Here is a 113,559-nt window from a genome sequence, read left to right as displayed (position 1 = left end):
CGAGGTCCTCGAAGTCCACGTCCTCGTCGCCGTCGTCCCCTTCATCAGCGGCGCCCCGGTTGAGGTACAGGATAACGGAGCCGCCCGCGGCAGCGAGCAGCGAAATCACCAGCAGGATGATGCCGCCCACGCGGGCCCCGGAGTAAAGGTCCCGGATCTGCCGGGCTTCGTCGGTGGCGTCCTGGATGTCCTTGCCGCCCACGGAATAGACGGTGGCGTTAAAGGTGTCCAGGAAGAAGATGATCACCAGCAGGGCGATGCAGACGACGGCGATTGCGGCTCCGGCGATCAGGGCGGGGCGGGCAATCTTCACCAGGTCCGTGCGGTTGTTTCTGGGTGGTCCGGACGGCTGGGTGCCTGCACTGTCTTCCATAGCTTCAACCCTAGCCGGAACCGCGGCTTGGCCACCTCCACTAGGCTTGAACCCATGTCTCAAGCACCGCAGGACCAGATTGCCCCACTCCTGACCAGCGAGGGTTGGGAGCTGTTGGCGTCCCTGGGTCCGTACCGCGAGGACGAGGCGTTCGAGCTTAATTCGACCCTCCGCAAGGCCGGGCACTCCCCCGAACTCGTCTCGGCCGTGCTCACCCAGTCCAGGCTGCGCACCAGGGCAGAGGCCAAGTTCGGCGAGTTCGCCCGCAGCATGCTCTTCACGCAGGCCGGCCTTGAACAGGCAACCCGCCTCAACGTGGCCGCCCGGCACGCGGAACGATTCGCGCAGGCGGGAATCCGCCACGTGGCGGACCTCGGCTGCGGCCTGGGAGCGGACGCCCTGGCCCTGGCGTCGATGGACCTCACGGTCACGGCAGTGGAGATGGACGAGACCACGGCCGCCTGCGCCACGGTCAACCTCATCCCGTTTCCCAACGCCACGGTGGTGCATTCCGACGCCACCGCTGTTTCTTTGGACGGGATCGACGGCGTCTGGCTGGATCCCGCCCGCCGGACCACGTCCACGTCGGGGACCAAGCGGATCTGGGATCCTGAGGCGTTCTCGCCGCCGCTGTCCTTCGCGGAATCGCTCGCCGCCACCGGACGTGCGGTGGGCGTCAAAATGGGTCCCGGCATGCCGCACGACTCGGTCCCCGCCGGCTGCGAGGCACAGTGGGTGTCCGTGGGCGGCGACGTCACCGAGGTGAGCCTCTGGTTCAATTCCGTGAGCCGGCCCGGTGTCCGGCGCGCCGCCCTGCTGCTCGGGCCGCAGGGCGCGGCCGAGATCACCAGCGCCGAGGATTTCGACGGCGGCCCCACCGCCCCGGTCGGTCCGGCAGAGGGCTACCTGTACGAACCCGATGGTGCGGTGATCCGCGCCGGCCTGGTGGCCGACGTCGCGCTTGAACTCGGCGGGCACCTGCTGGACGAGCACATCGCCTACATCTGCGCCCCCGGCCTGCGGGACACACCCTTCGCCCGCGCCTACAGGATTCTGGAGGTGATGCCCTACAACGTCAAGGCGCTCAAGGGCTGGGTCAGGGACAACGGCATCACGGTGCTGGACATTAAAAAGCGCGGCATGTCCGTCACGCCCGAAGAAGTACGGAAGCAGCTGCTCGCCGGCAACAAGGGCGGTCACAAGGGCGGCGGCAGGGGCGCGGCCAAAACAGCCACCCTGGTCCTGACCCGGATCGGCGAGGACCGGGTGGCCATCTCGGTGGAGCCCGTCTGAGGCTGTCCTACTGGGCGCGCATGAAGTCCTCGGCGGCCCGGACCTGCTCGTCGGTGGGACGCACTCCGGTGTAAAGCACAAACTGCTCAAGCGCCTGGATGGTGGCCACCTCTGCGCCGGTGATGACCCGTTTTCCGGCGGCCCGCGCGGCCTTGATCAGCGGCGTCTCGGCCGGCAGCGCCACGACGTCGAACACCACCTTGGCAGCGGCAATGGTCTCCTCCGGGAAGGACAGCGAGCCAGAGTCGGGGCCACCCTCCATACCGATGGGAGTGACGTTAATGATCACGTCCGCCGTGCCGCCGTCGAGCGCTGCCCGCCACTGGAAGCCATACTGTTCAGCGAGCGCGCGCCCGGTGGTTTCATTGCGGGCGATGACGGTGACGTCGGTGAATCCGGCGTCGCGCAGTGCTGCGACGGTGGCCTTGGCCATCCCGCCGGCGCCCTGGACCAGCACGGAATAGTCCGTGGGCACGGCGTTGGTTTTCAACAGCTGTTCAATGGCGGTGTAGTCGGTGTTGTAGGCCTTGAGGTGGCCGTTCGTGTTCACGATGGTGTTGACCGAGTCGATGGCTTTGGCGGAAGGATCCAGCTCGTCCACGAGGGCCATCACGTCCTCCTTGTAGGGCATGGACACGGCGCAGCCCCGGATCCCCAGGCCGCGGACGCCGGCGATCGCCTGGGCCAGGTCCGTGGGGGCGAAAGCCTTGTAGATCCAGTTCAGGTTCAGCTGTTCGTAAAGGTGGTTGTGGAACCGGGTCCCGTTGTTGCTGGGACGGGCCGAGAGCGAGATGCAGAGGGTCATGTCTTTATTCAGAATGGGCACGTCACCATTAAACGCGTTCCCCAAGTAATAAACGCGTTCCCCAAGTAAGTAGCGCCAATTGTCGTTTTGAGCACCCAAAACGTCAGTTGGCGCTACTTAGTTGGGGTTAGGGGCAGCCCGTGCCTGCCGGGAAGCTTCCGACGGCGGCAGGCAGCTTCCCGGGGGCGGCCGCGTTGCCCGCAAGTACGGCAGCCAGCGCGTCGAAGGCGCCCTGGCTCCGGCCGTAAAGGGCCACCTTCACCGGCGCGGCGGAGCCCGCCAGCGGCCACGGCGCATCGAGAGTCACGGCAATATCGCCCCCTGCGGGCCGTCCCCCGTTGCCGATGAGCGTGACCAGGGGGCCCCGGCCGATGCTGAGCCCGGCCTTCGCGGCGGCAGCGGCGAACCGTGCCCGGTCCTGGTCCGAACCCCCGGCAATCCGGACGCCTGCGGGCGCGACGGGCCCCCCGCACGGCCCGGACACCATGGTGATGGCGCCCGCGGACACCCGGGCTGACATGTCGCCGCTGCTGCCGGGACCGGCTCCCGGCAGCGCCCCCGGAGAGGAAGCGGTCCGGCCGCGCCAGGTCATCATCGTGGCCACCCGCGTTGCCGCCTCGTCCAGCCTGGCCGCCGGCACCCGTCCGGCGGCCACGGCAGCCACAATGGCGGCGTGCGCCTGCCCCACGTCGGCGGGCATCAGCAGCAGGTCCGCTCCGGCGGCCAAGGCAATCGGAGCAGCGGAACCGCCGGGATATTGCTTCTGGATGGCGCCCATGTTCAGGGCGTCCGTCACCGCGACACCCTTGAAGCCCATGCCGCGCAGGGTCGCGTACGTCGGTGCTGATAACGACGCCGGGACGCCGGGTTCCAGCGCAGGCACGGCGATGTGCCCCGTCATGACGATCGGCACACCGGCGGCGACGGCGGCGCGGAACGGCTTCCAGTCGCGGGCCTCGAGGTCGGCGATGGAGGCCGGCTGCACTGGGAGGGCCTGGTGCGAGTCCACGGTGACCGAGCCGTGGCCCGGGAAGTGTTTGATGACGGGCAGGACGTTGGCTGCCTGCATGCCCTGGGAGAACGCCACGGCCAGCTGCCCGGCCTGCTCCGGGTTGCCGGACATGGACCGTGCTCCGATGGTGGGATCCGCCGGCCCGATGGTGACGTCCGAACTGGGGGCGAAGTCCAGGTTGAACCCCAGCGGCGCGAGCTCGGAAGCCATCGCCGCGCCGGCGTCCCTGGCAAGGGGCATGCTGCCCGCGGCGCCGTAACTCATGGGCGTGGGCCATTCGGTCAGCGGGGCGCCCAGCCGGGTCACGATCCCGCCCTCCTGGTCCACGCCGATGAGCCCGGGCCATGGCCTGCCGTCGGCGCGGGCAGCCTGTGAGAGGCGTTGGTTCACCGTGGTCATGCCTGCCGGGTTTGCCAGGCCGTTGGCGTCGAGGGGAACGTTGTCGCCCATGATGATGGAACCGGCGAGGTGGAGGCGTTCAATGGTGGCGGCCTGGGCTGCAGGATCAGGCCCCGTGTAAAGGGGCATCAGCACCTGCCCGGCCTTCTGTTCCACAGACATAGCCGCCACGGCAGCGGCGGCAACGTCAAAGTCCCGCTGCTCCGGGCCCCACCCCAAGGGTGCCAGCTGAGGGTCAGGTGACGGCGATGCTGAAGGAGGTGCCGTCGTCGGAGGTTCCGAGGCGGAAGGGGACCCTGCAGCGGACTCCGGGCCGGATCCTGAAACTTCCGGTGCCGCGGCCGGGCCGGCGGCACAGGCAGCCAGCGCGGCGGCAGCGGCTGCCGCCATGAAGAAGAGGGTAGTTTTGTGAATACTGTCACGGGTCCGTACGAACAAAGCCATTAGGTCGATGCTACCCCTGCACTAGACTTGAACGCGGCGCGCGGCCACGGACAACCGAACAGTTAGGAACGCATTTGAAGATTGATTTCGCTTCATCGAAGCAATCAACTCTTGGTGTGGAATGGGAGCTGGCCCTGGTCAACGGCCAGACCGGCGAACTGGCATCGGTGGCTAACGAGGTGCTCCGCGGCGTTGCAGCCAAACATCCCGAACTGAACGAAGATGACGAGCATCCCCACATCAAGCAGGAACTGCTGCTGAACACGGTGGAACTGGTCACGGGGATCTGCGAGACCGCCGCCGAAGCCAAGGAGGACCTCAGCAAGTCCCTGGCAGCCGTCCGCGAGATCACCGATCCCATGGGCGTTGAGGTCTTCTGCGCAGGCAGTCACCCGTTCAGCCCGCCGCAGCTGCAGCCGGTAACGGACAAGGCCCGCTACGCCAAGCTGATCGACCGGACGCAGTGGTGGGGCCGGCAGATGGTCATTTACGGCGTGCACGTCCATGTGGGCCTGGACCGGCGCGAAAAAGCCCTGCCCGTGCTGGATGGCCTGGTTAACTACTTCCCGCATTTCCAGGCGCTCTCGGCGTCGAGCCCGTTCTGGGGCGGTGAGGACACCGGCTACGCCTCCCACCGCGCCCTGATGTTCCAGCAGCTTCCGACGGCGGGCCTGCCGTTCCAGTTCCGCTCCTGGGAAGAATACGAGTCCTACGTCCAGGACATGTTCACCACCGGCGTAATCGACGCACTGTCCGAAATCCGCTGGGACATCCGGCCTGTCCCGAACCTGGGCACCATTGAGATGCGCATCTGCGACGGCCTGGCCACGCTGGAGGAAGTGGGCGCCATCGCCGCCCTCACCCAGTGCCTCGTGGACGAGTTCTCCACCACCCTGGACAACGGCGGGACCATCCCCACCATGCCGCCGTGGCACATCCAGGAAAACAAGTGGCGGGCCGCCCGCTACGGCATGGAAGCCATCATCATCCTCGACGCCGCCGGCAATGAGATGCTGGTCACCGACCACCTGATGGAAACCCTGAACCGGCTCGAGCCGGTGGCCGCCAAGCTTGGCTGCCCGGATGAACTGGCCGACGTCGAGAAGATCATCCAGCGGGGCGCCGGCTACCAGCGCCAGCGCCGCGTCGCCGCCGAGCACGGCGGGGACCTGCGGGCCGTGGTGCTGGACCTCGTGAAGCAGATGCGGAACGGCCCCACGGCCTGACCCGCCTCAGCCCTGCCGAAACGGGGCACTTCGACACAGACACGCCGGCCGTCGTCGTGATGTGCGACGCCGGCACGCCCAAAGTGCCCCGCGAAGGTTCCCCTGGCTTCGAACACCAACCTGCCTCAGGCCGGGAGGGACACCGCGGTGACCGGCATGGAGGAGTCCGGGGCGAAGCGGATGCCGCTCGGTCCGATTCCGGCCATCACCAGCTGCGCACCCAGGGCCGCCACCATGGCCCCGTTGTCCGTGCACAGGTCCAGCGGCGGCACGTGAAGCCGGATGCCGGCGGACGCACAGCGCTGGCCCGTGAGCTCGCGCAGCCTTGAGTTGGCCGCCACTCCCCCGCCCAGCAAGACATCCTTGATGCCGTGTTCGCGGCACGCCAGCACGGCCTTGGAGGTAATCACATCCACCACCGCCTCCTGAAAGGCAGCGGCGATGTCCGCCACCGGGACCTCCTCGCCGCGGGCCTCGAACTGCTCCACGCAGCGCGCGACGGCGGTCTTGAGTCCGCTGAAGGACCAGTCGTAGCGGTGCGGGCCGGGTTCCTCGGCGGTGCCCATGTACTTGGGCTGGCTGAGCCCCCGCGGGAACCTGATGGCTTTGGCGTTGCCGGTGCGGGCCAGCTTGTCGATCGCAGGGCCGCCCGGGTAACCCAGGCCCAGGATGCGCGCCACTTTGTCGTAGGCCTCGCCGGCGGCGTCGTCGATGGTTGAGCCGAGGAGCTGGACGTCGTCCGTGATGCTGTTGATCTTCAGGATCTCGGTGTGGCCGCCCGAGACCAGCAGGGCGCCAAGGTTCCCGGGGAGGCGCGGGGCACCTGCGGCGCCGTCCGGCCCGGAAGCCGGGATCCCGCCGTCGCGCACTGCTTGGTTGGCGCTCCCGGTTATCTTGGCATTCCCGGTTGTCTTGGCACCGTCCAGCAGCCCGACGCCCACATGTGCCACCAGGTGATTGATGGCGTAGAGCGGTTTGCCGGTGGCCAGGGCCAGGGCCTTCGCGGCGCAGACGCCCACCATCAGCGCACCGGCGAGCCCGGGGCCGGACGTGACAGCGATGGCGTCCACATCCTCCAGGGTCACACCCGCGTCGGCGAGCGCCTGGCGCAGCGTGGGGACAAAGGCGTCAAGGTGGGCGCGCGAGGCGATCTCCGGGATCACTCCGCCGAAGCGCACATGCTCGTCCATCGAGGAGGACACGGTGTTGGTGAGCAGGGTGGTGCCGCGGACGATGCCCACGCCGGTTTCGTCGCAGGAGGATTCGATGCCCAGCACCAGGGGCTGCGAGCCGTTCATGCCTGTCCTGCTTCCGTTGTAGGGGCTTCCGTTGTAGGGGCTTCCGTCGAGGGGGCCAGCTGCAGCCGCATGATGAGGGCGTCCACGCCGTCGCGGTAGTACTTGCGGCGTATGTGGATCTGTTCGAAGCCGAACCGCACGTACAGCTGCTGCGCCCGCGGATTGTCCTCGCGGACCTCCAGCAGGACATCGGCCGCCCCGCGCCGGCGGGCCTCATCAATCAACCGGGTCAGGAGGGCCGAACCGATCCCGCGCCCTTCGAATTCAGGCACGACGGCGATGGTCTGGACGTCCGCGATGGGCTCGATGCACATCAGGCCGGCGTAGCCCACAATCGCGCCGCCGCTTTCCGCCACCACGTAGCGGCGCGTTTCGGGCTGGGTCAGTTCCGCCAGGAACATCTCCAGCGGCCAGGCATCGGCCGGGAACAGCCGCTGTTCCAGGGCATTAACGGCGGAGACGTCGTCGAGGGTCATGTCGCGGAAGGCCACGGCGCCGGCGCCGGAAGCGCTGGTGGGCGTGCTCACAGCGCCCGCTTCCGCGGCCCGGGGACCTGGGCGTCGGATTCCCGCAGGTACAGCGGGGTGGAGTCCAGCAGGTCAGCGCCGGACGCGAGCCGGGCCAGGGCGAACTGGCCCAGATAGAGGGCGTCGGGCTGTTCCTTGCTAAAGCCGGGGTCAGCGCGGAGGACATCGCTGTAGAGCCCGGCGCCGGCCCCGTACGCAGGCAGGTCCGGCAGGTCCGCGGCGAAGCTGACGAGGGGCCCGTCTTCCAGCCGGGGCAGCTGCCCTTCCGCGAGGGTGTACCGGGCCCAGTAGACCTCTTTGCGCCGGGCGTCCGTGACCACGAGGAACTCGTCCGCGGCATCGGTGGACTCGGCGACCTCCAGGGCGACGGCGTCGAGGCTCATCACCCCGTACAGCGGCCGGTCCCAGACAAACGCAAGGGTGCGCGCGGTGGCAATCCCGGAGCGCAGGCCGGTGAAGGGGCCCGGGCCCACGCCCACCACGATCGCGTCAATGTCCTGGCCGGTGACGCCGGCCGAGGACAGCAGCTCCTCAATGCCGGGCGCCAGGACTTCGGCGTGGCTGCGGGTGTCTTCCGTGGCGAAGCTGGCCACCACGCCTTCGAGGGCGTCGTCCGAGACAAGGGCGGCGCTGGCCACGGCGGAGGTGTCGATGGCAAGAATGAGCATCAGGGTGTCCCTTCAAAGTCGCCGCCGAGCACAGGCCGGGTGCTCCAGCGGGGACCGAAGCCGCGCAGCACTATGGTGCGGGGCTCGTCGTCGTCCTCGGTGTCAAAGTCCAGGATGTCGGTGTGGCCGGGGATGGGTTCCGAGGCGCCCACGGCGTCCAGTCCGATGGCGCGGTGCAGGTCCACTTCCAGCCGGCTCTCGCTCAGGTGCTCCACCCGGCCGCGCCCCCATTCCACCACCGTCACGGACGAGTCCATGGTGTTTTCCAGGTCAATGTCGTCAATTTCCGACGCCGACCCCAGCCGGTAGGCGTCCACGTGCACCAGGTCGGGACCGCCGGGCCGCGGGCCGTCCGGCAGGTTGGGATGGATGCGGACCAGCACGAAGGTGGGCGAAATGATGCCCGCCCGCACACCGAGGCCTTCGCCGAGCCCTTGGGTAAACGTGGTCTTCCCGGCACCCAGCTCGCCGGTCAGCACCAGCAGGTCCCCCGCCTGAAGCACCTTCCCCAAAGCCGCGCCGAGCGCGTGGGTCTGCTCCGCCGTCGTGACCCTGAGGGTCTGCTCCCAGCCGGGAAGCTCTGCTTGCGGGGACACGCTCACGGCGTGGCCTTCGGGGCTGAGTGCGGAGCGGGTGAATCCCCGACGGCGGGGCTTTCGTTGATGAACCGGCGCGGCACCCGGGGGCTGATCCGGGTCACGATCTCGTAGTTGTTGGTTCCGGCGGCGGCCGCCCAGTCGTCGGCCGTGGGTCCGTCGTCGTCCGCGTTGCCGAACAGCACCGCCTCGGCACCGAACAGGTCCGCCCCGGCGGCGCCGATGTTGCCGACGTCGATCACCATCTGGTCCATCGCGATCCGGCCCACCACCGGGTAGGTCCGCCCGGCCACCCGGACGGGGCCGCCGGTGGCCACCCGCGGCACGCCGTCCGCGTAGCCAAGCGGGATCAGGGCCAGGCTGCTGGGCCCGCTGGTGCGGTAGCGCAGGCCGTAGGAGACGCCCTGCCCGTCGGGGACGTCCTTGCACTGGGAAACCAGCGTCCTCAGCGTCATGGCGGGCCGGAGTCCCAGTTCGGCGGAGGTCTGGCCTTCAAAGGGGGACAGCCCGTAAATGCCCAGGCCCACACGGACCAGGTCGAAGTGGGTGTCCGGGCGGGACAGGGTGGCGGGGGTGTTGGCCAGGTGCCGCACTTCGGGGTCCACGCCGGCGTCTTCGGCTATGGCGAGCACCTCGCGGAAAGCGGCCAGCTGCTCGTCGGTTTCGGGCCGCTCGGGCTCATCGGCCACGGAGAGGTGCGAGAAGATGCCCACCACCCGCAGGAGCCCCTGGTCCTGGTACTCCATGGCCTCGCCCACCAGCTGGTCCCAGGACGCGAGGGTGGCGCCGTTCCGGCCCAGGCCCGTGTCCACTTTCAGGTGGATCCGGGCGGGGCGTTCCTGGTCGCGGGCGGCTGCGACGATGCGTTCGAGCTCCCAGCCGGAGCACCCGATATCGACGCCGGCAGCCACGGCCGCGGCGAAGTTGCTTTCGGTGGTGTGCAGCCAGGCCAGAAGCGGGGCGTCGATGCCTGCGGCCCGCAGTGCGAGGGCTTCGGAGATGTGCGCCACGCCCAGCCAGGAGGCGCCGGCTTCGAGGGCGGCCCGGGCCACCGGGACGGCCCCGTGCCCGTAGGCGTCGGCCTTGACCACGGCCATGACCTTGGCGGGTGAAGCCGCGCCGGCCAGCCGGCGGACATTGTGGCGGATGGCGTCCAGGTCGATTACGGCGGACCGCTCGTACAGCGGATCCTTTCCTGAGGACGCGCTGAAGTCACCGGTTGCTGCGGGGTAAGTCACCCTAGTGATTCTAGTGCGAGCGGCCCGGCAGCAAATTCCGGAGCGGTCATCGCCGTCGGCCCTCACGCATCCGAGAGGTGCGCGATGGTGGCACCGGCCCGGCGCTGCGCCGCCACCGGGACGTCGGCGACGATCTCCTCAAGGAAGCCGAAGCGGCGCAGCCACTGGCTGCTCTGGCGTTCCGGCCGGGCGTTGGCGCGTTTCCACCAGTCGGCGATGTCGCCCCAGCCGGGCGCCGCCAGCGAGCCGCCCACCTCCTGGACGGCCAGGGAGGCGCAGAGGTTCGCGAACCGGAGCCGGTTTCCCAGCGGCCAGCCGGCCAGGCTGCCCATGATGAACGCCGCGTCGAAGCAGTCGCCGGCGCCGGTGGGGTCAAAGGCGGTCACGGGCAGCGACGGCACCCACTCCTCCTCCCCCGTTTCGGAGTCCACCGCCATGGCACCCTGCGCGCCGAGCGTCACCACCGCCACGGGCACCCGGTCGGCCAAGGCGTACAGCGCGGACCACGGGTTGTCCTTCCCGGTGAAGGCCATCGCCTCGCGCTGGTTGGGCAGGAACGCGTGGAAGTACTGCAGGTTCTCCAGCCGGACCGGAGCCCATTCCCCGCTGGGGTCCCAGCCCACATCCCCGAACAGCTTGACCCCGGCCTGGTGCGCGGCCTTGGCCCACGGTTCGATTTCGAGGCCGAGTTCGGCGATGCCGGCGATCGCCGGCGGCGGCTGTCCGATCAGTTCGGAGGCCGTGACGGGCGCCGGGTGGCCGTGCGTCACCAGCGAACGGTCATGGTCGACGCTGAGCGAGACGGTGACCGGCGAATGCCACCCGGCCACGCGGCGCGACAGGCTCAGGTCCACGTGCTCCTGCCCGGCCAGGATCTTCCAGTTGTAGTCCCCGTAACCGTCGTCCCCGAAGGCGGCAGCGAGCCCCGTTTTCAGGCCCAGCCTCGCCGCGGCAATGGCCTGGTTCGCCACCCCGCCGGGGCAGCTGCCCATGCCTTCGCTCCAGATTTCGGTGCCGGGCTCGGGCGCGTGCGGCAGGCCGGTGAAGATGATGTCCTGGAAAACTGTGCCGGCCAGGATCAGGTCGAAGCCTCCGTCGGCCTGGTTGCGTACGGACGAAAGAGGATCGAAACGGCGGTCCGGTGTGGCGTCCATGTTCGGCAGACTACGCCCTGCCGCCGCGCCGCGGTAGGGGCACGGCAGCAGTTTGATGAAGCCGCCTAGACTGCTGACTATGCGGCTCATGATTGCCGGTGGCGGCGGATTCCGCGTGCCCCTCGTGTACCGGGCGCTGGCTTCGGGCCCCTTCGCGGGGCTGGTCAGCGAACTGGTGCTGTTCGACGTCGATCCCGCCCGGCTCAGTGCCATCGCCGCGGTCCTGCGGGCCATGCCCTTGCCTGACAAGCCAGCGTCCGACGGCGGTGCTCCTGCGGGTGCGCCGCCTCCTGCCGTCCGCACCACCACGTCCCTGCCGGACGCCCTGCGCGGGACGGACCTCGTGTTTGCGGCCATCCGGCCCGGCGGCACCGCCGGCCGGATTGCGGACGAACGCGTCGCCCGGGACCTCGGCCTGATGGGCCAGGAAACCACGGGCCCAGGCGGCATCTCCTACGCCCTGCGGACCATCCCGGAAATGCTGCACCTGGCCCGGCAGATGCGGGACCTCTGCCCGGACGCCTGGCTCATCAACTTCACCAACCCCGCCGGCATGGTCACCGAAGCCCTCGTGCCGGTCCTGGGCCGCAAGGTCATCGGGATCTGCGATTCCGCGGGCGGCCTGGTGCACCGGGCCGCCCGGGCTGCCGGCGTTTCCTTGCCGGACGGGAGGCTCGACGGCGTGGGCTACTGCGGGCTGAACCACCTCGGCTGGCTGTACCGGCTGGAGTCCGGAGGCCGCGACCTGTTACCCGGGCTGCTGGCCGATCCGGCCGCCCTCGCGTCGTTTGAGGAAGGCCGGCTCTTTCCCCAGCCGTTCCTGGCGGAGCTCGGCGCTCTGCCCAATGAATACCTCTATTACTACTACCAGCGGGACGCTGCTGCGGCGGCCATGCGCACCATGCCCGTCACCCGCGGGGAATCCATCCACCACCAGCAGGCCGAACTGTATCCCCGGCTTGCCGCCTCCGGCGCGGACGCGTACCGGCTGTGGGACGCGGCCCGGCGTTCCCGCGAGGAAGGCTACCTGGCCGAGGCCCGGACCCACGGTGAGCAGCGCGACGAAGCCGACCTCGCCGGCGGCGGCTACGAACGGGTCGCCCTGGCCGTGATGCGCGCGCTGGCTGGCGGCACCGCTGACGGGTCCGGCGGCCCCGGCACCGCCTCCGGCGGGCGCGCCACCCAACTGATCCTCAACACCCCCAACACCCTGCCCACTGCTCCTGCACAGGCGGACACACAGGCGGACACCCAGGCCGCCACCGCCGCAGGCACCCCTCCGCAACCCGCCATCCCGGGACTGCCCGCGGACGCCGTCGTCGAGGTCCCCTGCACGGTAACGCCGGACGGCGCGCTGCCGCTTCCCCAGTCGGCGCCGGGCCATGATCAACTCGCCCTGCTGCAGCGGGTCAAGCGGGTGGAGCAGCTCACGGTGCGGGCCGCGACGCAGGGCGACCGGGCTGCCGCCGTCGACGCTTTCAGCCGGCATCCGCTGGTGGATTCGGCCGTGCTCGGGGCGGCGCTGCTGGAGGGCTACGAGCGCGCCTTCCCCGGGCTGGGTGCACTCTGGCGGCAGGAGTAGTGTTTTACCGAATGGACAAGAGCCGGCCCGGGGATCCGCGCCGGAAGGGGAAGGAGGGGCCATGACACCGATCCGCAGGGTCGCGCTGCTGTCCCTCCACACCTCCCCCATGGAGCAGCCCGGCTCCGGCGATGCCGGCGGCATGAACGTTTACATCCGCGAACTGGCGTCGGCGCTGGCCGAGGCCGGCGTCGAAGTGGAGATCTTTACGCGGTCCACCTCGGCCAAGCAGCCCGCCGTCGAGCACCCCGACCCCGGCGTGTGCGTCCACAACGTGTTCGCGGGGCCGCAGCGGAAGATCCCCAAGGAGGAACTGCCGGCGCTGCTGCACACCATGGTGGCGGAGATCGAACAGATCCGGCAGCGCCAGCCGCACGGCCGTTACGACCTCATCCATTCGCATTACTGGGTGTCCGGGATCGCCGGCCTGGAACTCGCCGATCTCTGGGGCGTGCCGCTGGTCCACACGATGCACACCATGGCCAAGGTCAAAAACCTCCTGCTGCAGTCCGGCGAGCAGCCCGAGCCCCGCCGGCGCGAAGACGGTGAACACCGGATCGTCGACGGCGCAACACGCCTGATCGCCAACACCAGCGCCGAAGCCACGGAACTGGTCTCGCATTACGGCGCCGACCCCGACCGCATCGATGTGGCGCCGCCCGGCGTGGACCTCAGCACGTTCACGCCCGCCTTCCGCGCGCGCTCCCGGGCGGAGCACGGGGTCCCGCCGGAGACCTTCCACCTGGTCTTCGCCGGCCGCATCCAGCGCCTCAAAGGTCCGCAGGTCCTGCTCAAGGCCGCGGCCCTGCTGCGGAAGCGGCGGCCGGGAATCGACCTCCGGGTCACCATCCTCGGCGCGCTGAGCGGCAACAAGGACTTCAACCTCCGGCAGCTGATCACCGAGTCCGGAATGGACGACGTCGTGACGCACCTTCCGCCCGTGAACGCGGCCGAGCTGGCGTCCTGGTTCCGTGCGGCGGACGTTGTGGTGATGCCTTCCTACAGTGAGTCCTTCGGGCTGGTGGCCATCGAAGCGCAGGCGTGCGGGACCCCGGTGGTGGGAACGCGGGTGGGCGGCCTGCAGCGGGCCATCCACCATGGCCGGACCGGGCTCCTGGTGGACGGGCACCATGCCAAGGACTGGGCTGACGCGCTCGAAGCGATGTATGACGATCCGGACACCCGCGCCGACATGGGCCGGGCAGCCTCCATCGGGGCGGAGAACCTGGGCTGGAACCGTACTGCGGCCATCACGCTGGAGACTTACCATGCCGCCGTCGAGGACAAACTGGCGGGCCGTCCGGCACCGGCCGTTTCCGCGAGTGCGGCGGCCCCCGCCGTCGCGGTGCACTAAGGAGAACCCATGACTGGCCTGAAACCCCTGAGCGACCTCGAGATCGCGAGGCAGGCCATCATCCGGCCGATCGAGGAAATTGCGGCGGCGGCGGGCATCAACGGCGAGGCTCTGGAACTCTACGGCCGGTACAAAGCCAAGGTTGACCCGGCCCTGCTTACGGCCCCCCGGCCGGCCGGGCGGGTGGTGCTGGTCTCCGCCATGTCACCCACGCCCGCCGGGGAGGGAAAGTCCACCACCACGGTGGGGCTGGCCGATTCGCTGGCCCGGGCAGGGCACAAGGTGATGATCGCGCTGCGGGAGCCCTCGCTGGGGCCGGTGCTGGGCATGAAGGGCGGGGCCACCGGCGGCGGCTACTCCCAGGTGCTGCCGATGGACGAGATCAACCTGCACTTCACCGGCGACTTCCACGCGGTGACCTCAGCGAACAACGCCTTGATGGCCCTCGTGGACAACCACATCTACCAGGGCAACGAGCTGAACATCGACCCCCGGCGAATGACGTTCAAACGGGTGCTGGACATGAATGACCGCGCCCTCCGCGAAGTGATCATCGGCCTTGGCGGACCTACCCAGGGAGTCCCGCGCCAGGACGGGTTCGACATTACGGTGGCCTCGGAAATCATGGCGGTCTTCTGCCTGGCCGCGAACCTGGCGGACCTCCGCGAGCGGCTGGGCCGGATCACGTTCGGCTACACATACTCCCGGACCCCTGTCACGGTCGCGGACCTCGGTGTCCAGGGTGCGCTCACGTTGCTGTTGAAGGAAGCCATCAAGCCCAACCTCGTCCAGACCATTGCCGGCACGCCCGCGCTGGTTCACGGCGGTCCGTTCGCCAACATTGCGCACGGCTGCAATTCGCTGATCGCCACCCAGACGGCCCGGCGGCTCGCGGACATTGTGGTCACCGAAGCGGGCTTCGGCGCCGACCTGGGTGCGGAGAAGTTCATGGACATCAAGGCGCGGGTGGCTGATCTGGCCCCCGCCGCCGTTGTGCTTGTGGCAACTGTGCGCGCGCTCAAGATGCACGGCGGCGTGCCCAAGGACCGGCTCACGGTGCCCGACCTCGAGGCGCTGCAGGCCGGCGTCGTGAATCTCCGGCGGCACATCCATAACGTGGAGAAGTTCGGTGTCACCCCGGTGGTGGCCATCAACCAGTTCTCCTCCGACACCGCCGAGGAACTCGACTGGCTCCTGGAGTGGTGCGCGGCCGAAGGTGTGCAGGCCGCCGTCGCCGACGTCTGGGGGCGCGGCGGGGGCGGCGACGGCGGTGACGAGCTCGCCGCGAAGGTGGCGGCGGCGGTTTCCGCGCCGAGCAGTTTCCGGCACCTGTATCCGCTGGAGCTGCCTGTAGAAGAGAAGATCCGGACCATCGCGCAGGAGATCTACGGGGCCGACGGCGTGGACTTCTCCGTCCCGGCCCTGAAGCGGCTGGCCGACATCGAAAAGAACGGCTGGACCGGGCTGCCCGTCTGCATGGCCAAGACCCAGTACTCCTTCAGCGACGACGCGTCCCGGCTCGGCGCGCCGAAGGGCTTCACCATCCACGTCCGCGACCTCATCCCCAAGACCGGGGCCGGCTTTATCGTGGCGTTGACCGGAGCGGTGATGACCATGCCGGGCCTGCCCGCCGCCCCCGCCGCCATGCGCATGGACGTGGACGACGCCGGCAACCCGGTAGGCCTCACCTAACCCGACGCTCTCTCACTTAATGTGGGTTTTCCGGCAACCCTCTCTCACTTAATGCGGGTTTTCCGGCAACCCTCTCGCACTCCCCGGGCAGCCGCCGCCGCTGAGGACGGTCACCACGCCGCCGGGTGCCGCCGTCGGCCGTTGAAGGCTGTTAAAGCCAGGACGCTCCCCCACCTTTTGGTGAGAGAGCGTCCGGCAAAACCCCGCATTAACTGAGAGAGCGTCCGGGAAAAACCCACATTAAGTGAGAGAGCGTCCCGAGGCCGAGGGGGGGCGGCGCGAGGGGGCGGGTTAGCGCTCCAGGTCGCCGCGGATGAAGGCCTCGACCTTTTCACGGGCGAGGTCGTCGTTGAACTGCTCCGGCGGAGACTTCATGAAGTAGCTGGAAGCGGAGAGCAGCGGGCCGCCGATGCCGCGGTCCAGGCCGATCTTGGCGGCGCGGATGGCGTCGATGATCACGCCGGCGGAGTTCGGTGAGTCCCAGACCTCCAGCTTGTACTCAAGGGACACGGGCGCGTCGCCGAAGTTGCGGCCCTCGAGGCGGACGAACGCCCACTTGCGGTCGTCGAGCCACTGGACGTAATCGGACGGGCCGATGTGGACGTCGCGCGGGGCGATGTCGGCCTCGACGTTGGAGGTCACGGCCTGGGTCTTGGAGATCTTCTTGGACTCGAGGCGGTCGCGCTCCAGCATGTTCTTGAAGTCCATGTTGCCGCCGACGTTCAGCTGGTACGTGCGGTCCAGGGTCACGCCGCGGTCTTCGAACAGCTTGGCCATGACACGGTGCGTGATGGTGGCACCGATCTGGCTCTTGATGTCGTCGCCCACGATGGGCACGCCGGCGGCGGTGAACTTGTCGGCCCAGGCCTTGGTGCCGGCGATGAAGACGGGCAGGGCGTTGACGAAGGCAACGCCGGCGTCGATGGCGGCCTGGGCGTAGAACTCGGCCGCTTCCTGGGACCCGACGGGCAGGTAGCAGACCATGACGTCGGCCTTGGCGTCCTTGAGGGCCTGAACCACGTCAACGGGTTCCTCGGTGGACTGCTCGATGGTCTCGAGGTAGTACTTGCCGAGGCCGTCCAGGGTGTGGCCGCGCTGGACGGTCACGCCGGTGGGGGGAACTTCGGCGATCTTGATGGTGTTGTTTTCGCTGGCGAGGATGGCATCGGCCAGGTCAACGCCGACCTTCTTGCCGTCCACATCAAACGCGGCAACAAACTGGACGTCGTTGACGTGGTACTTGCCGAACTCAACGTGCATCAGACCCGGGATCGTGGCCTGGGGATCGGCGTCGCGGTAGTACTGCACACCTTGGACGAGCGAGGCGGCGCAGTTACCCACACCAACAATGGCAACACGAATCGGATTTGCAGACACGGAACTCCTTTGAAGACAACCTCAGCCGCCAGTGCGGTCCATGCCGGAATTACGACGGCGGCGCGCTGGCAGTGCACCAAATGGCGCTTTACCATCTTACCCAACCAAGCGGGGGCCGGGATTGTTCCCGGCCCCCGCAACGTGAAAGGTGCAGTTAAGTTACTTCTGCTTCCACAGGTTGATGTCCGACTCCACGGCGAACTCATCGATGGCCCGCAGCTCATCGTCCGCGAACTCAAGGTTGTTGATGGCGGCGAGGCTGTCTTCGAGCTGCCGGACGCTGGACGCGCCCACCAGGGCGGAGGTCACGGCGGAGCCCTTGCCCTGTTCGCGGAGGATCCAGGCGATGGCCATCTGCGCCAGCGTCTGGCCGCGGCCCTCGGCGATGGCGTTGAGCCCGCGGATCCGGCCCAGGTTCTCGTCGGAGATCATGCCCTGGTCCAGGGACTTGTGCTGGGCGGCGCGCGAATCAGCGGGCACGCCGTTCAGGTACCGGTCCGTGAGCATTCCCTGGGCGAGCGGTGAGAACGCGATGGATCCGGCACCCACCTGGTCGAGCACCTCATACAGGTTCGGTGAACCGTTCTCGGTCCAGCGGTTCAGCATGGAGTAGCTCGGCTGGTGGATCAGCAGCGGAGTGCCGAGTTCCTTCAGGATCCGGGCTGCCTCCAGGGTCTGCTCCGGGGTGTAGGAGGAGATGCCCGCGTACAGGGCCTTCCCCGAGCGGACGGCGGAATCCAGCGCACCCATGGTCTCTTCCAGCGGCGTCTGGGGGTCGGGACGGTGGCTGTAGAAAATGTCCACGTAGTCCAGGCCCATGCGCTCCAGCGACTGATCGAGGCTGGCCAGCAGGTACTTGCGCGAGCCCCAGTTGCCGTAGGGTCCGGGCCACATGTCGTAGCCGGCCTTGCTGGAGATGATGAGCTGGTCCCGGTACGGCTTGAAGTCGTCCTTGAAGTGGCGGCCGAAGTTGGTCTCGGCACTGCCGTAGGGCGGCCCGTAGTTGTTGGCGAGGTCGAAGTGGGTGACGCCCAGGTCGAAGGCCCGGCGCAGGATGGCGCGCTGGGTCTCAAACGGCTTGTCGTCGCCGAAGTTGTGCCAGAGTCCCAACGAGATGGCCGGAAGCCTCAGGCCGCTGCGTCCGACGCGGCGGTAGGGCATGGAGTCGTAGCGGTTTTCCGCGGCTGAATAGGTCATGCGTCCAATCCTGTCATTTGGTGGCGGACGCAGTGGAGCGCCCGCCGGGCAACTTATGCCGCGTCGGTCAGAACCGCAGCGCTGTGCGCAGCCAGAACAAAGGTGTCGCCGTCCGCGGCAGACGCATCGTCTGTGGCGAGCAGCACAGCGCCCCGCACCGCGTCGAGCCGGACCGGCTCCGGGGAGAAGTTCAGCAGTACCTCCACGGACCCGCGCCGGAAACGCAGCCAGCCGGCGTCGTCGTTGTAGGTCACGTCAGTGGCCGCGAATCCCAGCCCGGCGAGGTCCGGGTGTTCGCGCCGCAGTGCGGTCAGGGACCGGTAGAGCGCCAGCAGCTTCGCGTGGTCTCCCGTGGAAGCCTCAGCCCAGTTGAGCTTGGAGCGGCGGAACGTCTCGGGATCCTGCGGGTCGGGTACGACGGCGGGATCCCACCCCATGCGTTCGAACTCGCGGATCCTGCCCTCCGCCGTCGCCTTGCCCAAGTCCGGTTCGGGGTGTGAGGTGAAGAACTGCCACGGCGTGGACGCCGCGTATTCCTCCCCCATGAACAGCATGGGCGTGAACGGCGAGGTCAGGGTCAGCACGGCAGCAACAGCCAGCGGGCCGTAGGCCAGCGACTGCGACAGCCGGTCCCCCACCGCCCGGTTGCCGATCTGGTCGTGGTTCTGGTTGCAGACCACCAGGGCCGACGGGTGGACCAGCGACGTGTTGATGGGCCGGCCGTGGTGGCGTCCGCGGAAACTGGAGTAAGTGCCGTCGTGCAGGAAGCCGTCCTTGAGGACCTTGGCCAGCACGCCGAGGGATGCAAAGTCGGCGTAGTACCCGGTGGTCTCGCCGGTGACGCTGACGTGCACGGCGTGGTGGAAGTCGTCGCTCCACTGCCCGGCGAGCCCGTAGCCGTTGGCCTCGCGGGGGTAGATCAGCCGCGGATCGTTCAGGTCCGACTCCGCAATGAGCGTCTTGGGCAGCCCGGTCTCCGCCGAAATGGCCGCCCCCAGCGCACCCAGATCCTCCAGGAGCGGCACGGCCCGCTCGTCACGGAAGGCGTGGACGGCATCCAGCCGCAAGCCGTCCACATGGTAGTCGCGGAGCCAGAGTGCGGCGTTGTCCAGGATGTATTCACGGACGACGTCGGAGCCTGGGCCATCGAGGTTGACCGAGTCGCCCCAGGTGTTGGCGTCGCCCTGCTTCAGATACGGGCCGAACTGCGGCAGGTAGTTTCCGCTGGGGCCCAGGTGGTTGTAGACCACGTCCTGGATGACACCCAGCCCGGCAGCGTGCGCGGCGTCCACAAAGCGCTGGTAGGCCTCCGGCCCGCCGTAGCCTTCGTGCACCGCGTACCACTGCACGCCGTCGTAGCCCCAGTTGTGGGTGCCGTTGAACGCGTTGACCGGGAGCAGTTCCACAAAATCGATGCCGAGGTCCGCGAGGTATTCGAGCTTGCCGGCCGCCGCCTCCAGGGTGCCGTCCGGGGTGAAGGTCCCCACGTGGAGTTCGTAGATGACCGAGCCGCGCAGGTCCTTCCCTTGCCAGCCCGCGTCCTGCCAGGCGTGGGAGGCGGGATCGTAGGTCCGGGACAGGGCATGCACGCCGTCCGGGGCCCGCCGCGACCGCGGATCCGGCAGCGGGCGGGTTTCGCCGTCGAGCAGGTAGCCGTAGTCCACCTCGGCCTCCGCGGGGGCGTCGGGTGCGGACCACCAGCCTTCCGCGCCCGGGGCTGCGGCCACCTGCTTCATGGGGTACTGCTGTCCGTTGGCGAGCAGGACCACCGCGGAGGCGTTGGGCGCCCAGACATCGAACCGCTCGGATCCGGCGTTGACCAGGGTCATGCGTTTTCTCCGTCCACCGGTACCAGCAAAGCCACCGGGTAGGTACCCAGGACGGCGGCCACCGAAACGGTCCCGGCGGGGTACTGTGCGCCGGTGAGTTCGTCCCGCACCGCCGTGGGAAGGCCGACGGCGGTGTCCCGCCACCCGCCCTCGCGCTCCAGGCCCACGGGGAGCCGGGTGGCGAGGGTGATGGCCCCGGAGGCGCCGCGCTGGAACGCCAGCAGATGCTGCGCCGCCGCCCCGGATGCGGTCAGCGGGTGGTAGTCCTGGAAGAGGTCGGGCCGGTCGCGGCGCAGCCTCAGGGCCCGGGAGGTGACCAGCAGCTTGCTTGCTTCGGTCCCCGCGGCGGGGAGGGTGCCGGCGTCGATGGCTGCCAGCTCGGTGACCCGCTGGGCGAAGTCGACCGGCCGCCGGTTGTCCGGGTCGGTCAGCGACCGCTCCCAGAACTCGGACCCCTGGTACACGTCCGGCACGCCGGGCATGGTCAGCTGGATGAGCTTGGCCGCCAGGGAGTTGGACGCGGCGGCGGAGTCGATCCGTGCCACGAAATCCTGCACCACCCGGGTGACCCGGGCGTCGTCGAATGCCACGTCCACGGCCGCGGTGACGCTTGCTTCGAACGTTTCGTCCGGGTCCGTCCACGTGGTGGAGTTGCCGGCTTCACGGGCCGCCTTCTGCGCGTAGCCCTGCAGACGCTCCCGCGACGCCGGCCACGCACCGATGACGGCCTGCCACAGCAGGTTCTCGAACGGGCCGTCCGGCACCGGGGCCAGTTCGCGGAGGGTGTTCAGGGTTGCCGTCCACTCGTCCGGCAGTTCGGCGATCACCGAGATCCGGGCCCGGGCGTCCTCGCTGCGCTTGGTGTCGTGCGTGGACAGGGTGGTCATGGAGAGGGGCAGCTCCTCCTGCCGGCGCCGCATCCGGTGATGGAACTCCTCGGCGGAAACGGAGAACTCGGTGGGCTCGGCGCCCACCTCAGTCAGCGTGCCGAGCCGGGTGTAGCGGTAGAACGCCGTGTCCTCCACCCCCTTGGCCATCACCATGCCCGACGTCTGCTGGAAGCGCACTGCAATGGGGTTGGCGGGATCGAGCAGCAACGGCAACAGGGCGCCCACAGCCGATGCCAGCTCGGGACGGTGCTCTGCCGCCGATCCGCAGGCCTCCTTCAGGGTCTCCGCGCCCGTGGGCAGGTAGGTGCGGTAGACGGGGAAGGAGGCGATAATTTCGGCAATGGCGTCCGCGGCCGGCTCCAGCTCGAGCCCGGCCGAAGCGGGGACCAGGCGGGCCAGCCGCAGCACCTCGGCCCGCAGGATGCCGTCGGCAATCATCCGTTTGGTGCCACGGATCATCTCCGCGTAGTCGGCCGGAGCGCCCGCACCGCGCAGGGCGGTGTCCAGCGCATCGAGCCCTGGCTGGCCCGAGGGGTCCACCAGGACGCGGTCCACGTCCGCCAGGGCGTCGTAGCCGGTGGTGCCCTCGCAGGCGAAGTCACCGGGAAGCTCCTCCCCCGGCTCCAGGATCTTCTCCACCAGCACGTAAGCGCCGCCGCTGATTTCCTTGAGCCAGCGCAGGTACCCGGCAGGATCGGCCAGGCCGTCCGGGTGATCCACCCGCAGCCCGTCCACCAGGCCGTCGTCGAACCAGCGATTCACCTCGGCATGGGCCTCGTCAAAGACCCTGCGGTCCTCAACCCGGATGCCCGCCAGCGTGGTGACCGCGAAGAAGCGCCGGTAGTTCAGCTCGGCGTCGGCGCGGCGCCAGTCCATCAGCTCGTAGTGCTGCCGGCCGTGGACCTCCTGCGGGGAATCGCCGTCGGAATATGTGCCCGGGGCGAGCGGGAAGCGGTGGTCGTAGTACCGGAGCTCCCCGTCCTTGATTTCGAGCTGGTCCAGGTCCCCGTCCGAGCCCAGCATCGGCAGCCGCACCTTGCCGCCAAGCTCCCAGTCGACGTCGAACGCTTCCGCGTATGGTGAGCCGCGGCCCTCCCGCAGCAGCGACCACCACCAGGGGTTCTGTGCAGGTGAGGCCACTCCCACATGGTTGGGGACAATGTCCACCAGCACGCCCATGCCATGGGCGCGGGCAGCCTTGGACAGCGCGAGCAGCCCTTCGGGCCCGCCCCGGTCCGGGTCCACTGAGGACGGATCGGTCACGTCATAGCCGTGATCGGACCCGCGCTCAGCGGTCAGGATCGGAGAGAGGTAGACCCAGTCGACGCCCAGTGACTTCAGGTAGGGCACCGTTTCAGCTGCATCAAAGAGCGTGAAGCTGCTGCGGATCTGGAGCCGGTAGGTGGACGCCGGGGACTTCACTTAGCGGGACCCTTCGGTTCGGTGATCTTTTTCGTTTTTGCGGGCTCCGGCACCGTGGGGGTGCTCAGGGCGGCGGTTTCCGCGGTGGCCGTCTGCGACAGAGCGGCGAGCGACGCGGCCACGGAGTGGTCCGGTTCGGTCTCCTCAATGGTGTGCGCACGGAGCACCACCAGGGACTTCGCCGCCACGGGCAGGGCTTCGCCGGCCTTGACCGGTTCGGTGTCCGCGTTGTGGCCGGCGGTGTCGATGATGATGTCCCAGGCGGGCGCGTATTCATCGTTCGGGAGGGTGAAGTTCACGATGTCGTCGTGGGCGTTGAAGTACAGGACGAAGTTCACGTCCGTGATCCGGCGGCCGCGGTCGTCCTTGCCCTGAATACCGTCGCCGTTGAGGAACACGCCCACCGAACGGCCGAAGCCGCTGTCCCAGGCGTCCGGCTTCATGGTCTCGCCCGAGGGGTCCAGCCATACGATGTCCGGCAGCCGCTCGCCTTCTCCTCGCAGCACGGGACGCCCGTCGAAGAACCGGCTCCGGCGGAACGTGGGGTGCTTGGCGCGCAGCGCGTTGACGGCGGCCGTGAACTCGATGAGGGGCTGATCGATGCTTTCCCAGTTGATCCAGGTCAGTTCTGAGTCCTGGCAGTAGCCGTTGTTGTTGCCCTGCTGGGTGCGGCCGAGTTCGTCGCCGTGCAGCAGCATGGGCACGCCCTGGGAGAGCAGCAGCGAGGCGATGAAGTTCCGCTGCTGGCGGGCGCGCAGCCCCAGGACCGCGGGATCATCGGTGGGGCCTTCGGCGCCGCAGTTCCAGGAGCGGTTGTGGGATTCGCCGTCGTTGTTGTCCTCGCCGTTGGCGTCGTTGTGCTTCTCGTTGTAGGACACCAGGTCCGCGAGGGTGAAGCCGTCGTGGGCGGTGACGAAGTTGATGGACGCCACGGGCCGGCGGCCGGAGTGTTCGTACAAGTCCGCGGAGCCGGTGATGCGGGAGGCGAATTCGCCCAGGGTGGCCGGCTCGCCGCGCCAGAAGTCCCGGACGGTGTCGCGGTATTTGCCGTTCCATTCCGTCCACTGCGGCGGGAAGTTGCCCACCTGGTAGCCGCCGGGGCCAACGTCCCACGGCTCGGCGATCAGTTTGACCTGGGAGACTACCGGGTCCTGCTGGATGAGTTCGAAGAAGGTGGACAGCTTGTCCACGTCATAGAATTCGCGGGCCAGGGTGGAGGCGAGGTCGAACCGGAAGCCGTCCACGTGCATTTCGGTGACCCAGTAACGCAGCGAGTCCATAAGCAGCTGCAGGGAGTGGGGCTGGCGGACGTTGAGCGAGTTGCCCGTGCCCGTGTAGTCCATGTAGTGCTTCTCGTCGCCCTCCATGAGGCGGTAGTAGGACTGGTTGTCGATGCCCTTGAAGGACAGGGTGGGGCCCAGGTGGTTGCCTTCGGCGGTGTGGTTGTACACCACGTCCAGGATCACTTCGATGCCTGCGCGGTGCAGCGACCGGACCATGGCTTTGAAGTCCTGGACCTGCTGGCCGGTGTCGCCGGTGGAGCTGTAGGTGTTCTGCGGGGCGAAGAAGCCGATGGTGTTGTAGCCCCAGTAGTTGTTCAGGCCCTTGTCCTGCAGCGTTCCGTCATTGACGAACTGGTGCACCGGCATCAGTTCGATGGCGGTGATCCCCAGCTTCTGCAGGTGCGAGATGACGGACGGGTGCGCCACGCCGGCGTAGGTGCCGCGCTGTTCCTCGGGGATCTCGGGGTGCAGCTGGGTGAGGCCCTTGACGTGGGCTTCGTAAATGACCGACTTGTGGTACGGGACGCGGGGCAGGTGGTCGCCGTCCCAGTCGAAGAACGGGTTGATGACCACGCCCATCATCATGTGCGGGGCGGAGTCGTCATTGTTGATGGTGTCCGGCTCTTCGCCCAGGTTGTACGTGAACAGGGAAGGATCCCAGTCGATCTGGCCGTGCACGGCCTTGGCGTAAGGGTCCAGGAGCAGCTTGTTCGGGTTGAACCGGTTGCCGGACTGGGGGTCGTACGGGCCGTGGACACGGTAGCCATACTTCTGCCCGGGCTGCACCTGCGGGACGTAGCCGTGCCACACGTAGCCGTCCACTTCATCGAGGCTGAACCGCGTCTCAACACCGTCGTCGTCGAAGAGGCACAGTTCCACCTTCTCCGCGCGTTCGCTGAACAGCGCGAAGTTTGTGCCAGTCCCGTCATAAGTGGCGCCAAGCGGGTAAGCCGATCCGGGCCAGATTTCCATGCGTGCTCCTCATTGTTGTTCGACATCGGGGCGGGCGAAGTCATCGCCGCGCCACCCAGCCGGTGCAGAACCTATAGCTACGGTAGCGGGTGGGTGCGACTATTACGTTTCCAGGCCCCGTGTGTACTAAGCATGCTGACTTTACCTCACACCTCTGCTATGGCCGCAATCCTCGGGCCGGCCAGTGCTCAAGCATGTCCTGGCGGACCATTGCGTATGTGGTGGTGGCCGTGTAGTTGCCGTGCGTCGCCACAACGAACTGGGAATGCCCCGGCTCCGTCTCCACGCCGTAAACGTCCAGGTGGTTGCCGTGTGGGGTGTGGGCGCAGGCAGGGAATCCCAGGAAATCGGACCGGCGCCAAATATTCCTCCATACCGGCGTCTCCGCTTCCTGCCCGGCCCTCAGGAGCTTCACGAGAGTCAGGCCCTCCGGACCGTTGCCCTCCGAACCGTTCCCTGGGGCCTCGTTCAGCCGGGCCGCCTTCCATGGGTCCGCGGAGAAGAGGCCGGGTCCCCGCGTTGGCCAGGTTCCAAGGACTGCCGGGCCAAACAGCTCGGGGAAGAACCGGCCGAAGTAGGGCCGCAGTTGGACGCCGTAGGTGAGGAGCCTGATGCGTTTGAAGTCCAACCCAGGTTTGCTCGCCTTGAGATGGAAGAGCGCGGCAATCGCCACCACAGCGCCCAGGCTGTGGGCGGACAGCAGGACGGTGTGGTGGTGCTCGCCGGTCTCCGGAGCCGGCCCCGGGGAGGGCGCCTCCAGCCAGTCGTTGATGCGCCGGGCAAGCTCAGGGACTACGCGGTTGGAGTAGCTCGGGGCACCGAACGGATGGGCGGCATTGGGAAGGAAGCACATCACGTCCCAGAGGATGGCAAGAGGCCTTTCTTCCTTTGACGTTGCGGCGTTCAGCACCATGAAGGCGAGAATAACGGTTGCCGCCAGGACGATTCCCCAGCCGGCGAAGTCTTCCTGGATGACGTCCATGGGGCCTTTCAGAAGGACGCGATAACGCGTCGCGCCGCTGCCGTTGCGGAGGGCGCTGGCCGCGATCGCCAAGACGGCGGCACCCCAAATCAGCAGGGTGAGGAGACCAAAGGCTGCTTCCCCGCGCTGCGTCAGAGCCGAGAGCCGGCGACGACGGTAGGTCAGGTTCCGGCGTTCGGAACCAGGGCTTTCGGCCCCCGAAAGGGGATCCACGTCGATGTCGCTGAAATACGACGGCGGCTGCACCGGCGGCGGTCCGGTTCCGGCAGGTGCGGGCGGCTGCATGGGCGTGAGGCCGCCTTTGAGGATCAGCCAGGAGCAGGCGGGCACAAAACCGACCAGCGCCAAAACAATGCCGACGAGCAGCAGGCCTCCCGTGAGTGCGTAGACGGAAGGGACGTCCAGCACATCATGAAGGTCAACCTCGGACCCGCCGGCGCCCCGCCAGAGTTCCTCGGGCCGGGCTGGCAGCTCTTTGTCCATGGGCCACTGAAGGAGTTTCCGCAGTCCCAGGACCAGCGCGCTGGAAAGAAAATGGGCCGTGAGGATCGCGGCGAACATAAAGACGGCGGGACCCCCGCCGCGCCAGCCTTCGTCAGTGCCGCCATCCCGCGTCTGGAGGCCCACGTAGAAGGCGATGAAGACAGCCGTGATGGCGGCCGGGATCCACAACACCGAGTCATCCCACAGGCCGCCCGCCCAGAGAATGAGCACTGCAGAGCTCACCGAGGCCCCCGCGATAGCGAGCTGAAAACCGCGTCCGCTGCGCATGAACAGGCCTGCGACAGCCAGGACCACCAACGCAGTGAGCAGGAGCAGGGACGCCACCCATGTTCCGGCGAACGGCAGGCTGGGAACCGCGTCCGGGGTGGGAACGAGTATCAGCTGGCCGATCGTCAGGAGCACCAGGGCCGCCCCGCCGGTCCAGAGGGCGTTGGACCACTTGGTGCCGGCGGCATCTTCTTCCGGTGCGCGAACTTCTGGATAGAAGAACGCCACCGTGACCATCGTTGCCAGCAGCAGCAGCACCGAGAGAGCCAGGAACGGCGCGGCCAGGCCGTCCCGGCCTATCGCCGTACCCAAGTCCCGGAGGCAGTCGCTGCCGAGCATCCGAAGGGGTGTCTGGCAGTCGCGCCGCCACAACGCTCCCATGCTGTCGGACAGGAGCAAGATGCACACCAGCGCGAGGCAGGCGGCAATGTGCGCCCTGCCGGTCACCGTGGAAACGTGGGGGCGGGTCCACAATCCGGGGGAAGCGAGGAAAGGGCCGCCGTCCGAAGCTTGGGCGGCACCTTGTGGCGGCTCTTCATTCCAGCTGACCCGGACCGGCGCGAGGTTCCGCACGGTGGCAAGTTTCGCCGTGACAAACACGGCAAGGATCGCTGCCACCGGCACCAGAGCGGCCAGGGCCAGGCGCTGGCCGCGCGACCAGCCCGTCAAGAAATCCAGGGCTTCCGGCAGTTGCCGGCACATGGCTGTTGGCTGGCCGGGCCCCGTCGAAGGAAAACATTCCACCGCAAGCAGGCCGAAAGCCACCGCGCAGAAGGTGGTGGTGAACACGAGGCTTAGCAGTAACGCGAAGAGCCTGACCGTCCCGGCGCCTGGTCCAGCCGCGAGGGGCCGGGCCCCTGTACCCGGGGCCGGCAGCCGCCGGGCCCAGTAAGCCGCGTTGGCCAGGGCGAACGGGACCACGAGGAACCAGAAGGACTGGCCGAGCACGCGTGCCACGCCCTTCAGAAACGATGAAGACGGGGAAGTCCGTGCCAGATTGCCCCAACTGTAGGCCTCGACCCGGGTGGGCTGCCCGGCCGGCGGGTCCTTTTCGGTCCAGAAGCCGCTGAGGGCGTCCCCGTCGCCCACAGGCTCAATCTGGTCCGCCCTGCAGCCGATGAGGTCGTGCGGGGCCGTGTTTTTGATGCCGTGGATGCGGAGTTCCAGAACCCGTGGACCTCCTGCCTGGGGTGCCCCGCTGACGACCTTCTGCGCTGATGATTCGACCACGGTGTCTCCCCCCAAATTTCGGCGGCCAGCAGCGGCTGGTAGCCAAATGTTACGCCCGGGAAATCAGGGGTCCACAGACCGGTCAGCCCGCGAGCCGCCCCCAGACCGCCGGAACGGCGTCCGCAATGCGGCCCGCGGTGAACGGTCCCCCCTCGGCTGCGGCGGTCCCGGCCCGGCCGTGGAGGCTGGCGCCCAGCGCCGCGATCGCTGCCCAGCGCTCGTCCGGATCGATGCCTGCGTTCCGGAAGCGCCCGACGTCGGACCCCACCTGGGCGAGCAGCGCGCCGATGATTCCGGCCAGGACGTCGCCGCTGCCCGCGGTGGCGAGCCACGGCGTGCCGTCCGCCTGGCTGTAGAAGTCCTGGAAGGGCGAAGCGACCAGGGTGCTGGGGCCCTTGAGCAGCACGGTGGCCTCGGTCAGGACGGCCGCCTGCCGGACGGCGCCCAACGTGTTTGCCTCCACTGCGGAACGGTCGTAGTCCGCCCCGAGCCGGTCCAGGAGCGCTGCGAGTTCGCCGGCATGCGGGGTCAGCACCACCTGCGGCGCCAGGACGTCGGGAAGGGCCGGCAGCGCACCGGCGTCGGCGATCACCGGCAGGCCCGATTCGACCGCGTCGCGGGCGCGCTGGAGCTGCTCCGAGTCGCCGGGCCCCATGCCCGAGCCGACCAGCCAGGCCTGGACGCGGTTGTCCGCCACGGAGCCGGTACTGCAGACCACTTCAGGGCAGGATTGGCGGACCAGGTCTGCCACCGCGGGCGGCCCGAGGTAGCGGACCATGCCCGCCCCGGCGGACAGCGCCCCGCGGCAGGCCAGCACCGCGGCTCCGGGGTAGTCCTCCGAGCCGGCCACCACGCCCAGCACCCCGCGTGAGTACTTGTGCGAACGCCTCCCCGGTCTGGGCAGCAGCCGCCCAAGGTCCGCGGGCTCGAGGCGGCGCAGCGACGGCCAGGGCAGGTGTTCTTCGATGCCGATGGGGACCACCTGGACGCGGCCGGCGTGGTCGGCCCCGGGATCGGCCAGCAGGCCGGCTTTGGCGGCGCCGAACGTTACGGTCAGGTCCGCGGACAGGACCGGGGCATGCGCCTCGCCGGTGTCGGCGTCCACGCCGCTGGGAATGTCGCAGGCGACCACGAGTCCCGGCAGCTCGTTCGAAAGTCCGCTCACCAGGGCGGCAGCCGCTCCCCGCAGGCCGCCTTGGGCACCCGTTCCCAGGATGGCGTCAAGTACGACGTCGGCACCCGCCACGTGCGCTGCGAGCTCGCCGGCATTCGCCTCGGTGAGGACATGCACGCGGCCGCCCGCGCGCTCAAAAGCAGCCAGCGCCTCGGGGTGGGCGGCGTCCCCGGTGAGGACCGCCGTCGTACGCATTCCCCGCGCGGCCAGGAACGACGCGGCGAAGAGGCCGTCGCCGCCGTTGTTGCCCTTGCCGGCAAGGACCGCCACGCTGGCGCCGTAGAGCCGCCGGCCGCGGGCCCGCAGCTCGTGGACCACGGCGTTGGCGAGCCCGTAGGAGGCGCGCTGCATCAGGACGGCACCCATCCCCGCGGCCAGGAGCGGCTGTTCTGCGGCTCTGATCTGGGTTCCGGTGTAGGCGCTGATCATGGTGTCAGGTGCGTGGGCGTCCCGGCGGAGGGGCGCTCAGCCTTCGGCGAGGACCGTGGCGGTGGCAATCCCGCCGTCGTGGCTGATGGACACGTGCCAGCGTTTGACGCCCTTGGCCTCGGCCACCGCCAGGACGGTGTCCTTCACCTGGATGGTGGGGCCATGCTGGTCCAGGCCGATCCAGCAGTCCTGCCAGTTCATGCCGGCCGGCGCGCCGAGCACCTTGGCCACGGCTTCCTTGGCTGCGAACCGGGCCGCGAGGGACCGGGTGTTGAGCTCGCGTTCGGCCGGGACGAACAGCCGGTCCCGGAGACCCGGCGTCCGTTCAAGCTGGCGGCCGAACCGCTCGATGTCTACAACGTCTACCCCAATGCCAACAATCATGGCTCTACTCTACGGTGACGCCCGCGGCCGGGCTGTTCATCAACGCAAATGAGTCACTTTTGAACCGGGCCGGCACATCCGGATTCACATCAACAGGACCACTACCTGTCATGCGCGACGGCGAGTGAGGGCAGTCAGGGTGTCGACGATGAGCGACCGGTGCAGGGCCGCAGACCAGCCGTGGGTCCTTCGGATGTGCACGATCGTGTCGGCGCAGAGCAGAACGTCGGTGACGACGGTGAGGTGTTCAGGATTCAGCCCCTCTGCGAGGTGGCCATCGGCTGCGGCCTGGTCCCAGAACGAGCGGCACAGTTGGGTGGTGGAATGGCGTCCGGCCTGGGCGGCTTCTGCGAGCTCCGGCTCAAGACCCTCGGACTGGGCAGCAACCTCGAACAGTGGGGCCGCCCGCTCCGCGATACCGACCGAGACGTCGGCGAGGGCCTCGATTCGTTCGGCCAGGGTGGCGGCGGTCATCGCGTCCTGGATCCGAGGGCGGTGGGCGACATCAACCGGCTCTGCGTCACCCACAAGCGCCTGGTCGATGACACGCCTGAACAGGGCTGCCTTCGTCCCGAAGCGGACGTAGACAGTGCGAGCAGCGACACCGGCGCGCTCTGCGATCTGGGCCAGAGTTGTTGCTACGTAGCCCTGATCGCAGAAAAGCATGCTCGCCGCCTCGATGAGCTGGGCCTCTGTTCGGGCCACCCGTTTGGCCCTGAGGTCAGGGGCGGTAAGGGATTTTTGCTTGACGTCCTTGCTCATGAGATGCAGTATAGCTGCATAGATACAGTCAGACTGCAATTGGAGATTCCGATGATTCCGACACTGGCCGGGGTTCACCACCTCAAGCTGCCCGTCTCAGACCTGGACCGGTCAATCCGGTGGTACGGCACCCGGCTCGGCTATCAGGTCGTCATCGAGTTCCGCGAACACGGCCGCCTTACCGGCGTTGCCATGACCCATCCCGACGGCGGCCCCGACCTTGCGCTGAACTTCAACCCGGACCGGGCGAAGGCGTCAGCCGGCTTCGACTACTTCTCCATCGGCGTGCCGGACCGGGAAGGGATCCAGGCGTTGGCGGCCCACCTGAGCGGCCTCGGCGAGGCCCATGCCGGGGTGCATTTCGCAACGATCGGATGGATTCTGCCGATGCTGCATGACCCGGACGGTCACGAGGTTCGCTTCTACTCGGTGGAATCCCACACTGAGCTCGACCCGGCTGTCCCGCTCGTCATCGATGACGCCGTGGCGACCGCACGGGCCAAGGAGGAGCGGTGGCGTGCCGATAGGGCCGCGTCCAGCGACGTGACCGGCGTGGCGCCGTGAACGGCGTGGCCCAGCACTAGACGGAAGCCCCGGCCCTTTGAAAGGGCCGGGGCTTCCGGACAGGCAGCAGGTGCTTCTGTGTTACTCGACCGTGACGCTCTTGGCGAGGTTGCGCGGCTGGTCAACGTCGTAGCCCTTGGCCGCGGCGAGTTCGGCGGCGAAGATCTGCAGCGGGACGGTGGTCAGCAGCGGCATCAGCAGCGTCGGGGTTTCCGGGACGTAGAAGACGTGCTCGGCGTAGGCCTTCACGGCTTCGTCGCCTTCCTCGGCGATGACCAGGGTGCGGGCGCCGCGGGCGCGGACTTCCTGGATGTTGGAGACCACCTTGGCGTGCAGCGAGTCGCGGCCGCGCGGGGACGGGACAATCACGAACACGGGCTTGCCTTCCTCGACCAGCGCGATGGGGCCGTGCTTCAGCTCGCCGGCGGCGAAGCCTTCGGCGTGGATGTAGGCGATTTCCTTGAGCTTCAGCGCGCCTTCGAGTGCCACGGGGTAGCCCACGTGCCGGCCCAGGAACAGGACGGACTGCTCGTTGGCCATGCTGCGGGCCAGTTCGCGGAGAGGGCCGGCGCCGTCGAGGATGGTCTGGATCTTGTCCGGGATCTTGCCCAGGTCAGCCAGGACGTCCTTGATCTGCCCTGAGAACATGTTCCCGCGCAGCTGCGCCAGGTACAGGCCCAGCAGGTAGGCGGCGGTGATCTGCGCCAGGAAGGCCTTGGTGGAGGCGACGGCGATCTCCGGGCCGGCGTGCGTGTAGAGCACGGCGTCGGACTCGCGGGGAATCGTGGAGCCGTTGGTGTTGCAGATGGAGATGGCCTTTGCGCCCTGTTCGCGGGCGTACCGGACGGCCATCAGGGTGTCCATGGTTTCGCCGGACTGGCTGATGGAGACCACCAGGGTGTTCTCGTCCAGGATCGGGTCGCGGTAGCGGAACTCGTGCGCGAGTTCCACCTCGGTGGGGATCCGGCACCAGTTCTCGATGGCGTACTTCGCCACGGTCCCGGCGTAGGCTGCGGTGCCGCAGGCCAGCACGATGATCTTGTTGACCTTCTTGAGCTCCTCCGGATCGATGCGGAGCTCATCCAGGGTCAGGTTGCCGTTCAGGTCCGAGCGGCCCAGCAGGGTCTGGCGGACAGCGTCCGGCTGATCGTGGATTTCCTTCTCCATGAAGGAGCTGAAGCCGCCCTTGGTGGCCGCTTCGGGATCCCAGTCAACGTGGTATTCCTTGCCCTGGGCCGGGGCGCCGAAGAAGTCCGTGATCTCCACGGTGTCCGCGGTGATGGTGACAATCTGGTCCTGGCCGAGCTCCACGGCGCGGCGGGTGTAGTCGATGAACCCGGAGACGTCCGAGCCGAGGAAGTTCTCGCCCTCGCCCAGGCCAACCACCAGCGGGGAGTTGCGGCGGGCAGCGACCACCACGTCGGGCTGGTCAGCGTGCACGGCGAGGAGGGTGAACGCACCCTCGAGCTGCTGGCAGGCGAGCTGCATGGCGACGGCCAGGCCGCCGTCGGCATTGCCGTTCAACTGGTTGCGGAAGATGTCGCCCAGGAGCACGGCGGCGACCTCGGTGTCGGTTTCGGACGCGAACTTGTAGCCCTTGTCCACCAGGTCCAGCTTGAGCTCGGCGAAGTTTTCGATGATGCCGTTGTGGATCAGGGCCAGCTTCCCGTCGTCGGCCAGGTGCGGGTGCGCGTTCTGGTCCGTGGGGCCGCCGTGCGTGGCCCAGCGGGTGTGGCCGATGCCGGTCAGGGTCTCGGGCAGCGGGTGCTCCTCCAGCTCGGCCCGGAGGTTGCTCAGCTTGCCCGACTTCTTCCGGGACTCGATGGCCCCGTCCGAGACCACCGCAACGCCTGCGGAGTCATAGCCGCGGTACTCCAGACGGCGCAACCCCTCCAGGACCACATCCAACGCGCTATGACCGGCATTGCCACGGCCATCAGCATGACCCACATATCCAACGATTCCACACATGCGCTAAAGCTTATCGGCAGGCGGGTTGAGTTTTAAACTTCCGGGGCCGCATTTCGCTCTCAGCCCTGCGCGGGGCAGAATCTCTAAAGTGACTTTGCAACGCAACGAAGCGAACGGGGAGGGTGTCTCTCCGTTCGTTGAGCTGGACCGTCAGACCTGGTCCCGGCTCGCCGCCCAGATGGAGCAACCCCTTAACGAAGAGGACATTGTCCGTCTGCGTGGCCTCGGCGATCCCCTGGATATGAAGGAGATCCGCGAGGTCTACCTGCCGCTGTCCCGGCTCCTGCACCTCTATGTCGAGGCCGCGGGCCAGCTGCATTCGGCCACCACCACCTTCCTGGGTGAGAAGACCCAGCGCACCCCCTTTGTGATTGGCGTGGCCGGCTCGGTGGCTGTGGGGAAGTCCACAATTGCGCGTGTGCTCCGGGAGATGCTGCGGCGCTGGCCCGGCACCCCGAACGTGGAGCTGATCACTACCGACGGCTTCCTCTACCCGCTGGCCGAGCTCAAGCGGCGGCAGCTGCTGGAACGCAAAGGCTTCCCCGAGTCCTACGACCGGCGTGCGCTGCTGCGTTTTGTGAGCGAGGTAAAGGGCGGCGCGGAGGAGGTCCGGGCGCCCTGGTACTCCCACGTCACCTACGACATCGTTCCCGAAAAGGAAGTGGTGGTCCGCCGCCCCGACGTGCTCATCGTGGAAGGCCTGAACGTGCTCGCCCCGGCCCGCCCGCGCCAGGACGGCAGGCAGGGGCTGGCCGTGAGCGACTTCTTCGACTTCTCCATTTACGTGGACGCCAAGACCGCCTACATCGAGGAGTGGTACGTGGAGCGGTTCCGCCGGCTCCAGAGCACGGCGTTCGCGCAGCCCGAGTCCTACTTCCACCGGTACGCGTCGCTGTCCCCCAGCGAGGCGGAGAGCACGGCCCGGGACATCTGGAAGCGGATCAACGAGCCCAACCTGGAGGAAAACGTCCTCCCCACCCGCGGCCGGGCCCAGCTGGTGCTGACCAAGGATGCGGACCACTCCATCCGCCGCATGCTCCTGCGGAAGGTTTAACCCAGGTGTGCCACCACTGCGTGGCCGGGGCTCTTGCGCCCGGCGCCAGCCGGCGGTCCTTCGCCCGCTTCCTCGCCGCCGGGGCGGGGCTGACGGTGTTGACCGCGTGCACACCGCAGGCACCCACGGCGGTGGCGCCGCCGTCGTCGTCCGCCCCCTCCGTCACCCCTGCGGCTCCCTCCCCCACTGCGGCGGAAAGTACGACGGCGGCAGCTGAGCCGCCGTCGCAGGCTCCCGTCCCGCCGTCGGCGGCTGCGTCCCTGCCGGGGCAGTTCTCGCTGACGGACCCGGCGAGCCCCTGGGTGGTGGTGAACAAGCACCGCCCGCTGCAGCCGCCGGACTATGCGCCGACGGACCTGGTCCAGCCGAATGTGCCGCTGGCCGTGTCCGGTGAGGCTTCGTTGCTGAACAGCACCACGGCGGCTGCGGCGGAAGCGATGTTCACGGCGGCCGCGCGGGACGGCGTGACCATGGTGCTGGCGAGCGGCTACCGCTCGTACGCCACCCAGGTGATGACCTACAACGGGTATGTGGCGGCGCGCGGCCAGGCGGATGCCGACACCGCCAGCGCCCGTCCCGGCTACTCGGAGCATCAGACCGGGTGGGCGTTCGACATCGGCGACGGGGGCGGGGCGTGCGGCTTCCAGCCCTGCTTCGCGGACCAGCCGGCGGCCGTATGGGCGAAGGCGAACGGCCACCGCTTCGGCTTTGTGGTGCGGTACCCGTGGATGTTCCACCCGATCACGGGCTACTACTACGAGCCGTGGCACCTGCGGTACATCGGGGTGGAGGCCGCCACGGATATGGCCAACCGGGGCATCAACACGGTGGAGGACTACTTCGGGTTGGAAGCGGCGCCGGGGTACGTCTGAGGGGCCTGTTTGGTTCCCGACACGGGCGAAAAGTTTACTTTGCCGTCATGTGTAGCGTCGCTTTAGTGCGCTAGCTTGGTCTTTATGTTGACAGGATTCAAGAATTTCATCATGAAGGGCAACGTCGTAGACCTTGCCGTCGCCGTTGTCATGGGTACAGCTTTCGGGGCGGTCGTCACCGCACTGGTGAACAAGGTACTCATGCCATTCATTGCAGGACTCGTTGGATCTCCGAACTTCGATAGCTTTGCCAAGGTTGACTTCAACGGCAACGCCATGGAATTTGGCGTTCTGCTGACCGCCATCGTCAACTTCCTGCTTATCGCTGCCGCCATCTACTTTGTGGTGGTCATGCCCATGAACCACATGATCGAGCGCCGCAACCGCCGGCTCGGCATCGATCCCGATGTCAAGGAAGAATCTGCCGAAGACCCGCAGATCGCCCTGCTTACCGAAATCCGCGACTCGCTGCGGGAACGGTCCCTCTAGCTAGCCCGTAGCCCAACGAACTGTGGCCCGCCTCCTGACGGAGGCGGGCCACACTGGTTTGAACTTGGTTAGTCGGTGACGAGTTCGAGCGCGAGTTCGGTGCGGACCACCTGGGCGAGTCGCTCGGCGATGGACTCGGCGGTGGCTTCATCGCCGGCCTCCACCATGACACGGACCACGGGCTCCGTGCCTGACGGGCGGAGCAGGACACGTCCGGTGTCGCCCAGTCCGGCTTCAGCCACGGCCACGGCCTGCTGCAGAACTTCCGAGCTGCCCACGCGGCTGCGGTCAACGCCCCTGACATTGATAAGGACCTGCGGGAGCTTGGTCATCACGGCGGCCAGTTCCTTGAGCGGCTTGCCGGTCAGCGCGACCTGCGCGGCCAGCTGCAGGCCGGTCAGGACGCCGTCGCCGGTAGTGGCATAGTCGGAGAAGATGACGTGCCCGGACTGTTCGCCGCCCAGGTTGTAGCCGCCTTCGCGCATGCTTTCGAGGACGTAGCGGTCTCCGACTGCGGTTTCGCGGATGCTGATGCCGGCTTCGCGAAGTGCGATCTTGAGCCCGAGGTTGCTCATGACAGTAGCGACCAGCACCTCATCCACCAGCTTGCCGGACGCTTTGAGGGCAACGGCCAGGATCGCCATGATCTGGTCGCCGTCCACTTCGTTGCCTTCGTGGTCTACGGCGAGGCAGCGGTCGGCATCGCCGTCGTGGGCGATGCCGAGGTCCGCGCCATGCTCTACGACGGCGGCCTTGAGCTGGCCGAGGTGGGTGGAGCCGACGCCGTCGTTGATGTTGTGGCCGTCCGGTTCCGCGCCGATGACCAGAACGTCGGCACCGGCGTCCTTGAAGACCTGGGGTGAGCAGCCGCTGGCAGCGCCATGGGCGCAGTCCAGAACCACTTTGAGGCCGTCGAGGCGGTGCGGCAGGGTGCTCAGGAGGTGGACCACGTAGCGGTCTTCGGCGTCGGAGAAGCGCTGGATGCGTCCCACGTCGGCGCCGACGGGACGGGTGGGCTCCTTGCTCATCTGCTGCTCGATGGCGTCTTCAACGTCGTCAGGGAGCTTCTGGCCGCCGCGTGCGAAGAACTTGATGCCGTTGTCCGGTGCCGGGTTGTGCGACGCGGAGATCATGACGCCGAAGTCCGCGTCAAGATCGGCCACAAGGTAGGCAGCGGCCGGCGTGGGAAGGACTCCTGCGTCGTAGACGTCAATGCCGGAGCTGGAGAGCCCGGCCTCAACGGCGGCGGCGATGAATTCACCGCTGGCGCGCGGGTCGCGAGCCACCACGGCGCGGGGCCGCGTGCCGTTGGTGTTGCGGTCATGCCCCAGCACCACGGCGGCTGCCTGGGCGAGCTGCATGGCAAGCTCCGCCGTCAACAGGCCGTTAGCAAGGCCCCGGACTCCATCTGTTCCAAATAATCTAGACATCGGGGTCAAGTCTAGAGGATAGCCGGGTCACGCATGTGCCGTCCGCTTCAGATCTTGAGATAGCGGAAGTTGATGCTTTTGATTCGGAACAGGCTACATCTCATTAGACTGACCTAGAATAAAACACGGTATCGCAGGTTCTCCATGGCACCATCGGAGCATGTCGAAATTTTCTGACCCAAGAGCCAAAATCGCGGATGCACCATGGGGTTTCATGAATGGTTTCACCTGCAAGTACCCATCGGCGACACGTTTGGCGGTTGTACTTCTATGGCTCTTGGGCATCCTCACCGCATATTTGTCCATACGAGGCGCCGTCGTCGGAACCATACTGGGGCAAGACGCTCATGCGTATTGGCTGGCAGCACAGAGCGAGCTGGTGTATGACAGAGCGCCCGGCCAGAGAGATGCGTATCTATATTCGCCAGCTTTCGTCGCTGCGATAAAGCCCCTCGCCACACTTTCCTGGCCGTTCTTCCTGGTGATATGGATCTGTCTCGAGGCTGCAATACTGATCTGGCTTGTGAAGCCACTGCAATTAAGATGGTCTGCGCCTATTTTCCTGCTCTGTTTGCCAGAGCTAATGGTCGGCAACATATACATCTTGCTGGCTGGCTCCGCTGTAGTCGGTATGTACAGGCCCGCCGCGTGGGGGTTTCCGATCCTGACAAAGCTAACAGCAGGAGTTGGACTTCTCTGGTTTGCCGCACGTGGCGAGTGGAGCCGGTTTATTGAGGGTATCGGTGGGCTCACCCTTGTTGTCATAGTTTTGTACGCTCTTGAACCCACCCAGTGGCAGGCTTGGATGCAGTTCCTCTTCGAGCAGAGGGATGGAACACCGGACAGTCAAACCAGTTTTGTATTGCGTTGTTTACTCGCCGCTTTGCTAGTGGCAATCGGAGCCTGGAAACAACGGCCTTGGCTGATTGCTCCTGCCATGGTTCTGGCTTCACCAGTACTTGTCGGTCTTATACCGCTCACGATGCTGGCTGCGATCCCGAGGCTCAACCGGCTGGCAAGGTTAGACGCTAATCTTTCCGGGCCGTCACTACCCCGCGGCAGGCATATGACTAAAGGTTTCTGACCCCGGCTCGGTAGCGATCGGCGCGGAGGATACCAACGATGATCACATTTCCTATCTACTGCGCCCCTCTCCCGAACAGCATGGTCAACCGCCACCGCCCAGTCGTATACCGTTCATGCTTCAAAAAACCGAGAAGCCCGCCCCGCCGAATGGCGGGACGGGCTTCTCTGCAAGCGGATCTAGCGCTTGGAGTACTGCTGAGCCTTGCGGGCCTTCTTGAGGCCGGCCTTCTTGCGCTCGATGATACGGGCGTCACGACGCAGGTAACCGGCCTTCTTAAGGGTGGCGCGGTTGTTGTCGACATCGATCTCGTTCAATGAACGGGCAATGCCGAGGCGCAGGGCGCCGGCCTGGCCGGAGATGCCACCGCCGTGGATGCGGGCGATGACGTCGTAGGCGCCTTCAAGATCCAGGATCTTGAAGGGCTCGTTGACGTCCTGCTGGTGCAGCTTGTTCGGGAAGTAGTTGTCCAGCGCACGGCCGTTGATGGTCCACCTACCGGAACCCGGTACAACGCGGACGCGGGCAACGGCTTCCTTCCGGCGGCCAACAGCAGCGCCGGCAACGGTCAGTGCCGGGCGCTCCTTCTTCGGCGCAGCAGCTTCAGCGGCTCCGCTTTCAGAGGTGTAGCTGGTCAGGGTTTCCTCAGCCTCAACGGCTTCGGTGGTCTCTTCGTTCTGAGCCACGATTCTCCTTGTATAGATAAGTTGTTTGGTGGCCAGGACTACTGGGCGACCTGGGTAATTTCGAAAGTCTTGGGCTGCTGGGCGGCGTGGGGGTGCTCTGCACCGCGGTACACCTTCAGCTTGCCCAGCTGCTGTGCAGCGAGAGAGTTCTTGGGGAGCATGCCCTTAATGGCCTTCTCAACGGCGCGGACCGGGTTTGACTCCAGGAGTTCCGCGTAGTTGACGGAGGTCAGGCCGCCCGGGTAGCCGGAGTGGCGGTATGCGCGCTTCTGCTCCAGCTTGGCGCCGGTCAGGGCTACCTTTTCAGCGTTGATGATGATGACGAAGTCGCCCATGTCCATGTGGGACGCAAAGGTGGCCTTGTGCTTGCCGCGCAGCAGGATTGCGGTCTGGCTGGCAAGACGACCAAGGACAACGTCTGTGGCGTCAATGACGTGCCACTGGCGGTTGATATCGCCGGGCTTCGGGGTGTACGTACGCACGGTTTTTGCCTCGTTCTTGTTCTGGCGTTCTTGTTTAGGTGCCACTCAAGCGTGTGCACCTACTATCTATGCGCTACCGGAACAGAGGTGAGGGCTCTATGTAACCAGTCATCCAAAAGTCTCGAATGTGCTCGTTGAGTAGTTATCCTGCAACCGGATTCTCAAGCGGGCACGCATCATCGAGAAAGGACACGCACAACGACTACCAATGTTAGCTTGAACCCGGCCCCAGGGTCAAAATGGGTGAGCCGGACAGTCTTCGCAGCGCGCCGGTCAGACTCAAGCAGGGGGACTCGATGACTTCTTTGGGCTACGCCGGTTCAACAATGCCGCTGTTTGTGGCCGCGATCGGAGTCCTAGGACTCATCCTCTCGCCTGTCGCCGAGCTTCTCATCGCCAGGCTCCTCCCCCGCATCGGCGGACTGCCGTCCACGCGCCTCCGGATTACGACGTCAGTGATCACCGGCGCCCTCTGCGCCGCCTTTGCTTGGCGCTTTGGAGCAGACGCAGGGCTGCCGGCTTTCGTCCTGCTGGCCGTTCTTGGTGTACAGCTGGCCAGGATTGATGTTTCGCTGCATCTTCTGCCCAACCCCCTGGTTTTGTCCCTCCTTATAGGAGGGGTCGGTTTCCTCCTGGCGGCGGTTTTCGGTGGATCGCAGTGGGGAGACGTGCTTCGCGCGGTAGCCGGAGCGGCGATTCTCTTCGTCACTTACCTCATTTTGGCAATTATTTCGCCGAGGGGCATGGGGATGGGCGACGTGAAGTTCGCGGCACCCATCGGCCTCTACTTGGGATACCTAGGCTGGAGCCAGCTTCTGTATGGCGGCCTCCTGGGCTTCATCCTGAACGGAATCGTCACGGTCCTGGTTTTGCGCAAGACTCGCTCAGACCGTGCGTCTGAGGTGCCCCACGGGCCGTCGATGCTTGCCGCCGTTATCGGCGTTGCGTTCCTTTTTTCCTGAGCGGTTACCCAACCTCAGTGCAGCAGGCGATCGCTTCCGCCGCCATATATCCAAGTAGTGGCGTGCGTACATACATCCCTGATGCGAGTACCCAGGATGGTGCTTCGAGTACGCCATATAAACGGCCTGGAAAAAGTCGAGTACCCCTACGCATTGTTGCCGGAAGTCGCTACTGACAATCTCTTCTTAGCGAAGTCCAGCAACCGCCAAAAAATGGGGCAGCTGGAAATTCGTTGGAATCAATTCAAATCCATTTCACCGAATTAAAGGAAATACAATGACTTCTCTTATGGTCTCCATGATGGCTTACGTAACGGGCCTAAAACACCGCCTGGCATCCGAGAAGGGTGCAACCGCCGTCGAATACGGTCTTATGGTCGCCCTCATCGCGGTCGCCGTCATCGTCGCCGTGACACTCCTGGGAACCAATCTGTCAACGCTGTTCGACGGCGTCGCCAAGAAACTCCCCAAGGTTTCCTGATGACTAACGTAATTGTGTCATTGCTCGCGCACCTTACAGGCATCAAAGACAAGCTCGAATCTGAAAAGGGAGCCACGGCTGTGGAGTACGGTCTGATGGTCGCACTTATCGCCGTTGCCGTCATCGTCGCCGTCACCCTTCTTGGTACGAACCTATCAACGCTGTTCAACACCGTGGCCGGCAAGATCCCATCCGTCGGCTAAGAAACCCCGCTTTAGCGTCGAAGCCCAGGGGCGGGGCGCGGCGGCGAGCCTATCGCTGCCGCCGTTCCCGCCACTGGGCTTTCCGTCGTCCTAACATCCAAAGTCAGGCTATCTGAAGTCAGGAGGGGTCATGGAAGGTCCAACATCTCAGGGAAAAGCCTTTCGGTCGTGCATGGTTGACGCTTGTGAGTCGATGCGATTCTGGCAAAATGCCGCCCTCGCAGACAGAAAGACTGGCCGAGGGTGAAGCGCCTTGGCAAGCATTGCAGCACAAGAAGGTCTAAGGAAATTGGGGCTGTTGCCGTCGAGTTCGCCTTGATTCTGCCAATTTTTCTAGCACTCATTCTTGGAATCGTGGAATATGGGCGCGCCTTCAGTATCCAGGTATCTATGGCGGAAGGTGCCCGCGAAGCAGCAAGGTATTCGGCTATCCACTACTCAGACACTGGCTATGCGAAGTCCACTGCACAGCAGAAAGCGGTTGACGCAGCCCCTATCGCCAATCTGAAGCTCACCGACGTCGACATCAGCGCATGCGCTCCCAACGAGGATTCGATTGTCACCATCAGCGTGGCGACAAAATACCTCACCGGCCTTCCGACGCTGGTCCCCTTCCTGCCCGACATCATGAACATCTCAGCAAAGGGCGTCATGCGATGTGGAGGATAATTTGGAGGCCGGTCAACACAGCCAACTCTGATGGGAACGAACGAGGAGTGGTGGCCCCGCTCGCGGCGCTCCTTATGGTTGTCCTGCTAGGCTTTGGCGCCCTCGCCGTTGACGTCGGCGCCATGTACTCGGAGAAGGCTCAGTTGCAGAACGGCGCGGACTCGGCCGCGCTCGCAGTCGCTCAGGCGTGTGCCAAAGCCACGATGACGACCTCTCCCTGCGGTTCAAACCAAAAGGCCAAAGCAACGGAATACGCCAACGCTAACGCCCTTGATGGTTCAAGTGACGTTGTTTCAGCCACTGTAAACGCAGGAACGGTCAACGTCACCACGGCGACACCTGCCGGCGCTAATGGTGAGCACTTCTCCCTATACCTGGCGAGGGCCCTCGGCATAAACTCCGTTGAAATCCAAGCATCAGCCCAGGCCGTCTTTGGAGGAGTCTCTGCCTATAACAGTCTGCCGATGGCTTTCTCTAAGTGTGAGGCTGACTCAACGTTACTGAAAGACGGAGATTTCCGTTTTTTCCCGGCACATGGAAGCGCTAGCCGGGACAAGAATGAACCCTACCCATGTCCAGGTAACTCATCTGGGCAAGAAATGCCAGGGGGTTTCGGATGGCTCGTGGACCCGCTCGCTAAATGCTCTGTCTACGTCGACACTAAAAATCCTTGGGTCGACTCTCGACCAGGAGCAGCTTACGAATCGCCGTGTACCGACACAATGCTGGCTTGGTGGGCTGCGAAGAACAAGACCCCCTCTGAAGAGGTCAAGATTCTTGTCCCGATCTTTGATGATAACGACCCGAAGCGCGGGAAGCATGGTCAATTCCACATTCAAGCCTTTGCAGAGCTGAGCATCGACAGTTGGCATCTGAGTGGGACTAGCAAAACAAACCATCCACCAGAAACGTATCTGACGTCAGCTGCCAAAGATCTCTCCACCAAGCTTGGGCTGAAGAACTCCGATCTAGGACTATTTGGGCGATTTGTGCGCGCGGTTTCTCTTGATGAAGCCGCGAAGCTCGACGGATCTACCATTTACGGCTCAACGGGCGTGAAAATCACTAACTAGATATTCCTTCAAGAACCAAAACTAGCTCCAAATTTCGAGAGGAGACTGAAAATTGAAAACACGCCTACTGGGAGGCATAGTCGCATTTGTGCTGGCCATCGCCGGCACTGTCCTACTTGTCTCGTATGTTTCAGCGTCCGAGGCACGGGCCCAAAAGGATTTGCAGCCGGTCGATGTACTCGTTGTCCAACAGCAGGTAGCCAAAGGGGCTGACCTGCAAAAGCTGAAAGCATCGGTCAAGCTGACCTCACTGCCTTCGGCTTCAGTACCCAATGGCGCCCTGAAGAGCCTGGACGGGCTTGACGGGAAAGTCGCCGCTGTCGATTTGCTTCCTGGCGAAGCCCTGCTGGGTGCGCGGCTGGCCGATCCTGAGAGCTTGTCCGCCCCGGGCTCCGTCCCGGTTCCCGACGGAATGCAGGAAATCTCCGTTCAACTTGAGGCCCAACGCGTAGTGGGCGGCCGTATCGCAGCCGGCGACACCGTTGGCATCGTGGTCCTCTTCGACAAGGGAGCCGTCAAGGACTCCCCTGATGTCGAATCCGGACAGCAGATCTTTCACAAAGTCTTGGTTACGAGCGTCCAGCGCTCGATGGCGAAGACATCAGGCGCGGCCACGGGAGGTGCCACTGCCGAGGAACAGGCCAATACAGAGCTGCCCACCGGACAGCTGCTCGTTACCTTCGCCCGGAATGATGCAGACGCCGCAAAGATTGCTTTCGGGGCCAACTTCGGATCCCTGTGGCTAACCAAGGAACCGTCGGCCGCCACCGAAGGATCACCGCTGATTGTCAAGAAGCCCGAGCTGTACCGGTGAGCAGGTTCGTAGCCATCACGGCCGACTCCGATTTCGAAACCCGGGCCAGGCAGGCAGCTTCCCGCCTGCACGGAACATTTCACGGAATCGTTGCCAACTTCCTGCCCGCTGGCCCGGACGACGTGCTGCGTACACTCTCCGGCGACCAGCTGGAAGTGATTTTGCTCGGACCGGGGCTTCCGGTCGAGGACTCAATCAGGCTTGCCAGTCTGTTTGACCTCCAATATCCGGAGATCAGCGTGGTGCTTGTCACCGAAAGTGACTCCGACGTCGCGTTGCCCGCGATGCGGGCCGGCATAAGGGACCTCCTAGATCCGGGGGCCGACGTCGACGCCATCCACGTCATGCTGGAACGCGCCAGCCTTGCAGCGGCAGGGCGCCGTCGCGGCCTCGGAAACATCGTTGAACCGCCGAGTGGCAACGGACGGATCATTGCAGTGATGTCTCCCAAGGGCGGTGTGGGAAAGACGACCGTGACCACTAACCTCGCCGTCGGCCTCGCAAAGCTGGCACCGATGAGCGTTGTAGTTGTCGATTTAGACCTGCAATTCGGCGACGTAGCCTCCGGGCTCAGGCTCGAACCCGAGAAGACCATCGCTGACGCTGTGAAGGGGGCGGCAGCAGGTGACAGCCTGGTACTCAAGTCGTACCTCACACTGCATCCGTCCGGCATGTACGCGCTGTGTGCACCACTTAACCCCGTGGAGGCCGACCAAATATCCGGGGAACAGGTGGGCCGATTGCTCGTGCAGCTGGCCAGCGAATTCAAATTCGTTGTGGTGGACACGGCCCCAGGGCTCGGGGAACATGTGCTCGCGAGCCTCGAGCAGGCCACCGACGGCGTCTGGGTCTGCGGTATGGACATACCGAGCATCAAGGGTCTTCGGACAGGATTCTCCATCCTGACCGAGCTTGGCTTGCTCCCACCGAACAGGCACGTGGTCCTCAACTTTGGTGACCGCCGAAGCGGACTGACATTGAAGGACGTCGAGGCAACCATCGGTTGCCCTGTGGATGTGGTGCTCCCCCGGTCACATGCGGTGCCATATTCCACAAACAAGGGGGTCCCCCTTCTACAGGAGACGTCGAGGGATGCTGTCGCGAAGGGCTTGCGTCAGCTCGTCCAACGGTTTGATCCGGCGTGGGAGCAGCGCACTCACAAGAAACTTCACCGAAGGGCCGTAGTCCAATGACACTTGCAGATCGCTTTCAATCTGTTCGCAACCAGGCGAGCCAGCAGCCGGCTGAAACCCGAACTGAGATCCCGTGGGCAGGGAAAAGTCAGAATGAGTCCGCTTGGAATGAACCCGCCTCCAACGATCACAGCGCAGAAGCAAACGACGCCTTGACTGCGGTCAAGGACCGCGCCGGCGCTGCACTTTATGAGCGCATGGGAAGCCGCATCTCAGACGCGTCCCTGGACGAGGCTGAGCTGCACGAGTACGCCAAAGATGAGCTACGGACAATCATCGAAGAGGATGAAATCCCGCTGTCCTCCGCGGAGCGGCAGCGCCTGGTCCAGGACATCCTTGATGATGTCATTGGTCTTGGACCGCTGCAAAAGTTCATTGCGGATGATGCCGTGACCGAAGTGATGGTCAATGGTCCGGATAAGATCTACGTGGAACGGGGAGGCAAACTCTTCCTCACGGGGTCTCGCTTTAAGTCCGAGGATCATCTGCGACGGATCATCGAGCGGATCGTCACCAAGGTCGGTAGGAGAATCGATGAATCATCTCCGTTGGTGGATGCCCGGCTCGCCGACGGATCGCGCGTCAACGCGATCATTCCGCCGTTAGCCGTCAACGGCTCGTCGCTGACGATTCGAAAGTTCGGCCAGGCGCCGCTGACTGTCAACGATCTCATCTCGTTTGGCACCATCTCCCCGGAAATCGCCGAACTCCTGAACGCTTGCGTCCACGCGCGGCTCAATATCATCGTCTCCGGGGGCACCGGCACCGGTAAGACGACGCTGCTCAACGTCTTGTCGTCCTTCATTCCTCCGGACGAGCGGATCGTCACCATTGAGGACGCGGTGGAACTTCAACTCCAGCAGGAACACGTTGTGCGACTCGAAAGTCGGCCGAGGAACATTGAGGGCAAGGGTGAGATCAGCATCCGGGACCTCGTTCGTAACTCCCTGCGCATGCGCCCGGACAGAATCGTTATCGGCGAAGTCCGTGGCGGTGAGTCGCTGGACATGCTCCAGGCCATGAACACAGGCCATGACGGGTCCATCTCGACGGTGCATGCCAACTCACCCCGAGATGCTATCGCCCGATTGGAGACCTTGGTGCTGATGGCAGGCATGGACCTCCCGCTTCGTGCCATCCGCGAACAAATCGCTTCGGCGGTCAATCTCATCGTTCACATTTCGCGCCTTCGCGACGGCACTAGGCGAGTGACACATGTCACGGAAGTTCAAGGGATGGAAGGTGACATTGTCACGCTCCAGGACGCCTTTACATTCGATTACAGCGCCGGAGTTGACGCCCACGGAAGGTTCCTCGGAAAGCCTGTCCCCACCGGCGTCCGGCCTCGTTTCGCAGATCACTTCGCCGACCTGGGAATTGCCCTATCGCCGGCCGTCTTCGGGAAATCACCGATTGGGGGCGGTTACCGGTGAGTGCCACCAGCCCAATCCTGCTGATTCTGGGCGTCCTTCTGTGCCTGGCCTCGCTGGTATTCCTCTTCGTCGTGACCCTCCGTGGCCGTGAGGCAAATATCGAATTGGCGCGCAGGCGACCTGGCGTCGCCGAACAACCGTCTGCCCTCACCCGAGTTGCCGCATCGGCGACGTCCTTTGTCGAACGCAATCTCAGCCGTAATGCCAGGTTCGGTTCCGCCTCATCTCTGGAGGAAGCAGGACTGCACCTTCGCCAGGCAGACTTCATCCTTTTACTCGGATGCGCGGTAGTAACAATGGGAGTTGTGGGCTTTGTTCTTGGCGGCCTCGGGCTGGCACTGGTGTTCGCCCTGCTGACGCCTTTCGGAGGCATGCTGTTCCTGAACATCATGGCCGGCAAGCGACGCGCCAAGTTCGAATCACAGCTCGGCGACACTCTGCAAATGCTCTCAGGAGGGCTGCGAGCTGGCCATAGTCTGCTGCGGGCGGTTGACGCAGTGGCACAGGAATCTGACGCGCCGACGTCCGAGGAATTCGCACGGCTGGTCAACGAGACCAGGTTGGGCCGGGACCTGAAGGACTCCATGGCCGACTCGGCTCGGCGCATGCGGAGCGAGGACTTTGACTGGATGGCCCAGGCCATCGAGATCCACCGGGAAGTCGGCGGAGACCTGGCTGAGGTTCTCGACCACGTGGGAGAGACCATCCGGGAGCGCATGCAGATCAAGGGCCAAGTGCAATCCCTCAGCGCAGAGGGCAAGCTCTCGGCCTACATCCTCATTGCCCTCCCGATCGGGATCTTCCTGTTCCTCAGCTTCTCCAACCCCGGCTACCTCGGCGTGCTGTACACCAACGTATTGGGGTGGGTCATGCTCGGGTTCGGAGTTGTACTGCTGGCTCTTGGGTCCTTCTGGCTGAGCCGCGTCGTCAAGATCAAGTTCTAGGAGGTGGAAGCATGAGCGCAATGGCCTGGTTCATCGTCGCAATAATTATCGTTCCGTGCTCGGTGATGGTTTGGGCAGTAATCTCAGTGGACCGCCCCGGCTTGGCTGCCGTCCGAAGCAACCTGGGACGAGGACGGGGAAAGGCAGCCGACGATTCACAAGGAGTCGAAGCTCCCTGGCTAGTGCAGTTGGGCCAGCGCCTGACGCCGAAGGGGTACCCGGCGTGGCTGGACAAGCTGCTCGCGAAGGCGGGCCGGCCGGCGGCCATGCCTCTGGACCGGCTACTGGTCATCAAGCCAGCTCTCGCTTTGGTGGCCGGAGTAGTCGGCATCTTATTGATGCTCAAGACCCCCACGGGCACGAGCTTTCTCTTGACTTTATTCGTGACCGTGCTCGCATATTTCGTTCCGGACCTCCTCCTGCGCAGCCAAGGCGCGAAGCGCCAGGAAGCGATCGAACTGGAGTTGCCCAGCACACTGGATCAGATGCTGATCTCGGTCGAGGCAGGGCTCGGCTTCGAGTCAGCCATGGCGCGCGCTGGCCAGAACGGCAAGGGCCCTCTCGCCGCGGAACTCCTCAGGACGCTCCAGGATATGCAGGTTGGCAGGAGCCGCCGGGAAGCCTACCTGGCCATGGGACAACGCACGGGAGCACCAGACCTACGGAGCTTCGTGCGAGCCGTTGTCCAGGCGGACGTCTACGGTATAGCGATAGCAAGCGTCCTGCGGACGCAGGCCAAGCAGATGAGAATCAAGAGGAAACAGCGCGCCGAAGAGAAGGCAATGAAGCTCCCCATCAAGGTATTGTTCCCGCTGATGCTATGCATCTTGCCCGTACTGTTCATCGTCATTCTAGGGCCGGCCGTCATCAATATCATCGCGGCCTTCTCCGGCATGTAGGTGCAAAGGACGCCACCCCCACCGCGCCATCGGCGCCCCAAGAACCGGACCCTCTCGGCACCCAGAACCGAGGGGGTCCGCTTGTGTGTCCGGAAAAGGTCAGTGCTTCCGCACGGCCCGGGTCAGCTCCGCGCGGGCCAGCATCTCGTCGTCGGACGGGTAGGCCACTTCCTCGAGGACCAGCGGGTGCGGCGCGGCCAGGACTGACTTGGCGTCCCGCTTCTTCGCCAGGAGCCTTTCGTACAGCCAGCCCGGCTCCTCCACGCCCTCGCCCACGAACAGCGCCAAGCCCACCAGGGAACGGACCATGTTGTGGCAGAACGCATCCGCCTGGACGGTGGCCACAATGACCCCGTCCTCGCCGCGGCGGAACTCGAAGCGCTGCAGCTCACGGATGGTGGTGGCGCCTTCCCGCGGCTTGCAGTAGGACAGGAAGTTCTGCAGCCCCAGCAGCTTGGACGCACCCTCGTTCAACAGCGAAACGTCCAGGGGGCTCTTGTGCCAGAGCGTGAAGTAGCGTTCCAGCGGGTCCCACAGGGCCGGGCCGTCGGCAATGCGGTAGCTGTAGCGGCGCCACAGGGCGGAGAAGCGGGCGTCGAAACCGACCGGCGCCAGCTGCACCTGATGGACTTCAATGGCTCCGGACAGGTCGCCGAGGCCCCGGCTCAACGCACCCCGGAGACGGCGCACCAGCGCGACGCCGGGATCCAGTTCGTGCCCGCGCGGCAGTCCCAGCCACTCGGCTTCGGTGAGGTCAAGGTGGACCACCTGGCCGCGGGCGTGCACGCCCGCGTCGGTCCGCCCTGCCACGGTGACCCGGATGGGGCGCCGGACCAGTAAGGCCAGCGCCTCCTCCAGGACTCCCTGTACGGTGCGCAGGCCGGGCTGGAGCGCCCACCCGCTGAAGGGGCCGCCGTCGTATGACAGATCAAGGCGGATACGCAAAAACCCGCCGCCCCCTGTAACGGGGGCCGCGGGTTTTTGGTCGTTCATAGACCTAAGTCTACTGGAGCGACAGAGGCTGATTACTCAGCTTCGACTGCCTGGGCAGCTTCGCCACCGGCAGGCGCGAAGCCTGCGGCTGCAGCGGATTCCGCGGAGTCGAACCAAACTTCAGCGGTGGTGGAGTCGTACCAGCGTGAGCCGGGAACGTGGTACTTCATGGAGTCCTCGTTGCCCTTGACGGCGAAGCCTTCGGGGGCTTCCTTGTCAGCGGTGGCCGGCTTGGAGCCGGCGTACTTGGCTTCAGCTTCGGGAGCAGCGGCAGCTTCGGTCTCAACAACCTCGGCCTCGGCTTCGGCGGGAGCTTCCTCGGCGGCCGGAGCAGCCTTCTCAGCGTCGCGCTTGGCAGCGGAAGTAGCCTCAGCCACAACAGCCTGCTTGGCGGAAACCGGCTCGAGAACGAGCTCGATGACAGCCATGGGAGCGTTGTCGCCCTTGCGGTTGCCGATCTTGGTGATGCGGGTGTAGCCGCCGTCGCGGTTCTCCACTGCCGTGGCAATTTCGGTGAACAGCTCGTGGACGACGCCCTTGTTGCTGATCAGGCCGAGGACACGGCGGCGGGAAGCCAGGTCGCCGCGCTTGGCGAAAGTCACCAGACGCTCTGCGTACGGCTTCAGGCGCTTGGCCTTGGTCACCGTGGTGGTGATCCGCTTGTGCTCGAACAGTGCTGCTGCCAGGTTCGCGAGCATGAGACGCTCGTGAGCCGGGCCGCCTCCGAGGCGCGGACCCTTAGTGGGGGTAGGCATAATTGTTTCTCCTCATATGGAAGCCGGCGGTGGGCACACCATGGTGCCCGCCGGCCAAGATCTGTTTTAGAGTTCGTCGTCGCCGAAGGCGGCGTCGTCCTCTTCAATTGCTGCTGCGCGTGCTGCGAGGTCAAAACCGGGAGGCGAGTCCTTGAGGGACAGGCCCAGTTCAACCAGCTTTGCCTTGACCTCGTCAATGGACTTCGCACCGAAGTTACGGATGTCCATCAGGTCAGCCTCGGAGCGGGCAACGAGTTCACCCACGGTGTGGATGCCCTCACGCTTGAGGCAGTTGTAGGACCGGACGGTGAGGTCCAGGTCCTCGATCGGCAGTGCCATGTCCGCGGCCAGGGCAGCGTCCGTCGGCGACGGGCCAATCTCGATACCTTCAGCTGCGGTGTTCAGCTCGCGTGCCAGACCGAAGAGTTCCACCAGGGTGGTACCAGCGGAAGCAACAGCATCGCGCGGGGCGATGGCCTGCTTGGTCTCGACGTCGACAATGAGCTTGTCGAAGTCAGTGCGCTGCTCAACACGGGTTGCTTCCACGCGGAAAGTAACCTTCAGCACCGGCGAGTAGATCGAGTCAACCGGGATACGGCCGATCTCGGCGTCGCCGGACTTGTTCTGAGCTGCCGACACGTAGCCGCGGCCGCGCTCGATGGTCAGTTCGAGTTCGAACTTGCCCTTCGAGTTCAGCGTGGCAATGTGCAGATCCGGGTTGTGGAATTCGACGCCGGCCGGCGGAGCGATGTCCGCGGCGGTGACGACTCCGGGGCCCTGCTTGCGCAGGTAGGCAACAACCGGCTCGTCGTGCTCGGAGGAGACCGACAGGCTCTTGATGTTCAGGATGATCTCAGTGACATCTTCCTTGACACCCGGAACCGTGGTGAACTCGTGCAGCACGCCATCGATCCGGATGCTGGTTACAGCGGCACCGGGGATGGAGGAGAGCAGGGTACGGCGGAGGGAGTTTCCGAGGGTGTAGCCAAAGCCCGGTTCCAGCGGTTCAATGATGAAACGCGAGCGGTTTTCGGAGACTACCTCTTCGGAGAGGGTGGGGCGCTGTGCAATGAGCACTTAGGTTTCCTTTCGGCGAGCATCCGCTATATGACGCAACACAGGTGGTGGAAATTCGGTCTGAAGACTTAACGCGGCTGGGCTTGCCCGGACCAGAACGGTCCGGGCAAGCTCAAACTGCGCGAAAGGCTTAGACGCGGCGGCGCTTCGGCGGACGGCAGCCGTTGTGCGCTGCGGGGGTGACGTCCTGGATGGAGCCAACCTCGAGGCCTGCGGCCTGCAGCGAGCGGATTGCAGTCTCGCGTCCTGAACCCGGTCCCTTGACGAAAACGTCAACCTTGCGCATGCCGTGCTCCTGCGCACGCTTGGCAGCAGCTTCGGCAGCCATCTGGGCTGCGAACGGGGTGGACTTACGTGAGCCCTTGAAGCCGACCTCACCTGAGGAAGCCCAAGAGATAACAGCGCCGTTCGGGTCCGTGATGGACACGATGGTGTTGTTAAAAGTGCTCTTGATGTGCGCCTGGCCCAGCGCGATATTCTTTTTGTCCTTCTTACGCGGCTTGCGAACCGCGCCACGAGTCTTTGGGGGCATTTTTTTCTCCTACAGAAAGTTATCGGGGAAAGCCGTGTAAATCCGGGAGGATTTAACGGGCCTTCTTCTTGCCTGCGACGGTGCGCTTCGGACCCTTGCGGGTACGGGCGTTGGTCTTGGTACGCTGCCCGTGGACCGGCAGGCCCTTACGGTGGCGAATACCTTCGTAGCTGCCGATTTCAACCTTGCGGCGGATATCAGCTGCTACTTCGCGGCGAAGGTCACCCTCAACCTTGTAGTTGCCTTCGATGTAATCACGCAGCTCAACCAGCTGGGTATCGGTGAGGTCCTTAACGCGGACGTCAGCACTGATGCCAGTGGCAGCCAGGGTTTCGTGTGCACGGGTCTTGCCCACGCCGTAGATGTAAGTAAGCGCAATTTCCAACCGCTTTTCGCGGGGAATGTCTACGCCAGCGAGACGAGCCATAGAGGCAGTGCTCCTTGAATAAACCGGAGGTCCTAGGCAGTACACCCGCACGTTCCGTGCGGCCCCAGCCTCCGACCGGGGGTTAGCTGTCCGGGCTCATGCGTCCCAATTCAGCTTGTGCTGCCTTATTATTTACTTGCGTGGGTTAGCAACCCAGGATTTCCTTCAGAAGAAGGAAATTAGCCCTGGCGCTGCTTGTGGCGCGGGTTCTCGCAGATCACCATGACCCGGCCATTACGGCGGATCACTTTGCACTTTTCGCAGATCTGCTTGACGCTCGGCTTGACCTTCATGGCATTCCTTTGCGTGTGGCAGTTGGTCAACTGGAGCAGCCGTCAGCTCATGCCGCGGCCGCCCAGAATTTACTTGTAGCGGTAGACGATACGACCCCGAGTGAGGTCATAAGGGCTCAGTTCCACCACTACCCGGTCCTCAGGGAGAATCCTGATGTAGTGCTGGCGCATCTTGCCTGAGATGTGCGCGAGTACGATGTGCTTGTTGGTCAGCTCAACGCGAAACATCGCGTTAGGCAGCGCCTCAGTCACAACGCCTTCGATCTCAATGACCCCGTCCTTCTTGGCCATACCCTCCGCTAACTGTTGTTGCCGCGGCCCTGCCGGATTGCACCGGACATGACCACGAACGTTTTTGTTGGATCGGTTATCACCTCAGGCCCCAAACAGGGCACAGCAGGGCAGACAACCAACAAGCAACACTACCCTTTTTCCCGGCAAATGTTAAATCGAGCATACTAACCTACTCCGCCCGGTATGCACCATATTCACCGGCAGGCGTGCTCACCGCCTCGGCGCTCTGCACGCCATCCAGGATGGCCAAACGTACGACGTCGGCTGCCGCACTCTGCAGCGTGATGAGACTGAACTGCCGGGGGGCTTCGGTGCTGTCCAGTTCGACGGCGCCGGTGGCCAGCGCGAATATCGTGTCCCCGTCAGCCAGCGTGTGGCTCGGGTTCAGCGCCCTGGCCAGTCCCGCGTGGGCAGCAGAAGCGGTCCTCTTGCAGTCGGCCTTGCTCAGGATGGCATTGGTAGCAACGACGACGAGGGTTGTGTTGAGCGGCGGGGCTGCCGAATCGGTGCCGTGCCCGGCTTCCGCCGGGGCAGCCGGAACCCTCGGCGTGCTCGCTCCTTCGTCGCTTAGACGCACGCTGCCGGGTTCCGCCCGCTCCGGCGATGTGCCAACAGGCAGTCCCACTGCGTTGACCACGGCGATCGCTCCGATCACAACCCCGTTGTCTAAGGTGATGGAGGCAGTCCCCACTCCTCCTTTGTATCTCCCCCGGCCGAGGACGGCTCCGGCGCCGGCGCCTACGTTGCCGCGTTCGACGTCGTGCCGTTCCGGCTGCGCGGCAGCGGCGGCAGTTGCCGCGTAGCCCATCTCCTCATCGGGCCGGGCCGAAAAGTCGCCGCCGCGGCCCAGGTCGAAGATGGCGGCGGCCGGCACGATCGGGACCAGCCCGCCGGGCACCGCGAAGCCCCGGCCGGCTTCCTCGCACCAGCGCTGGGCGCCGCGTGCGGTGACCAGGCCGTAGGCGCTTCCGCCGGTGAGCACCACCGCGTCCACCTGCTGGGACAGGGTGGTGGGGTCCAGGGAATCCGTCTCCGACGTCGCGGGGCCGCCGCCGCGGACGTCCACGGACCCCACCGTTCCCGGCGGCGGCAGGACCACGGTCACCCCCGTCAGCCAGCCGTCGTCGTTCCTCTGCACGTGCCCCACCCGGATTCCGGGTACATCGGTAATGGCTCCCATACGCCCCATTCTGCCCGCTTCATGACGCACGAAACTGTTGGCAACGCGCATGGGCGTCGGAGAGCGCTCAAGCCGAACTGTTCGTGAACGCTTTTCGAAGCCTCGGCTAACAATCAGCGCGGGGACCGGATCTGGCCCTGACCGGAGCCGGCGATGTGATGGAGTGATCTCAAATCCTCCCAAGCCCTGCCCCCGCAGGCCTCCCGATTGAGATCCATGACTCCACAGCTCACGGCCAAGCCCGGCAGTTCCGCGGCGCCCACAGGCAGAGCCAGGCACGGCATCCCCGGCACAAAAAACCGGCAGCGCTGGTCGAACCGGTCCCGCCGCGACTTCTTCGTTTTCCTCGCGCTTGCCCTGCCCAACCTGCTGCTCATCGCCGTCTTCACGTACCTCCCGCTGATCAACAACATCTACTACTCCACGCTGAACTGGACGCTCGGATCAGCCTCAGCTGCCGTCGTCGGGCTCGAAAACTACGTCACGTTCTTCACCGGCGCGGATGCCGCCAGGGTGCTGGGCACCACCGCCATCTTCACGGCCGCAACCGTGGGCGGCTCCATGGTGCTGGGCCTGCTCATTGCCCTGGTGCTGAACTCGAAGGTCCGCGGCACCACGTTCGCCAGGTCGGCTGTATTTGCGCCCTACGTCTTGTCCGGCGTGGGTGTCGGCCTGGTGTGGCTGTTCATCTTCGATCCCGGCTACGGCGTGCTGGCCTGGCTCCTCCGGGGCCTAGGGCAGCAGAGCCCGCAGTGGATCAACGATCCGCAGCTCTCCCTGGTCATGGTCATCATCGTGTATGTCTGGAAGAACCTTGGCTACTGCGCCGTGGTGTTCCTCGCCGGCCTGCAGTCGCTGCCGCAGGACGTGATGGAGGCGGCCTCGCTGGACGGGGCCGGCAGTTTCCGCCGCTTTGTCAGCATGTCCCTGCCGCTGCTCTCCCCCACCACCTTCTTCCTGCTGATCACCACCATGCTCAGCTCGCTGCAGGCGTTCGACCTCATCCGGATCATGACGCCCCTCGGCGCCGGCACCAGCACCCTCATCTACGAGGCGTACCTGCAGGCCTTCGGCGCGTACAACCGCGCAGGCTACTCGGCCGCGATCTCCGTGATCCTGTTTGTCATTCTGCTGGTCATCACGGTGCTGCAGCTGCGGTTCGTCGAAAAGAAGGTGCATTACTCGTGAAGGCTCCCGCCCCCGCCGTCGTCCGCGATTCCTCCGCCGCGTCTTCAACGCCCGGTTCAACGCCCGACGCCGTTCCCCGCCGCGAGCGGCCGTTCTCCCGTGCCAATCTGCTGCAGACCGTGGTTGGCGGCTATGTGCCGCTGGTCATCGCCGTCCTGGTGGTCTTCCTGCCGTTGCTCTGGATGGTGCTGAGCTCGTTCAAACAGCCGGGCGAAATCGTCACCATGAACCTGCAGGTGCTCCCGGCAGCCCTGGACCCGGAGAACTACCGGGTGGCCATGACCACGGTGCCGTTCGGGCTGTTCTTCCTCAACAGCACCATCGTCACCGTGGTTGGGTCCGGCATCAAGGTGATCCTTGCCCTGCTGACCGCCTACGCGCTGGTGTTCGTGCGCTTCCCTTTCAAGAACCTGATCTTCATCCTGATCCTGGTGGCCCTGATGGTCCCGCCGCAGGTGTCCATCCTGCCCAATTACATCCTGATCGCCGGGATGGGCGGGAAGAACACGCTCTGGGGGATCATCCTGCCCGGCCTGGGCACCGCCTTCGGCACGTTCCTGCTGCGCCAGCACTTCCTTACCCTGCCCGGTTCCATCCTCGAATCGGCCGAGATCGACGGCGCGGGCCACTGGCGGCGGCTGTGGCAGATCGTGGTGCCGGTGTCGGTCCCCTCGATCGCCACGGTTGCCCTGGTCACCGTGGTCAGCGAATGGAACGAATACATCTGGCCGCTGATCATCACGGACAAACCCGAAAGCATGACGCTCCCCGTCGGCCTGACACTGCTGCAGAACTCCGAGGGCAACGGAGCCGGCTGGGGCATCATGATGGCCGGCGCCGTCCTGGTGATCATCCCCATCCTGATCATCTTCGCCATGCTCCAGCGCTACATCGTCGCCGGCCTCACCCAGGGCAGCGTCACCGGCTAGCGGCCAGGCGAGTACCGCCGTCGGCCCCTCCCACCATCCATCCATCGCATCCGCATCACCAAGGCACCCACCGAAAGGCAGCACCATGACGTTCACCCTTGATCGACGGTTTTTCCTCACCCTTGCCGGGGCCGGAACAGGAGCCGCAGCGCTGGCAGCCTGCGGCGGCCCGTCCACCACGCCCGGCGCGGCCACCGCCACCGCTGCCGACATCGACTTCAGCGGCGTCAAGCCGGCCGCGTCCATCGACTTCTGGTCCAACCACCCCGGCAAGTCACAGGACGTGGAGAAGAGCATCATCGAGAAGTTCCACGCCAAGTACCCGGACATCAAGGTGAACCTGGTGACCGCGGGCGCGAACTACGAGGAAATCGCGCAGAAGTTCCAGACCGCCCAGGCTGCCAAGTCCGGCCTGCCCTCCCTGGTGGTCCTCTCCGACGTCTGGTGGTTCCGCTACTACCTGAACGAGAGCATCATTTCCATCGACTCCCTGGTCAAGCAGCTGGACATCAACCTGGCCGATTTCCGCACCTCCCTGGTGGACGACTACAAGTACGCCGGCAAGCAGTGGGCACTCCCCTACGGCCGGTCCACCCCGCTGTTCTACTACAACAAGGACCACTTCGCCGCGGCCGGCCTGCCGGACCGCGCCCCCGCCACCTGGCAGGAGTTCGCCGGCTGGGCACCCAAGCTCAAGGCGGCCTCGGGCACCCAGTACGCGTTTATGCACCCCGCCCTGGCCGGCTACGCGGGCTGGACCCTGCAGAACAACCTGTGGGGCGAGGGCGGCAGCTGGTCCAAGGGCTGGGACATCACCTGCGACTCCGCCGAGTCCGTGGCCGCCCTGCAGGCAGCCCAGGATTCCGTGTACAAGGACGCCTGGGCCGGCGTCTCCTCCAAGGAATCGGCCGACGACTTCGCCGCAGGGCTGGCTTCGGCCACGCTGTCCTCTACCGGCTCCCTCATCGGCATCCTGAAGTCCGCCAAGTTCAATGTGGGCGTGGGCTTCCTGCCGGGCGGCTCCAAGGAGAAGACCGGCGTCTGCCCCACCGGCGGCGCCGGCCTGGGCATCCCCAGCGGTGTCACCAAGGAAGAGCAGCTCGCCGCGGCGATGTTCCTGCAGTTCATGACCGAGCCGGAGAACACCGCCGCGTTCTCGGCCGCCACCGGCTACATGCCCACCCGGACCTCGGCGGACATGACCACGGTGCTGGCGCAGACCCCGCAGATCAAGATCGCCATGGACCAACTGGCCGTCACCAGGGTCCAGGACAATGCCCGCGCGTTCCTGCCCGGGGCCGATCAGGAGATGGCCAAGGCCGCCGCCAAGATCCTCACCCAGCAGGGCGACGTGAAGGCCACCATGACCGAGCTGAAGGCCACGCTCGAGGGAATCTACACCAAGGACGTCAAGCCCAAGCTCAAGGCCTGACCCTCTATTGCCGGCCGTGCCGGTCGGCAATAGCGGGTAAGTCACTTTCGTGGCTTTAAACCCAACTAGGTAGCGCCAACTGTCGTTTTGACCCCTCATAACGACAGTTAGCGCTACCTACTTTGAGTTAATCGGCTTGGCTTACGGGATCGGCACCGGGGTGACGCCGAGCGGCACCAGGTGCTCCGCGCCGCCGTCGGGCGCTGACAGGACCCAGATGCCCCGGTCATGCACAGCCACGGAGTGCTCCCACTGGCACGAGCGCTGGCCGTCGGTGGTGACCACGGTCCAGTCATCGCTCAGCACTGCGGTGTCGATGCTGCCGCGGACCAGCATGGGCTCAATGGCCAGGCACAGGCCGGCCTTGACCTTGGGGCCGCGGTGGCTGGTCCGGTAGTTCAGGACGTCCGGGGCCATGTGCATCTCGGAGCCGATGCCGTGGCCCACATAGTCCTCCAGGATGCCCAGCGGCTTTCCGGGGACCGAGGAGACGTAGTCGTCGATGGCCGCGCCGACGTCGCCCACATGGCCACGCTTGGCCAGCGCCGCGATGCCGTGCCACATGGCCGCCTGCGTGACGTCGGACAGGCGCTGGTCTTCGGGATCAGCGTTGCCCACGATCACGGTCCGGGCCGAGTCCGAATGCCAGCCGTCAACAATCGCGCCGCCGTCGATCGAGATGATGTCGCCGTCCTTGAGGACCTTGCTGCCGGGGATGCCGTGGACAACTTCCTCGTTCACGGAGGTGCAGACGGTTGCCGGGAAGCCATGGTAGCCCAGGAAGTTGGACTTGGCACCGGCCTGGTTCAGCACCGCGGCGAAGACGTCGTCCAGGTGCTTGGTGGTGACGCCCGGCACGGCGGCGGCCACAGCGGCATCCAGCGCGCGGCTCAGGACCAGGCCTGCCTCGTGCATGGTGCGCATCTGGGCATTGGTTTTGTATTCGATACGGGGCTGGCCGAAGGCCATGGTGTGTCCTTTCAATGGCTGAGGCTCCTCCCGGAATCCGGGAGGAGCCTCGAATAACTTAGTGGCCTGTTCAGGCGGCCTGAGCCGCCTTGATGGCTTCCATGACGCGGTCGGTGACCTCGTCGATGCCGCCGATGCCGTCAACCCGGGTCAGGATGCCGCGCTCGGCATACTTCGCCACAACCGCTTCGGTCTGCTCGTGGTAGAGGTCCAGGCGGTGGCGGATCACGGCTTCGTTGTCGTCGCTCCGGCCGGTTTCCTTGGCCCGGCCCAGAAGGCGCGCCACGAGTTCTTCATCGTCGGCGGTGAGCTGGAGGACGACGTCGAGCTTGTCCGCGCTGGCGGCCAGGATTTCGTCGAGGTAATCCACCTGCGCGGTGGTGCGCGGGTAGCCGTCCAGGAGGAAGCCGTTGTCGACGTCGGACTCGCTGAGGCGGTCGCGGACCATCTTGTTGGTCACGCTGTCCGGAACGAAGTCGCCGGCATCCATGTACTTCTTCGCTTCAATGCCAAGGGGGGTTTCGCCCTTCACATTGGCGCGGAAGATATCACCGGTGGAGATCGCCACAACACCGAGGCGTTCGGAGATACGTTCCGCTTGGGTTCCTTTACCGGAGCCGGGCGGCCCAATAATCAACATTTTTGTCATCGCAATAGCCCTTCGTAGTGACGTTGCTGTAGTTGCGCATCTATTTGCTTGACAGTTTCAAGGCCAACGCCCACCATGATCAGGATCGAGGTGCCACCGAACGGGAAGTTCTGGTTCGCGTTGATCAGTACCAGTGCAATCAACGGAATCAGCGCCACGAAGCCCAGGTAGATGGCACCGGGAAGCGTGATTCGTGAGAGTACGTACTGCAGGTAGTCCGCGGTCGGTTTACCGGCACGGATACCCGGAATGAAACCGCCGTACTTTTTCATATTGTCGGAGACCTCTTCAGGGTTGAAGGTGATCGCGACGTAGAAGTAGGTGAAGAACACGATCATGGCGAAGTACAGCGCCATGTAGATCGGGTGGTCTCCTCGGGTCAGGTTGTTGTTGATCCACTCAACCCACGGCTGCATCTGCTCGCCGGCCTTGGGCTGGTTGAACTGTGAAATCAGCCCCGGCAGGTACAGCATGGAGGACGCGAAGATCACGGGGATCACGCCCGCCATGTTCACCTTGATGGGGATGTAGGTGCTGGTTCCACCCACCGTGCGGCGTCCGATCATGCGCTTGGCATACTGCACCGGGACGCGGCGCTGGGACTGCTCCACGAATACCACCAGGGCCACTGTCACCAGGCCGATGGCCAGAACCAGGAAGAAGGTTCCGGGTCCCTGCGAGGTCCAGATGGCACCGAGCGAGGTGGGGAACTGGGCCGCGATGGAGGTGAAGATGAGCAGCGACATACCGTTGCCCACACCCTTTTCCGTGACCAGCTCGCCCATCCACATGATGAGTCCGGTGCCCGCGGTGAGGGTGATGATGATCAGGATCGTGGTGATGATGCTGCTATCAGGAATGATAGGCAGCGCACAGCCCGGCAGCAGCTGGCCTGAACGCGCCAGCGACACCAGCGTCGTTGCGTTCAGCAGGCCGAGGGCAATGGTGAGGTACCGGGTGTACTGGGTGAGTTTGGACTGCCCGGAGGCGCCCTCCTCGTACAGCTGCTGGAAGCGGGGAATAACCACCCGGAGCAGCTGCACAATGATGCTGGCCGTAATGTACGGCATGATGCCCAGGGCGAAGATGGACACCTGAAGCAAGGCACCGCCGCTGAACAGGTTGACGAGCTGGTAGAGCCCGCCTGCCGTCTGACCGTTCTGCAAGCATTGCTGGACATTCTGGTAGTTCACACCAGGCGAGGGAATGAAGGCACCCAAGCGGAAGATTGTGATGATTCCCAGCGTGAACAACAACTTGCGTCGCAGATCAGGCGTGCGAAAGGCCCGGCCAAATGCGCTAAGCAAGCGTCCTCCTGTGTTGTATAGGGGGTGGTGTGATGGGTCTCAATAATCCCAACAACCGAGTCTAACGGGTGGATGGGTCCTGCGAATAATCCTTAGGGGCGCCCGGGCGACGGGCGGCGGGAAATATTCGGCGGGCGGATGTGAAAAAACTCCCGGCGTGCAGGGCCCTGAGGTCCTGCACGCCGGGAGTTCACAACGGGCGTCAGCCCACCGGCTCTAGAGAGCGGTGGTGCTTCCGCCTGCTGCAGCAATCTTGTCCGCGGCGCTGGCCGAGAAAGCGTGGGCGGTGACGTCAACCTTGACGGTGATGTCGCCGGTGCCCAGCACCTTGACGGGCTGGTTCTTGCGAACGGCACCCTTTTCGACCAGGTTCTCCACGGTGACAGTGCCACCTTCGGGGAACAGCTCGTTGAGCTTGTCCAGGTTTACAACCTGGAACTCAACGCGGAACGGGTTCTTGAAACCGCGCAGCTTCGGCAGGCGCATGTGCAGCGGCAGCTGGCCGCCGGCAAAGCCAGCCTTGATCTGGTAGCGGGCCTTCGTACCCTTGGTACCGCGACCGGCGGTCTTACCCTTGGAACCTTCACCACGACCAACGCGGGTCTTGGCGGTCTTGGCACCCGGAGCGGGACGCAGGTGGTGGACCTTCAGAGCGTTCTGCTTCTCAGCAGCGGCGCCCTGTGCCTTCTCAGCAGTGTTCTTCTCTGCCATTTACTTCGCCTCCTCTACCTTTACCAGGTGCGGAACCGTGTTGAGCATTCCAACGGTCACGGCGTCGGCGGTGCGGACAACGGTGTGTCCGATCCGCTTCAGGCCGAGGGACCGAAGGGTGTCGCGCTGGTTCTGCTTGCCGCCAATGACGGACTTGATCTGAGTGATCTCCAACTGGGAGTCGGAGGGAATCAGGTTCTTAGCCATGACTTAGACACCCGCCTTCTGGTTCAGGATTGCCTTCACCATTGCCGGCGGAGCAACCTCGTCGAGGGGCAGGCCGCGGCGTGCTGCCACTGCTGCCGGCTCTTCGAGGCGCTTCAGGGCATCAACGGTCGCGTGAACGATGTTGATGGCGTTTGCGGAACCGAGCGACTTGGAGAGGATGTCGTGGATGCCCACGCACTCCAGTACTGCACGGACCGGGCCACCGGCGATAACACCGGTACCGGCGGAAGCCGGACGCAGCATTACGACGCCTGCGGCAGCCTCACCCTGAACGCGGTGCGGGATGGTGTTGCCGATGCGGGGAACGCGGAAGAAGGACTTCTTGGCCTCTTCGACGCCCTTCGCGATTGCGGCAGGAACTTCTTTAGCCTTGCCGTAGCCAACGCCGACCATGCCGTTACCGTCACCAACGACGACCAGGGCGGTGAAGCTGAAGCGACGACCACCCTTGACCACCTTGGAAACGCGGTTGATGGTGACAACGCGTTCGATGAACTGGCTCTTCTCAGCTTCACGGCCGCCGTCGCGGCCGCCACGGCCACCACGGTCGCCGCGGCCCTGGCCACGGTCTCCACGCTCGCCACGACGAGCGCCACCACGGCGGTCGTCGGCAGCGGCTGCGGGAGCAGTGGTCTCAGTGGCCGGAGCAGCTACGGCTTCAGTCGCCTTCTGATCTGCAGACACAGTGTCCTTTTCCTTGTTTGCTTCCGTCACAGTGACAGCCCACCTTCACGTGCGCCGTCAGCGACAGCAGCAATCCGGCCGTGGTACTTGTTACCACCGCGGTCGAAGACAACTGCTTCGATACCGGCAGCCTTCGCACGCTCGGCGACGAGCTCGCCAACGCGCTTGGCCTTGGCGGTCTTGTCGCCTTCGAATGCACGAAGGTCGGCTTCCAGAGTGGACGCGCTCGCTACGGTCAGGCCCTTGGTGTCATCGACAACCTGGACGAATACGTGGCGTGCGGAACGGTTGACGACCAGACGAGGACGAACAGCCGTGCCGGAGATGCGCTTGCGGATACGAAGCTGGCGGCGGCTGCGCGAAGCAGACTTGCTCTTGTTCGTACGCTTCTTATTAATTGAGATGGCCATGGTTACTTACCAGCCTTTCCGACCTTGCGGCGGATGACTTCGCCTGCGTAGCGAATGCCCTTGCCCTTATAGGGGTCCGGCTTCCGCAGCTTGCGAATGTTGGCAGCAACCTCGCCGACCTGCTGCTTGTTGATACCTGAAACAGAGAGCTTGGTCGGGGTCTCAACTGCAAAGGTGATGCCGTCCGGTGCGATGACATTGACCGGGTGGCTGTAGCCGAGAGCGAACTCAAGGTCAGATCCCTTGGCCTGAACGCGGTAACCAGTACCAACGATTTCAAGCTTCTTCTCGTAGCCCTTGGTTACGCCCTCGATCATGTTCGAGATCAGGGTGCGGGTCAGGCCGTGGAGTGAACGGGAGGCGCGCTCGTCGTTCGGGCGGGCGACGGTCAGGGTCTCTGCTTCCAGGGAAACCTCGATCGGGCTGGCCACAGTGTGGTTCAGCTCGCCTTTGGCACCCTTGACGCTGACGACAGAGCCGTCAACCTTGACCTCAACGCCGGCGGGAACGGTGATGGGGAGACGTCCAATACGTGACATTATTCTCTTCCTTTCCCGTTACCAGACGTAGGCGAGGACTTCGCCGCCCACGCCCTTCTTGCCGGCTTGCTTATCAGTCAAGAGGCCGGAAGAGGTGGACAGGATTGCGACACCCAGGCCACCGAGCACGTGCGGGAGGTTGGTGGACTTTGCGTAAACACGCAGGCCCGGCTTGGAAATACGGCGAACACCAGCGATTGAACGCTCACGGTTCGGACCGAACTTGAGCTCGAGGGTCAGCTTCTTGCCGACTTCAGCGTCTTCTTCTTTCCAGGAGGCGATGTAACCTTCGGCCTTCAGGATGTCGGCAACGCGTGCCTTGAGCTTGCTGTACGGCATGGTCACGGAATCGTGGTATGCCGAGTTTGCATTGCGCAGACGCGTAAGCATGTCTGCGACAGGATCTGTCATTGTCATGGTGGGCTCGTGCCCTTCCTCATAACGGTTTCCTCGGTCCGGCCTCTGCAGGAACTGCAGGGCTGCACCGAAGGACCTGTTACGTAGTTAGATTAGTCTTCGGCCTTGAACGGGAAACCAAGCGCCTTCAGCAGCGCGCGGCCTTCGTCATCGGTCTTGGCAGTGGTGACAACCGTGATGTCCATGCCGCGGGTGCGGTCGATGGAATCCTGGTCGATTTCGTGGAACATAACCTGCTCGGTCAGACCGAAGGTGTAGTTGCCGTTGCCGTCGAACTGCTTGCCACTGAGGCCGCGGAAGTCGCGGATACGGGGCAGAGCCAGCGTGACCAGACGATCCAGGAATTCCCACATGCGGTCTCCACGCAGAGTTGCGTGTGCGCCGATGGGCATGCCTTCGCGCAGCTTGAACTGTGCGATCGACTTGCGGGCCTTGGTTACCTGCGGCTTCTGGCCGGTGATCGCGGTGAGATCGCGGACAGCGCCGTCGATCAGCTTGGAGTCCTTGGCGGCATCTCCAACACCCATGTTCACAACGACCTTCACCAGGCGGGGAACCTGGTTGACGTTGGTGTACTTGAATTCCTCAACGAGCGTGCTCTTGATGGATTCGGCGTACTTGGTCTTCAGACGAGGAACGATCTTCGCTGCCGGAGTCTCGAGAGTCTCAGTCATTAGATGTCCTTCCCGGAGCTCTTGGCCACGCGTACACGCACTTCGCGCTTCACGCCATCGCGCTCAACGGTCTCGGTGCGGAAACCGACGCGGGTGGGCTTCTTGGTGGACGGGTCAACCAGAGCCACGTTGGAGATGTGGATCGAAGCTTCAACAACCTCGATGCCACCGGTCTTGGTGCCGCGCTGCGACTGACCGACCTTGGTGTGCTTGGTTACGCGGTTAATGCCTTCAACCAACACGCGGTTGGTCTCGGGGAATACGCGCAGAACCTTGCCCTGCTTACCCTTGTCGCCGCCGCGCTCAGCCTTGGCGCCAGTGATGACCTGAACGAGGTCACCCTTTTTGATCTTAGCCATGGACTAGAGCACCTCCGGAGCCAGAGAAACGATCTTCATGAACTTCTTGTCACGGAGTTCACGACCAACCGGTCCGAAGATGCGGGTACCGCGGGGGTCACCGTCAGCCTTCAGGATCACAGCTGCGTTCTCGTCAAACTTGATGTAGGAACCATCCGCACGGCGGCGTTCCTTCTTGGTACGGACGATGACTGCCTTAACAACATCGCCCTTCTTTACGTTGCCGCCCGGAATTGCGTCCTTGACGGTAGCGACGATGACGTCGCCAATGCCTGCGTAGCGACGGCCAGATCCACCGAGAACGCGAATGGTAAGGATTTCCTTAGCACCCGTGTTGTCGGCGACCTTGAGTCGCGACTCCTGCTGAATCACTATTTACTCCTTGCGTCGCGCCGGTTCTCAGGCCGAGGTCTTGCTACGGAATGAGCCTTGCGGAACGGTTGATCGGGGTGTCTCTTGACCTGCCTGGATTTTGCCAGACCAGGCCTAAACTCCCGTGCCAAAAACATTTGCTTCCCAGGCGGTTTCGGACAGGTCCGAAGCGCTAGGGGGCACTATGCCGTGGCACGATTGTTTACGAGGTTGATGTCGGCGCACGAACGGCGCCATACAAACTCAAAATCTTAGCACAGATCGGGCCAGCTCCCATATCACACCCCAGGCAGTCCCTGCCAGCCATGCGGGTGGACGTTCGACGGCGGTGCCCGCTGCGCAGCCCCGCCCCCCGCAGGTGCCGTTCCCGGCCAACGCGGCCCGCCGCCGTCGGACGCTCTCTCACTTAATGTGCCTTTTCGGGCAACGCTCGCTCACTCTCTTCAGGAAAGTGAGCGAGCGTCCGCCAAAAACCCGCATTAAGTGAGAGAGGGTCCCGGATCTGGGAGGCGGGCGGCGGGGAGGCGGGCGGCGGGGAGGCGTGGGAACCGGGGCGGCGCGGCGACGGCGTCACGCACGGCACGCTTTTGGCGTAGCTTGGGTGCCCCCCGGAATGCGAGGAAACCCCCGCTCCCAAAAGGGAACGGGGGTTTCCGGTGCAGGACCTGCAAGCAGGCTGCGGGTGTTACTTGGCCTTTTCGAGGATCTCGACCAGGCGCCACCGCTTAGTAGCGGACAGCGGGCGGGTCTCGGCGAGGAGAACGAGGTCGCCGATGCCGGCGCTGTTCTCTTCGTCGTGAGCCTTGATCTTGGTGTTGCGGCGGATGACCTTGCCGTAAAGGGCGTGCTTTACGCGGTCCTCAACCTGGACAACGATGGTTTTTTCCATCTTGTCCGAGACCACGTAGCCGCGCTTCGTCTTACGGTCACCGCGCTCGGCAGCGGTAGCTGCCGCGGAAACAGTTTCCGTCACGTTCTCGTCCTTTTCACTCACTTGGCATCCTCCTCGGTCTCAACCGTTTCAGCCTTGTCGGCCTTCTTGGTTGCAGCCTTCTTGGACTTCTTCTCTTCCTTGGCTTCCACAACGGGTGCGGCAACCTCGGCACGAATGCCCAGCTCGCGCTCACGGAGAACGGTGTAGATGCGTGCGATGTCCTTCTTTACCGCGCGCAGACGACCGTGGTTCTCCAGCTGACCGGTGGCGGACTGGAAACGCAGGTTGAACAGCTCTTCCTTAGCCTTACGGAGCTCTTCAACGAGGCGCTCGTTGTCGAACGTGTCCAGCTGTGCGGATGCAAGTTCCTTGGATCCTACTGCCATTTCTATTCACCACCTTCGCGACGCAAAATGCGTGCCTTCAACGGGAGCTTGTGGATTGCCAGGCGCAGGGCCTCGCGAGCTACCGATTCTTCGACGCCGGAGATCTCAAAGAGAACCCGTCCCGGCTTGACGTTAGCGACCCACCACTCCGGTGAACCCTTACCGGAACCCATGCGGGTTTCGGCCGGCTTCTTCGTGATCGGACGGTCCGGGTAAATGTTGATCCAGACCTTGCCGCCACGCTTGATGTGGCGGGTCATCGCGATACGGGCAGACTCGATCTGACGGTTCGTGACGTATGCCGGGCTCAGGGCCTGGATGCCGTACTCACCGAAGGAGACCTTGGTGCCGCCCGTAGCAGCGCCGGAACGACCCGGGTGGTGCTGCTTACGGTGCTTGACTCGACGTGGGATAAGCATTTAAGCCTGTCCTCCTTCTACTGCAGCGGGTGCAGCCTCAACTGCCGGAGCCTCGGCAGCCGGAGCTGCCTCTGCTGCCGGACGGTCGGTACGACGACGGCGGTCACCACGGTCAGCGCCACCCGGGCGGCCCGGACGATCGCTGGGGCCGCGGCCGCGGGACGGAGCAGCAGCTGCCTGCTGAGCCAGTTCCTTGGCGGTGACGTCGCCCTTGTAGATCCAGACCTTCACGCCGATGCGGCCGAAAGTGGTCTTGGCCTCGTAGAAGCCGTAGTCGATGTTCGCACGGAGGGTGTGCAGGGGCACACGGCCTTCGCGGTAGAACTCCGAGCGGGACATTTCAGCGCCGCCCAGTCGACCGGAGCAAGCGATACGGATGCCCTTGGCACCTGCACGCTGTGCGGACTGCATGGCCTTCTTCATCGCACGGCGGAAAGCCACGCGGGAAGTCAGCTGCTCAGCAACGCCCTGGGCAACAAGCTGAGCTTCCATCTCGGGGTTCTTGACCTCGAGGATGTTCAGCTGAACCTGCTTGCCCGTGAGCTTCTCAAGCTCGCCGCGGATGCGGTCTGCTTCAGCGCCGCGGCGGCCGATAACGATGCCGGGACGTGCCGTGTGGATATCCACGCGGACACGGTCACGGGTGCGCTCGATTTCGACCTTGGCGATACCGGCGCGCTCCATGCCCGTGGACATGAGCTGGCGGATACGGATGTCTTCGCGAACGAAGTCCTTGTACCGCTGTCCGGCCTTGGTGCTGTCAGCAAACCAGTGCGATACGTGATCGGTGGTGATGCCGAGTCGGAACCCGTGCGGGTTAACTTTCTGTCCCACTTAGCGAGCCTCCTCTTTCTCCGGGGTAGCGACTACCACGGTGATGTGGCTCGTGCGCTTCTTGATCTGAAATGCACGACCCTGGGCTCGCGGCTGAAACCGCTTCATGGTCGGGCCTTCATCAACAAACGCTTCGCTGATGATGAGGTCACCTTCGTCAAACGCCACGCCGTCGCGGTCCGCGAGGACCCGGGCGTTGGAGATTGCCGACTGAACTACCTTGAATACCGGCTCTGAAGCTGCCTGGGGGGCAAACTTCAGAATTGCCAGAGCCTCATTCGCTTGCTTACCACGAACAAGGTTGACGACGCGCCGGGCCTTCATAGGCGTTACGCGGATGTGACGCGCAATTGCCTTGGCTTCCATTGCTTTCCTTCTCTCGTCTTTGACGTAAGTGCAGGCGCCTAGCGGCGCTTGCCCTTACGGTCGTCCTTGACATGGCCGCGGAATGTCCGCGTGGGAGCGAATTCGCCGAGCTTGTGCCCGACCATCGACTCAGTGACAAACACCGGAATGTGCTTGCGTCCGTCGTGTACGGCGATCGTGTGCCCGAGCATGTCGGGGATGATCATCGAACGGCGGGACCAGGTCTTAATGACGTTCTTGGTGCCCTTTTCGTTTTCCCTGTCCACCTTCACAAAGAGGTGCTGGTCAACGAAAGGACCTTTTTTCAGGCTGCGTGGCATGTGTCCAGGCTCCTATCGCTTGTTCTTGCCAGTACGACGACGACGCACAATAAGCTTGTCGCTCTCTTTGTTCGGGCGGCGGGTGCGGCCCTCACGCTTACCGTTCGGGTTGACGGGGTGACGTCCACCGGACGTCTTACCCTCGCCACCACCGTGCGGGTGATCAACCGGGTTCATGGCGACACCACGGACGGTCGGGCGAACGCCCTTCCACCGCATGCGGCCGGCCTTGCCCCAGTTGACGTTCGACTGCTCGGCGTTGCCGACCTCGCCGATGGTTGCGCGGCAGCGCACATCAACGTTGCGGATTTCGCCGGAAGGCAGACGCAGCTGGGCGAAGCGGCCTTCCTTGGCAACAAGCTGGATCGATGCGCCGGCGGAGCGGCCCATCTTGGCGCCGCCACCCGGACGCAGTTCAACTGCGTGGATTACGGTACCCACCGGGATGTTGAGCAGGGGCAGGTTGTTACCGGGCTTGATGTCAGCACCGGAACCTGCCTCAACAACGTCACCCTGGGAGAGCTTGTTAGGGGCGATGATGTAACGCTTGGTGCCATCAACGTAGTGCAGGAGGGCGATACGAGCCGTGCGGTTCGGATCGTACTCGATTTCGGCAACGCGGGCGTTGACGCCGTCCTTGTCGTGGCGACGGAAGTCGATCAGACGGTACTGGCGCTTGTGTCCACCACCCTTGTGACGAGTGGTGATCTTACCGGTGTTGTTACGGCCGCCCTTTTTGGGCAGCGGACGTACCAACGACTTTTCCGGAGTCGACCGCGTGATTTCGGTGAAGTCCGCTACGCTCGAGCCACGACGGCCCGGTGTAGTCGGCTTGTACTTACGGATTCCCATAGTTTATTTCCTCGTTAAAGTGGTCTCCGCTACGAGAGCGGACCGCCGAAGATGTCGATGGTGCCTTCTTTGAGGCTCACAATTGCACGCTTGGTGCTCTTGCGGGTACCCCATCCGAATTTGGTGCGCTTGCGCTTACCGGCACGGTTGATGGTGTTGATCGATTCGACCTTGACGGAGAAAATCTTCTCCACGGCCAGCTTGATCTCGGTCTTGTTCGAGCGGGGGTCCACCAGGAAGGTGTACTTGCCCTCATCGATCAGGCCGTAGCTTTTTTCCGATACGACGGGTGCAAGCACGACGTCGCGCGGGTCTTTGATGGTGGCTGCACTCACTTGGCATCCTCCTCGTTCTTTGCTACTGCCTTGTCAGCAACGAATGCTTCGTAGGCAGCCTTGGTGAAGACAACGTCGTCAGAGACGAGTACGTCGTAGGTGTTCAGCTGGTCTGCGTACAGAACGTGAACACCGGCGAGGTTGCGCACGGAAAGTGCTGCAACGTCGTTGGCGCGCTCGATGACAACCAGCAGGTTCTTGCGCTCGGAAACTCCGCGCAGCGTTGCCAGTGCGGTCTTGACGGACGGCTTGGTGCCCTCCACCAGTTCAGCGACAACGTGGATGCGACCGTTGCGTGCCCGGTCAGACAGTGCGCCGCGCAGTGCAGCAGCAATCATCTTCTTGGGGGTGCGCTGGCTGTAGTCCCGCGGTGTGGGACCGTGGACAACGCCACCACCGGTCATGTGAGGAGCACGGATTGAACCCTGACGGGCGCGGCCGGTGCCCTTCTGCTTGAACGGCTTGCGACCTGCACCTGAAACTTCGGCGCGGGTCTTGGTCTTGTGGGTACCCTGGCGAGCAGCAGCGAGCTGGGCAACGACGACCTGGTGCAGCAGCGGCACGTTGGTCTGAACGTCGAAGATCTCTGCAGGCAGGTCAACCTTGACAGTGCTAGTCATTGAACTAGGCTCCCTTCACGGCGGTGCGTACGAGTACGACCTGGCCGCGGGCGCCGGGGACGGCACCCTTGATCAGGAGCAGCGACTTCTCGACGTCAACTGCGTGAACCGTGAGGTTCAGCGTGGTGTGACGAACGGCGCCCATGCGGCCGGCCATTTTCATGCCCTTGAAGACGCGGCTCGGGGTGGATGCGCCACCGATGGAACCGGGCTTACGGTGGTTCTTGTGGGCACCGTGGGAAGCTCCAACGCCGTGGAAGCCGTGACGCTTCATAACACCGGCGAAGCCCTTACCCTTGGTGGTGCCAATAACGTCGATCTTCTGGCCGGCTTCGAAGAGCTCAACAGACAGCTCCTGGCCCAGCTCGTAAGTGTCAGCATCTGCAGTGCGCAGTTCGACGACGTGGCGGCGAGGCGTGACGCCTGCCTTTTCAAAGTGACCAGCCAGCGGCTTGGTAACCTTGCGGGGATCGATCTGGCCGTAGCCAATCTGTACAGCGACGTAGCCATCAGTGTCTGCGTTGCGCAGCTGGGTGATGACGTTCGAATCTGCCTGGACCACAGTGACGGGGATGAGCTTGTTGTTCTCGTCCCAGACCTGGGTCATGCCGAGCTTCGTGCCCAGCAGGCCCTTTACGTTACGGGTTGCGGTCATAGTCTCTCAGCACCTCCCTACAGCTTGATTTCGATGTTCACGTCGGCCGGCAGGTCGAGACGCATAAGCGAGTCAACAGCCTTCGGCGTGGGATCGATGATGTCGATAAGACGCTTGTGCGTGCGCATTTCAAAGTGCTCGCGGCTGTCCTTGTACTTGTGCGGAGAGCGGATTACGCAGTAGATGTTCTTCTCCGTAGGCAGCGGCACAGGGCCAACTACCGTTGCGCCTGCGCGCGTGACCGTCTCAACGATCTTCCGTGCTGAAACGTCAATGACCTCGTGGTCATATGACTTCAGCCGGATGCGGATTTTTTGTCCCGCCATGTCGCCTGACTCTCTTTCAGTTAGTGCTGCTCTGAGTAGGGCTGCTCTGTTCACTATTCGTGTTGCATGTGGCTGCCGAAGCATTTGAAGTCTGAACTACCACCCGCCGCACAAGCTGAATCCGGATGAATCCGGGTTCCTCAACCTGCCGACGTAACCCGACCCCCGCGGTCGGGCGTGTCGCGTTTAGCACGCATACAAATCCGCAGTTCCATGGGGAGTGGGTTATGTTTGGGCTTCCACTTGGACCCTGACACCCGGCATTATCCGGATCGGGACACGAAGAAGCGCTTGAACAACTCATCTAGTATGCCGGATATTATCTGCAGAAGCGAATCTGCGGCCCGCTCCCCCAAGTAGGTAGCGCTAACTGTCGCTATGGGGCGTCAAAACGACAGTTAGTGCTACCCAGTTGAGGTCATTGCCTTCGTCAACTTCCGAATGGATGATGGGGGGATGACCGTCGAAGATGGCGTTTCCATCCAGGATTTGGCCGGCCGCCTGCCCCGGACCTTCACTCTGGGAGTGGCGGCGGCCGCGTTCCAGATCGAGGGCGGCCTGGCCGCCGGCGGCCGGGGCCCTTCCGGCTGGGACGCCTTCGTGGAAAAGCCCGGGGCCATCCGTGACGGTCACTCACCGGCGGTGGCCTGCGACCATTACAACCGCTCGGCTGAAGATGTAACGCTCATGCGGGAACTCGGCGTCGATTCCTACCGCTTTTCCATTTCCTGGCCGCGGATCCAGCCGGACGGCCGCGGTGCTTTCAACACGCAGGGCCTTGACTTCTACGACCGCCTGATCGACCAACTCCTTGAAGCCGGCATCTCCCCCATGGCCACGTTGTACCACTGGGACACGCCCCTGCCCTTGGAGCACGGCGGGGGCTGGATGAACAGGGTCACCGCGGAACGGTTCGCCGAGTACGCAGCGGCGGCCGGCGAGCGTTTTGGGGATCGGGTGGACCAGTGGGTCACGCTCAACGAACCGGCCTCCGTTGTGCTGAACGGCTATGCCCTGGGTACCCACGCACCCGGGCGCTATCTTCTCTTCGACGCCTTTCCCGCCGTGCACCACCAGCTCCTGGCCCACGGGCTGGCCACTCAGGCGCTCCGGGCCGAAGGTGTCCGGGGCGGGATAGGCGTGACGAACCTGCACTCCCCTGTCAGGGCCGCCACCGGAAAGATTGCCGACAGGGTTGCCGCCAAGGTGTTCGACCTGATGCTGAACCGGATCTATGCCGACCCCATCCTTTTGGGCCGCTACCCCTTCGCGCTACGGTTCACGAAGCCATGGGTGCGTTCGCTGCCCAGGATTTCCGACGCCGACCTGCGCACCATCCAGCAGCCTGTGGACTTCTATGGTGTGAACTACTACCAGCCGGTGAAGGTCGCCGCCGGGCAGGGCACTGGCGATGACCTGACGGTGCCGGCCGAAGCGATGACCAGGATCCCCGCGCATCAGGTGCCGTTTGAAGAGTACGAGACAACGGGCTTCGGTTGGCCTGTCGCTCCGGACCATCTGGGGATCCTTCTGCGGGAACTGAAAGACCGCTACAAAGAGGCCCTGCCGCCCATCTACATCACGGAAAGCGGTGCCAGCTTCCCTGAGCCGGACCACGTCACGGGCCCCGTGCCGGACCAGCCGCGGATCGATTACATCGCCGGACATCTACACCACGCGATGGAGGCAACCGCACCCGGGGGCATCGCTGAAGATGTCGACCTACGCGGCTACTACGTCTGGACGCTGATGGACAACTTTGAATGGGCGGCCGGGTATTCGCAGCGTTTTGGCCTGGTCCACGTGGATTTTGACACGCAGGAGCGGACCCCGAAGGAGTCCTTCTATTGGTACAAGGCACTCAGCCTGGCCCGGAAACCGCTGGCCGGCTGAGGCCCGCCTACTGGTTCTTGTTGGCGCGGTTGATGCGTTTGGCGCGGTCGATCTCGTTGCGGAAATGCTTTTTGGCCCAGAACACTCCCGCAACAACGGCAGCCGCGATGATCAGAAAAATCAGCCATCCCATGATGAACTCCTCTCGCTGCTAGCAACAGTATCAGTGCCGGCCGGAGGGTTCCTTGTGGTCCCCGGAGCGGGTGGTATCCGCGGGATCCGGCCCCGCTTCCGGTCCGGCATCGGTTGCCCCGGCTGCCGTGCCGCGGTTCAGGCGCCAGACGGCAAAGGCGATAAGTCCCACGGCAATCACTGCCAGCAGCAGGAACGTGTAATGCCTCATCGCCCAGAGGATGCACGCCGCCACCCCGGCCGCACCCCACCAGACAAACAGCCGGTCACCGGCCATGAGCCCGGCCACCAGCAGCAGCGCCAGCATGACCAGCACCCACAACTGTTGCGCACCCGTTCCCCCGAACACGACGGCCAAGGCACCCGCTGACAACAACGCGGCGGCGGCACCCACCACAAACCGCCCGGCCCGCCTATGTCCGGAGACGTACCGGAATCCGCCGAGGACGGCGCCCAGGACCACATACCATTGAGCCGCCCAGAACGGATCCGGCATGCCGGCAGGCCACCGACCGCTGAGCGTGGCCGGCGTATCAGGCGCGTCCGGCATATCGAGCGCAAAGAGGGCGGCACGCTGGACCGCCGCAGTCAGCACCAAAGCGCCCAGCTCCAGGGAGATCCGCCGCGCCTTGGCGGGTGCCTCCCGGTAAGCAATGACGACGGCGGCAGCCAGGACCGCTGCGGCCGTCCAGGAAGTGGCGTCGTGCCTTATTCCGGCCACGGCCGCCAGAACCAGGCCAAGGAAGGCGCCGCCGGCAAGCGACCAGCGCCGCACCGGGTCACCTTGCCATGGCCCGGCGTCGGAGGAGACCGCACCTGTTGGGTAAGCGTCCAGTGCATTGGCGCGAATCAGCCGCCCCGCATAGAGCGCGGCTGAAGCCGCGCCCGCACCCGCCAACCAGGGCAGGAACTCAGCCCACGTACCGCCGGAGTGCGGGAGGATCTCCCCCGCCAGCGCAATGGCGCCCCACTGGGTGGCCAGTGCTGCCGGCGCGTACAGCAACGCCTGGTTTGCGAGGTGCGACGCCGCAAACAACACCACGGCAAGAACCAGAACCGCAGCAGCTGTCACCCAGGCCGCCGCCAACGGGGACACGAGCAGGCCTGCGCCTGCGAAGGCCCCCGCCGAAACCAGCCACAACCAATGCTCAATATCCCCGGGGTCCACCTTCCGCGCGCGCTCCAGAACTCCGGCCACGACCGCCAGCAAGGCCACAGAGAGCAGCACCATTGCGGTCCCGGCGTGGCTCAGCACGGCTGAGACCAGGAAGGTCCCCCCAAACGTGATCAGCGGACCCAGGGCGAGCACGCCGAACAGTGCCGCGTACACGGCGAAGTAAAGGGACCCCCGGGCCGCGAACAGTCTGCGGGCCACGGCTGCGGAGACAAAAAGCAGGAGCAGCTCAAGCAGCGCTACCCAGCGGCCGCCGTCGTCATCCACCGCCCGCAGCGCGGCGGTCCGTTGACCCGCCACGTACACGAGCGGCAGGATCGCCTGCCCTGCCAGCGTGATCCAGACCGCGGCCTGCTGGAAGGGAACTTCAGCCAGCCGCTTGCGCATCACCCACCGGATACCATGCTGGGCGGCAAGTACGAGGGCAAAGGTCACCGAGACCGCAGTGACGGAGGCCCCGATGTCGTAGCTCAGCACCAAGGCCAAGCCGGCGGTCAGCACCCGGGCTGCAACGAAATACCAGCCCTTCCAGGCACGCCGCGGCTCAGCCACCACCATCAGGGCGGCATACACCGCGAAAATGCCCAGGACCAGTTCGACCGTCAGGAGGCTTTCGCCGCTGAAAGCCAGCAGGGAGCCGAGGGTGAAGGGCGCCAGCCAGACCGCCGCCGCCTCACCGCGCAGGACGTATCCCGACCCGGCGGCGCCCAGGCCCGCGAGCACTGCAGCGGCCGCGGGCTGCCATTCTGCCGTCCCGGCCTGAGCCAGGGTGGCTGCGGCCACCAGCTGCAGGAGGATCACTCCGGCAGCATCTGCGGCAATCCCGCGGGGAGCACGACGTCGGCCTGCCGCCACCAGCGGCAGGCACAGCTGCAGTGCCAGGACCGTCACGAGGACCATGGCCGGGACCACCACCTCGCCGGCGATGACCACGGGGCCGGCGTCCCGTTGGAGCTGGTGAAAGGCCGTCAGGGCCAGGACCGTTCCCGCCGCCCGGGCGAGCCACCAGTAAACCCAGCGGTGCTGACGCAGCGGCAGGCGCACCGCTGTCACCGCCAGATATGCCACCAGCAACAGCAGCGTTACGTTTCCGGCAGTCTGCGAAACGGACTGGAAGGCAACAGCAACAGCTCCCGCGGACGAGGCAAGCGGCAGAGCCTCCCATATGGTCGCGTGCCAGTCCTTCTCCATTGCAGGCCGGGGAAGCATCATGGCCCCGACGCCGCACGCCGCCAGCAGTTGGACCCCCACGGCGACGGCCGTCAGGGGGTGGCCCGGTGACGCTTCCAGCAACGGCAAGCCGGTCAGGACCAGTGCTCCGGCGGCACCGAATGCCCCGAGGCTCGCCTGCGGGGCAAAGGCTGCCACCCCGGAACGTTGCAGGAGGGCGGTGAAGACTTGCTGGCACACCAGTGCTACTAAGAGGGCGAACGCCGAGGCTTCATCCCGCCCCGGTACCTGCCCCATCACGGCCGCCACCGTCACGGGTACAGCCAGGGTGAGGGCCGCCCGGGCGCCGAGAACATGACGTCCGCGGGTCATCCCCGCCGAGAAGGCTGCGCGGGCTGCCCAGTAACCCGAGCCGAGAAAAAGCATCACGGTCAGCGGCCACATGCCCATGGAGCCGCTCGCCAGCCCCGCCAGGCCAAGGGCAGCTACGGGCGCCCACTCGGTGCGGCCGTGCCATCTGGCTGCAAGCACCATACCCGCCAGCAGTGAGCAGGCCACCGGAATCCACAGCGGTACTGCCAGCTCCCTGGCCGCGAGATTTTCGTGCACAAATCCCTGGACAAAGCCGGCGACCTCGCGGGCCACCCCGAAGGCCGCCGTGGCCACCAGTTGAAGCCCAAACGTGATGATGGCATCGGTCCGCCAGCGTGCGGCCGCCCCGTTTCCGGAGACGGGACCTATCGCAGGACCCTGGGAAGCCGGCTGAGTTGCGGCGCTGTGGCCGTCACTTTTCACGGCGGCAAATACCGCTGCCCGCCGGGCGGACAGGTATGCAACGCCAAATACCTGGACGGCAAGCAGGATGCTGGCTGTCAGCAAGGCGTCACTCCCCCGGCCGGTCAAAGCCCAGAGGCCGACGGCGGCCGCAACAGTCAGGGCAGCCCGTGCCGCATAGAAGTTACGCAGGCGCCACGGCCCCGGGAGCACGGACATCAAGGCAAAGTAGACCCCGCAGAGCGACAGGATCAACGCGTACTCCGCCTTCTCCAAGTACAAAGGGACGCACGTGGCAGCCGCGGCCACGGCCGGAACCACGTAGGGGTGCAGGATCATGAGCGGCCTGACATACACAGGCGGCAGCCACCGGGGCCGAGCCAGGGTCAGTGCCGTGAGAGCTGCAGCAACACCTATCAGCGATGCGAAGTACCAGACCAGGGCGCCGCCCAGGACGGAGACGCCGGAGAAAGCAGTGGAGGCGACGAAGGTCAGCGAGAGGTACACCAGCACCCGGCTCTCAAGCCTGACGGCCGCCGCCACGTAGGCGACGGTGCCCACCAGCGACGTCAAGAGCCAGGCAGCTGGACCGTTCGGCAGGGCAAAGTTGTACAGCGCCAGACCGGCCACCGGAACCAGGGCAAGGCCGGTGCCGGTAAACGCCACGGCGGCCGGCCTGAGCCGCGGCACCCTTGCATGGAGTACAAAGCCCGCGCCGTAGAACAGCGCCGTAACACTGACGACGCCGGCAAACCGCATGGTGGGCGGGAGGCTGGTGCCAATGAATAATGCCGCGGCGGCCACGAGGAGGAGGCTGGCAACGTACAGGGTGATGTTGATGTTTTGGCGGTCACGCTTTTCACGCCGCGCCTGGCGTTCGGCAGGGGTCTCCGGGTAGTCCCGGAAGGACGCGGCCGGAGATCGCGGTGGCACCGGTGGTGAGCCCGGGGCCAAAGAAGGGGCCAAGGAAGGGGCCGGGGAAGGGGCCGGGGACGGCGTCACCGGCGCCGGCCGCGAAGGCAACGCAGCGGCGGATGGCGTTGACGGCCTCGCGTCCTGAACCGGCCGCGGAGCCACGCGGGCATCAGGTTCCTGTCCCCCAGCGGCCTGCACCTTGGCCATGGCGTCAAGCCACCCTTGCAGATGCCCTGCCCGGTAGCCCGCCTCATACAACCCGTCCGACACAGTAATACCTCCAGCGCAGACCACAGCCCATTAATCCAATGACTGGATTAATGATAGCAAACAACAGCCCCGCCGCGTAGAGACGCAGCGGGGCTGTTGATAAGTCTTAGCGGACCGTCCAGCGGGCCGCCAACACTAGGTCAGCAAGTAATTACTTGATGATCTTGGTAACGCGTCCTGAACCAACGGTGCGGCCGCCTTCGCGGATAGCGAAGCCGAGGCCCTCTTCCATGGCGATGGGCTGGATGAGCGCAACGGTCATCTCAGTGTTGTCGCCAGGCATAACCATTTCCGTGCCCTCGGGCAGGGTGATAACGCCGGTTACGTCCGTGGTGCGGAAGTAGAACTGCGGGCGGTAGTTGGAGTAGAACGGGTTGTGACGTCCGCCTTCGTCCTTGGAAAGGATGTAGACGTTGGCCTCGAAGTCGGTGTGCGGGGTGATGGAACCCGGCTTGACGACAACCTGGCCACGCTCTACGTCATCACGCTTCAGACCGCGGAGCAGGAGGCCGCAGTTCTCGCCGGCCCATGCTTCGTCGAGCTGCTTGTGGAACATCTCGATACCGGTAACCGTGGTCTTCTGGACCGGGCGGATGCCGACGATCTCGACCTCAGAGTTGATGGCGAGGGTTCCACGCTCGGCGCGGCCCGTTACAACGGTGCCACGGCCGGTGATCGTGAAGACGTCTTCGATCGGCATCAGGAACGGCTTGTCGCGGTCGCGGATGGGGTCCGGAACAGAGTTGTCCACGGCCTCCATGAGGTCCTCAACAGACTTGACCCACTCGGGGTCGCCTTCCAGAGCCTTGAGGCCGGAAACGCGAACAACCGGTGCTTCGTCGCCATCGAAGCCCTGCGAGCTCAGGAGCTCACGAACTTCCATTTCAACGAGGTCCAGCAGTTCCTCATCGTCAACCATGTCCGACTTGTTCAGCGCGACCAGCAGGTAGGGAACGCCAACCTGGCGGGCGAGCAGAACGTGCTCGCGGGTCTGTGCCATCGGGCCGTCAGTGGCGGCAACCACGAGGATTGCACCGTCCATCTGCGCAGCACCGGTGATCATGTTCTTGATGTAGTCAGCGTGACCCGGAGCGTCTACGTGTGCGTAGTGGCGCTTCTCGGTCTGGTACTCAACGTGGGAGATGTTGATGGTAATGCCGCGCTGACGCTCTTCGGGAGCAGAGTCAATGGACGCGAAGTCACGCTTCTCGTTGAGAGTCGGGTACTTGTCGTACAGCACCTTGGAAATGGCGGCCGTCAACGTCGTCTTACCGTGGTCAACGTGACCAATGGTGCCGATGTTAACGTGCGGCTTAGTCCGCTCGAACTTTGCCTTTGCCACAGGTTCCTCCTAGAACGTTTTCAAATGACTTACCCTTCAACCGCGCTTATCGCGGCAGAAACTCAGGTAAGTCTACTTGGGGGGCTTTGGATTGGTGAAATTGCAGATTCAGGAACTAATACTAGTGCCTAGAGCCTGTTCGTGCAGATGGCCGCAACCCGGCTGGACCGGACTGCATCCGGCCGTGTTCCGGCCATCTGCACCAGGCGAGCCTCCGTCTAGCGGAAGCACACCCGAGTTTGTCGCTGTGAAAGTCCGAAGACTATTCGCCGCGGGTCTTCTGGATGATCTCGTCGGCAACTGCCTTCGGGACCTCGGCGTAGCTGTTGAAGGTCATGGAGTACACAGCGCGGCCCTGGGTCTTCGAACGCAGGTCACCGATGTATCCGAACATGCCGGACAGCGGGACGTGCGCACGGATGACCTTGACACCCTGTGCATCTTCCATGGACTGCATCTGGCCACGGCGTGAGTTGATGTCGCCGATAACTTCACCCATGTATTCCTCAGGGGTGCGGACTTCGACATCCATCAGCGGTTCAAGCAGGACAGGGTTCGCCTTGCGTGCGGCTTCCTTGAAAGCCATACGGCCGGCGATCTTGAACGCCATTTCCGAGGAGTCAACATCGTGGTAGGCGCCGTCAATCAGCGTTGCCTTGATGCCAACAACCGGGTAACCGGCCAGGACGCCGTCGTTCAGCGCATCCTGGATACCCGCATCAACGGACGGGATGTATTCGCGCGGAACGCGGCCACCGGTGACCTTGTTCTCAAACGCGTACAGCTCGCCGTCGGCAGTGTCCATCGGCTCGATCGCGATCTGGATCTTTGCGAACTGACCCGAACCACCGGTCTGCTTCTTGTGCGTGTAGTCGTGACGCTCTACAGCACGCTTGATGGTTTCGCGGTAAGCAACCTGCGGCTTGCCGACGTTTGCCTCGACCTTGAATTCGCGGCGCATGCGGTCCACCAGGATGTCCAGGTGAAGCTCGCCCATGCCGGCGATGATGGTCTGACCGGTGTCTTCGTTGAGGGAGACCTGGAAGGTCGGGTCCTCAGCGGAGAGCTTCTGGATGGCCGTGGAGAGCTTCTCCTGGTCACCCTTGGTGTTCGGCTCGATGGCAACCGAGATCACGGGCTCCGGGAAGCTCATGGACTCGAGGACGATCTGGTTGGCGGAATCACACAGGGTGTCACCCGTGGTGGTGTCCTTCAGACCGATCGCTGCGTAGATGTGGCCGGCGGTAGCGCCCTCGACGGGCATTTCCTTGTTGGCGTGCATCTGGAACAGCTTGCCGATGCGCTCCTTCTTGCCCTTGGTGGAGTTGACCACCTGGGCGCCTGCTTCCACGTGACCGGAGTACACGCGGATGAAGGTGAGCTGGCCGAAGAACGGGTGCGCGGCAATCTTGAACGCCAGAGCCGAGAACGGCTCATCAGCAGACGGCTTACGGGTCAGTTCCTTCTCTTCGTCCCGGGGATCGTGACCGACCATCGGGGGGACGTCGAGCGGGTTCGGCAGGTAGTCGATGACAGCATCGAGCATCGGCTGAACGCCACGGTTCTTGAACGCGGAGCCACAGAAGACCGGGTAGAGCTCAGAGTTGATGGTCATCTTGCGGATGCCGGCCTTGAGCTCGTCGACGGAAATTTCTTCGCCTTCGAGGTACTTCTCCATGAGCTCTTCGGAGGACTCCGCAACGGCCTCAATGAGGTGTGCGCGGTACTCTTCAGCCTTTTCCTTGAGGTCAGCCGGGATCTCCTGGATCTCGTACTTGGCACCCATGGTGACGTCACCCTTGGAGTCGCCGGGCCAGACCAGTGCACGCATGTACAGCAGGTCTACGACGCCGATGAAGTCGTTCTCGGCACCGATGGGCAGCTGCATAACCAGCGGCTTGGCGCCGAGGCGGCTGATGATGGTGTCTACGGTGAAGTAGAAGTCAGCGCCGAGCTTGTCCATCTTGTTGACGAAGCAGATGCGCGGAACGTTGTACTTGTCAGCCTGGCGCCAAACGGTCTCAGACTGCGGCTCAACGCCTTCCTTGCCATCAAAAACGGCGACAGCACCATCGAGGACGCGCAGTGAGCGCTCAACCTCAACGGTGAAGTCAACGTGACCCGGGGTGTCAATGATGTTGATCTGGTTGTTTTCCCAGAAGCAGGTCACGGCGGCAGACGTGATGGTGATGCCGCGTTCCTTTTCCTGTTCCATCCAGTCGGTGGTCGAAGCGCCGTCGTGCGTTTCGCCAATCTTGTGGTTCACACCCGTGTAAAACAGGATGCGCTCGGTGGTGGTGGTCTTGCCGGCATCAATGTGGGCCATGATGCCGATGTTGCGGACCTTACTAAGGTCGGTAAGCACGTCCTGTGCCACGGTGTCTCCCTTTCGGATGGACTGCACGTTCGCCGCCGGCTCAGCTGAGCCGGCGGCGTCCGGGAAGTATTACCAGCGGTAGTGTGCGAAGGCCTTGTTGGACTCGGCCATCTTGTGGGTGTCTTCGCGACGCTTCACAGCGGCACCGAGACCGTTGGAGGCATCCAGGATTTCGTTCTGGAGGCGCTCGGTCATGGTCTTTTCGCGGCGGGCCTTGGAGTAGCCAACCAGCCAGCGCAGGGCGAGGGCGGTCGAGCGACCCGGCTTGACCTCAACCGGAACCTGGTAGGTTGCGCCACCAACGCGGCGTGAGCGGACCTCGAGGGAAGGCTTGACGTTCTCCATGGCCTTCTTGAGGGCTGCTACGGGGTCGCCGCCGGACTTGGCGCGGGCGCCTTCGAGGGCACCGTAAACGATGCGCTCTGCGGTGGACTTCTTGCCGTCAACCAGCACCTTGTTGATCAGCTGGGTGACCAACGGGGAGCCGTAAACGGGATCTAGTACGAGCGGCCGCTTCGGGGCCGGACCCTTGCGAGGCATATTACTTCTTCTCCATCTTTGCGCCGTAGCGGCTGCGTGCCTGCTTACGGTTCTTCACACCCTGGGTATCGAGGGCGCCACGGACGATCTTGTAGCGGACACCCGGAAGGTCCTTAACACGACCGCCGCGAACGAGCACAATGGAGTGCTCCTGCAGGTTGTGGCCTACACCGGGGATGTAAGCAGTAACTTCAACGCCACCGTTGAGGCGCACACGTGCAACCTTACGCAGAGCCGAGTTCGGCTTCTTGGGGGTGGTGGTGTAAACGCGGGTGCAAACACCGCGGCGCATCGGGCTGCCGTTAAGGGCAGGAGCCTTGGTCTTTTTGACCTTAGGCGTGCGGCCCTTGCGGACCAGCTGGTTAATCGTAGGCACTCTCGTGTTCTCCGTTGGTTTGATCTCTACCGGCACATTCAGGCGTCAGCCGTCTCTGCATCGGTTTTGGCGTTGTCCCTGCAGCCTCGGTGTCTTGAAACGTACCTAGGCGTGCAAAAGAGTGGCATTCGTCGCGCACCTAGCCCGCAACCCGGAAACAAGCTCACACCCAGCATCATGAGAACAAAACCAAAATGATGCTGCGGCGGCCTTCATCCACTGCCACACAGAACAATTACCAAAATTCTAGCACGGCTTGCTCCTGAGCCTTAATCGGGTGTATGGAGGACGACGGCGGAAGCCGGGTGCCGACGTCGTCCGCCCCTAAAGAGGAGCGCACGGCTTAAACAGCAACGCGGGGTCACTTTGAGCCCAATCCGAGGTGTGGATCGGGCCGTAAGTGACCCCGCGTTGCTTTAGCGGCTAGCGGAAATCGTTGCCGAGGTCGTAGTCATCCAGCGGGATGGCGTGGAACTCAGGAGCTCCGTCGCCGCCCAGGGAGTCGTACGAGAAGTCACTGAATGCGCTGGGGCCGGTGAACAGGTTGGCCTTTGCTTCTTCAGTGGGCTCCACGGTGACCTCGGTGTAGCGCGGGAGACCCGTGCCGGCCGGGATCAGCTTACCGATGATGACGTTCTCCTTGAGGCCGAGCAGCGGATCGCTCTTGCCTTCCATGGCCGCCTGCGTCAGGACGCGGGTGGTTTCCTGGAAGGAAGCTGCGGACAGCCAGGACTCGGTGGCCAGGGACGCCTTGGTGATGCCCATGAGCTCGGGACGGCCGGAAGCCGGCGCCTTGCCCTCGGACACAACGCGGCGGTTGGCCTCCTCGAAGCGGCTGCGCTCGGCGAGCTCGCCGGGCAGCAGATCCGATTCACCGGACTCAATGACCGTGACGCGGCGCAGCATCTGGCGGACGATAACCTCGACGTGCTTGTCGTGGATACCGATGCCCTGGCTGCGGTACACGCCCTGGACCTCGTCCACCAGGAACTTCTGCGCGGCACGGGGACCCATGATGCGCAGAACCTGCTTGGGATCGACCGGGCCGTTGATGAGCTTCTGGCCTACCGTGACGTGCTCGCCGTCCTCAATGAGGAGGCGTGAACGGCGCAGTACCGGGTACGCGATCTCTTCAGATCCGTCATCCGGGGTGATGACCAGGCGCATCTGGCGCTCGGACTCTTCGATGGCGATGCGGCCGGCTGCTTCAGCAATCGGTGCGACACCCTTCGGAGTACGGGCTTCGAAGAGCTCCTGGATACGGGGCAGACCCTGGGTGATGTCGTCGCCACCGCTGGCGGAAACAGCACCACCGGTGTGGAACGTACGCATGGTCAGCTGGGTACCGGGCTCACCGATGGACTGGGCCGCGATGATGCCAACGGCCTCACCGATGTCCACGGTCTTGCCGGTGGCCAGTGAACGGCCGTAGCACAGGGCGCAGGTGCCGACGCTGGACTCACAAGTGAGTACGGAGCGGACCTTGACCTCGGTGATGCCGGCTGCGAACAGTTCGGCGATAACGACGTCGCCGCAGTCGGTGCCGCCGGCTGCAAGGACGTTGCCCTTGGAGTCCACAACATCGACAGCGAGCGTACGGGCGTAGGCGCTGTTCTCGACGTTCTCGTCCAGGACCAGCTCGCCGTTGGCGTCCGGCACGGCAATCGGCGTGACGAGGCCGCGTTCGGTGCCGCAGTCCTCTTCACGGACGATGACGTCCTGCGAAACGTCCACCAGACGGCGGGTCAGGTAGCCCGAGTTGGCGGTACGCAGCGCGGTGTCAGCCAGACCCTTACGGGCACCGTGCGTGGCGATGAAGTATTCCAGCACCGACAGGCCCTCGCGGTAGGAGGACTTGATGGGACGCGGGATGATTTCACCCTTAGGGTTGGCCACCAGGCCACGGATACCCGCGATCTGACGGACCTGCATCCAGTTACCACGGGCACCGGAGGACACCATGCGGTTGATGGTGTTCATCGGGGACAGGCTGTCACGCATTGCCTGGGCGATTTCGTTCGTTGCCTTGTTCCAGATCTCGATCAGTTCCTGGCGACGCTCGTCGTCATCGATCAGGCCCTTGTCGTACTGGCCCTGGATCTTGGCGGCCATGGTTTCGTAGCCGGCAAGGATCTGCGGCTTGTCCTTGGGCACCTCAATGTCCGAGATGGCGACGGTAACGCCCGAGCGGGTGGCCCAGTAGAAACCGGCGTCCTTCAGGTTGTCCAGCGTTGCCGCCGTGATGACCTTCGGGTAGCGCTCGGCGAGATCGTTGACGATCGTGGACAGTTCGCCCTTGTCCGCAACGTTCTCAACCCAGGGGTAGTCCTCGGGCAGGGTCTGGTTGAAGATGACCTGGCCCAGGGAGGTCTGGACGAGCACCGGCTGGCCGGGCTCCCAGCCTTCCGGAGCTTCCCAGCCCGCGTACGGAACGAAGCCTTCGAGGCGGATCTTGACCTGCGAGTTCAGGTGCAGCTCGCGGAGGTCGTAGGCCATGATGGCTTCGGCAACCGAGGAGAAGACGCGGCCTTCGCCAGCTGAACCGACACGCTTGGTGGTCAGGTGGTAGAGACCGATGATCATATCCTGCGAGGGCAGGGTGACCGGACGGCCGTCGGACGGCTTCAGGATGTTGTTCGAGGACAGCATCAGGATGCGCGCCTCAGCCTGGGCTTCCGGGCTCAGCGGCAGGTGCACTGCCATCTGGTCGCCATCGAAGTCAGCGTTGAAGGCGCCACAGACCAGCGGGTGAAGCTGGATTGCCTTACCTTCAACAAGCTGCGGTTCGAACGCCTGGATGCCGAGGCGGTGCAGGGTAGGTGCACGGTTGAGCAGCACCGGGTGTTCGGTGATGATCTCTTCGAGCACGTCCCAGACCTGCGGACGGTAACGCTCCACCATGCGCTTGGCCGACTTGATGTTCTGGGCGTGGTTGAGGTCAACCAGGCGCTTCATCACGAACGGCTTGAAGAGCTCCAGCGCCATCTGCTTGGGCAGACCGCACTGGTGCAGCTTCAGCTGCGGGCCGACCACGATGACCGAACGGCCCGAGTAGTCCACGCGCTTGCCGAGGAGGTTCTGGCGGAAACGGCCCTGCTTGCCCTTGAGCATGTCGCTCAGGGACTTCAGCGGACGGTTGCCCGGTCCGGTGACCGGACGGCCGCGGCGGCCGTTGTCGAAGAGGCTGTCAACAGCTTCCTGAAGCATGCGCTTCTCGTTGTTGACGATGATCTCCGGCGCGCCGAGGTCAAGCAGGCGCTTGAGGCGGTTGTTGCGGTTGATCACGCGACGGTAGAGGTCGTTGAGGTCGGAGGTCGCAAAGCGGCCACCGTCCAGCTGGACCATCGGGCGCAGTTCCGGCGGGATCACCGGGACGGCGTCGAGAACCATGCCCAGCGGGCTGTTGTTGGTGGTCAGGAACGCGTTGACCACCTTCAGGCGCTTCAGGGCGCGGGTCTTGCGCTGGCCCTTGCCGTTGGCGATGATGTCGCGCAGCAGGTCCGACTCGGCCTGCATGTCGAAGTTCTCAAGACGCTTCTTGATGGCTTCGGCACCCATGGAGCCTTCGAAGTACATGCCGTAGCGGTCGCGCAGTTCGCGGTAGAGGCCCTCGTCGCCTTCGAGGTCAGCGACCTTCAGGTTCTTGAAGCGGTCCCAGACCTGCTCGAGGCGCTCGATTTCGGCGTCGGCGCGCTTGCGCACGTTCGCCATCTGGCGGTCGGCGGAGTCGCGGGCCTTCTTCTTGTCGGCAGCCTTGGCACCTTCACCTTCGAGGCGCGCGATCTCGTTTTCGAGGTCGCGGGCGATCGTGGCGATATCGGAGTCGCGGTTGTCGATCAGCTGCTTCTTCTCGATGTCGTGCTCAACCTGGAGGTTGGGCAGTTCCTCGTGACGGGCGTCAGCGTCAACGCTGGTGATCATGTAGGCAGCGAAGTAGATGACCTTTTCGAGGTCCTTCGGTGCCAGGTCAAGGAGGTAGCCCAGACGGGACGGAACACCCTTGAAGTACCAGATGTGCGTGACGGGGGCGGCCAGCTCGATGTGGCCCATGCGCTCACGGCGGACCTTTGCGCGGGTGACTTCAACGCCACACCGCTCGCAGATGATGCCCTTGAAGCGCACGCGCTTGTACTTACCGCAGTAGCATTCCCAGTCGCGCGACGGGCCGAAGATCTTCTCGCAGAAGAGGCCGTCCTTCTCGGGCTTGAGCGTGCGGTAGTTGATGGTTTCCGGCTTCTTAACCTCGCCGTAAGACCAGCCACGGATGTCATCCGCGGTGGCGAGGCCGATCTGCATGAGGCCGAAGGAGGATTCGCTGGACATATGGTCCCTGTTCTCTCTTGTTCTCTAAATTCTGAAGTCTTGGGTGCGGGAGGAGGGAGGTGGTGCACCGGGAAAAGTCAGCGCGGCGGGGCCGCTTGCTTTTCCCGGTACCCTCACCTAACTAGACCTCTTCTACGGAACTGGGCTCTGCACGAGACAGATCGATGCCCAGTTCTTCCGCAGCCGTGAAGACTGCGTCATCAGAGTCACGCATTTCAATTGTGGTTCCGTCCGTGGAAAGCACTTCCACGTTCAGGCACAGCGACTGCATTTCCTTGATCAAGACCTTGAAGGACTCAGGAACGCCCGGTTCGGGGATGTTCTCGCCCTTGACGATCGCTTCGTAGACCTTCACACGACCGTGGATATCATCCGACTTGATCGTGAGGAGCTCCTGGAGCGTGTAGGCGGCGCCGTAAGCTTCGAGCGCCCACACTTCCATTTCACCGAAGCGCTGGCCACCGAACTGTGCCTTACCACCCAGCGGCTGCTGCGTGATCATGGAGTACGGGCCGGTGGAGCGCGCGTGGATCTTGTCGTCCACCAGGTGGTGGAGCTTCAGGATGTACATGTAGCCGACCGAGATCGGATCCGGGAACGGCTCGCCGGAGCGGCCGTCGAACAAGCGGGTCTTGCCTGAGGAGTTGATCAGGCGGTCGCCGTCGCGGGTCACGTTGGTGGAGTCCAGCAGGCCGGTGATTTCCTCTTCACGGGCGCCGTCGAACACCGGCGTTGCAACAGTGGTCTGGCCACTCTCGCGCGGCAGGTTCGGCAGCTGCTTGACCCACTCGGGCTCGCCCTCGATCTTCCAACCGGTCTTGGCAACCCAGCCGAGGTGCGTTTCGAGCACCTGGCCGACGTTCATACGGCCCGGAACACCCAGCGGGTTCAGGACAATATCAACGGGGGTACCGTCGGCAAGGAAGGGCATGTCCTCGATCGGGAGGATCTTGGAGATGACGCCCTTGTTGCCGTGACGGCCGGCGAGCTTGTCGCCGTCGGTGATCTTGCGCTTGGCAGCCACGTAAACGCGGACCAGCTGGTTCACGCCCGGGGGCAGCTCGTCGTCGTTGTCGCGGTCGAAGACGCGGACACCGATGACGGTGCCGGACTCGCCGTGCGGAACCTTCAGGGAGGTGTCGCGCACTTCGCGGGACTTCTCACCGAAGATGGCGCGCAGCAGGCGCTCTTCCGGGGTCAGCTCGGTTTCACCCTTCGGGGTGACCTTTCCGACCAGGATGTCGCCGGCTTCAACCTCGGCACCGATGTGGATGATGCCGCGCTCGTCCAGGCCCGCCAGGACTTCCTCGGACACGTTGGGGATGTCACGGGTGATTTCCTCGGCACCAAGCTTGGTGTCGCGGGCATCGATCTCGTGCTCCTCGATGTGGATGGAGGAAAGAACGTCCTCGGCAACAATGCGCTGCGAGAGGATGATGGCGTCCTCGAAGTTGTGGCCTTCCCATGACATGAACGCCACGAGCAGGTTCTTACCCAGTGCGAGTTCGCCCTGGTCCGTTGCCGGGCCGTCGGCGATGATGCCGCCAACTTCCAGGCGCTGGCCTTCGTTGACCAGGACGCGGTTGTTGTAGCAGTTGCCCTGGTTGGAGCGTGCGAACTTGTTGATGCGGTAGTTCGTTTCCGTACCGTCGTCGTTGAGCATGATGACCAGCTCAGCGGAGACCTCGGTAACCACACCTGCCTTCTTCGCGATGGTGACGTCACCGGCGTCGACAGCGGCTGCACGTTCCATGCCGGTACCCACAAACGGGGCCTCGGAACGGACCAGCGGCACGGCCTGGCGCTGCATGTTGGCACCCATGAGTGCGCGGTTGGCATCGTCATGCTCGAGGAACGGGATCAGGGCCGTAGCCACGGACACCATCTGGCGCGGGGAAACGTCCATGAACTCGACCTCGGCGGCGGGAACCAGCACGGGCTCGCCTCCACCACCACGGGCGCGGACCAGGACGGTCTCTTCGGCAAACTTCTTGTTCTCGTCCAGCGGAGCGTTGGCCTGTGCGATCAGGACCTCTGCTTCGTCGTCGGCCGTGAGGTACTGGACCTCATCGGAGACAACGCCTTCGGAAACGAGGCGGTAAGGAGTCTCGATGAAACCGAACGGGTTGATGCGGCCGTAGGATGCCAGCGAACCGATCAGGCCAATGTTCGGGCCTTCAGGGGTTTCGATGGGGCACATACGTCCGTAGTGGGACGGGTGAACGTCTCGAACTTCCATGCCTGCGCGGTCACGGGACAGACCACCCGGGCCAAGCGCGGACAGACGGCGCTTGTGGGTCAAACCCGAAAGCGGGTTGTTCTGGTCCATGAACTGCGACAGCTGGGAGGTTCCGAAGAACTCCTTGATGGCTGCGACAACCGGGCGGATGTTGATCAGGGTCTGCGGCGTAATCGCTTCGACGTCCTGGGTGGTCATACGCTCGCGGACAACGCGCTCCATACGGGACAGGCCGGTGCGGACCTGGTTCTCGATGAGCTCGCCGACGGCGCGGATACGGCGGTTGCCGAAGTGGTCGATGTCATCGATCTCGACGCGCAGCTCGTGGTCCTGGCCGTCGCGCTTGCCCGTGAGGGTCTTCTCGCCGGCGTGCAGGGCAACCAGGAACTTGATCATGGCCACGATGTCTTCAACGTGCAGGACCGAAGCTTCCTTGTCACCAAGGGAGCGGTCGATGCCAAGCTTGCGGTTGATCTTGTAGCGACCAACCTTGGCCAGATCGTAGCGCTTGGAGTTGAAGTACAGGTTGTCCAGCAGGGACTGGGCAGCCTCGACTGTGGGCGGCTCGCCCGGTCGCAGCTTCCTGTAGATGTCCAGCAACGCGTCTTCGCGGGTTTCGGTGGCATCCTTCTCCAGCGTTGCACGCATGGAGTCGTACTGGCCGAACTCTTCGAGGATCTGGCCTTCGGTCCAGCCGAGGGCCTTCAGCAGAACGGTGACCGACTGCTTGCGCTTGCGGTCGAGGCGGACGCCGACCTGATCGCGCTTGTCGATTTCGAGTTCAAACCATGCGCCGCGGGACGGGATGATCTTGGCAGTGAAGATGTCCTTGTCACTGGTCTTGTCAGCGGTACGCTCAAAGTAAGCGCCCGGTGAACGGACCAACTGGGAGACGACCACACGCTCGGTGCCGTTGACGACGAAGGTGCCCTTCTCGGTCATCAGCGGGAAGTCGCCCATGAACACGGTCTGCTGCTTGATTTCGCCCGTGTTGTTGTTCATGAACTCGGCCTTGACGTACAGCGGAGCCGAGTAAGTTGCGTCCCGGTCCTTGCACTCGGCCATGGTGTACTTGGGATCAGCGAACTCCGGATCGGAGAAGCTCAGGGACATGGTGCCCTGGAAGTCCTCGATCGGTGAGATCTCTTCGAAGATGTCCGACAGTCCGGACGAGGTGGCGACGCTGAGGTCGTTTTCTTCGACGGCTTTCGCTACGCGTGCCTGCCAGCGTTCGTTTCCGACCAGCCAGTCGAAGCTGTCCGTCTGCAGGGCAAGGAGATTCGGAACGTCAAGCGGTTCGTGAATCTTTGCGAATGAGAGCCGGCGAGTGGCACCATCAGTGCTGTCGGCGGTGTTAGCGGTTTGGTTATTAGAGGTGCTCGAGGCGACCAAGAGGGATCCTTCCACAGACCTTCAGGCGTTTTCAGATCTCCCCCGCTGTGCACCCTGCGAAATGACTCCGCAGTGCTACCATCCGGTTCCGCTATATGACCCGGGGCCGGGGCCGACCATACAATGACGTTGTTGACGGCACGTTGATGGTCAGCTGCCAGGCAAAGCCCACCGCTATATGAAGGCTGAAGGTAAACAGGGAAGACGCAAATATCTACGATACGGCAAAACCAATTACGTGTCTACCCCACAACCGCATGTTTTGCAAGCACCGATTTTTTCGGCGCAAACACGGCAGCTTTCGTGCAACTCCGAGTCAGAGGGTCAGCGTCACGCCCTGGGCCGTGCAGGCTTCGGCATTCGCAAAAACCGCGTCCCGCACGGCATCCTTGGTTGCCTGGTCCGGCTCGCCGCCCTTCTCGACGACGGAGGAATGGCTGATCGCCATGGCAGCCAGCGAGGAAAACAGTGCCCTCAGGTTCCCCGTATACGCGGTCCTTGCTTTCGCTGCCTTGGTGTAAATGTCTTCGTAGGCGTTGGAGGTCGGCTCGCTCGCCCGGTACTCGGCGAAGAGCGAATTGAACTGCTCGCAGCCTTCCTTGACCTGCGCAGCCTGGGGCGTGGCGGCACCTGTGCTGCCCGTGGAGCGCGACGGCGTTGCCTGGGCGGGTGCGGAGCTGGAGGTCACTGCGGTGGTCGGCGAAGCGGAGCCCTCCGGAGCAGGAGCGGTAACGCTGCAGGCCGTGAGGCCGGCAAGGCAGACGACAGCCGCTGCGGCGAGGATGTGCTTCAAGATTTTGCTCCCTGTTGTTGCGTTGCCCGAGGCCATTGCGTGGCACGAGGCTTTGCCTCCGCCGTCCACCCTACGCATCGTGGCGGGAGGCTGCACGTCAGGCAGATGGGCAGTTCTCCCCACGCCTCTCCCCACGCCGCGGAATCCCGGCGGCCTTTTCTGCGTTTTGATTAACGTGTGAGGAGGCTCACGATAGCCTTGGCCTATACGGTACGGGCTTACACGTTAGAGAGCGGAAGAGATCATAATGGGCAACTCCATGAACAACACTGACGTTGTTATCCTGGCGGCAGCGCGGACCCCGCAGGGCCGCCTGAACGGGCAGCTGGCCAGCTTTACCGCCGTCGAACTCGGCGCACATGCCATCAAGGCCGCGCTCACGGCGAGCGGTGTGGACGCGGGCAAAGTGGACGCGGTCATCATGGGCCAGGTGCTGCAGGCCGGTGCAGGTCAGAACGCGGCACGGCAGAGCGCCATTGGTGCCGGCATCGGCTGGAACGTCCCGAGCGTCACCATCAACAAGGTGTGCCTGTCCGGGCTGACCGCGGTGATCGACGCCGCCCGCATGATCCGCAGCGGTGACGCAACGGTAGTGGTGGCGGGCGGCCAGGAATCCATGACCCGGGCACCCCATCTGCTGCCCGGTTCCCGCCAAGGCTGGACGTACGGCGCCATCCAGGCCTTGGACGCTGCCGCCCACGACGGCCTGACGGACGCCTTCGACGGCCAGTCCATGGGTCTGTCCACCGAGACCAAAAACCTGACCCTCGGCATCAGCCGGACTTCGCAGGACGACGTGGCGGCACAATCCCATCAGCGTGCCGCTCTGGCTGCGAAGAACGGCGTTTTCGACGACGAGATAGCGCCCATCAGCGTCAAGCAGCGCAAGGGTGACCCCCTGGTTGTGGCCACGGACGAAGGCGTCCGGCCCAACACGTCCATCGAGACGCTCGCCGGCCTGCGGGCGGCCTTCGTCACGGACGGGACCATCACCGCCGGAAACTCCTCTCCCCTATCCGACGGCGCCGCGGCCCTGGTGCTTACATCACGACAGTTCGCCGAGGACAACGGGCTCGAATACCTGGCCGTGGTGGGCAAGCCGGGCCAGGTGGCGGGCCCTGACAACTCCCTGCATTCCCAGCCGTCAAACGCGATCAAGAGTGCCCTCGAGCGGGCCGGTTGGACCACCAAGGACCTGGACTTCATCGAGATCAACGAAGCGTTCGGGTCGGTGGCGGTGCAGTCCCTGAAAGACCTGGAGTACCCCCTGGACCAGTGCAACATCCACGGCGGCGCCATCGCCCTGGGCCACCCCATCGGAGCGTCCGGCGCAAGGCTGGCCCTGCATGCGGCGCATGAACTGAAGCGGCGCGGCCGCGGCAAGGCCGCCGTGTCCCTCTGCGGCGGCGGCGGCCAGGGCGAAGCCCTCCTGCTGTACCGCGACTAAGGCTGGGCGGGACCAGTGGCAGGGCAACTCGAAAGCGGGAGCGCCGCCGTCGGACGTCAGCGCTTCCTGGCAGACGCCGCGGCGCGCGGTGTGGACGTCCGCATCGTGGAGCGGATGGCGGCCCGCAGCCTGGAGGAGGCGGCCGGGATTCTGGGCATCACCCCGGCCGACATCGTGAAGTCGCTGGTGGTCAAACACAAGGACGGCACGTTCCTGTTTGCGCTGATTCCGGGCGACCGGCAGATCTCCTGGCCCAAACTGCGGGCGCTGGTGGGCGTGAACAAGTTGTCGCTGCCGGCCGCGGATGTGGCCCTGGACGCCACGGGGTACGAGCGCGGCACCATCACGCCGCTCGGCAGCACCACGGCCTGGCCTGTCTACGCGGACGCGACCATCACGGGCCGGCGGATCTCCATGGGCGCCGGGGAACACGGCTACAGCGCCTTCGTTGAAGCCGACCAGCTTACCGCCGCCCTGGGCGCCGTCGTCGCCGATATTTCGGATCCCAACCCCATGTAGGTAGCGCGAACTGTCGTTTTGAGCGCTCAAAACGACAGTTCGCGCTACCCAGTTGGGCTCAGACGCAGGAAAACCCCGCCCAACTGGCTGGCAGTGGGGCGGGGTTTTCCGTGAAGCAGCGTGAGTTACTTGAGGGTAACGGTAGCGCCGGCAGCCTCAAGCTGCTCCTTTGCCTTTTCGGCAGCTTCCTTGGTGACGCCTTCGAGAACAGCCTTCGGAGCGCTGTCGACAACGTCCTTGGCTTCCTTGAGACCGAGGGAAGTGATGGCGCGAACTTCCTTGATCACTGCGATCTTCTTTTCGCCAGCAGATTCGAGAACGACGTCGAATTCGGTCTTCTCTTCTGCTTCTTCAGCAGCGCCGCCACCGGCGGGGCCGGCAACAGCAACAGCAGCTGCAGTTACTTCGAAGGTCTCTTCGAAGAGCTTGACGAACTCGGAGAGCTCGATGATGGTCAGTTCCTTGAAAGCTTCAATGAGCTCTTCGTTGGTGAGCTTCGCCATGGTGTGGCGTCCTTCCTATAGGTGGTGCCTGGCGGCCTGGGCCGTTGCCATCGCACCGGAGTCTGGTGGGTAAAGAGAAACTAGTTCTCTTCGGCAGCGGGTGCTTCGGCGGGAGCCTCTGCACCGTCTTCTGCTACAACGTCAGTTGCTTCTTCAGCTGCAGGAGCTTCTTCAGCGGCGGGAGCCTCGGCAGCTGCCGGTGCACCGTTCTCTTCTTCAAGCTTGAGGCGCAGTGCGTCAATGATGCGTGCAGCGGCGGCAGCAGGAGCCTTGAGGATGCCTGCAACCTTGGCGAGCTGCAGCTCGCGGGACTCGAGCGCAGCCAGAGCAGTAACTTCGGCGGCGTTCAGTGCCTTGCCCTCGAAGTAACCGGTCTTGATGACCAGCTGCTTGTTGGCCTTGGCAAAATCCGTCAGGCTCTTGGCAGCGGCAACTGCGTCACCCTTGATGAACGCGATTGCAGTGGGGCCGGAGAGCTGGTCGTTGAATGCTTCAACGCCGGCTTCCTTCGCTGCAATGGCGGTCAGGGTGTTCTTGACGACCGAGAACTTGGTGTCCTGGCCGAGAGAAACACGCAGCTGCTTGAGCTGTGCAACGGTGAGCCCACGGTATTCGGTCAGGACAGCGGCGTTCGATTCCTTGAAATCGTTAGTGATCTCAGCTACTGCTGAAACCTTTGTAGGCGTTGCCATAACCCTCCTTCCGGGGATAGTGCCGGTATGCGACGGTCCCCGCTCAGGTGAGCTAAAACTAAAAACGCCCCGCGCAGATGCACGGGGCTTGGCTCAACATGGCTTATGCCGTGGAGCGTTTGCTTCGTTCACCTGCGCCGGCCGCCCTATGTCAGGGTCCTTCGTCCAGAAACCCACTTGGCCTCCCGCGCACAACTGCAGAGTTGAGCTGCGCTCAGGAGAATGGATTTCCAACAACCGACGGTCTTTGGTAGTTCAAGCTTACGGGACGCCCGGCCGCTCCACCAAATCGCCTCAGCTGACGCTTGCCTTCAGACTCGGCAGTTCCTTCTGCCAGATGCCCGTCACTCCCGCCGTGGTGAAACCGAGCTGCTGGTTGACCGTCAGCAGGTACCGGTTCTCCGGCGCGTTCCAGGTGTAGATGACGCGGGCGTCCGGAAACTGTTCGGTAAGCCGCTCCATATTGGCCACCTTGATAAGCAGGCCGAGCTTGTTGCCACGGTGCTCCTGCAGCACCAGGGTGTCGTCCTGGAACACCACATCCGGCCGGTGGGCCAGGACACTGATCGTCGTCAGGCCCACCAGCGATCCGCTGGCGAGGTGCTCGACGGCGGTGACCACCGTGCGCCGCCCCTGCGCGATGGTGACCTCTTCCGCTTCCCGGAGGATTCCGCCGTCGAACACCATGCCCTGTTCAATGGGAGTCTCCAGGGAAGGGTCGACGGCGGCGCCCGCCAGGTTCTCGAGCACGGCCACCGCTTCGAGCCACTCATCCGGGCAGCGATCGGTCCAGTGGTGGAGCCGGTAGCGGCCGTTGTTGGCTTCCTCGGCTTCGGCCTGCAGATCGGCGACGAGCTTCGTGTCCAGCGGAAGTGCGCAGGAACTGAATTGCTCGATGTGCTGCAGGGTGTATCCGGTCTTGCGGGCAAACTCGACTTCGCGGCTTTCGAGCGGCACAAAGCCCTGGCCCGAACCCGGCACCAGCTGCGCCTTCTCGAACTCGTGCAGTGACGCCCCCGGATGGTTGGTGTCCACGAGGATGAGCGTGCGGCCCTCGCTGCGGGCAAGGTGCTCGGCGGCCTGAAGCAGCTGGCGGCCCACACCCTGCCGCTGGAATTCAGGCAGGATATCCAGGGTGAACTCCGCCAGGTCCAGGTTGTCCGTCAACGGCAGGGCGATGTCCACGGCACCAACGATCTCGCCGTCAACCTTGGCCACCAGGATGACCTGCCGTTCGTAGGGATCGGCCAGCTCCAGAAGCTTTTCCAACGGGGTGTAGGCGAGGTCATCACTCCCCCAGGTCTGCATCCTGACTTTGCGGCCCACCTCCACGGCCGCCAGGAAATCCGCTGCGTCCGGCGCATCAAGGCTATCCGGGATCCACAATTGCTCGATCCGCACGTCTTTAGCCATAAAGGGCATTATCCCAGCCGTTTCTGCCATTCACCCTCATAACCAGCAGGCTTGAAACCAAGCAAAGTATTGATCGCCAGCATATGCCCGTTTTCCATGGCATTCCACGTCAGCACCGACCGCGCCGCCGGCCACCGCTCCTGGGCAGCCGTGAGGTTCGCGGCTTTGGTCAGCAGCCCGAGCTTTCTTCCGCGATGTTCCGCGGCCACCAGCGTGTCCTCCTGGAGGATGCTCGCGGGGGCGGCCGGCCGCCAGGTCAGGACCGTATAGGCCACCAGCTGGCCGGTATCTTGATGCAGGGCGGCTGCGACCTGCGCCTGGACCCCGCCGCGGCTGTTCGACTGTTCGTCATGCCGCACCCTTGCCGGGTCCCAGTCCTCAGCTTCCCAGCCGAGTCCGGCCGTGGGCACATCCGTGCTCATCCGGTTCCTGAGGACCGCGTATTGAGCCACGAGTTCGTCCGGGCACCTGTCAGCCCAGGCCACCACGCTGTAGCCGGCCGCCTGCCGGGACGCCACTGCTGCCAGATTCGTCAGATGGTCCGGAGGGACGGGAAGCGCCAGGCGGCTGGCCCGTTCGACCTGCTCCAGGCTATAGCCGGCAGCTACGGCAAAAGCGACTGCGGGGTCAGCGGCCGGGAGTCCCCCGGCTCCGGACTGTGCCGGCACGAGCTGTCCGGCCCGGTCCACCCGTTCCGGCGGCACTTCACAGTAGCCGTCCAGCGACGTCCTGCCCTTCCGTATGGCCACGGCTTCCACGTGTTCCAGCAGCCGGCGTCCCCAGCCCTGCTGCCGGAAGGCGGGTGACACCAGGACGTTGACGCCCGCCGTGGTGGTGTTTTCGCGCAGGGGCAGTGTCACCGAGCATGTGCCCACCAGGTCGGTGCCCTGCCTGGCCATGAAGAGCTGCCGCTCCGTGTACTCGCTCCCGCGCCAATACTCGAGGGCCTCCGCAAGAGTCGGGCACCGGTCCAGGTTGCCCCACTTCTCCAGTTCGGTGGATTCGAGCAGCGCATGGCACTCCCGGAAATCCGCGGCACTGTCCCGGACCTGGTCGCTGAGGGGATTGCCGCCGTCGGGCGTTGGCTGGATGTCGACTCGGGTGATCGCCAGCGCTGTCATCACCCCAGCCTAGCTATGCGGCCGGGTTAGTCGACTGAAACTTAAGGCAAAAAAGCCGCCCGGCGCAGTGCCGGGCGGCTTCTTCGGTGTGCCGGACGCTTCCGGCGGAGTCCCTGCTGAGGATTAGACCTCGGTCAGGACCTTGGTGACGTTGGGGTCAACGGAAATGCCGGGACCGAACGTGGTGGCCACGGTGGCCTTCTGGATGTAGCGGCCCTTGGAAGCGGACGGCTTCAGGCGAAGGACCTCTTCCAGTGCTGCCGCGTAGTTCTCGGCCAGCTTGAGGGCGTCGAAGGAAACCTTGCCAATGATGAAGTGCAGGTTCGAGTGCTTGTCGACGCGGAAGTCGATCTTGCCGCCCTTGATGTCATTGACAGCCTTCGCGACATCTGCGGTCACGGTGCCGGTCTTCGGGTTCGGCATCAGGTTACGCGGACCCAGGACCTTACCGAGGCGGCCAACCTTGCCCATGAGGTCAGGGGTGGCAACGGCTGCGTCGAAGTCGGTCCAGCCGCCCTGGATCTTTTCGATCAGGTCATCGGAACCAACGAAGTCGGCGCCGGCAGCGATTGCTGCCTCAGCCTTGTCGCCCGTTGCGAAGACGAGAACGCGGGCGGTCTTACCGGTGCCGTGCGGCAGGATAACGGTGCCGCGGACCATCTGATCAGCCTTACGCGGGTCTACGCCCAGGCGGAAAGCAACCTCAACGGTGGCGTCGAACTTGGACGGGTTGGTGTCCTTGGCGAGGGTTACTGCCTCGAACGGCGCGTAGAACTTCTCCGCGTCGATCTTGGCGGCTGCTGCCTCATATGCTTTGCTGCGCTTTGCCATGCTGCTATTTCTCCTTGTGCAGTTGTGGTCTGCGGACCGCGCTGGGCCCTGCCACAGTCGGTGAACGGGCTCGCTATACGTGCCCGGTTCCCAACATTTCAATTTCGGTGGTGCCGGTTCCCCGGCGGTGCCGCCCGTCGTCGTCAACTGCCCGAACCAGGGTGGCGGAAGGGACTAGCCCTCGACGGTGATACCCATGGAGCGGGCGGTACCGGCGATGATCTTCGCTGCGCCTTCGAGGCTCGTGGCGTTGAGGTCTTCCATCTTGGTGGTGGCGATCTCGTTGACCTGGGCCTGAGTCAGCTTTGCAACCTTGACGGTGTGCGGGGTGGGTGAACCCTTGGCAACGCCTGCAGCCTTCTTGATGAGCTCTGCAGCCGGCGGGGTCTTGGTGATGAACGTGAAGGAACGGTCTTCGTAGACCGTGATTTCCACGGGGATAACGTTTCCGCGCTGGGCTTCTGTGGCAGCGTTGTACGCCTTGCAGAATTCCATGATGTTGACACCGTGCTGGCCAAGTGCAGGACCGATCGGCGGAGCCGGGTTAGCGGCGCCTGCCTGGATCTGCAGCTTGATGAGGCCGGTGACCTTCTTCTTGGGAGCCAATGTAAGGTCCTTCTCTCAATATCTTCCTGGGACACAGGAGCGTGCCTCAGGTTGGTGGCCGCCATGGCGAGGCGGCCGGCCGTTCCGGGGCTGCTAAGCGGGCAGTCCGGAACGAATTCTGTGCGGGTGTGCTAGATCTTGCTGACCTGGTTGAACGCCAGGGTGACCGGGGTCTCACGCTCGAAGATGGAGACGAGGACCACCAAGGTCTGGGATTCAACCTTGATCTCGGAGATCGTGGCGGGGAGGGTCTCGAACGGACCTTCCTTGACGATAACGGACTCGCCGACCTCGAAGTCGACGTCCACCGGGGTCTGCGACTGCTTGTTGACCGGCTTGCCCTTTTCGGCCTGCTCTTCTTCGAAGACGGGCGCGAGCATGGAGAAGACTTCGTCAAGGCGCAGCGGCACCGGGTTGTGGGCGTTGCCCACGAAGCCGGTGACACCGGGAGTGTGGCGGACGGCGCCCCAGGAGGCATCCGTCAGATCCATGCGGACCAGGACGTAGCCGGGGATGCGGACGCGGTTGATGATCTTCCGCTGGGCGTTCTTGATCTCAACGACTTCTTCCATCGGCACCTGGATTTCGAAGATGTAATCTTCCATGTCCAGGGTCTGGATGCGGGTCTCAAGGTTGGCCTTGACGCGGTTTTCGTAACCGGCGTAGGAGTGAATGACGTACCAGTCACCCTCCTGGCGGCGCAGCTTGGCTTTGAATTCGTCGGCGGGGTCGACCTCGGCCTTGGCGGCAGCGGCTGCCAGGGCGTCTGCCTCAGCGTCGTCACCTTCGGCCTCTGCATCGGAACCCTCTTCAGCGGCGTCCGCTACCTGAGTGTCGGCGTCGGAATCGGCGTCGGCAGATTCGGGCGCAGCGGACTCGACCTCGGACTCTTCACCGGCTTCGACCGTGGGGGCCGCCGTGTTGTCCGTGGACTCTTCCAGCTCAGTCTCGGTTACCTCGAGCTCCTGCTCAGACACTTGGTCTCCTGCTTCCTCATTGCCTAACATGCCTATTTAAATGGCTCAATTCCGCACACCCCGTGGATTCTTACCGGATTCCCGGTCAGTGCCACGCGGCCTGCGGACGGTGCGCCCTAGCGGTCACCGGGAGCAATACCGCCAAAGACCCAGCTGACCGCGGTACCAAAACCGAGATCCAGCAGGCTGACGATGACCATCATGATGGCCACGAACACCAGCACCACGAGCGTGTAATTGATCAGTTCCTTGCGGGTTGGTGCAACAACCTTCTTCAGTTCACCGATGACCTGGCGAACGAAGAGTGCAATGCGAGCGAAGAAGCCTGCCTTGGCGGCCTTCTTAGCTGGGCGGCCCTTGGAGCTGCTGGCAGCTGTTTCGGTCACCTGGTCCTCGCTCGTCTTTGCAATGTTGGATTACCCGGTCCAGATCAGAACCATGGTTACTGCGCGTGCTCCGGCTTTACGCCGGAACAGCTTGCGCAGGGCAGACAGGACTCGAACCTGCAACCTGCGGTTTTGGAGACCGCTGCGCTACCAATTGCGCCACTACCCTTTGGGACGAAAACGAACTCATGCCGCGATTGCCAGTTTTCACTGAGGCGCACGCCATCATCCGTGTTTCAACACCGGAGAACAAGTCTACGCAACAACTTCGTCTACGTCGAACCAGCCTCTTTTCGGATCTTTCATGCCGCGCCCGTTTGTGCCCCTGGCCTGCAGTCACATACGCGCCGGCAATCCGAACGATCCGGTGAACAGCATAGAGTAGTTCTCGTCGAATTCCATCATTCAGCCTCCGGGCTGCAAGCGAAGAACGGACCCGCCATGTCTTCCGCCCGCGTTTCCCAACGCATATCCGCCATTGCCGAATCCGCAACCTTGGCTGTTGACGCCAAGGCGAAGGCGCTGAAGGCAGCCGGCCGGCCGGTTATAGGTTTCGGCGCGGGCGAACCGGACTTCCCCACCCCGGACTACATCGTGAAGGCCGCCATTGAGGCAGCCGGCCAGCCCAAGTACCACCGCTACTCCCCGGCCAGTGGCTTGCCGGAGCTGAAGAAGGCGATTGCGGATAAGACCCTGCGCGATTCCGGCTACTCCGTTGACCCGTCCCAGGTCCTGGTGACCAACGGCGGCAAGCAAGCTGTGTACAACACGTTCGCCACGCTGGTGGATCCGGGTGACGAGGTCATCGTTCCCACCCCCTTCTGGACCACGTACCCGGAGGCCATCCGGCTCGCCGGCGGCGTTCCGGTCGAGGTCTTCGCCGGTCCGGAGCAGGACTACCTGGTCACCGTTGAGCAGCTCGAGGCAGCACTCACCGAGAAGTCCAAAATCCTGCTCTTTGTGTCGCCGTCCAACCCCACCGGTGCCGTGTACTCCCCCGAGCAGGTTGCCGAAATAGGCAAATGGGCCGCGTCCAAGGGCCTGTGGGTGGTGACGGACGAGATTTACGAGCACCTGACGTACGACGGTGTTCCGTTCACCTCCATCGCCACCGCAGCCCCGGAGCTGGGCGACAAGGTGGTCATCCTTAACGGCGTGGCCAAGACCTACGCGATGACCGGCTGGCGCGTGGGCTGGATGATCGGTCCGGCCGATGTCATCAAGGCCGCCACCAACCTGCAGTCCCACGCCACCTCCAACGTGTCCAACATCATGCAGATCGCAGCCCTCGCCGCCGTCTCCGGGCCGCTGACCGCCGTGGACGAGATGAAGGTGGCCTTCGACCGCCGCCGCAAGGCCATCGTCGCCGGCCTGAACGCCATCGACGGGGTGGAATGCCCGACGCCGAAGGGTGCCTTCTACGTCTACGCGGACGTCCGCGCGTTGCTGGGGAAGGAATTCCCGACGGCGGGAGGCTCCGCTACGCCGTCCACCTCCGCCGAACTGGCTGCTCTGATCCTCGATGAAGTGGAGGTTGCCGTGGTTCCGGGCGAGGCATTCGGCCCCTCCGGGTTCCTGCGGCTCTCCTACGCCCTCGGGGACGACGACCTGGCCACCGGCGTCGCCCGGCTCCAGGAGTTCCTCGGCAAAGCCCAGTAGGACGCTCTCTCACTTAACGCAGGAAAATCGGAAACCCTCTCTCACTTTCTTTAGGGAAGTGAGAGAGGGTTTCCGTTTAAGCCGCATTAAGTGAGAGAGCGTCAGTAAAAAACGCACGTTAAGTGAGAGAGCGTCCCGGTGGGGGTGGGGTTAGTTGGGTGGGGCGGGTGGTTAGAGCAGGCGGCGCTCCGCGGCCCACTTGGTCAGTTCGTGGCGGCTGGAAAGCTGGAGCTTGCGCAGCACTGCGGACACGTGGGTCTCCACGGTCTTGATGCTGATGAACAGTTCCTTGGCCACTTCCTTATAGCTGTAACCCCGGGCGATCAGGCGCATTACCTCCAGTTCGCGGGCGGACAGCTTGTCGAGTTCGTCGTCGGCGATGTCGGCCGGAGCCGTACCGAAGGCGTCCAGCACAAAGCCGGCCAGCCGGGGCGAGAACACGGCGTCGCCGCCTGCAACCCGGAACACGGCGTCAGTGATCTCGGCGCCGGAAATGGTCTTGGTGACATAGCCCCTGGCCCCGGCGCGAATGACCGCCACCACGTCCTCGGCCGCGTCCGAGACACTGAGTGCCAGGAACTTGGTGGTCCCCAGGAGCGCTGCGGAACCGGCGATGACTTCGCGTCCGCCGCCGCCCAGGCCGCCTGGCAAGTGGACGTCGAGCAGCACCACCTCCGGCTGTTCCCGGGCTATCACCGCGATGGCCTGCTCCACGGTGGCGGCTTCACCCACCACCTGGATGCTGGCGTCGAGGTCGGCTTTGAGGCCGGAGCGGAAAATGGCGTGGTCGTCCACAATAACGACGCGGACGGAGGCTGCGGGGCGGCCGGGTCCGGCGCCCTGGGGGTTGCTCATATTCTTCCTTCTGCATTGTCCGGCCGAAGCACCTTGTCTACCGGGCGGGCCGGGAGGCCCAACCGGACTTCCGTGCCGTCCGGGGTGCTGGTAATTACGGCTGTTCCGCCGTGGCGCTTCATACGTCCGATGATCGATTCCCTGACGCCCAGGCGGTCCTCGGGCACCTCGCTGAGATCGAAGCCCGGGCCCCGGTCCTTGACGAAGACGTCGGCCCGGCCATCCGATACTTCCAGGTAGACGGAGACGGTTCCGCCGCCGTGCCGGGACGCGTTCAGCATGGCCTCCCGGCTGGCCTGGACGAGTGCTTCATGGGCTTCTGTCATGGCGGCGTCCCCCACGCTGACCACCTCCACGGCGTTGCCCAGGAGGTCCTCCACTTCGGCAGCAGTGGCCTTGATCCGGTCTGAAAGCTGGCCCGCTTCCTTGCCCGGGTCTTGGAACAGCCAGCCCCGCAGTTCACGCTCCTGGGCCCTGGCCAGACGGACTACGTCGTGCTCATTACCTGCACGCCGCTGGATCAGGGCAAGGGTCTGCAGGACGGAGTCGTGCAGGTGGGCCGCGATCTCGGCACGCTCTGTTTCGCGGATCCGGCCCGAGCGCTCGGCTTCCAGGTCCCGCCAGAATTTCAGTGCCCAAGGCAACAGCACCACCACCACGCCGCCCAGGACGGCCACCGATGCCAGCAGCGCCACCCAGGTCTGCTCCCAGGATCCGGAGCCGGACACCATGACCAGCACACCGGCCACCACCAGCGCCAGGCCGGCGGCCACGCGACCCCAGCCTCCGGCCTGGTCGGCCTTGGTTTTGTCCACCAGACCGGCCCGGCGGTTTTCGTCGAGTTGCATCCAGGCGATGGCCGCACCGCTGAGCACGGCGGCCGCAGGAATAAGGGTCCCCAGCGGCACGTCCACGCCCAGAAGCTGGGCGATCATGATGCCGGCCACGAGCAGCAGGCCGGCTCCCAGCAGGATCTCCTTGCCATAGCGCACTCCGCGGGTGCTGAACCACGGCGGATTGCTGCCGGCAGCGCGGCCGTCGGCAGGCGGAAGCGGGCCCGGCAGTGGAACAGGTCCGGGCTGTGCGGCTGCGGACGGGAGAACAGCACCGGCAGCGTTCGGACCGGACGGCACCCCCGCCGCGGAAGCACCGGCGTCGGGCGTTCCCCACAACGGAGCAGACGGCGCACGGCCGGTAAACGGCGGTGCCGTCGCGGCCGGGGGCATGAGGCTCACGGCGGGAGCAATGGGCGACGCCGGGCGACGGGCGTTGCGCCGGGCGTTTTCGTCCGCGGTGGGAACCATGATCCACAGCCACGCGTAGAAAGCCAGCCCCGCACCGCCGGCGAGCGAGGCGAGGACCATGCCGATCCTGACGCTTCGCACGGGCCAGCCCAGATGATCCGCCAGGCCGGCGCAGACGCCCGCGATGACGCGGTCGGGGCTGCGGACCAGCGGAGGGCGGGTAAGTGCGGTGGTCATGAGTCAATCCAAGCACGGATCAGGGGCCCCCGGACCCGGTTGCGGCTGGAACCGGGGGCGACTCAGGGACGAGTCAGGGTGGTCCCCAATAGAGGCCGCCCGCCGCTCGCGGCAGGATCGAAGTATGAACTCGCAGACCCCCACCCCCGACGACGACCAACCCGCCGAACCTGTTCCGCCCCGCGGACAGAACCAGCCCACCGAGCCCCTCCCGCCCCGCGGACAGGACCAACCCACCGAGCCCCTCCCGCCCCGCGGACAGGACCAGCCCACCGAGCCCCTCCTCCCGCCGCCCCCGGCAGCCCAGCAGGCCGGCCCGCAGGCACCCGGCCAGCCAACCGACTTCTTCCCCTGGATCCGCAGCCACGGCATCTACCGCGGCCGCGACCGCTGGATTGGCGGCGTTGCGAGCGGCATCGCACACCGGATGGGCATCGACCCGCTGATCGTCCGCGGCATCTTCATCGTCCTGACCGTCTTCGCCGGAATCGGCGTCCTGCTCTACGGCCTGGCCTGGGCACTCCTGCCCGAACCCGACGGCCGCATCCACGTCCAGGAAGCCGGCGCCGGCCGCTGGTCCAGCGGCATGACCGGCGCACTGATCACTACGGTGCTCGGACTCACCGGCCTCGGCGGCGGATTCTGGGGCTGGAGCCATAACGGCTTCGGCGGATTCCTCTGGACCGTTTTCTGGGTGGGCGGCGCCATCTACCTCATCTACTACCTGACCCAAAGGAACAAGGCCCGGAACGGAGCTCCCATGAATGCCACACCCCGGTCGGCCGGCGGCGATGCTGCCTACGCAGGCCCATACTCCCCGCAGTACCCCGCGAGCCCCTACACGTCTTCCTATGCCGGGACAGATACGGGCTCGGCAGCAAATGCGCCGTACACCCCCACCTCGACCGGGGGGACCACACCAGCCACGGGTGCCACGTTCCCAGGCGGCGACACGTACGGCGCCGGCAGCTACGGCGGCAGCAATTACGACGGCGGCAGCTACGGGGGCGGCGGCTACGGCGGCTACCAGCCGCAGGGCCCTGCCCGGGCTCCCCGCCCGCGTCCCTCCGGCCCCGGCGCCCCCGCCGTGGCGGTTACCGCCGGAGCAGCGCTCCTGGTGGGTGGCGGCCTGAAAGCCCTGGATGCTGTCAACGTGATTGACCTGGGCCCCTCCGCCAACGCCGTCGTCTGGGCCAGCGGCGCCGCCGTGGTGGGCCTGGGCATCCTCATCGCGGGCCTCCGCGGAAGGACGGCCGGCATCCTCAGCCTCTTCGCGGTGATTGCCCTGATCACCGGGGGCGTCTACAACGTGGTGGGCAATGGCGACCGGGTCCGCTTCACCGACGTCAGCTGGACACCGGTCAGCATCGAACAGGCCAAGGACGGCTACAACGTCACCGCAGGGCGCGGCACCCTTGACCTCACCGACCTGAACGTCACCGCGCCCCTGCCTTCCGACGTCGTGGTTCCCCTTGACGTCACAGCCAGCAACGTCACCGTGGTCATCCCGGCCAACGTCCCCGTAACGGTCCGGGCCGATATGACCATGGGCAACGTCCACGAAGGCACCCAGAGCCACAGCGGCGTCACCGCCCGCGAAAGCAAGTACAACACCGATAAAGGCGGAGCCAGCCTGATCGTTCAGATTGACGGCACCTTCAGCAACATCACGATTCAGGAAGGAAACTGACATGAGCAGCTTTGATCCGGCACCGGATTCGTCCAGCCCGGAAAGCACGACGCCGGGAACCTCCTCCGCGGCCGACGCGCCGCAGCAGCCCTCCGCCCGCGTGGGCACCATCGTTTGGAGCCTCATAGTCCTGGCACTTGCGGCCCTGATCATCGTGGCCCAGCTGGGTGTTGTGACCCTGAACGGCACCTATGTGCTGATCGGGCTCATGATCGGGGCGGGTGCGGCGCTCGTCATCGGCGGCCTGCTCTCGGCCCGTAAACGTGACAACCATCCCACAACACGGAAGTCTTGAACCATGGATAAGTTCTTCAGCATCGTCAGGGGCTTCGGCCTGAAACGCGGTCCCGAACGGTGGCTGGGCGGCGTGTGCGGCGGCGTCGCGGCCAAGCTCAACGTGGATGTGGCCTTCGTGCGGATCGCTTTCCTGGTCTTCTGCCTCCTGCCGGGGCCCGCCGTCGTGTTCTACCTTGCGGCGTGGCTGGTCCTCCCGGACCAGGGCAACGCCATCCTCTTGGAGAAATTCCTGGACCGCCGCTCCATCAGCTGACCAGGCATCTTCATCTCCCCCTTCAAAGCTGGCCCCCGTTCCGGAGAACCCCTCCCGGACGGGGGCTTCGGCACATCGCCCGAAGTAGTTACCGATTGTCACCGGTTTGTGTCGTAACGCACACGGCCGACTACAATCTAGGTGAGCTCAGCGTGGCGCTCTGCCCGTTACCCCCTTCACACCAGGATTTGAGCAGAGACATGAAAATTGGAATTCTCACCAGCGGTGGGGACTGCCCCGGGCTGAACGCCGTGATCCGCGGCGCGGTCCTCAAAGGCATCGCCATCCACGGCCACGAATTCGTGGGCTTCCTGGACGGCTGGCGCGGCGTGGTTGAAGGCGACATCATCAACATCCCCCGCACCATGGTCCGCGGCATCGCCAAGCAGGGCGGCACCATCTTGGGCACCTCCCGCACCAACCCCTTCGAAAACGGCGGCGGCCCGGAGGTCATCAAGGCCCACATGGACCGCCTCGGCATCGACGCCATCATCGCTATCGGCGGCGAAGGAACCCTGGCCGCCGCGAAACGCCTCACCGACGCCGGGCTCAAAATCGTGGGCGTTCCCAAAACCGTGGACAACGATCTCGACGCCACCGACTACACCTTTGGCTTCGACACCGCCGTCCAGATCGCCACCGAAGCCATCGACCGGCTCCGCACCACCGGCGAGTCCCACCACCGCTGCATGATCGCAGAAGTCATGGGCCGCCACGTGGGCTGGATCGCCCTGCACGCAGGCATGGCCGCCGGCGCGCACGCCATCCTGATCCCGGAACAAAAAGTCAGCATCGAACAGATCACGGAGTGGGTCCAGGAAGCCCATGACCGCGGCCGCGCGCCCCTGGTGGTGGTGGCCGAAGGCTTCGTTCCCGAACACATGGAAACCCCCCACTCCGAGCGCGGCCTGGACACCTTCGGCCGGCCCCGCCTGGGCGGCATCGCGGACCAGCTCGCCCCCGAACTCGAAGCCCGCACCGGCATCGAAACCAGGGCCACCATCCTCGGCCACATCCAGCGCGGCGGCGTTCCCTCCGCGTTCGACCGCGTCCTGGCCACCCGGCTGGGCATGGCCGCCATTGATTCGGTGGTGGAGGGTTACTGGGGGACCATGGTGGCGCTCAAGGGCACAGACATCGAGCACGTCGGCTTCGAGAAGGCCCTGGGCCAGCTCAAAACCGTCCCCCAGAACCGCTATGACGAGGCGGCGGTCCTGTTCGGCTGAGCCGCACAACCGCCTAGGCTGGGAATATGACTCTTGACCCCGGTTCCGCCGCCATTATCCAGCTCGCGTGGGCCCGGCACCTGGGGCTCGACGACGAGGCTTTCGGTACGTCCCTGGCCTCCGGCGAGCGGGTGGTCCGGGCCGACGAAGCGGTCAGGACGGTGGAGTTCATCAGGCTCTTCGGCAGCTCCGCCCTGGTGGGTCCGCAATGGCTCATTGATGCCGCAGCCGGTATTCCGGATGACGAGATGGCCCAGCACGTGACCCTCCTGACCCTGACGCGGTCCCACGGAGGCCACGGACTGGGTGCCGCGGCCCTGTTCTTCGCCGACGACCTGCCGCTCCGCCAGCCGTCCGAGGAGCTGACTGTTTCCCACGGCAATCCCGAGGCGATCGAGCTGGAAGGGCTGTGCCCGCCGGATGACGTCAACGAGGTGGGCCTGTCCGAGCTGGAAAACCGGTACACCATTGTGCATGAGGTGGACGGCCGGCGGGTCCCGGTGGCGTGCGGTGCCTACGCCGAATGGGAGGGCCTGCTGGCCCACTTGGGAGTTCTGGTGGACCCCGAGTGGAGGCGCCGCGGGCTGGGGTCCCTGGCAGCCTCGATCGCCGCCCACGAAGCACTTGCCGCCGGCCTGACCATCCAGTGGCGGGCGGAAGTCAGCAACACCGGCGCCGTAGCGCTGGCCCGACAACTTGGCCTGACCGCCGGCGGCATCCACACCAGCGTCCAACTGGGCTGAAGCCCCCGGCGCTACCACCGCACGGCGCTACCACCGCCGCCGGGCAGGGCCGCCCCCGGCAGGGCCGCCGCCGGGCTAATCCGCCCGGCGGCCGCCGTCCGCCGTCGCCTCTGCCCTGGGGGCCGCAGCCTGCCCGGTCCAGCCGTTCACGGCCTGGGGCTTGGCGAAGAACAGTGCCACAGCCGCGCCCAGCAGGATAACGGCCGCGGGAAGCAGGATTGACTGGCCCATGGCGGTGGAGAATCCGTCGTGCAGTGCTTCGGGCAGCGTCCCGCCGAACGACATGGGGCTGGCGCCGCCAGGGGCTCCGGGTGCCGGTGGCAGCTCGGCTGCAAGCCTTGCCTGGATCAGCACGGCTATCGCGGCGCTGCCCAGGACCGCGCCGATCTGCCGGGTGGTGTTATAGACGCCTGAGCCGGCACCGGCCTGCCGCGGCGGAAGGTTCCGGGTGGCCGTAGTGCTCAGCGGGGCCCAGATGCCGGCGTTGGCGAACCCGAGGACGGCGCTCGGCAGCAGGAACAGCCAGATGGGGGTGTCCGGGTGCATGAGTGCCGAGTTCCAGAAGAGGGCCACCGACATCAGGACCAGGCCCGTGGCGGTGATGAACTTCGGATTGACACGGTCGATGATCTTTCCCACGACGGGTGCCAGGCCGCCTGAAATAACGGCCATGGGGACCATCATCAACGCGGACTGGGTGGGCGTCAGGCCGCGGACCACCTGGTAGTAGAAGATCAGCGGGAGGGTGAAGGACGTGATGGCGAACCCCACCGTGGTGATGCCGATGTTGGCCAGGGAGAAGTTGCGGTCCTTGAAGAGTCCCAGCGGCAGGAGGGGTTCGCCCTTGTTGAACCGCTGCCACAGCACGAAAACCACCAGCACGGCTATGCCGCTGATGATCAGGCCCCAGACTGTGATGGGCCCGGTGATGGTGCCCCAGTTGTAGGTCTCGCCCTCCTGGATGCCGAAGACCAGCAGAAACAGGCCGGCGGCGCTGAGCAGAACACCCGGGATGTCGAACTTGTGCGGGTGGGTTGTCAGCGAGGGAACGAAGCGCCACGCAAGGATGAAGCCGACGACGCCGACCGGAATGTTGATGAAGAAGATCCACTCCCAGCCCAGGCCGTCCACCAGGACGCCGCCCAGGATGGGTCCCACCAAGGTGGCTACACCTGCCGTGGCTCCCCAGATGCCCATGGCTGCGCCGCGGCGGTCCGGCGGAAAGATCCGGGTAATGACTGCCATGGTCTGCGGCGTCATGATGGCCGCGCCGAGGCCCTGCAGGACGCGGGCCATGATCAGGGTACTGATGTCACCCGACAGGCCGCACCAGAGCGAGGCGAGGGTGAAGAGCACCAGCCCTGAAAGGTAAAGCTTCTTGGGCCCGAAGCGGTCGCCCAGCCTGCCCGTGATAAGCAGGGGGACGGCGTAAGCAAGAAGGTACGCGCTGGTTACCCAGATGACGGAATTGATGTCCGCGTTGAGGCCTTCCATGATCCGGGGATTCGCCACGGAGACGATGGTGGTGTCGATCAGGATCATGAAGAACCCGATCACGAGGGACCAGAGTGCTGGCCACGGCCTTGCTACATTTTCCAAGCGTCAGGCTCCCAACAGGTCGAGTATTTCAGTCCGGGCGAACATGTGGGCCGCTGCGCGGGCCGAGGGTGTACCGGCGTCCGGATCAGCGCCGGCCGCCAGAAGGACTTTGGCAACATCCGGGTAGCCCTTAAATGCTGCGCCGGCCAGCGGCGTCTGGCCGCGGTCGTTGGCGGTGTCGGCGTCCGCCCCGTGCCGAAGGAGCAGCTGCACCGTCTCGGCATGCCCGTGGTAGGCAGCGAGCATCAGGAGCGAGTCCCCGGCCGAGTTTGTCATGGATGCCGGGGCGCCGACATCAAGGTAGGCAGCCAGCAGCACGGTGTCCCCGTCCCGGGCGGCCTGGAACAGTTTCTCTGCCAGCGCGAGGGTTTCCTCGTCGGGCACGGGGTTTTCAGTCATCAGCGGGTCCCCCTCAGGAATCCGGTCTGCCGCCCGACTACCTGGCCGGCGTCGGGGGCAACAATCACTTCCTGCGCGGCGGTGTAGGGCTCTTCACCGTCCAGGACGGTCAGTATTTCGTCCGGAGCTACGGAACGTTTGATGACCGCCAGGGCAATGGGTCCCATTTCGTAGTGCTGCGCCACGGAGGTGACGGTGCCTACTTTCCGCTCACCCAGGAGGACCTGGCTGCCCGGCGCAGGCATGGTGTGTTGTGAGCCGTCCAGCTGCAGGAACACCAGCCGCCGCGGCGGGTGGCCCAGGTTGTGGACCCGTGCGATGGTCTCCTGGCCCTTGTAGCAGCCCTTCGCCAGGTGCACGGCTGTACGGAGGAGGTCCAGTTCGTGCGGAATGGTTTTGTCGTCGGTTTCAGCGCCCAGGCGGGGCCGCCAGGCAGCGATGCGGAGGGCTTCGGCGGCCAGCATCCCGGCCAGCGGGCGGTCCCCTACAGTCCGCTCCAGCTCAGCGGCGGGCACCAGGTATTCGATCCACGGCCGTTCCAGTCCGGGGTGCCCTTCTTCGGGAACCACAGAATACGAGTAGCCACCGGCACCCACGTGCGGCCACGGATCGCGCCAGGCGAGCAGACCGGACCACTCCGCCACCTCCTTGGTGGACCCGAGCACAGCCCATTCGTCGGAGACATCGGCAACTTCCACGCGGAGCATGAACTTCATCCTGTTCAGCCACTCAGCCAGCGGCGCAGCCTCGGCGGCCTCAACGATCAGCCAGGTGGTCCCGCCGTCGTCCACTACCCGGGCATCAAACTCGATGCGGCCCTGAACGCTCAGCAGGAGCAGTTCGGTGGATTCCCGCGGCTGCAGGCCGGTGACCTGCTGGGAGGAAAGTGTGTTCAGCCACGACAGCCGGTCCGGACCGCTGACGGTCACCACACCGCGATGGGAGAGATCGACGACGGCGGTTCCGGCTGCGAGGGCGCGCTGCTCGCGGAGCGGCTCACCGTAGTGATCGGCAACTCCGGCGTCCGCGCCGGCGGCCTCGACGGCGCCGGGGCGCGACAGGAATGGGCTGGGGGTAGTCATACTGGGGGCAACGTCCTTTAGTCAGTGAGTATTCCGGGTTAAGGCCACGCCCGCCGGGTTCCCTGGCCGAGCTTGCGAGGTCAGGGTGCGGGTTGGGGCCACGCCCGCCGGGTTCCCTGGCCGAGCTTGCGAGGTCAGGGTGCGGGTGGGGATTAGCGGTATTCCGGGTTTTCGAAATCGAAACGGGTGCCGGCCGTCCATTCTTCGGGCAGGTTGCCGTATGCGGGAATCCCGCCGGCATCTTTGAGCATCCGGGCAAGATGCAGCAGGTTCCAGGTCATGAAGGTGGTGTTGCGGTTGGTGAAGTCTGACTCCGGACCGCCGGAACCCTCGTCCAGGTAGCTGGGGCCGGGGCCCACGGGGCCGATCCAGCCGGCGTCCGCTTGCGGCGGGATGGTGAAGCCGATGTGCTGCAGGCTGTAAAGGACGTTCATGGAACAGTGCTTGATGCCGTCCTCGTTGCCGGTGATGAGGCAGCCGCCGACCTTGGGGTAGAACGCCCACTGGCCCTTGCTGTTGAGCTGGCCGGAGTGGGCATAGAGCCGCTCTATGAGCTTTTTGGTCTGCGAGGAGTTATCGCCGAGCCAGATGGGTCCGGCCACCACCACGATGTCCGCTTCTTGAACGGCAGGGTACAGAGCCGGCCACTCGTCGGTTGCCCAGCCGTGATCGGTCATGTCCGGGTACACGCCGCTGGCGATGTCGTGATCCACGGTCCTGATCACCTGTGTGCTGACGCCGTGCTTTTCCATGATGCGGCGGCTGACCTCAATCAGGCCTCCGGTGTTGCTGGTTTCCGGCGACCTCTTAAGCGTTCCGTTGAAGAACACGGCCTTCAGGTCGCTGTAGTCAGTGGTGTTCTGCGGTGCCGCCATGATGCTCCCTGGTTCACTGGCACGGCCGGAGCCGTGAGACGGGACTGAGGAAGCTAAGTCTACTGATGGCCAGTGCGACTGTGGCCCGGTCAGGAGACTTTCTTCAGGAACGCCGATGCGTGGGCCTCGAGGCCGCTGCCGGGCTTGGCTGCCGCGCCCTCGGCCCCGCCGGCGGCGACGTCCCAGCGCCAGAGCAGGTTGCCGTCGACCAAGCCGAAGATGCGCGTCGCGGCGCTGTACTCCTTCGAGTGGCCTCCCCGCATCACCATGTCGGTGGTGAGCTGGATCTGCGGGCCCTTGATCTGACCGTAGTACAGCTCGGAGATACCGCCGGGATGCGCGATGGACACAGAGATATCGAAGCCGCCGTCCTTATTGCGCAGGGCCTCAACCTCGTCAGCGCTCTTAAGCGCCGGAACAATGTCCGCCGGGACCAGGCCCGGGCCGCCGTCGGCGTCCAGCTGCTTGCGCTCAAGCGCCCAGAAACCGGTCTCGACAGTGAGGGGACGCAAACGCGTTCCGTCCTCGTCCGCCAGCCAGCTCTCCGCACGGTACTGCAGGTACGGCAAGCCGTTGTGTGTGAAGGAAACGTGCTGGACGAAGTGTTCGGAATCCTCATCACCGGTGCCAAGCCGGCCGCTGCCTTCCCACTCACCAATGAGCCAGGACAGCGGAACAAGTTCCGGAGTCAGATCTGTAGGAATCTCAATCGGCACAACAATTACCTCAGGAAATCGCTAACGGAGGGACGGTTTACTTCTGGCCTTTGAAAAGACGGTAAACAACAAAGCCGGCAAACCAGGCCATGGAAAGGCTCGCGACGCCGAGCAGGACAAGGAAGAAAATTTCAAATGCAAGTACGGACATGATGCCATCCTAACCGTTAGTAGATAAGTAGTTTGTCTATGAAGTAAGCAAGGGAGCCCACAGCGGACACAGGCGCCAGACCCATGCTAAGGGCCGCGGCGAGATTCAGCGGAGCACCGCGGAGTGTGACGAGCCGGCGGAAACTGACCAGGACCGCGCCGACCACCACCCCGAAGATCGCGGCGGGCAGCACGGCAAGATCGGAAAAGACCAGCCCGGCAAGCGGGCCCGCCAGGCCCGCGAGGACGATCCCCAGTGGAGCAACCACCCGGTCCGGCCAGCGGATCAGGCCGGCGCACAGGGCGACCGCTGCACTGACGGCCGCCACCAGCATCATTTCGCGGACCCCGTTGAAGCGGGCACCGGCAATCCATCCCGCGCCAAGGCAGGACAGGAGCACGCCGGCGCAGCAGCCCAGCGTGGACTCCAGCCGCTGGGCCTGGCCGGTCCCGCGGATCAGCTGCACCACAAACACGGCCATCATTCCCAGCGCGATGAAGGCCGGCGTCCAGTCAAGGTATCCCGGTGCCGGGACCAGGCCGGCGGCCATCGCGGACCCTACGCCGGGCAGGGCGATGACCGTGGCGAGCGTCTTCTTGGCCGGGATGCGGAGGAAGTGCGGCCAGCCGATTCCTACCGCCACGGCGATGGCACTCGCGACGCCGACCAGGGCCTCCCGCGAGATGTACACACCGGCGATGAGGGCTGCTAGCCCCGCAATGCCTATCAGGCCAATAACCCACGAGCCCAGTGACCGCGCCGGCGCGTGTTCGTCCCCGTCCGCGCTGATCCCGGTCCGCCGCTTCGACTCTGCACTCAATTGGTTGCATTCCCATTCTGGCTATAACCCGGCGGCCTTGCCCTCCGCGGGAGGGCGTTCTGCCCCACGGCACAATCCTGCCTTATGTGACTCGGATATGTCGCAAAACGAAGGTCCGCAGCGAAGGAATCCCTGTTCGCGGGAACGCCGTTCGGTATACTCAAAGTTCAGCTACGCTTCCAGCAACGGTTGCCGGCCGGACAGATCTTCGGCGGACTAAATCGTGGCAGGGAGCTGGTTCCGGCCGGTGAGAACCCGGTTCAGTCGCCCGAAGATGCGCGGACGCCCCTTGGAGGAACAATGTCGCACATCCTGCTATTGACGAACAGCACCGGGTCATCGGTGGACATTCTGCCTGCCCTCGAATTACTGAATCACCGCGTGCATATCCTCGCCGCTGAGCCGACCGCCCTGCTGGAAACCGACCCCTGCGACATCGTGCTGCTCGATGCCCGCAAGGACCTGGTGGGTGCCCGTTCGCTCACCCAGTTGCTCAAAGCCACCGGACTGAGCGCCCCGCTGGTACTGATCCTGACCGAAGGCGGCATGGCTGCCGTTTCGTCGGCCTGGGCGGTGGACGATATTGTGCTCGACTCCGCCGGGCCGGCCGAGGTGGAGGCGCGCATCAGGCTTTCCGTGGCACGGGCTGTCCCGGAACAGGCCGATGCCCCCACGGAGATCCGGGCAGCAGGCGTGGTTATCGACGAGGCCAGCTACACGGCCCGCGTGAACGGTGCGCCGCTGAACCTGACCTTCAAGGAGTTCGAACTCCTCAAATACCTGGCCCAGCACCCCGGCCGGGTGTTCACCCGCCAGCAACTGCTCACGGAGGTGTGGGGCTACGACTATTACGGCGGCACCCGCACCGTCGACGTCCATGTCCGCCGCCTCCGCGCCAAACTCGGCGCCGACCACGAAAACCTGATCAGCACTGTCCGGAACGTGGGGTACCGACTCACCCTGGTACGCCAGCAAGAGGACGAACTGACGGAAGCCTGAGCGCCGCCGTCGAGCTTTAACGCAAAAGCCCCGGACCACATCAGGTGGTCCGGGGCTTTAGTTTTTGCCTGCTTGTGGAGGACATACGGGTCGAACGTATCGAGGCCACCCCACTGGTGGATCCCCCTCGCATCCGCCGGTCTCCCGACGGGTGAGGTAACGATTATACGTAACGGCCGGGGCGCCATCAAATCGGGGCACGTTCCGGTCCGGCCGTATAGCCTAGCTTCATGAGTCCTGCGCACCCGGAGAAATGGCCCGTCCTTGTTGTCCACGGCCCCGTGGACAAGCAATTGCTGAATGATTGCCTGGGGCTCCTTACAGCCGCCGAGGAATCCGACGGCAACCCGTCACTTTCGGAGCAGACCGTGATGACG

General features: G+C 64.6%; 112 protein-coding genes and 1 tRNA gene (2 of these 113 running past the window's edge). 34 read left to right on the top strand and 79 right to left on the bottom strand.

The window, feature by feature from the left end:
* A protein-coding gene (locus tag PY310_RS01100) for a hypothetical protein (RefSeq protein ID WP_275212296.1) crosses the window boundary here: on the bottom strand, positions 1-373 show its 5' portion. Its footprint begins 11 nt before the window's first position; only the first 373 of its 384 coding nucleotides appear in the window; its start codon is at positions 371-373; the stop codon falls past the left edge of the window.
* Positions 374-427: 54 nt separating this feature from the next.
* Between PY310_RS01100 and PY310_RS01095 the strand changes: the two genes are divergently transcribed.
* Positions 428-1,666 (top strand): THUMP-like domain-containing protein, encoded by a 1,239-nt coding sequence (locus tag PY310_RS01095; protein WP_275212295.1) that lies wholly within the window; start codon positions 428-430, stop codon positions 1,664-1,666.
* A gap of 7 nt (positions 1,667-1,673) precedes the next feature.
* Here the strand turns inward: PY310_RS01095 and PY310_RS01090 are convergent, their stop codons facing one another.
* Positions 1,674-2,492, bottom strand: coding sequence for a shikimate 5-dehydrogenase (locus tag PY310_RS01090; protein WP_275212294.1), 819 nt, complete (start codon positions 2,490-2,492; stop codon positions 1,674-1,676).
* 106 nt (positions 2,493-2,598) lie between these two features.
* Positions 2,599-4,044 (bottom strand): glycoside hydrolase family 3 N-terminal domain-containing protein, encoded by a 1,446-nt coding sequence (locus PY310_RS01085; protein ID WP_275212484.1) that lies wholly within the window; start codon positions 4,042-4,044, stop codon positions 2,599-2,601.
* 356 nt (positions 4,045-4,400) lie between these two features.
* Here PY310_RS01085 and PY310_RS01080 point away from each other — a divergent pair, with 356 nt between their 5' ends.
* Complete coding sequence (locus PY310_RS01080) at positions 4,401-5,552, top strand: glutamate--cysteine ligase (RefSeq protein WP_275212293.1); 1,152 nt, start codon at positions 4,401-4,403, stop codon at positions 5,550-5,552.
* Positions 5,553-5,677: 125 nt separating this feature from the next.
* Here PY310_RS01080 and PY310_RS01075 read toward each other — a convergent pair whose 3' ends face one another.
* The 6 genes from PY310_RS01075 to PY310_RS01050 all read right to left on the bottom strand — a co-directional run bounded on the left by PY310_RS01075 (position 5,678) and on the right by PY310_RS01050 (position 11,033).
* Positions 5,678-6,850, bottom strand: coding sequence for a tRNA (adenosine(37)-N6)-threonylcarbamoyltransferase complex transferase subunit TsaD (locus PY310_RS01075; RefSeq protein ID WP_275212292.1), 1,173 nt, complete (start codon positions 6,848-6,850; stop codon positions 5,678-5,680).
* Complete coding sequence (rimI, locus tag PY310_RS01070) at positions 6,847-7,326, bottom strand: ribosomal protein S18-alanine N-acetyltransferase (RefSeq protein WP_342755729.1); 480 nt, start codon at positions 7,324-7,326, stop codon at positions 6,847-6,849. The genes PY310_RS01075 and rimI overlap by 4 nt, the downstream gene beginning before the upstream one ends.
* A 47-nt stretch (positions 7,327-7,373) precedes the next feature.
* The gene (tsaB, locus tag PY310_RS01065; RefSeq protein ID WP_275212290.1) at positions 7,374-8,045 is read right to left on the bottom strand and encodes a tRNA (adenosine(37)-N6)-threonylcarbamoyltransferase complex dimerization subunit type 1 TsaB; all 672 of its coding nucleotides are present in this window, start codon (positions 8,043-8,045) and stop codon (positions 7,374-7,376) included.
* A complete protein-coding gene (gene tsaE / locus PY310_RS01060; protein WP_275212289.1) occupies positions 8,045-8,647 on the bottom strand; it encodes a tRNA (adenosine(37)-N6)-threonylcarbamoyltransferase complex ATPase subunit type 1 TsaE in 603 nt (200 codons plus the stop codon). Before tsaE ends, tsaB begins: the two co-directional genes overlap by 1 nt.
* Complete coding sequence (alr, locus tag PY310_RS01055; protein WP_275212288.1) at positions 8,644-9,879, bottom strand: alanine racemase; 1,236 nt, start codon at positions 9,877-9,879, stop codon at positions 8,644-8,646. Before alr ends, tsaE begins: the two co-directional genes overlap by 4 nt.
* A gap of 62 nt (positions 9,880-9,941) precedes the next feature.
* Complete coding sequence (locus PY310_RS01050) at positions 9,942-11,033, bottom strand: carbohydrate kinase family protein (protein WP_275212287.1); 1,092 nt, start codon at positions 11,031-11,033, stop codon at positions 9,942-9,944.
* Between the two features lie 79 nt (positions 11,034-11,112).
* Between PY310_RS01050 and PY310_RS01045 the strand changes: the two genes are divergently transcribed.
* The 3 genes from PY310_RS01045 to PY310_RS01035 all read left to right on the top strand — a co-directional run bounded on the left by PY310_RS01045 (position 11,113) and on the right by PY310_RS01035 (position 15,661).
* Positions 11,113-12,615, top strand: a complete 1,503-nt coding sequence (locus tag PY310_RS01045; RefSeq protein WP_275212286.1) for a family 4 glycosyl hydrolase — start codon at positions 11,113-11,115, stop codon at positions 12,613-12,615.
* Positions 12,616-12,676: 61 nt separating this feature from the next.
* Positions 12,677-13,969, top strand: coding sequence for a D-inositol-3-phosphate glycosyltransferase (gene mshA / locus PY310_RS01040; RefSeq protein WP_275212285.1), 1,293 nt, complete (start codon positions 12,677-12,679; stop codon positions 13,967-13,969).
* Positions 13,970-13,978: 9 nt separating this feature from the next.
* Complete coding sequence (locus tag PY310_RS01035) at positions 13,979-15,661, top strand: formate--tetrahydrofolate ligase (RefSeq protein WP_275212284.1); 1,683 nt, start codon at positions 13,979-13,981, stop codon at positions 15,659-15,661.
* A gap of 291 nt (positions 15,662-15,952) precedes the next feature.
* Here PY310_RS01035 and PY310_RS01030 read toward each other — a convergent pair whose 3' ends face one another.
* From PY310_RS01030 to PY310_RS00990, 9 genes are all read right to left on the bottom strand, one after another.
* Positions 15,953-17,038: an inositol-3-phosphate synthase gene (locus PY310_RS01030; protein ID WP_275212283.1), complete on the bottom strand. Its 1,086-nt coding sequence runs from the start codon at positions 17,036-17,038 to the stop codon at positions 15,953-15,955.
* A gap of 159 nt (positions 17,039-17,197) precedes the next feature.
* Complete coding sequence (gene mgrA, locus PY310_RS01025) at positions 17,198-18,235, bottom strand: L-glyceraldehyde 3-phosphate reductase (RefSeq protein WP_275212282.1); 1,038 nt, start codon at positions 18,233-18,235, stop codon at positions 17,198-17,200.
* A gap of 53 nt (positions 18,236-18,288) precedes the next feature.
* A complete protein-coding gene (treZ, locus tag PY310_RS01020; RefSeq protein ID WP_275212281.1) occupies positions 18,289-20,064 on the bottom strand; it encodes a malto-oligosyltrehalose trehalohydrolase in 1,776 nt (591 codons plus the stop codon).
* The gene (treY, locus tag PY310_RS01015) at positions 20,061-22,376 is read right to left on the bottom strand and encodes a malto-oligosyltrehalose synthase (RefSeq protein WP_275212280.1); all 2,316 of its coding nucleotides are present in this window, start codon (positions 22,374-22,376) and stop codon (positions 20,061-20,063) included. Before treY ends, treZ begins: the two co-directional genes overlap by 4 nt.
* The gene (glgX, locus tag PY310_RS01010) at positions 22,373-24,631 is read right to left on the bottom strand and encodes a glycogen debranching protein GlgX (RefSeq protein WP_275212279.1); all 2,259 of its coding nucleotides are present in this window, start codon (positions 24,629-24,631) and stop codon (positions 22,373-22,375) included. Before glgX ends, treY begins: the two co-directional genes overlap by 4 nt.
* Before the next feature lie 157 nt (positions 24,632-24,788).
* Positions 24,789-27,614 (bottom strand): hypothetical protein, encoded by a 2,826-nt coding sequence (locus PY310_RS01005; protein WP_275212278.1) that lies wholly within the window; start codon positions 27,612-27,614, stop codon positions 24,789-24,791.
* Positions 27,615-27,696: 82 nt separating this feature from the next.
* Positions 27,697-29,217, bottom strand: a complete 1,521-nt coding sequence (locus PY310_RS01000; protein WP_275212277.1) for an NAD(P)H-hydrate epimerase — start codon at positions 29,215-29,217, stop codon at positions 27,697-27,699.
* 36 nt (positions 29,218-29,253) lie between these two features.
* The gene (locus PY310_RS00995) at positions 29,254-29,601 is read right to left on the bottom strand and encodes a holo-ACP synthase (RefSeq protein WP_275212276.1); all 348 of its coding nucleotides are present in this window, start codon (positions 29,599-29,601) and stop codon (positions 29,254-29,256) included.
* 108 nt (positions 29,602-29,709) lie between these two features.
* Positions 29,710-30,363, bottom strand: a complete 654-nt coding sequence (locus PY310_RS00990; protein WP_275212275.1) for a TetR/AcrR family transcriptional regulator — start codon at positions 30,361-30,363, stop codon at positions 29,710-29,712.
* Positions 30,364-30,414: 51 nt separating this feature from the next.
* Between PY310_RS00990 and PY310_RS00985 the strand changes: the two genes are divergently transcribed.
* Positions 30,415-30,927 carry a VOC family protein gene (locus tag PY310_RS00985; protein WP_275212274.1) on the top strand — a complete coding sequence of 171 codons (513 nt, stop codon included), beginning with the start codon at positions 30,415-30,417 and terminating at the stop codon, positions 30,925-30,927.
* Between the two features lie 81 nt (positions 30,928-31,008).
* Here the strand turns inward: PY310_RS00985 and glmS are convergent, their stop codons facing one another.
* On the bottom strand, positions 31,009-32,898 hold the full coding sequence (gene glmS / locus PY310_RS00980; protein WP_275212273.1) for a glutamine--fructose-6-phosphate transaminase (isomerizing): 1,890 nt from the start codon (positions 32,896-32,898) through the stop codon (positions 31,009-31,011).
* An 88-nt stretch (positions 32,899-32,986) separates the two neighbouring features.
* Here glmS and coaA point away from each other — a divergent pair, with 88 nt between their 5' ends.
* The 3 genes from coaA to mscL all read left to right on the top strand — a co-directional run bounded on the left by coaA (position 32,987) and on the right by mscL (position 35,313).
* The gene (gene coaA / locus PY310_RS00975) at positions 32,987-33,952 is read left to right on the top strand and encodes a type I pantothenate kinase (RefSeq protein ID WP_275212272.1); all 966 of its coding nucleotides are present in this window, start codon (positions 32,987-32,989) and stop codon (positions 33,950-33,952) included.
* Positions 33,953-33,957: 5 nt separating this feature from the next.
* Positions 33,958-34,824, top strand: coding sequence for a M15 family metallopeptidase (locus PY310_RS00970; protein ID WP_275212271.1), 867 nt, complete (start codon positions 33,958-33,960; stop codon positions 34,822-34,824).
* Positions 34,825-34,908: 84 nt separating this feature from the next.
* The gene (gene mscL, locus PY310_RS00965) at positions 34,909-35,313 is read left to right on the top strand and encodes a large conductance mechanosensitive channel protein MscL (protein ID WP_275212270.1); all 405 of its coding nucleotides are present in this window, start codon (positions 34,909-34,911) and stop codon (positions 35,311-35,313) included.
* 68 nt (positions 35,314-35,381) lie between these two features.
* Here mscL and glmM read toward each other — a convergent pair whose 3' ends face one another.
* Complete coding sequence (gene glmM / locus PY310_RS00960) at positions 35,382-36,743, bottom strand: phosphoglucosamine mutase (protein WP_275212269.1); 1,362 nt, start codon at positions 36,741-36,743, stop codon at positions 35,382-35,384.
* A 160-nt stretch (positions 36,744-36,903) separates the two neighbouring features.
* On the opposite strand from glmM, the gene PY310_RS00955 reads away from it, so the two are divergent.
* Positions 36,904-37,827: a glycosyltransferase family 87 protein gene (locus PY310_RS00955; protein ID WP_275212268.1), complete on the top strand. Its 924-nt coding sequence runs from the start codon at positions 36,904-36,906 to the stop codon at positions 37,825-37,827.
* A 179-nt stretch (positions 37,828-38,006) separates the two neighbouring features.
* Here PY310_RS00955 and rpsI read toward each other — a convergent pair whose 3' ends face one another.
* Together rpsI and rplM are read right to left on the bottom strand one after the other, a co-directional pair.
* Complete coding sequence (rpsI, locus tag PY310_RS00950) at positions 38,007-38,513, bottom strand: 30S ribosomal protein S9 (RefSeq protein WP_275212267.1); 507 nt, start codon at positions 38,511-38,513, stop codon at positions 38,007-38,009.
* 38 nt (positions 38,514-38,551) lie between these two features.
* Positions 38,552-38,995 carry a 50S ribosomal protein L13 gene (rplM, locus tag PY310_RS00945; protein WP_015937805.1) on the bottom strand — a complete coding sequence of 148 codons (444 nt, stop codon included), beginning with the start codon at positions 38,993-38,995 and terminating at the stop codon, positions 38,552-38,554.
* 296 nt (positions 38,996-39,291) lie between these two features.
* Here rplM and PY310_RS00940 point away from each other — a divergent pair, with 296 nt between their 5' ends.
* From PY310_RS00940 to PY310_RS00895, 10 genes are all read left to right on the top strand, one after another.
* Positions 39,292-39,957, top strand: coding sequence for a prepilin peptidase (locus PY310_RS00940; protein ID WP_275212266.1), 666 nt, complete (start codon positions 39,292-39,294; stop codon positions 39,955-39,957).
* A 277-nt stretch (positions 39,958-40,234) separates the two neighbouring features.
* Complete coding sequence (locus PY310_RS00935; protein ID WP_275212265.1) at positions 40,235-40,438, top strand: Flp family type IVb pilin; 204 nt, start codon at positions 40,235-40,237, stop codon at positions 40,436-40,438.
* Positions 40,438-40,641 carry a Flp family type IVb pilin gene (locus PY310_RS00930; RefSeq protein WP_275212264.1) on the top strand — a complete coding sequence of 68 codons (204 nt, stop codon included), beginning with the start codon at positions 40,438-40,440 and terminating at the stop codon, positions 40,639-40,641. The genes PY310_RS00935 and PY310_RS00930 overlap by 1 nt, the downstream gene beginning before the upstream one ends.
* Positions 40,642-40,884: 243 nt before the next feature.
* On the top strand, positions 40,885-41,310 hold the full coding sequence (locus tag PY310_RS00925; RefSeq protein WP_275212263.1) for a TadE/TadG family type IV pilus assembly protein: 426 nt from the start codon (positions 40,885-40,887) through the stop codon (positions 41,308-41,310).
* Positions 41,311-41,360: 50 nt separating this feature from the next.
* Positions 41,361-42,383 carry a Tad domain-containing protein gene (locus PY310_RS00920; RefSeq protein ID WP_275212262.1) on the top strand — a complete coding sequence of 341 codons (1,023 nt, stop codon included), beginning with the start codon at positions 41,361-41,363 and terminating at the stop codon, positions 42,381-42,383.
* A gap of 52 nt (positions 42,384-42,435) precedes the next feature.
* Complete coding sequence (cpaB, locus tag PY310_RS00915) at positions 42,436-43,197, top strand: Flp pilus assembly protein CpaB (protein ID WP_275212261.1); 762 nt, start codon at positions 42,436-42,438, stop codon at positions 43,195-43,197.
* The gene (locus PY310_RS00910) at positions 43,194-44,390 is read left to right on the top strand and encodes a CpaE/TadZ family protein (protein WP_275212260.1); all 1,197 of its coding nucleotides are present in this window, start codon (positions 43,194-43,196) and stop codon (positions 44,388-44,390) included. The genes cpaB and PY310_RS00910 overlap by 4 nt, the downstream gene beginning before the upstream one ends.
* Entirely contained in the window at positions 44,387-45,823 is a 1,437-nt protein-coding gene (locus tag PY310_RS00905) for a TadA family conjugal transfer-associated ATPase (RefSeq protein WP_275212483.1), read from the top strand. The genes PY310_RS00910 and PY310_RS00905 overlap by 4 nt, the downstream gene beginning before the upstream one ends.
* Positions 45,820-46,767 (top strand): type II secretion system F family protein, encoded by a 948-nt coding sequence (locus tag PY310_RS00900; protein ID WP_275212259.1) that lies wholly within the window; start codon positions 45,820-45,822, stop codon positions 46,765-46,767. The genes PY310_RS00905 and PY310_RS00900 overlap by 4 nt, the downstream gene beginning before the upstream one ends.
* A gap of 11 nt (positions 46,768-46,778) precedes the next feature.
* Complete coding sequence (locus tag PY310_RS00895; protein ID WP_275212258.1) at positions 46,779-47,666, top strand: type II secretion system F family protein; 888 nt, start codon at positions 46,779-46,781, stop codon at positions 47,664-47,666.
* A 99-nt stretch (positions 47,667-47,765) separates the two neighbouring features.
* Here PY310_RS00895 and PY310_RS00890 read toward each other — a convergent pair whose 3' ends face one another.
* The 8 genes from PY310_RS00890 to PY310_RS00855 all read right to left on the bottom strand — a co-directional run bounded on the left by PY310_RS00890 (position 47,766) and on the right by PY310_RS00855 (position 53,217).
* Complete coding sequence (locus PY310_RS00890) at positions 47,766-48,659, bottom strand: tRNA pseudouridine synthase A (RefSeq protein WP_275212257.1); 894 nt, start codon at positions 48,657-48,659, stop codon at positions 47,766-47,768.
* Between the two features lie 32 nt (positions 48,660-48,691).
* Positions 48,692-49,414, bottom strand: coding sequence for a 50S ribosomal protein L17, sunset domain variant (gene rplQ / locus PY310_RS00885; RefSeq protein WP_275212256.1), 723 nt, complete (start codon positions 49,412-49,414; stop codon positions 48,692-48,694).
* A gap of 66 nt (positions 49,415-49,480) precedes the next feature.
* Complete coding sequence (locus PY310_RS00880) at positions 49,481-50,491, bottom strand: DNA-directed RNA polymerase subunit alpha (RefSeq protein WP_013601812.1); 1,011 nt, start codon at positions 50,489-50,491, stop codon at positions 49,481-49,483.
* 130 nt (positions 50,492-50,621) lie between these two features.
* Positions 50,622-51,023: a 30S ribosomal protein S11 gene (gene rpsK, locus PY310_RS00875; RefSeq protein WP_018769149.1), complete on the bottom strand. Its 402-nt coding sequence runs from the start codon at positions 51,021-51,023 to the stop codon at positions 50,622-50,624.
* A gap of 52 nt (positions 51,024-51,075) precedes the next feature.
* The gene (rpsM, locus tag PY310_RS00870) at positions 51,076-51,450 is read right to left on the bottom strand and encodes a 30S ribosomal protein S13 (protein ID WP_275212255.1); all 375 of its coding nucleotides are present in this window, start codon (positions 51,448-51,450) and stop codon (positions 51,076-51,078) included.
* Positions 51,451-51,629: 179 nt separating this feature from the next.
* Positions 51,630-51,743, bottom strand: coding sequence for a 50S ribosomal protein L36 (rpmJ, locus tag PY310_RS00865; RefSeq protein WP_009358722.1), 114 nt, complete (start codon positions 51,741-51,743; stop codon positions 51,630-51,632).
* Positions 51,744-51,812: 69 nt separating this feature from the next.
* A complete protein-coding gene (gene infA, locus PY310_RS00860) occupies positions 51,813-52,034 on the bottom strand; it encodes a translation initiation factor IF-1 (RefSeq protein WP_009358723.1) in 222 nt (73 codons plus the stop codon).
* Between the two features lie 172 nt (positions 52,035-52,206).
* Positions 52,207-53,217: a P1 family peptidase gene (locus tag PY310_RS00855; RefSeq protein ID WP_275212254.1), complete on the bottom strand. Its 1,011-nt coding sequence runs from the start codon at positions 53,215-53,217 to the stop codon at positions 52,207-52,209.
* Between the two features lie 216 nt (positions 53,218-53,433).
* Here PY310_RS00855 and PY310_RS00850 point away from each other — a divergent pair, with 216 nt between their 5' ends.
* From PY310_RS00850 to PY310_RS00840, 3 genes are all read left to right on the top strand, one after another.
* Positions 53,434-54,405, top strand: a complete 972-nt coding sequence (locus tag PY310_RS00850) for a carbohydrate ABC transporter permease (RefSeq protein WP_275212253.1) — start codon at positions 53,434-53,436, stop codon at positions 54,403-54,405.
* Positions 54,402-55,334, top strand: a complete 933-nt coding sequence (locus PY310_RS00845; RefSeq protein WP_275212252.1) for a carbohydrate ABC transporter permease — start codon at positions 54,402-54,404, stop codon at positions 55,332-55,334. The genes PY310_RS00850 and PY310_RS00845 overlap by 4 nt, the downstream gene beginning before the upstream one ends.
* Before the next feature lie 85 nt (positions 55,335-55,419).
* Entirely contained in the window at positions 55,420-56,766 is a 1,347-nt protein-coding gene (locus tag PY310_RS00840) for an ABC transporter substrate-binding protein (RefSeq protein WP_275212251.1), read from the top strand.
* A 141-nt stretch (positions 56,767-56,907) separates the two neighbouring features.
* Here PY310_RS00840 and map read toward each other — a convergent pair whose 3' ends face one another.
* The 23 genes from map to rpsJ all read right to left on the bottom strand — a co-directional run bounded on the left by map (position 56,908) and on the right by rpsJ (position 70,132).
* A complete protein-coding gene (gene map / locus PY310_RS00835) occupies positions 56,908-57,735 on the bottom strand; it encodes a type I methionyl aminopeptidase (protein ID WP_275212482.1) in 828 nt (275 codons plus the stop codon).
* A 70-nt stretch (positions 57,736-57,805) separates the two neighbouring features.
* Positions 57,806-58,375, bottom strand: coding sequence for an adenylate kinase (locus tag PY310_RS00830; protein WP_275212481.1), 570 nt, complete (start codon positions 58,373-58,375; stop codon positions 57,806-57,808).
* Between the two features lie 5 nt (positions 58,376-58,380).
* Positions 58,381-59,691, bottom strand: coding sequence for a preprotein translocase subunit SecY (secY, locus tag PY310_RS00825; protein ID WP_275212250.1), 1,311 nt, complete (start codon positions 59,689-59,691; stop codon positions 58,381-58,383).
* Positions 59,692-59,907: 216 nt separating this feature from the next.
* Positions 59,908-60,402 carry a 50S ribosomal protein L15 gene (gene rplO / locus PY310_RS00820; protein WP_275212249.1) on the bottom strand — a complete coding sequence of 165 codons (495 nt, stop codon included), beginning with the start codon at positions 60,400-60,402 and terminating at the stop codon, positions 59,908-59,910.
* Complete coding sequence (rpmD, locus tag PY310_RS00815) at positions 60,403-60,609, bottom strand: 50S ribosomal protein L30 (protein WP_190987316.1); 207 nt, start codon at positions 60,607-60,609, stop codon at positions 60,403-60,405.
* Positions 60,610-60,612: 3 nt separating this feature from the next.
* Positions 60,613-61,344 (bottom strand): 30S ribosomal protein S5, encoded by a 732-nt coding sequence (rpsE, locus tag PY310_RS00810; protein ID WP_275212248.1) that lies wholly within the window; start codon positions 61,342-61,344, stop codon positions 60,613-60,615.
* Positions 61,341-61,724, bottom strand: a complete 384-nt coding sequence (gene rplR, locus PY310_RS00805) for a 50S ribosomal protein L18 (protein ID WP_058931720.1) — start codon at positions 61,722-61,724, stop codon at positions 61,341-61,343. Before rplR ends, rpsE begins: the two co-directional genes overlap by 4 nt.
* 2 nt (positions 61,725-61,726) lie before the next feature.
* Positions 61,727-62,263: a 50S ribosomal protein L6 gene (gene rplF / locus PY310_RS00800; protein ID WP_275212247.1), complete on the bottom strand. Its 537-nt coding sequence runs from the start codon at positions 62,261-62,263 to the stop codon at positions 61,727-61,729.
* An 18-nt stretch (positions 62,264-62,281) separates the two neighbouring features.
* Positions 62,282-62,680 carry a 30S ribosomal protein S8 gene (rpsH, locus tag PY310_RS00795; protein WP_018773673.1) on the bottom strand — a complete coding sequence of 133 codons (399 nt, stop codon included), beginning with the start codon at positions 62,678-62,680 and terminating at the stop codon, positions 62,282-62,284.
* 92 nt (positions 62,681-62,772) lie between these two features.
* Complete coding sequence (rplE, locus tag PY310_RS00790) at positions 62,773-63,354, bottom strand: 50S ribosomal protein L5 (protein ID WP_275212246.1); 582 nt, start codon at positions 63,352-63,354, stop codon at positions 62,773-62,775.
* Positions 63,354-63,713, bottom strand: coding sequence for a 50S ribosomal protein L24 (rplX, locus tag PY310_RS00785; RefSeq protein ID WP_024366125.1), 360 nt, complete (start codon positions 63,711-63,713; stop codon positions 63,354-63,356). The genes rplE and rplX overlap by 1 nt, the downstream gene beginning before the upstream one ends.
* Before the next feature lie 3 nt (positions 63,714-63,716).
* Positions 63,717-64,085 (bottom strand): 50S ribosomal protein L14, encoded by a 369-nt coding sequence (gene rplN, locus PY310_RS00780; protein WP_024366126.1) that lies wholly within the window; start codon positions 64,083-64,085, stop codon positions 63,717-63,719.
* Between the two features lie 685 nt (positions 64,086-64,770).
* Complete coding sequence (rpsQ, locus tag PY310_RS00775) at positions 64,771-65,079, bottom strand: 30S ribosomal protein S17 (RefSeq protein WP_275212245.1); 309 nt, start codon at positions 65,077-65,079, stop codon at positions 64,771-64,773.
* Positions 65,076-65,405 carry a 50S ribosomal protein L29 gene (gene rpmC, locus PY310_RS00770; protein WP_275212244.1) on the bottom strand — a complete coding sequence of 110 codons (330 nt, stop codon included), beginning with the start codon at positions 65,403-65,405 and terminating at the stop codon, positions 65,076-65,078. The genes rpsQ and rpmC overlap by 4 nt, the downstream gene beginning before the upstream one ends.
* 2 nt (positions 65,406-65,407) lie before the next feature.
* Complete coding sequence (gene rplP, locus PY310_RS00765) at positions 65,408-65,824, bottom strand: 50S ribosomal protein L16 (protein ID WP_190987321.1); 417 nt, start codon at positions 65,822-65,824, stop codon at positions 65,408-65,410.
* Positions 65,825-66,658 (bottom strand): 30S ribosomal protein S3, encoded by an 834-nt coding sequence (gene rpsC, locus PY310_RS00760; protein ID WP_190987322.1) that lies wholly within the window; start codon positions 66,656-66,658, stop codon positions 65,825-65,827.
* Positions 66,659-67,024, bottom strand: a complete 366-nt coding sequence (gene rplV / locus PY310_RS00755) for a 50S ribosomal protein L22 (RefSeq protein ID WP_003803798.1) — start codon at positions 67,022-67,024, stop codon at positions 66,659-66,661.
* Positions 67,025-67,062: 38 nt separating this feature from the next.
* A complete protein-coding gene (gene rpsS, locus PY310_RS00750; RefSeq protein ID WP_011692805.1) occupies positions 67,063-67,344 on the bottom strand; it encodes a 30S ribosomal protein S19 in 282 nt (93 codons plus the stop codon).
* A gap of 12 nt (positions 67,345-67,356) precedes the next feature.
* Complete coding sequence (gene rplB / locus PY310_RS00745) at positions 67,357-68,196, bottom strand: 50S ribosomal protein L2 (RefSeq protein ID WP_275212243.1); 840 nt, start codon at positions 68,194-68,196, stop codon at positions 67,357-67,359.
* 29 nt (positions 68,197-68,225) lie between these two features.
* Positions 68,226-68,531 carry a 50S ribosomal protein L23 gene (gene rplW / locus PY310_RS00740; protein WP_090950936.1) on the bottom strand — a complete coding sequence of 102 codons (306 nt, stop codon included), beginning with the start codon at positions 68,529-68,531 and terminating at the stop codon, positions 68,226-68,228.
* On the bottom strand, positions 68,528-69,151 hold the full coding sequence (rplD, locus tag PY310_RS00735; RefSeq protein ID WP_190987323.1) for a 50S ribosomal protein L4: 624 nt from the start codon (positions 69,149-69,151) through the stop codon (positions 68,528-68,530). Before rplD ends, rplW begins: the two co-directional genes overlap by 4 nt.
* A 4-nt stretch (positions 69,152-69,155) precedes the next feature.
* A complete protein-coding gene (rplC, locus tag PY310_RS00730; protein WP_108599010.1) occupies positions 69,156-69,806 on the bottom strand; it encodes a 50S ribosomal protein L3 in 651 nt (216 codons plus the stop codon).
* Between the two features lie 17 nt (positions 69,807-69,823).
* Positions 69,824-70,132: a 30S ribosomal protein S10 gene (rpsJ, locus tag PY310_RS00725; RefSeq protein WP_038464699.1), complete on the bottom strand. Its 309-nt coding sequence runs from the start codon at positions 70,130-70,132 to the stop codon at positions 69,824-69,826.
* A 456-nt stretch (positions 70,133-70,588) separates the two neighbouring features.
* Between rpsJ and PY310_RS00720 the strand changes: the two genes are divergently transcribed.
* Positions 70,589-72,025: a GH1 family beta-glucosidase gene (locus tag PY310_RS00720; protein ID WP_275212242.1), complete on the top strand. Its 1,437-nt coding sequence runs from the start codon at positions 70,589-70,591 to the stop codon at positions 72,023-72,025.
* Positions 72,026-72,032: 7 nt separating this feature from the next.
* Here PY310_RS00720 and PY310_RS00715 read toward each other — a convergent pair whose 3' ends face one another.
* The 9 genes from PY310_RS00715 to PY310_RS00675 all read right to left on the bottom strand — a co-directional run bounded on the left by PY310_RS00715 (position 72,033) and on the right by PY310_RS00675 (position 89,842).
* On the bottom strand, positions 72,033-72,158 hold the full coding sequence (locus PY310_RS00715) for a hypothetical protein (protein WP_275212241.1): 126 nt from the start codon (positions 72,156-72,158) through the stop codon (positions 72,033-72,035).
* A 30-nt stretch (positions 72,159-72,188) separates the two neighbouring features.
* Positions 72,189-76,208 carry a hypothetical protein gene (locus tag PY310_RS00710; protein WP_275212240.1) on the bottom strand — a complete coding sequence of 1,340 codons (4,020 nt, stop codon included), beginning with the start codon at positions 76,206-76,208 and terminating at the stop codon, positions 72,189-72,191.
* Between the two features lie 403 nt (positions 76,209-76,611).
* Positions 76,612-77,802, bottom strand: a complete 1,191-nt coding sequence (gene tuf / locus PY310_RS00705) for an elongation factor Tu (RefSeq protein ID WP_275212239.1) — start codon at positions 77,800-77,802, stop codon at positions 76,612-76,614.
* Positions 77,803-78,064: 262 nt separating this feature from the next.
* Positions 78,065-80,179, bottom strand: coding sequence for an elongation factor G (gene fusA, locus PY310_RS00700; protein ID WP_275212238.1), 2,115 nt, complete (start codon positions 80,177-80,179; stop codon positions 78,065-78,067).
* Between the two features lie 69 nt (positions 80,180-80,248).
* A complete protein-coding gene (gene rpsG / locus PY310_RS00695; protein ID WP_011692813.1) occupies positions 80,249-80,719 on the bottom strand; it encodes a 30S ribosomal protein S7 in 471 nt (156 codons plus the stop codon).
* Between the two features lies 1 nt (position 80,720).
* A complete protein-coding gene (gene rpsL / locus PY310_RS00690; protein WP_011692814.1) occupies positions 80,721-81,095 on the bottom strand; it encodes a 30S ribosomal protein S12 in 375 nt (124 codons plus the stop codon).
* A 423-nt stretch (positions 81,096-81,518) separates the two neighbouring features.
* Complete coding sequence (locus PY310_RS00685) at positions 81,519-85,418, bottom strand: DNA-directed RNA polymerase subunit beta' (protein WP_275212237.1); 3,900 nt, start codon at positions 85,416-85,418, stop codon at positions 81,519-81,521.
* A gap of 121 nt (positions 85,419-85,539) precedes the next feature.
* Positions 85,540-89,049 carry a DNA-directed RNA polymerase subunit beta gene (gene rpoB, locus PY310_RS00680; protein ID WP_275212236.1) on the bottom strand — a complete coding sequence of 1,170 codons (3,510 nt, stop codon included), beginning with the start codon at positions 89,047-89,049 and terminating at the stop codon, positions 85,540-85,542.
* 316 nt (positions 89,050-89,365) lie between these two features.
* A complete protein-coding gene (locus tag PY310_RS00675) occupies positions 89,366-89,842 on the bottom strand; it encodes a hypothetical protein (protein ID WP_275212235.1) in 477 nt (158 codons plus the stop codon).
* A gap of 247 nt (positions 89,843-90,089) precedes the next feature.
* Here PY310_RS00675 and PY310_RS00670 point away from each other — a divergent pair, with 247 nt between their 5' ends.
* Complete coding sequence (locus PY310_RS00670) at positions 90,090-91,289, top strand: acetyl-CoA C-acetyltransferase (RefSeq protein WP_275212234.1); 1,200 nt, start codon at positions 90,090-90,092, stop codon at positions 91,287-91,289.
* Positions 91,290-91,304: 15 nt separating this feature from the next.
* Positions 91,305-91,808 (top strand): aminoacyl-tRNA deacylase, encoded by a 504-nt coding sequence (locus PY310_RS00665; protein WP_275212233.1) that lies wholly within the window; start codon positions 91,305-91,307, stop codon positions 91,806-91,808.
* A gap of 125 nt (positions 91,809-91,933) precedes the next feature.
* Here PY310_RS00665 and rplL read toward each other — a convergent pair whose 3' ends face one another.
* The 9 genes from rplL to PY310_RS00620 all read right to left on the bottom strand — a co-directional run bounded on the left by rplL (position 91,934) and on the right by PY310_RS00620 (position 98,506).
* Positions 91,934-92,311 (bottom strand): 50S ribosomal protein L7/L12, encoded by a 378-nt coding sequence (gene rplL / locus PY310_RS00660; RefSeq protein WP_164205871.1) that lies wholly within the window; start codon positions 92,309-92,311, stop codon positions 91,934-91,936.
* An 80-nt stretch (positions 92,312-92,391) separates the two neighbouring features.
* A complete protein-coding gene (gene rplJ, locus PY310_RS00655) occupies positions 92,392-93,003 on the bottom strand; it encodes a 50S ribosomal protein L10 (protein WP_275212232.1) in 612 nt (203 codons plus the stop codon).
* A 294-nt stretch (positions 93,004-93,297) separates the two neighbouring features.
* Entirely contained in the window at positions 93,298-94,416 is a 1,119-nt protein-coding gene (locus PY310_RS00650; protein ID WP_275212231.1) for a GNAT family N-acetyltransferase, read from the bottom strand.
* Between the two features lie 8 nt (positions 94,417-94,424).
* The gene (locus PY310_RS00645; RefSeq protein WP_275212230.1) at positions 94,425-95,537 is read right to left on the bottom strand and encodes a GNAT family N-acetyltransferase; all 1,113 of its coding nucleotides are present in this window, start codon (positions 95,535-95,537) and stop codon (positions 94,425-94,427) included.
* A 123-nt stretch (positions 95,538-95,660) separates the two neighbouring features.
* Complete coding sequence (gene rplA, locus PY310_RS00640; protein ID WP_275212227.1) at positions 95,661-96,368, bottom strand: 50S ribosomal protein L1; 708 nt, start codon at positions 96,366-96,368, stop codon at positions 95,661-95,663.
* Between the two features lie 174 nt (positions 96,369-96,542).
* Positions 96,543-96,974: a 50S ribosomal protein L11 gene (rplK, locus tag PY310_RS00635; protein ID WP_024365990.1), complete on the bottom strand. Its 432-nt coding sequence runs from the start codon at positions 96,972-96,974 to the stop codon at positions 96,543-96,545.
* A 131-nt stretch (positions 96,975-97,105) separates the two neighbouring features.
* The gene (gene nusG / locus PY310_RS00630; RefSeq protein WP_275212226.1) at positions 97,106-97,951 is read right to left on the bottom strand and encodes a transcription termination/antitermination protein NusG; all 846 of its coding nucleotides are present in this window, start codon (positions 97,949-97,951) and stop codon (positions 97,106-97,108) included.
* Positions 97,952-98,067: 116 nt separating this feature from the next.
* Positions 98,068-98,337 (bottom strand): preprotein translocase subunit SecE, encoded by a 270-nt coding sequence (gene secE / locus PY310_RS00625; protein WP_275212225.1) that lies wholly within the window; start codon positions 98,335-98,337, stop codon positions 98,068-98,070.
* A gap of 96 nt (positions 98,338-98,433) precedes the next feature.
* Positions 98,434-98,506 (bottom strand) — tRNA-Trp (locus PY310_RS00620).
* A gap of 272 nt (positions 98,507-98,778) precedes the next feature.
* Here PY310_RS00620 and PY310_RS00615 point away from each other — a divergent pair.
* The gene (locus PY310_RS00615) at positions 98,779-99,996 is read left to right on the top strand and encodes a pyridoxal phosphate-dependent aminotransferase (RefSeq protein WP_275212223.1); all 1,218 of its coding nucleotides are present in this window, start codon (positions 98,779-98,781) and stop codon (positions 99,994-99,996) included.
* Between the two features lie 171 nt (positions 99,997-100,167).
* Here the strand turns inward: PY310_RS00615 and PY310_RS00610 are convergent, their stop codons facing one another.
* Together PY310_RS00610 and PY310_RS00605 are read right to left on the bottom strand one after the other, a co-directional pair.
* Positions 100,168-100,851: a LuxR C-terminal-related transcriptional regulator gene (locus PY310_RS00610; protein WP_275212222.1), complete on the bottom strand. Its 684-nt coding sequence runs from the start codon at positions 100,849-100,851 to the stop codon at positions 100,168-100,170.
* A complete protein-coding gene (locus PY310_RS00605) occupies positions 100,848-102,332 on the bottom strand; it encodes an ATP-binding protein (RefSeq protein ID WP_275212220.1) in 1,485 nt (494 codons plus the stop codon). The genes PY310_RS00610 and PY310_RS00605 overlap by 4 nt, the downstream gene beginning before the upstream one ends.
* 124 nt (positions 102,333-102,456) lie before the next feature.
* Between PY310_RS00605 and PY310_RS00600 the strand changes: the two genes are divergently transcribed.
* The 5 genes from PY310_RS00600 to PY310_RS00580 all read left to right on the top strand — a co-directional run bounded on the left by PY310_RS00600 (position 102,457) and on the right by PY310_RS00580 (position 106,541).
* Entirely contained in the window at positions 102,457-104,022 is a 1,566-nt protein-coding gene (locus tag PY310_RS00600; RefSeq protein WP_275212218.1) for a PspC domain-containing protein, read from the top strand.
* Between the two features lies 1 nt (position 104,023).
* Positions 104,024-104,317, top strand: coding sequence for a hypothetical protein (locus PY310_RS00595; protein WP_275212216.1), 294 nt, complete (start codon positions 104,024-104,026; stop codon positions 104,315-104,317).
* 3 nt (positions 104,318-104,320) lie between these two features.
* Positions 104,321-104,572, top strand: coding sequence for a PspC domain-containing protein (locus PY310_RS00590; RefSeq protein WP_275212214.1), 252 nt, complete (start codon positions 104,321-104,323; stop codon positions 104,570-104,572).
* A 200-nt stretch (positions 104,573-104,772) separates the two neighbouring features.
* Positions 104,773-105,798 (top strand): ATP-dependent 6-phosphofructokinase, encoded by a 1,026-nt coding sequence (locus PY310_RS00585; protein ID WP_275212212.1) that lies wholly within the window; start codon positions 104,773-104,775, stop codon positions 105,796-105,798.
* Positions 105,799-105,824: 26 nt separating this feature from the next.
* Positions 105,825-106,541, top strand: a complete 717-nt coding sequence (locus PY310_RS00580; RefSeq protein ID WP_275212209.1) for a GNAT family N-acetyltransferase — start codon at positions 105,825-105,827, stop codon at positions 106,539-106,541.
* Between the two features lie 75 nt (positions 106,542-106,616).
* Here PY310_RS00580 and PY310_RS00575 read toward each other — a convergent pair whose 3' ends face one another.
* The 6 genes from PY310_RS00575 to PY310_RS00550 form a co-directional block, all read right to left on the bottom strand.
* Entirely contained in the window at positions 106,617-108,140 is a 1,524-nt protein-coding gene (locus PY310_RS00575) for a DHA2 family efflux MFS transporter permease subunit (RefSeq protein ID WP_275212208.1), read from the bottom strand.
* Positions 108,141-108,143: 3 nt separating this feature from the next.
* Positions 108,144-108,539 (bottom strand): ankyrin repeat domain-containing protein, encoded by a 396-nt coding sequence (locus tag PY310_RS00570; protein ID WP_275212206.1) that lies wholly within the window; start codon positions 108,537-108,539, stop codon positions 108,144-108,146.
* Positions 108,539-109,621: a CAF17-like 4Fe-4S cluster assembly/insertion protein YgfZ gene (gene ygfZ, locus PY310_RS00565; RefSeq protein ID WP_275212205.1), complete on the bottom strand. Its 1,083-nt coding sequence runs from the start codon at positions 109,619-109,621 to the stop codon at positions 108,539-108,541. Before ygfZ ends, PY310_RS00570 begins: the two co-directional genes overlap by 1 nt.
* Positions 109,622-109,773: 152 nt before the next feature.
* The gene (locus PY310_RS00560) at positions 109,774-110,496 is read right to left on the bottom strand and encodes a flavodoxin family protein (RefSeq protein WP_275212204.1); all 723 of its coding nucleotides are present in this window, start codon (positions 110,494-110,496) and stop codon (positions 109,774-109,776) included.
* Positions 110,497-110,585: 89 nt separating this feature from the next.
* On the bottom strand, positions 110,586-111,212 hold the full coding sequence (locus PY310_RS00555) for a nitrobindin family protein (RefSeq protein WP_275212203.1): 627 nt from the start codon (positions 111,210-111,212) through the stop codon (positions 110,586-110,588).
* 167 nt (positions 111,213-111,379) lie between these two features.
* On the bottom strand, positions 111,380-112,114 hold the full coding sequence (locus tag PY310_RS00550; protein WP_275212480.1) for a permease: 735 nt from the start codon (positions 112,112-112,114) through the stop codon (positions 111,380-111,382).
* A 369-nt stretch (positions 112,115-112,483) separates the two neighbouring features.
* Between PY310_RS00550 and PY310_RS00545 the strand changes: the two genes are divergently transcribed.
* Complete coding sequence (locus PY310_RS00545; RefSeq protein ID WP_275212202.1) at positions 112,484-113,182, top strand: winged helix-turn-helix transcriptional regulator; 699 nt, start codon at positions 112,484-112,486, stop codon at positions 113,180-113,182.
* A 230-nt stretch (positions 113,183-113,412) separates the two neighbouring features.
* Positions 113,413-113,559 carry the 5' portion of a mycothiol synthase gene (mshD, locus tag PY310_RS00540; protein WP_275212201.1) on the top strand. The gene runs 825 nt beyond the window's last position, so the window shows 147 of its 972 coding nt (coding positions 1-147); it begins with the start codon at positions 113,413-113,415; its stop codon lies beyond the right edge, outside the window.

The organism is Pseudarthrobacter naphthalenicus, from assembly GCF_029076445.1.
In the GTDB taxonomy this organism is placed as follows: Bacteria; Actinomycetota; Actinomycetes; order Actinomycetales; family Micrococcaceae; genus Arthrobacter; species Arthrobacter naphthalenicus.
Note: the sequence above shows the minus strand (reverse complement) of the source record. Positions and strands in the feature narration are given on the sequence as shown.

What these genes read in the sequence shown, in the direction of transcription:
- PY310_RS00905 (WP_275212483.1), top strand. Translation starts at nt 44,387, where the DNA reads ATGACACTTGCAGATCGCTTTCAATCTGTTCGCAACCAGGCGAGCCAG.
- rpsK (WP_018769149.1), bottom strand. Translation starts at nt 51,023, where the DNA reads ATGCCCCCAAAGACTCGTGGCGCGGTTCGCAAGCCGCGTAAGAAGGAC.
- PY310_RS00670 (WP_275212234.1), top strand. Translation starts at nt 90,090, where the DNA reads ATGGGCAACTCCATGAACAACACTGACGTTGTTATCCTGGCGGCAGCG.
- glmS (WP_275212273.1), bottom strand. Translation starts at nt 32,898, where the DNA reads ATGTGTGGAATCGTTGGATATGTGGGTCATGCTGATGGCCGTGGCAAT.
- mshA (WP_275212285.1), top strand. Translation starts at nt 12,677, where the DNA reads ATGACACCGATCCGCAGGGTCGCGCTGCTGTCCCTCCACACCTCCCCC.
- rpmD (WP_190987316.1), bottom strand. Translation starts at nt 60,609, where the DNA reads ATGGCTAAGAACCTGATTCCCTCCGACTCCCAGTTGGAGATCACTCAG.
- rpmJ (WP_009358722.1), bottom strand. Translation starts at nt 51,743, where the DNA reads ATGAAGGTCAAGCCGAGCGTCAAGCAGATCTGCGAAAAGTGCAAAGTG.
- PY310_RS00645 (WP_275212230.1), bottom strand. Translation starts at nt 95,537, where the DNA reads ATGACAGCGCTGGCGATCACCCGAGTCGACATCCAGCCAACGCCCGAC.
- map (WP_275212482.1), bottom strand. Translation starts at nt 57,735, where the DNA reads ATGGCCTTCGGCCAGCCCCGTATCGAATACAAAACCAATGCCCAGATG.
- PY310_RS00585 (WP_275212212.1), top strand. Translation starts at nt 104,773, where the DNA reads ATGAAAATTGGAATTCTCACCAGCGGTGGGGACTGCCCCGGGCTGAAC.
- rplE (WP_275212246.1), bottom strand. Translation starts at nt 63,354, where the DNA reads ATGACTGAGACTCTCGAGACTCCGGCAGCGAAGATCGTTCCTCGTCTG.
- rplX (WP_024366125.1), bottom strand. Translation starts at nt 63,713, where the DNA reads ATGGCTAAGATCAAAAAGGGTGACCTCGTTCAGGTCATCACTGGCGCC.
- PY310_RS00955 (WP_275212268.1), top strand. Translation starts at nt 36,904, where the DNA reads ATGTCGAAATTTTCTGACCCAAGAGCCAAAATCGCGGATGCACCATGG.
- PY310_RS00995 (WP_275212276.1), bottom strand. Translation starts at nt 29,601, where the DNA reads ATGATTGTTGGCATTGGGGTAGACGTTGTAGACATCGAGCGGTTCGGC.
- PY310_RS00830 (WP_275212481.1), bottom strand. Translation starts at nt 58,375, where the DNA reads ATGTTGATTATTGGGCCGCCCGGCTCCGGTAAAGGAACCCAAGCGGAA.
- rplL (WP_164205871.1), bottom strand. Translation starts at nt 92,311, where the DNA reads ATGGCGAAGCTCACCAACGAAGAGCTCATTGAAGCTTTCAAGGAACTG.
- rplF (WP_275212247.1), bottom strand. Translation starts at nt 62,263, where the DNA reads ATGTCACGTATTGGACGTCTCCCCATCACCGTTCCCGCCGGCGTTGAG.
- rplR (WP_058931720.1), bottom strand. Translation starts at nt 61,724, where the DNA reads ATGGCCATCTCAATTAATAAGAAGCGTACGAACAAGAGCAAGTCTGCT.
- PY310_RS01095 (WP_275212295.1), top strand. Translation starts at nt 428, where the DNA reads ATGTCTCAAGCACCGCAGGACCAGATTGCCCCACTCCTGACCAGCGAG.
- PY310_RS00580 (WP_275212209.1), top strand. Translation starts at nt 105,825, where the DNA reads ATGACTCTTGACCCCGGTTCCGCCGCCATTATCCAGCTCGCGTGGGCC.
- PY310_RS01045 (WP_275212286.1), top strand. Translation starts at nt 11,113, where the DNA reads ATGCGGCTCATGATTGCCGGTGGCGGCGGATTCCGCGTGCCCCTCGTG.
- PY310_RS01000 (WP_275212277.1), bottom strand. Translation starts at nt 29,217, where the DNA reads ATGATCAGCGCCTACACCGGAACCCAGATCAGAGCCGCAGAACAGCCG.
- PY310_RS00545 (WP_275212202.1), top strand. Translation starts at nt 112,484, where the DNA reads ATGTCGCACATCCTGCTATTGACGAACAGCACCGGGTCATCGGTGGAC.
- rplA (WP_275212227.1), bottom strand. Translation starts at nt 96,368, where the DNA reads ATGGCAAAGCGCAGCAAAGCATATGAGGCAGCAGCCGCCAAGATCGAC.
- PY310_RS00855 (WP_275212254.1), bottom strand. Translation starts at nt 53,217, where the DNA reads ATGGGAGCCATTACCGATGTACCCGGAATCCGGGTGGGGCACGTGCAG.
- PY310_RS01035 (WP_275212284.1), top strand. Translation starts at nt 13,979, where the DNA reads ATGACTGGCCTGAAACCCCTGAGCGACCTCGAGATCGCGAGGCAGGCC.
- PY310_RS01075 (WP_275212292.1), bottom strand. Translation starts at nt 6,850, where the DNA reads ATGAACGGCTCGCAGCCCCTGGTGCTGGGCATCGAATCCTCCTGCGAC.
- PY310_RS00650 (WP_275212231.1), bottom strand. Translation starts at nt 94,416, where the DNA reads ATGGCTAAAGACGTGCGGATCGAGCAATTGTGGATCCCGGATAGCCTT.
- mgrA (WP_275212282.1), bottom strand. Translation starts at nt 18,235, where the DNA reads ATGACCTATTCAGCCGCGGAAAACCGCTACGACTCCATGCCCTACCGC.
- PY310_RS00840 (WP_275212251.1), top strand. Translation starts at nt 55,420, where the DNA reads ATGACGTTCACCCTTGATCGACGGTTTTTCCTCACCCTTGCCGGGGCC.
- rplP (WP_190987321.1), bottom strand. Translation starts at nt 65,824, where the DNA reads ATGCTTATCCCACGTCGAGTCAAGCACCGTAAGCAGCACCACCCGGGT.
- PY310_RS00985 (WP_275212274.1), top strand. Translation starts at nt 30,415, where the DNA reads ATGATTCCGACACTGGCCGGGGTTCACCACCTCAAGCTGCCCGTCTCA.
- rplO (WP_275212249.1), bottom strand. Translation starts at nt 60,402, where the DNA reads ATGGCAGAGAAGAACACTGCTGAGAAGGCACAGGGCGCCGCTGCTGAG.
- rpsJ (WP_038464699.1), bottom strand. Translation starts at nt 70,132, where the DNA reads ATGGCGGGACAAAAAATCCGCATCCGGCTGAAGTCATATGACCACGAG.
- rpsS (WP_011692805.1), bottom strand. Translation starts at nt 67,344, where the DNA reads ATGCCACGCAGCCTGAAAAAAGGTCCTTTCGTTGACCAGCACCTCTTT.
- PY310_RS00595 (WP_275212216.1), top strand. Translation starts at nt 104,024, where the DNA reads ATGAGCAGCTTTGATCCGGCACCGGATTCGTCCAGCCCGGAAAGCACG.
- infA (WP_009358723.1), bottom strand. Translation starts at nt 52,034, where the DNA reads ATGGCCAAGAAGGACGGGGTCATTGAGATCGAAGGCGTTGTGACTGAG.
- ygfZ (WP_275212205.1), bottom strand. Translation starts at nt 109,621, where the DNA reads ATGACTACCCCCAGCCCATTCCTGTCGCGCCCCGGCGCCGTCGAGGCC.
- PY310_RS01050 (WP_275212287.1), bottom strand. Translation starts at nt 11,033, where the DNA reads ATGGACGCCACACCGGACCGCCGTTTCGATCCTCTTTCGTCCGTACGC.
- rplB (WP_275212243.1), bottom strand. Translation starts at nt 68,196, where the DNA reads ATGGGAATCCGTAAGTACAAGCCGACTACACCGGGCCGTCGTGGCTCG.
- rplC (WP_108599010.1), bottom strand. Translation starts at nt 69,806, where the DNA reads ATGACCGCAACCCGTAACGTAAAGGGCCTGCTGGGCACGAAGCTCGGC.
- PY310_RS00685 (WP_275212237.1), bottom strand. Translation starts at nt 85,418, where the DNA reads ATGTCCAGCGAATCCTCCTTCGGCCTCATGCAGATCGGCCTCGCCACC.
- tsaB (WP_275212290.1), bottom strand. Translation starts at nt 8,045, where the DNA reads ATGCTCATTCTTGCCATCGACACCTCCGCCGTGGCCAGCGCCGCCCTT.
- PY310_RS00895 (WP_275212258.1), top strand. Translation starts at nt 46,779, where the DNA reads ATGAGCGCAATGGCCTGGTTCATCGTCGCAATAATTATCGTTCCGTGC.
- treZ (WP_275212281.1), bottom strand. Translation starts at nt 20,064, where the DNA reads ATGACCCTGGTCAACGCCGGATCCGAGCGGTTCGATGTCTGGGCGCCC.
- glgX (WP_275212279.1), bottom strand. Translation starts at nt 24,631, where the DNA reads ATGGAAATCTGGCCCGGATCGGCTTACCCGCTTGGCGCCACTTATGAC.
- PY310_RS00605 (WP_275212220.1), bottom strand. Translation starts at nt 102,332, where the DNA reads ATGACCACCGCACTTACCCGCCCTCCGCTGGTCCGCAGCCCCGACCGC.
- PY310_RS00610 (WP_275212222.1), bottom strand. Translation starts at nt 100,851, where the DNA reads ATGAGCAACCCCCAGGGCGCCGGACCCGGCCGCCCCGCAGCCTCCGTC.
- rplV (WP_003803798.1), bottom strand. Translation starts at nt 67,024, where the DNA reads ATGGAAGCCAAGGCAATTGCGCGTCACATCCGCGTAACGCCTATGAAG.
- PY310_RS00600 (WP_275212218.1), top strand. Translation starts at nt 102,457, where the DNA reads ATGAACTCGCAGACCCCCACCCCCGACGACGACCAACCCGCCGAACCT.
- rimI (WP_342755729.1), bottom strand. Translation starts at nt 7,326, where the DNA reads ATGACCCTCGACGACGTCTCCGCCGTTAATGCCCTGGAACAGCGGCTG.
- PY310_RS00715 (WP_275212241.1), bottom strand. Translation starts at nt 72,158, where the DNA reads ATGGGATGGCTGATTTTTCTGATCATCGCGGCTGCCGTTGTTGCGGGA.
- PY310_RS01085 (WP_275212484.1), bottom strand. Translation starts at nt 4,044, where the DNA reads ATGTCTGTGGAACAGAAGGCCGGGCAGGTGCTGATGCCCCTTTACACG.
- PY310_RS00850 (WP_275212253.1), top strand. Translation starts at nt 53,434, where the DNA reads ATGACTCCACAGCTCACGGCCAAGCCCGGCAGTTCCGCGGCGCCCACA.
- rpsH (WP_018773673.1), bottom strand. Translation starts at nt 62,680, where the DNA reads ATGACAATGACAGATCCTGTCGCAGACATGCTTACGCGTCTGCGCAAT.
- PY310_RS00720 (WP_275212242.1), top strand. Translation starts at nt 70,589, where the DNA reads ATGACCGTCGAAGATGGCGTTTCCATCCAGGATTTGGCCGGCCGCCTG.
- PY310_RS00935 (WP_275212265.1), top strand. Translation starts at nt 40,235, where the DNA reads ATGACTTCTCTTATGGTCTCCATGATGGCTTACGTAACGGGCCTAAAA.
- PY310_RS00560 (WP_275212204.1), bottom strand. Translation starts at nt 110,496, where the DNA reads ATGGCGGCACCGCAGAACACCACTGACTACAGCGACCTGAAGGCCGTG.
- PY310_RS00930 (WP_275212264.1), top strand. Translation starts at nt 40,438, where the DNA reads ATGACTAACGTAATTGTGTCATTGCTCGCGCACCTTACAGGCATCAAA.
- rpsM (WP_275212255.1), bottom strand. Translation starts at nt 51,450, where the DNA reads ATGGCTCGTCTCGCTGGCGTAGACATTCCCCGCGAAAAGCGGTTGGAA.
- PY310_RS00615 (WP_275212223.1), top strand. Translation starts at nt 98,779, where the DNA reads ATGTCTTCCGCCCGCGTTTCCCAACGCATATCCGCCATTGCCGAATCC.
- PY310_RS00990 (WP_275212275.1), bottom strand. Translation starts at nt 30,363, where the DNA reads ATGAGCAAGGACGTCAAGCAAAAATCCCTTACCGCCCCTGACCTCAGG.
- rplJ (WP_275212232.1), bottom strand. Translation starts at nt 93,003, where the DNA reads ATGGCAACGCCTACAAAGGTTTCAGCAGTAGCTGAGATCACTAACGAT.
- rpmC (WP_275212244.1), bottom strand. Translation starts at nt 65,405, where the DNA reads ATGGCAGTAGGATCCAAGGAACTTGCATCCGCACAGCTGGACACGTTC.
- PY310_RS00570 (WP_275212206.1), bottom strand. Translation starts at nt 108,539, where the DNA reads ATGACTGAAAACCCCGTGCCCGACGAGGAAACCCTCGCGCTGGCAGAG.
- mscL (WP_275212270.1), top strand. Translation starts at nt 34,909, where the DNA reads ATGTTGACAGGATTCAAGAATTTCATCATGAAGGGCAACGTCGTAGAC.
- glmM (WP_275212269.1), bottom strand. Translation starts at nt 36,743, where the DNA reads ATGTCTAGATTATTTGGAACAGATGGAGTCCGGGGCCTTGCTAACGGC.
- PY310_RS00590 (WP_275212214.1), top strand. Translation starts at nt 104,321, where the DNA reads ATGGATAAGTTCTTCAGCATCGTCAGGGGCTTCGGCCTGAAACGCGGT.
- PY310_RS00940 (WP_275212266.1), top strand. Translation starts at nt 39,292, where the DNA reads ATGACTTCTTTGGGCTACGCCGGTTCAACAATGCCGCTGTTTGTGGCC.
- rpsG (WP_011692813.1), bottom strand. Translation starts at nt 80,719, where the DNA reads ATGCCTCGCAAGGGTCCGGCCCCGAAGCGGCCGCTCGTACTAGATCCC.
- rplD (WP_190987323.1), bottom strand. Translation starts at nt 69,151, where the DNA reads ATGACTAGCACTGTCAAGGTTGACCTGCCTGCAGAGATCTTCGACGTT.
- PY310_RS00890 (WP_275212257.1), bottom strand. Translation starts at nt 48,659, where the DNA reads ATGAACGACCAAAAACCCGCGGCCCCCGTTACAGGGGGCGGCGGGTTT.
- rplQ (WP_275212256.1), bottom strand. Translation starts at nt 49,414, where the DNA reads ATGCCTACCCCCACTAAGGGTCCGCGCCTCGGAGGCGGCCCGGCTCAC.